This is a genomic window from Kaistella soli (assembly GCF_019038595.1).
In the GTDB taxonomy this organism is placed as follows: Bacteria; Bacteroidota; Bacteroidia; order Flavobacteriales; family Weeksellaceae; genus Kaistella; species Kaistella soli.
Genome location: NZ_JAHOPF010000004.1, coordinates 354866 through 470208 on the forward strand (window position 1 = coordinate 354866; position 115343 = coordinate 470208).

General features: G+C 38.9%; 114 protein-coding genes and 1 tRNA gene (2 of these 115 running past the window's edge). 68 read left to right on the forward strand and 47 right to left on the reverse strand.

Annotated elements, in window-relative coordinates:
• From KSK37_RS09740 to KSK37_RS09760, 5 genes are all read right to left on the reverse strand, one after another.
• On the reverse strand, window positions 1-99 hold the 5' portion of the coding sequence (locus KSK37_RS09740; RefSeq protein WP_217201132.1) for a YjjG family noncanonical pyrimidine nucleotidase. Its footprint begins 597 nt before the window's first position; only the first 99 of its 696 coding nucleotides appear in the window; the start codon lies at window positions 97-99; its stop codon lies beyond the left edge, outside the window.
• A gap of 209 nt (window positions 100-308) precedes the next feature.
• A complete protein-coding gene (locus KSK37_RS09745; RefSeq protein WP_088358916.1) occupies window positions 309-899 on the reverse strand; it encodes an RNA polymerase sigma factor in 591 nt (196 codons plus the stop codon).
• Between the two features lie 179 nt (window positions 900-1078).
• A complete protein-coding gene (locus KSK37_RS09750; RefSeq protein ID WP_217201134.1) occupies window positions 1079-1570 on the reverse strand; it encodes a hypothetical protein in 492 nt (163 codons plus the stop codon).
• A 76-nt stretch (window positions 1571-1646) separates the two neighbouring features.
• Entirely contained in the window at window positions 1647-2930 is a 1284-nt protein-coding gene (metK, locus tag KSK37_RS09755; RefSeq protein ID WP_217201136.1) for a methionine adenosyltransferase, read from the reverse strand.
• 190 nt (window positions 2931-3120) lie between these two features.
• Window positions 3121-4065, reverse strand: a complete 945-nt coding sequence (locus KSK37_RS09760) for a hydrogen peroxide-inducible genes activator (protein WP_088358919.1) — start codon at window positions 4063-4065, stop codon at window positions 3121-3123.
• Between the two features lie 109 nt (window positions 4066-4174).
• Here KSK37_RS09760 and KSK37_RS09765 point away from each other — a divergent pair, with 109 nt between their 5' ends.
• The 7 genes from KSK37_RS09765 (at window position 4175) to KSK37_RS09795 (ending at window position 9965) form a co-directional block, all read left to right on the forward strand.
• Window positions 4175-5674, forward strand: a complete 1500-nt coding sequence (locus KSK37_RS09765; protein WP_088358920.1) for a catalase — start codon at window positions 4175-4177, stop codon at window positions 5672-5674.
• A gap of 109 nt (window positions 5675-5783) precedes the next feature.
• Window positions 5784-6551 (forward strand): enoyl-CoA hydratase/isomerase family protein, encoded by a 768-nt coding sequence (locus KSK37_RS09770; RefSeq protein WP_088358921.1) that lies wholly within the window; start codon window positions 5784-5786, stop codon window positions 6549-6551.
• 26 nt (window positions 6552-6577) lie between these two features.
• Window positions 6578-7225: a toxin-antitoxin system YwqK family antitoxin gene (locus KSK37_RS09775; protein WP_217201138.1), complete on the forward strand. Its 648-nt coding sequence runs from the start codon at window positions 6578-6580 to the stop codon at window positions 7223-7225.
• Window positions 7226-7315: 90 nt separating this feature from the next.
• Window positions 7316-7741 carry a deoxycytidylate deaminase gene (locus KSK37_RS09780; protein WP_281418166.1) on the forward strand — a complete coding sequence of 142 codons (426 nt, stop codon included), beginning with the start codon at window positions 7316-7318 and terminating at the stop codon, window positions 7739-7741.
• Window positions 7742-7766: 25 nt separating this feature from the next.
• A complete protein-coding gene (xerD, locus tag KSK37_RS09785) occupies window positions 7767-8672 on the forward strand; it encodes a site-specific tyrosine recombinase XerD (RefSeq protein ID WP_217201335.1) in 906 nt (301 codons plus the stop codon).
• The gene (locus tag KSK37_RS09790; protein WP_217201139.1) at window positions 8673-9185 is read left to right on the forward strand and encodes an NUDIX hydrolase; all 513 of its coding nucleotides are present in this window, start codon (window positions 8673-8675) and stop codon (window positions 9183-9185) included.
• 81 nt (window positions 9186-9266) lie between these two features.
• Window positions 9267-9965: an RluA family pseudouridine synthase gene (locus KSK37_RS09795; protein ID WP_217201141.1), complete on the forward strand. Its 699-nt coding sequence runs from the start codon at window positions 9267-9269 to the stop codon at window positions 9963-9965.
• A 341-nt stretch (window positions 9966-10306) separates the two neighbouring features.
• On the opposite strand, the gene KSK37_RS09800 is transcribed toward KSK37_RS09795, so the two are convergent.
• Together KSK37_RS09800 and KSK37_RS09805 are read right to left on the reverse strand one after the other, a co-directional pair.
• The gene (locus tag KSK37_RS09800) at window positions 10307-12469 is read right to left on the reverse strand and encodes a TonB-dependent receptor domain-containing protein (protein ID WP_217201143.1); all 2163 of its coding nucleotides are present in this window, start codon (window positions 12467-12469) and stop codon (window positions 10307-10309) included.
• Between the two features lie 127 nt (window positions 12470-12596).
• Complete coding sequence (locus tag KSK37_RS09805) at window positions 12597-14873, reverse strand: aconitate hydratase (RefSeq protein ID WP_217201145.1); 2277 nt, start codon at window positions 14871-14873, stop codon at window positions 12597-12599.
• Between the two features lie 867 nt (window positions 14874-15740).
• Between KSK37_RS09805 and KSK37_RS09810 the strand changes: the two genes are divergently transcribed.
• The 9 genes from KSK37_RS09810 (at window position 15741) to KSK37_RS09850 (ending at window position 25096) form a co-directional block, all read left to right on the forward strand.
• Window positions 15741-16193: a DUF2752 domain-containing protein gene (locus KSK37_RS09810; protein ID WP_217201147.1), complete on the forward strand. Its 453-nt coding sequence runs from the start codon at window positions 15741-15743 to the stop codon at window positions 16191-16193.
• Window positions 16194-16231: 38 nt separating this feature from the next.
• Complete coding sequence (locus tag KSK37_RS09815) at window positions 16232-16975, forward strand: WG repeat-containing protein (protein WP_217201149.1); 744 nt, start codon at window positions 16232-16234, stop codon at window positions 16973-16975.
• Window positions 16976-17145: 170 nt separating this feature from the next.
• Window positions 17146-19257: a TonB-dependent receptor gene (locus KSK37_RS09820; protein ID WP_217201151.1), complete on the forward strand. Its 2112-nt coding sequence runs from the start codon at window positions 17146-17148 to the stop codon at window positions 19255-19257.
• 105 nt (window positions 19258-19362) lie between these two features.
• The gene (locus KSK37_RS09825) at window positions 19363-20136 is read left to right on the forward strand and encodes an HU domain-containing protein (protein WP_217201153.1); all 774 of its coding nucleotides are present in this window, start codon (window positions 19363-19365) and stop codon (window positions 20134-20136) included.
• Window positions 20103-20618, forward strand: coding sequence for an acyl-CoA thioesterase (locus KSK37_RS09830; protein ID WP_217201155.1), 516 nt, complete (start codon window positions 20103-20105; stop codon window positions 20616-20618). The genes KSK37_RS09825 and KSK37_RS09830 overlap by 34 nt, the downstream gene beginning before the upstream one ends.
• Before the next feature lie 2 nt (window positions 20619-20620).
• The gene (locus tag KSK37_RS09835) at window positions 20621-21550 is read left to right on the forward strand and encodes a 2-hydroxyacid dehydrogenase (RefSeq protein ID WP_217201157.1); all 930 of its coding nucleotides are present in this window, start codon (window positions 20621-20623) and stop codon (window positions 21548-21550) included.
• Between the two features lie 90 nt (window positions 21551-21640).
• A complete protein-coding gene (locus tag KSK37_RS09840) occupies window positions 21641-22921 on the forward strand; it encodes a serine hydrolase domain-containing protein (protein WP_217201159.1) in 1281 nt (426 codons plus the stop codon).
• Between the two features lie 28 nt (window positions 22922-22949).
• Entirely contained in the window at window positions 22950-24638 is a 1689-nt protein-coding gene (locus KSK37_RS09845; protein ID WP_217201161.1) for an Ig-like domain-containing domain, read from the forward strand.
• Complete coding sequence (locus KSK37_RS09850) at window positions 24638-25096, forward strand: heme-binding domain-containing protein (protein ID WP_217201163.1); 459 nt, start codon at window positions 24638-24640, stop codon at window positions 25094-25096. The genes KSK37_RS09845 and KSK37_RS09850 overlap by 1 nt, the downstream gene beginning before the upstream one ends.
• 14 nt (window positions 25097-25110) lie before the next feature.
• Here the strand turns inward: KSK37_RS09850 and KSK37_RS09855 are convergent, their stop codons facing one another.
• The 3 genes from KSK37_RS09855 to KSK37_RS09865 all read right to left on the reverse strand — a co-directional run bounded on the left by KSK37_RS09855 (window position 25111) and on the right by KSK37_RS09865 (window position 27030).
• A complete protein-coding gene (locus KSK37_RS09855; RefSeq protein ID WP_088358939.1) occupies window positions 25111-25440 on the reverse strand; it encodes a hypothetical protein in 330 nt (109 codons plus the stop codon).
• The gene (gene panB / locus KSK37_RS09860) at window positions 25440-26255 is read right to left on the reverse strand and encodes a 3-methyl-2-oxobutanoate hydroxymethyltransferase (protein ID WP_088358940.1); all 816 of its coding nucleotides are present in this window, start codon (window positions 26253-26255) and stop codon (window positions 25440-25442) included. Before panB ends, KSK37_RS09855 begins: the two co-directional genes overlap by 1 nt.
• 61 nt (window positions 26256-26316) lie before the next feature.
• A complete protein-coding gene (locus tag KSK37_RS09865; RefSeq protein WP_088358941.1) occupies window positions 26317-27030 on the reverse strand; it encodes a Crp/Fnr family transcriptional regulator in 714 nt (237 codons plus the stop codon).
• Between the two features lie 91 nt (window positions 27031-27121).
• Here KSK37_RS09865 and KSK37_RS09870 point away from each other — a divergent pair, with 91 nt between their 5' ends.
• The 9 genes from KSK37_RS09870 to KSK37_RS09910 all read left to right on the forward strand — a co-directional run bounded on the left by KSK37_RS09870 (window position 27122) and on the right by KSK37_RS09910 (window position 36839).
• Window positions 27122-29512, forward strand: coding sequence for a heavy metal translocating P-type ATPase (locus KSK37_RS09870; RefSeq protein ID WP_217201165.1), 2391 nt, complete (start codon window positions 27122-27124; stop codon window positions 29510-29512).
• 115 nt (window positions 29513-29627) lie between these two features.
• Window positions 29628-29828, forward strand: a complete 201-nt coding sequence (gene ccoS, locus KSK37_RS09875; RefSeq protein ID WP_088358943.1) for a cbb3-type cytochrome oxidase assembly protein CcoS — start codon at window positions 29628-29630, stop codon at window positions 29826-29828.
• Window positions 29829-29833: 5 nt separating this feature from the next.
• Window positions 29834-32113: a cytochrome-c oxidase, cbb3-type subunit I gene (ccoN, locus tag KSK37_RS09880; protein ID WP_088358944.1), complete on the forward strand. Its 2280-nt coding sequence runs from the start codon at window positions 29834-29836 to the stop codon at window positions 32111-32113.
• A 19-nt stretch (window positions 32114-32132) separates the two neighbouring features.
• Window positions 32133-32327 (forward strand): cbb3-type cytochrome c oxidase subunit 3, encoded by a 195-nt coding sequence (locus KSK37_RS09885; RefSeq protein ID WP_088358945.1) that lies wholly within the window; start codon window positions 32133-32135, stop codon window positions 32325-32327.
• A gap of 18 nt (window positions 32328-32345) precedes the next feature.
• A complete protein-coding gene (locus tag KSK37_RS09890; protein ID WP_088358946.1) occupies window positions 32346-33224 on the forward strand; it encodes a c-type cytochrome in 879 nt (292 codons plus the stop codon).
• Between the two features lie 96 nt (window positions 33225-33320).
• Window positions 33321-34769, forward strand: a complete 1449-nt coding sequence (gene ccoG, locus KSK37_RS09895) for a cytochrome c oxidase accessory protein CcoG (protein ID WP_088358947.1) — start codon at window positions 33321-33323, stop codon at window positions 34767-34769.
• Window positions 34770-34776: 7 nt separating this feature from the next.
• Entirely contained in the window at window positions 34777-35232 is a 456-nt protein-coding gene (locus tag KSK37_RS09900; protein ID WP_088358948.1) for a FixH family protein, read from the forward strand.
• Window positions 35223-35966, forward strand: a complete 744-nt coding sequence (locus tag KSK37_RS09905; protein ID WP_217201167.1) for a sulfite exporter TauE/SafE family protein — start codon at window positions 35223-35225, stop codon at window positions 35964-35966. The genes KSK37_RS09900 and KSK37_RS09905 overlap by 10 nt, the downstream gene beginning before the upstream one ends.
• Before the next feature lie 87 nt (window positions 35967-36053).
• Entirely contained in the window at window positions 36054-36839 is a 786-nt protein-coding gene (locus KSK37_RS09910; RefSeq protein WP_217201169.1) for a hypothetical protein, read from the forward strand.
• A gap of 48 nt (window positions 36840-36887) precedes the next feature.
• Here KSK37_RS09910 and serS read toward each other — a convergent pair whose 3' ends face one another.
• The 10 genes from serS to KSK37_RS09960 all read right to left on the reverse strand — a co-directional run bounded on the left by serS (window position 36888) and on the right by KSK37_RS09960 (window position 48891).
• A complete protein-coding gene (gene serS / locus KSK37_RS09915; RefSeq protein WP_217201170.1) occupies window positions 36888-38156 on the reverse strand; it encodes a serine--tRNA ligase in 1269 nt (422 codons plus the stop codon).
• Between the two features lie 80 nt (window positions 38157-38236).
• The gene (locus KSK37_RS09920; protein ID WP_088358952.1) at window positions 38237-38734 is read right to left on the reverse strand and encodes a hypothetical protein; all 498 of its coding nucleotides are present in this window, start codon (window positions 38732-38734) and stop codon (window positions 38237-38239) included.
• 15 nt (window positions 38735-38749) lie between these two features.
• Complete coding sequence (locus tag KSK37_RS09925; RefSeq protein WP_088358953.1) at window positions 38750-39997, reverse strand: oligosaccharide flippase family protein; 1248 nt, start codon at window positions 39995-39997, stop codon at window positions 38750-38752.
• 2 nt (window positions 39998-39999) lie between these two features.
• Complete coding sequence (locus KSK37_RS09930) at window positions 40000-41646, reverse strand: asparagine synthase-related protein (protein ID WP_217201172.1); 1647 nt, start codon at window positions 41644-41646, stop codon at window positions 40000-40002.
• Window positions 41647-41722: 76 nt separating this feature from the next.
• On the reverse strand, window positions 41723-42844 hold the full coding sequence (locus tag KSK37_RS09935; RefSeq protein ID WP_217201173.1) for a glycosyltransferase: 1122 nt from the start codon (window positions 42842-42844) through the stop codon (window positions 41723-41725).
• A gap of 86 nt (window positions 42845-42930) precedes the next feature.
• Window positions 42931-43422, reverse strand: a complete 492-nt coding sequence (locus tag KSK37_RS09940; RefSeq protein WP_217201175.1) for a hypothetical protein — start codon at window positions 43420-43422, stop codon at window positions 42931-42933.
• Window positions 43423-43480: 58 nt separating this feature from the next.
• Entirely contained in the window at window positions 43481-44266 is a 786-nt protein-coding gene (locus tag KSK37_RS09945; RefSeq protein ID WP_217201177.1) for a (Fe-S)-binding protein, read from the reverse strand.
• Between the two features lie 57 nt (window positions 44267-44323).
• Window positions 44324-45655 carry a 4Fe-4S dicluster domain-containing protein gene (locus tag KSK37_RS09950; protein WP_217201179.1) on the reverse strand — a complete coding sequence of 444 codons (1332 nt, stop codon included), beginning with the start codon at window positions 45653-45655 and terminating at the stop codon, window positions 44324-44326.
• A 12-nt stretch (window positions 45656-45667) separates the two neighbouring features.
• The gene (locus KSK37_RS09955; RefSeq protein WP_088358959.1) at window positions 45668-46618 is read right to left on the reverse strand and encodes an MlaD family protein; all 951 of its coding nucleotides are present in this window, start codon (window positions 46616-46618) and stop codon (window positions 45668-45670) included.
• Window positions 46619-46743: 125 nt separating this feature from the next.
• A complete protein-coding gene (locus tag KSK37_RS09960; RefSeq protein WP_088358960.1) occupies window positions 46744-48891 on the reverse strand; it encodes a peptidylprolyl isomerase in 2148 nt (715 codons plus the stop codon).
• A gap of 237 nt (window positions 48892-49128) precedes the next feature.
• Here KSK37_RS09960 and lon point away from each other — a divergent pair, with 237 nt between their 5' ends.
• The 11 genes from lon to KSK37_RS10015 all read left to right on the forward strand — a co-directional run bounded on the left by lon (window position 49129) and on the right by KSK37_RS10015 (window position 61185).
• A complete protein-coding gene (gene lon / locus KSK37_RS09965; RefSeq protein WP_217201337.1) occupies window positions 49129-51534 on the forward strand; it encodes an endopeptidase La in 2406 nt (801 codons plus the stop codon).
• Window positions 51535-51661: 127 nt separating this feature from the next.
• On the forward strand, window positions 51662-52765 hold the full coding sequence (locus KSK37_RS09970; protein ID WP_217201180.1) for an AI-2E family transporter: 1104 nt from the start codon (window positions 51662-51664) through the stop codon (window positions 52763-52765).
• A gap of 30 nt (window positions 52766-52795) precedes the next feature.
• The gene (locus KSK37_RS09975) at window positions 52796-53176 is read left to right on the forward strand and encodes a MauE/DoxX family redox-associated membrane protein (RefSeq protein WP_217201182.1); all 381 of its coding nucleotides are present in this window, start codon (window positions 52796-52798) and stop codon (window positions 53174-53176) included.
• Window positions 53177-53362: 186 nt separating this feature from the next.
• Window positions 53363-54280 (forward strand): DUF4349 domain-containing protein, encoded by a 918-nt coding sequence (locus KSK37_RS09980; RefSeq protein WP_217201184.1) that lies wholly within the window; start codon window positions 53363-53365, stop codon window positions 54278-54280.
• A 107-nt stretch (window positions 54281-54387) separates the two neighbouring features.
• Complete coding sequence (gene pgi / locus KSK37_RS09985) at window positions 54388-56028, forward strand: glucose-6-phosphate isomerase (protein WP_217201186.1); 1641 nt, start codon at window positions 54388-54390, stop codon at window positions 56026-56028.
• Window positions 56029-56058: 30 nt separating this feature from the next.
• Window positions 56059-56943, forward strand: a complete 885-nt coding sequence (locus KSK37_RS09990; protein WP_217201189.1) for a bifunctional 5,10-methylenetetrahydrofolate dehydrogenase/5,10-methenyltetrahydrofolate cyclohydrolase — start codon at window positions 56059-56061, stop codon at window positions 56941-56943.
• Window positions 56936-57568, forward strand: a complete 633-nt coding sequence (locus KSK37_RS09995; RefSeq protein WP_217201191.1) for a 7-carboxy-7-deazaguanine synthase QueE — start codon at window positions 56936-56938, stop codon at window positions 57566-57568. The genes KSK37_RS09990 and KSK37_RS09995 overlap by 8 nt, the downstream gene beginning before the upstream one ends.
• Before the next feature lie 35 nt (window positions 57569-57603).
• Window positions 57604-58971, forward strand: a complete 1368-nt coding sequence (locus KSK37_RS10000; protein WP_217201193.1) for an exopolysaccharide biosynthesis polyprenyl glycosylphosphotransferase — start codon at window positions 57604-57606, stop codon at window positions 58969-58971.
• Between the two features lie 36 nt (window positions 58972-59007).
• Window positions 59008-59760 (forward strand): MlaE family ABC transporter permease, encoded by a 753-nt coding sequence (locus KSK37_RS10005; protein WP_088358969.1) that lies wholly within the window; start codon window positions 59008-59010, stop codon window positions 59758-59760.
• Complete coding sequence (locus KSK37_RS10010) at window positions 59760-60569, forward strand: ABC transporter ATP-binding protein (RefSeq protein ID WP_088358970.1); 810 nt, start codon at window positions 59760-59762, stop codon at window positions 60567-60569. The genes KSK37_RS10005 and KSK37_RS10010 overlap by 1 nt, the downstream gene beginning before the upstream one ends.
• Entirely contained in the window at window positions 60562-61185 is a 624-nt protein-coding gene (locus tag KSK37_RS10015) for an outer membrane beta-barrel protein (RefSeq protein WP_217201195.1), read from the forward strand. The genes KSK37_RS10010 and KSK37_RS10015 overlap by 8 nt, the downstream gene beginning before the upstream one ends.
• A gap of 32 nt (window positions 61186-61217) precedes the next feature.
• Here the strand turns inward: KSK37_RS10015 and KSK37_RS10020 are convergent, their stop codons facing one another.
• Together KSK37_RS10020 and KSK37_RS10025 are read right to left on the reverse strand one after the other, a co-directional pair.
• Window positions 61218-61535, reverse strand: coding sequence for a hypothetical protein (locus tag KSK37_RS10020; protein ID WP_217201197.1), 318 nt, complete (start codon window positions 61533-61535; stop codon window positions 61218-61220).
• A gap of 73 nt (window positions 61536-61608) precedes the next feature.
• The gene (locus KSK37_RS10025; RefSeq protein WP_088358973.1) at window positions 61609-62415 is read right to left on the reverse strand and encodes a M48 family metallopeptidase; all 807 of its coding nucleotides are present in this window, start codon (window positions 62413-62415) and stop codon (window positions 61609-61611) included.
• Window positions 62416-62515: 100 nt separating this feature from the next.
• On the opposite strand from KSK37_RS10025, the gene KSK37_RS10030 reads away from it, so the two are divergent.
• Window positions 62516-63049 (forward strand): DUF4251 domain-containing protein, encoded by a 534-nt coding sequence (locus tag KSK37_RS10030; RefSeq protein WP_217201200.1) that lies wholly within the window; start codon window positions 62516-62518, stop codon window positions 63047-63049.
• On the opposite strand, the gene meaB is transcribed toward KSK37_RS10030, so the two are convergent.
• Both meaB and KSK37_RS10040 read right to left on the reverse strand, forming a co-directional pair.
• Window positions 63050-64033, reverse strand: a complete 984-nt coding sequence (meaB, locus tag KSK37_RS10035) for a methylmalonyl Co-A mutase-associated GTPase MeaB (protein ID WP_217201202.1) — start codon at window positions 64031-64033, stop codon at window positions 63050-63052.
• 21 nt (window positions 64034-64054) lie between these two features.
• Window positions 64055-65050, reverse strand: a complete 996-nt coding sequence (locus tag KSK37_RS10040) for an enolase C-terminal domain-like protein (RefSeq protein WP_217201204.1) — start codon at window positions 65048-65050, stop codon at window positions 64055-64057.
• An 88-nt stretch (window positions 65051-65138) separates the two neighbouring features.
• Between KSK37_RS10040 and KSK37_RS10045 the strand changes: the two genes are divergently transcribed.
• The 4 genes from KSK37_RS10045 to KSK37_RS10060 are packed head-to-tail and all read left to right on the forward strand — an operon-like array spanning window position 65139 to window position 66927.
• The gene (locus KSK37_RS10045) at window positions 65139-65456 is read left to right on the forward strand and encodes a c-type cytochrome (RefSeq protein ID WP_217201206.1); all 318 of its coding nucleotides are present in this window, start codon (window positions 65139-65141) and stop codon (window positions 65454-65456) included.
• Window positions 65457-65469: 13 nt separating this feature from the next.
• Window positions 65470-65814, forward strand: coding sequence for a tRNA-binding protein (locus KSK37_RS10050; RefSeq protein ID WP_088358978.1), 345 nt, complete (start codon window positions 65470-65472; stop codon window positions 65812-65814).
• A gap of 48 nt (window positions 65815-65862) precedes the next feature.
• On the forward strand, window positions 65863-66561 hold the full coding sequence (locus KSK37_RS10055) for a 3'-5' exonuclease (RefSeq protein WP_217201208.1): 699 nt from the start codon (window positions 65863-65865) through the stop codon (window positions 66559-66561).
• A 39-nt stretch (window positions 66562-66600) separates the two neighbouring features.
• On the forward strand, window positions 66601-66927 hold the full coding sequence (locus KSK37_RS10060; RefSeq protein ID WP_088358980.1) for an SUF system Fe-S cluster assembly protein: 327 nt from the start codon (window positions 66601-66603) through the stop codon (window positions 66925-66927).
• Window positions 66928-66969: 42 nt separating this feature from the next.
• On the opposite strand, the gene KSK37_RS10065 is transcribed toward KSK37_RS10060, so the two are convergent.
• From KSK37_RS10065 to KSK37_RS10075, 3 genes are all read right to left on the reverse strand, one after another.
• Window positions 66970-67374, reverse strand: a complete 405-nt coding sequence (locus tag KSK37_RS10065; protein ID WP_088358981.1) for an OsmC family protein — start codon at window positions 67372-67374, stop codon at window positions 66970-66972.
• A gap of 136 nt (window positions 67375-67510) precedes the next feature.
• A complete protein-coding gene (locus KSK37_RS10070) occupies window positions 67511-67915 on the reverse strand; it encodes an OsmC family protein (protein ID WP_088358982.1) in 405 nt (134 codons plus the stop codon).
• A gap of 11 nt (window positions 67916-67926) precedes the next feature.
• Window positions 67927-68775 carry a hydroxymethylglutaryl-CoA lyase gene (locus KSK37_RS10075; RefSeq protein ID WP_217201210.1) on the reverse strand — a complete coding sequence of 283 codons (849 nt, stop codon included), beginning with the start codon at window positions 68773-68775 and terminating at the stop codon, window positions 67927-67929.
• Between the two features lie 169 nt (window positions 68776-68944).
• Here KSK37_RS10075 and pepT point away from each other — a divergent pair, with 169 nt between their 5' ends.
• Entirely contained in the window at window positions 68945-70204 is a 1260-nt protein-coding gene (gene pepT / locus KSK37_RS10080; RefSeq protein ID WP_088359444.1) for a peptidase T, read from the forward strand.
• A gap of 188 nt (window positions 70205-70392) precedes the next feature.
• Here pepT and KSK37_RS10085 read toward each other — a convergent pair.
• From KSK37_RS10085 to KSK37_RS10095, 3 genes are all read right to left on the reverse strand, one after another.
• Window positions 70393-70466: transfer RNA gene (locus tag KSK37_RS10085), tRNA-Asn, on the reverse strand.
• Window positions 70467-70554: 88 nt separating this feature from the next.
• Window positions 70555-71892, reverse strand: a complete 1338-nt coding sequence (rseP, locus tag KSK37_RS10090; RefSeq protein ID WP_217201212.1) for an RIP metalloprotease RseP — start codon at window positions 71890-71892, stop codon at window positions 70555-70557.
• 111 nt (window positions 71893-72003) lie between these two features.
• Window positions 72004-72402 (reverse strand): DUF6646 family protein, encoded by a 399-nt coding sequence (locus KSK37_RS10095; RefSeq protein WP_246566471.1) that lies wholly within the window; start codon window positions 72400-72402, stop codon window positions 72004-72006.
• 168 nt (window positions 72403-72570) lie between these two features.
• Here KSK37_RS10095 and KSK37_RS10100 point away from each other — a divergent pair, with 168 nt between their 5' ends.
• Window positions 72571-73329 carry an amidohydrolase gene (locus KSK37_RS10100; RefSeq protein WP_217201215.1) on the forward strand — a complete coding sequence of 253 codons (759 nt, stop codon included), beginning with the start codon at window positions 72571-72573 and terminating at the stop codon, window positions 73327-73329.
• 2 nt (window positions 73330-73331) lie between these two features.
• Here KSK37_RS10100 and KSK37_RS10105 read toward each other — a convergent pair whose 3' ends face one another.
• From KSK37_RS10105 to KSK37_RS10140, 8 genes are all read right to left on the reverse strand, one after another.
• Entirely contained in the window at window positions 73332-73637 is a 306-nt protein-coding gene (locus KSK37_RS10105; protein WP_217201217.1) for a thioredoxin family protein, read from the reverse strand.
• A gap of 58 nt (window positions 73638-73695) precedes the next feature.
• Entirely contained in the window at window positions 73696-74007 is a 312-nt protein-coding gene (locus tag KSK37_RS10110; RefSeq protein ID WP_088358988.1) for a rhodanese-like domain-containing protein, read from the reverse strand.
• 66 nt (window positions 74008-74073) lie between these two features.
• Window positions 74074-75480 carry an MBL fold metallo-hydrolase gene (locus KSK37_RS10115; protein WP_217201219.1) on the reverse strand — a complete coding sequence of 469 codons (1407 nt, stop codon included), beginning with the start codon at window positions 75478-75480 and terminating at the stop codon, window positions 74074-74076.
• Window positions 75481-75583: 103 nt separating this feature from the next.
• Entirely contained in the window at window positions 75584-75952 is a 369-nt protein-coding gene (locus KSK37_RS10120) for a hypothetical protein (RefSeq protein WP_217201221.1), read from the reverse strand.
• Window positions 75953-75954: 2 nt separating this feature from the next.
• Window positions 75955-76755 carry a sulfite exporter TauE/SafE family protein gene (locus KSK37_RS10125; RefSeq protein WP_088358991.1) on the reverse strand — a complete coding sequence of 267 codons (801 nt, stop codon included), beginning with the start codon at window positions 76753-76755 and terminating at the stop codon, window positions 75955-75957.
• Between the two features lie 29 nt (window positions 76756-76784).
• Entirely contained in the window at window positions 76785-77228 is a 444-nt protein-coding gene (locus KSK37_RS10130) for a hypothetical protein (protein ID WP_217201223.1), read from the reverse strand.
• Between the two features lie 91 nt (window positions 77229-77319).
• Window positions 77320-79344, reverse strand: a complete 2025-nt coding sequence (locus KSK37_RS10135) for a TonB-dependent receptor domain-containing protein (RefSeq protein ID WP_217201225.1) — start codon at window positions 79342-79344, stop codon at window positions 77320-77322.
• Between the two features lie 81 nt (window positions 79345-79425).
• On the reverse strand, window positions 79426-79788 hold the full coding sequence (locus KSK37_RS10140; protein WP_217201227.1) for a hypothetical protein: 363 nt from the start codon (window positions 79786-79788) through the stop codon (window positions 79426-79428).
• Window positions 79789-79926: 138 nt separating this feature from the next.
• Here KSK37_RS10140 and KSK37_RS10145 point away from each other — a divergent pair, with 138 nt between their 5' ends.
• From KSK37_RS10145 to KSK37_RS10195, 11 genes are all read left to right on the forward strand, one after another.
• Complete coding sequence (locus tag KSK37_RS10145; protein ID WP_217201229.1) at window positions 79927-81453, forward strand: helicase HerA-like domain-containing protein; 1527 nt, start codon at window positions 79927-79929, stop codon at window positions 81451-81453.
• Window positions 81454-81506: 53 nt separating this feature from the next.
• A complete protein-coding gene (locus KSK37_RS10150) occupies window positions 81507-82733 on the forward strand; it encodes a 3'-5' exonuclease (protein ID WP_217201231.1) in 1227 nt (408 codons plus the stop codon).
• 216 nt (window positions 82734-82949) lie between these two features.
• Window positions 82950-84149, forward strand: a complete 1200-nt coding sequence (gene lysA / locus KSK37_RS10155) for a diaminopimelate decarboxylase (RefSeq protein WP_088358997.1) — start codon at window positions 82950-82952, stop codon at window positions 84147-84149.
• 138 nt (window positions 84150-84287) lie between these two features.
• A complete protein-coding gene (locus tag KSK37_RS10160; protein WP_144264857.1) occupies window positions 84288-84770 on the forward strand; it encodes a hypothetical protein in 483 nt (160 codons plus the stop codon).
• 152 nt (window positions 84771-84922) lie between these two features.
• A complete protein-coding gene (locus tag KSK37_RS10165; RefSeq protein WP_217201233.1) occupies window positions 84923-85654 on the forward strand; it encodes an energy transducer TonB in 732 nt (243 codons plus the stop codon).
• A gap of 3 nt (window positions 85655-85657) precedes the next feature.
• Window positions 85658-86377, forward strand: coding sequence for an energy transducer TonB (locus KSK37_RS10170; RefSeq protein WP_088359001.1), 720 nt, complete (start codon window positions 85658-85660; stop codon window positions 86375-86377).
• Window positions 86378-86472: 95 nt separating this feature from the next.
• Window positions 86473-87921, forward strand: a complete 1449-nt coding sequence (gene miaB, locus KSK37_RS10175) for a tRNA (N6-isopentenyl adenosine(37)-C2)-methylthiotransferase MiaB (RefSeq protein WP_217201235.1) — start codon at window positions 86473-86475, stop codon at window positions 87919-87921.
• A 56-nt stretch (window positions 87922-87977) separates the two neighbouring features.
• On the forward strand, window positions 87978-89261 hold the full coding sequence (locus KSK37_RS10180; protein ID WP_217201237.1) for a sigma-54 interaction domain-containing protein: 1284 nt from the start codon (window positions 87978-87980) through the stop codon (window positions 89259-89261).
• Between the two features lie 52 nt (window positions 89262-89313).
• Entirely contained in the window at window positions 89314-89859 is a 546-nt protein-coding gene (lptE, locus tag KSK37_RS10185; protein ID WP_088359004.1) for an LPS assembly lipoprotein LptE, read from the forward strand.
• 1 nt (window position 89860) lies between these two features.
• Window positions 89861-91711, forward strand: a complete 1851-nt coding sequence (locus tag KSK37_RS10190) for a hypothetical protein (RefSeq protein ID WP_088359005.1) — start codon at window positions 89861-89863, stop codon at window positions 91709-91711.
• A 29-nt stretch (window positions 91712-91740) separates the two neighbouring features.
• Entirely contained in the window at window positions 91741-92109 is a 369-nt protein-coding gene (locus KSK37_RS10195) for a sulfite exporter TauE/SafE family protein (RefSeq protein WP_246566472.1), read from the forward strand.
• Between the two features lie 14 nt (window positions 92110-92123).
• Here the strand turns inward: KSK37_RS10195 and KSK37_RS10200 are convergent, their stop codons facing one another.
• From KSK37_RS10200 to KSK37_RS10215, 4 genes are all read right to left on the reverse strand, one after another.
• Complete coding sequence (locus KSK37_RS10200) at window positions 92124-92771, reverse strand: DUF4126 domain-containing protein (RefSeq protein WP_217201239.1); 648 nt, start codon at window positions 92769-92771, stop codon at window positions 92124-92126.
• Window positions 92772-92835: 64 nt separating this feature from the next.
• Window positions 92836-93213 (reverse strand): ribonuclease P protein component, encoded by a 378-nt coding sequence (gene rnpA, locus KSK37_RS10205; protein WP_217201241.1) that lies wholly within the window; start codon window positions 93211-93213, stop codon window positions 92836-92838.
• Between the two features lie 35 nt (window positions 93214-93248).
• A complete protein-coding gene (locus KSK37_RS10210) occupies window positions 93249-93977 on the reverse strand; it encodes a tRNA threonylcarbamoyladenosine dehydratase (RefSeq protein ID WP_217201243.1) in 729 nt (242 codons plus the stop codon).
• Window position 93978: 1 nt separating this feature from the next.
• A complete protein-coding gene (locus tag KSK37_RS10215) occupies window positions 93979-94608 on the reverse strand; it encodes a TatD family hydrolase (RefSeq protein WP_217201245.1) in 630 nt (209 codons plus the stop codon).
• Between the two features lie 90 nt (window positions 94609-94698).
• Here KSK37_RS10215 and KSK37_RS10220 point away from each other — a divergent pair, with 90 nt between their 5' ends.
• The 6 genes from KSK37_RS10220 (at window position 94699) to KSK37_RS10245 (ending at window position 100888) form a co-directional block, all read left to right on the forward strand.
• On the forward strand, window positions 94699-95325 hold the full coding sequence (locus tag KSK37_RS10220) for a TetR/AcrR family transcriptional regulator (protein ID WP_217201247.1): 627 nt from the start codon (window positions 94699-94701) through the stop codon (window positions 95323-95325).
• Window positions 95326-95479: 154 nt separating this feature from the next.
• Entirely contained in the window at window positions 95480-96454 is a 975-nt protein-coding gene (locus KSK37_RS10225) for an outer membrane protein assembly factor BamD (protein WP_217201249.1), read from the forward strand.
• A 41-nt stretch (window positions 96455-96495) separates the two neighbouring features.
• The gene (locus KSK37_RS10230) at window positions 96496-96819 is read left to right on the forward strand and encodes a DNA-directed RNA polymerase subunit omega (protein WP_088359012.1); all 324 of its coding nucleotides are present in this window, start codon (window positions 96496-96498) and stop codon (window positions 96817-96819) included.
• Window positions 96820-96952: 133 nt separating this feature from the next.
• The gene (gene coaBC / locus KSK37_RS10235; RefSeq protein WP_088359013.1) at window positions 96953-98158 is read left to right on the forward strand and encodes a bifunctional phosphopantothenoylcysteine decarboxylase/phosphopantothenate--cysteine ligase CoaBC; all 1206 of its coding nucleotides are present in this window, start codon (window positions 96953-96955) and stop codon (window positions 98156-98158) included.
• A gap of 38 nt (window positions 98159-98196) precedes the next feature.
• Entirely contained in the window at window positions 98197-99102 is a 906-nt protein-coding gene (gene porD, locus KSK37_RS10240; RefSeq protein WP_217201250.1) for a type IX secretion system protein PorD, read from the forward strand.
• Window positions 99103-99238: 136 nt separating this feature from the next.
• Window positions 99239-100888 (forward strand): DNA repair protein RecN, encoded by a 1650-nt coding sequence (locus tag KSK37_RS10245; protein ID WP_217201252.1) that lies wholly within the window; start codon window positions 99239-99241, stop codon window positions 100886-100888.
• 146 nt (window positions 100889-101034) lie between these two features.
• Here KSK37_RS10245 and fumC read toward each other — a convergent pair whose 3' ends face one another.
• Window positions 101035-102417 carry a class II fumarate hydratase gene (gene fumC / locus KSK37_RS10250; protein ID WP_217201254.1) on the reverse strand — a complete coding sequence of 461 codons (1383 nt, stop codon included), beginning with the start codon at window positions 102415-102417 and terminating at the stop codon, window positions 101035-101037.
• Between the two features lie 202 nt (window positions 102418-102619).
• Here fumC and KSK37_RS10255 point away from each other — a divergent pair, with 202 nt between their 5' ends.
• The 8 genes from KSK37_RS10255 (at window position 102620) to KSK37_RS10290 (ending at window position 111673) form a co-directional block, all read left to right on the forward strand.
• Entirely contained in the window at window positions 102620-104227 is a 1608-nt protein-coding gene (locus KSK37_RS10255; RefSeq protein WP_217201256.1) for a fumarate hydratase, read from the forward strand.
• A 93-nt stretch (window positions 104228-104320) separates the two neighbouring features.
• Window positions 104321-104605 (forward strand): hypothetical protein, encoded by a 285-nt coding sequence (locus KSK37_RS10260; RefSeq protein ID WP_088359018.1) that lies wholly within the window; start codon window positions 104321-104323, stop codon window positions 104603-104605.
• A gap of 280 nt (window positions 104606-104885) precedes the next feature.
• On the forward strand, window positions 104886-105971 hold the full coding sequence (gene prfA, locus KSK37_RS10265; protein ID WP_088359019.1) for a peptide chain release factor 1: 1086 nt from the start codon (window positions 104886-104888) through the stop codon (window positions 105969-105971).
• A 50-nt stretch (window positions 105972-106021) separates the two neighbouring features.
• A complete protein-coding gene (locus KSK37_RS10270) occupies window positions 106022-106288 on the forward strand; it encodes a hypothetical protein (protein WP_088359020.1) in 267 nt (88 codons plus the stop codon).
• Window positions 106289-106412: 124 nt separating this feature from the next.
• Entirely contained in the window at window positions 106413-108530 is a 2118-nt protein-coding gene (gene scpA, locus KSK37_RS10275) for a methylmalonyl-CoA mutase (protein ID WP_217201258.1), read from the forward strand.
• 480 nt (window positions 108531-109010) lie between these two features.
• Window positions 109011-110402: an RtcB family protein gene (locus KSK37_RS10280; protein ID WP_217201260.1), complete on the forward strand. Its 1392-nt coding sequence runs from the start codon at window positions 109011-109013 to the stop codon at window positions 110400-110402.
• Between the two features lie 82 nt (window positions 110403-110484).
• Entirely contained in the window at window positions 110485-111180 is a 696-nt protein-coding gene (prfH, locus tag KSK37_RS10285) for a peptide chain release factor H (RefSeq protein ID WP_217201262.1), read from the forward strand.
• Window positions 111167-111673: a tetratricopeptide repeat protein gene (locus KSK37_RS10290; RefSeq protein ID WP_217201264.1), complete on the forward strand. Its 507-nt coding sequence runs from the start codon at window positions 111167-111169 to the stop codon at window positions 111671-111673. The genes prfH and KSK37_RS10290 overlap by 14 nt, the downstream gene beginning before the upstream one ends.
• A 10-nt stretch (window positions 111674-111683) precedes the next feature.
• Here the strand turns inward: KSK37_RS10290 and KSK37_RS10295 are convergent, their stop codons facing one another.
• The 4 genes from KSK37_RS10295 to sufB all read right to left on the reverse strand — a co-directional run.
• Window positions 111684-112196, reverse strand: coding sequence for a hypothetical protein (locus KSK37_RS10295; RefSeq protein WP_217201266.1), 513 nt, complete (start codon window positions 112194-112196; stop codon window positions 111684-111686).
• A 170-nt stretch (window positions 112197-112366) separates the two neighbouring features.
• Window positions 112367-113674 (reverse strand): Fe-S cluster assembly protein SufD, encoded by a 1308-nt coding sequence (gene sufD, locus KSK37_RS10300; protein ID WP_217201268.1) that lies wholly within the window; start codon window positions 113672-113674, stop codon window positions 112367-112369.
• Between the two features lie 86 nt (window positions 113675-113760).
• Window positions 113761-114504 carry a Fe-S cluster assembly ATPase SufC gene (gene sufC / locus KSK37_RS10305; RefSeq protein ID WP_088359027.1) on the reverse strand — a complete coding sequence of 248 codons (744 nt, stop codon included), beginning with the start codon at window positions 114502-114504 and terminating at the stop codon, window positions 113761-113763.
• Between the two features lie 71 nt (window positions 114505-114575).
• Window positions 114576-115343, reverse strand: partial view of a Fe-S cluster assembly protein SufB gene (sufB, locus tag KSK37_RS10310; protein ID WP_088359028.1) — the 3' portion only. The gene runs 681 nt beyond the window's last position; only the last 768 of its 1449 coding nucleotides appear in the window; the start codon falls outside the window, past its right edge; its stop codon occupies window positions 114576-114578.

Genomic DNA, 115343 nt, shown 5'->3' on the forward strand with positions numbered 1-115343 from the left:
GTTTTGTCTCTTAAAAATGTCCTTTAAAGTAAGATAAGCGTTTCTGCGGTGATCCCACAGGGTATTGTCTAGGTCAAAAAAAATGTGCTGAATTTTCATACGGCACAAATTTAAGTAATTTAAGATTAGTTCTTGGAAACAATTTGGTTTTTACTTTTGGTTTTCAAAACTGCTATGCTTTTGGAATAACTTAATAGAAAATCGATTGTTTGTTTTTTTGGCTTCAAAAGTTTTTCGTTTAAAATGTCATTTTTTTTCATAGGCGAAAAAGTTATTTCCCTAAAAACGAAACTTTTTTTAAAATAGTATTAGCGGGTTAAAATAATATTGTGATCTTCCATGATTTTTCTCAGATTGATCAGCGCATACCGCACTCTTCCCAAAGTAGTATTGATACTCGTATCTGTGTGATCTGCAATTTCCTTGAAACTCAGGCCGTCAAAAAAGCGAAGCCTGATCACTTCCTGCTGGTTTTCAGGAAGATAAACCAACATCTTCATCAGATCAGCCTGAATCTGCTGACTGATCAGCCGTTCTTCAATGTTTTCCTCTTTGCCTGCAATCAGATCAAAGATTGAGAATTCATCGTTTTCATAAGAAGTTTCCGAAACTTTAACATGTTTGGACTTCAGACGGAAATGATCGATAATTAAATTGTGTGCTATCCGTTTGGCCCAAAGTATGAATTTTCCCTCTTCATTATAACGTCCTTCTTTAAGGGTTACAATGATCTTCATAAAAGTATCCTGAAAAATATCGTTGGCCAAATCTTCATCCATTAATTTATAAAATATAAAGGAAAAAAGATCTTTTTGGTGTCTCTTGATAAGCACAGCGAGGGTTTTCTCGTTACCTTTGCGGTATTCTGAGATTAACCAGCTATCTGTTTTTGTATTCATAACTCACTTCTGTTTTTAACCCGAATCATTTACCCTGACATTCTAAATCAGGCTTTGGTATGGTTCAGTCTATGGTAAGAAGTATAGTTTTGTCGATAGGATCTGGTTTGTGTTTGAGACTGTAAAAATAGTAAAAAAGTTAATACTCTGTTAAAAATTTTGAAAACTTTAAGAAAAATTTACTTTTTCGTTAAATCATGCAACATTACGAGCGGTAAATTGAGAGTAAAATTAAAATTAAGTCCCTTTAACTCTTTTCCGTTAATTCCGTCCTTATCGATGGGGAAGGCATAACCTCCTGTTACATCGACGATTCCGAATAACGTAGCGCCAATTTTCGGAGCAATATATTTGGTGGTCATTTCGGCACCGGCAAGAAAATAATAGGCGTGATAAAAATCTACATTTCTTTCAAAATTAATCAGAATATCTCCCTGCACTTTCGGCATAACAGCAAATTTACTGTTTGCAACACCCATCAGCGCAGAAGCTCCCAGACGGTAAATTATATCATCATTATTTAAGAAAAGAAGCCGACCGCCTAATTCTCCAAAACTTTGGTTCTGATACACATAACCCGCGTGAATCATCTTATGCACCGTCATCTGCGCTTTCGACAAGCCAGATGAAAACATCATCATTACAATTGAAATAAACAGAATTCTCTTCATAAATAAGATTTATCGCCGGGGTAAAGTTAAAAAAAACTGCCTTATCGTTCTGATAAAGCAGTTTAATTATTTTAAATTATATTCCAAATTCTTTTTTCACTTCTTCAACTTTGTCAAGCTTTTCCCAAGTGAAAAACTCAAGATTTTCGACAGTCAGCTCGTTGCTTTTTCCTTTGTTAAAGGTCTTGTTACCAACATAGTAATCTCTGCCCATATGTCCGTAAGAAGCTGTTTCCTGATAAATCGGATTTCTTAATTTTAAATTCTGTTCGATCGCATACGGTCTGAGATCAAATATTTTCTGAACCTTTTCGGCAATTTCCCCATCATGGAATTTCACTTTTGAAGTTCCGTAAGTATTGATATACAAACCGCAAGGTTCTGCAACACCGATGGCGTAGGAAACCTGTACTAAAACCTCATCTGCAACACCGGCAGCTACAAGGTTTTTAGCGATGTGTCTTACTGCATACGCTGCACTTCTGTCCACTTTCGAAGGATCTTTTCCTGAAAAAGCACCACCACCGTGAGCACCTTTTCCACCGTAAGTATCCACGATAATTTTTCTTCCCGTTAAACCGGTGTCACCATGAGGACCGCCGATTACAAATTTTCCTGTCGGGTTGATATGATATTTGATCTGATCATTGAAAAGCGCCTGAATTTCTAATTTCTGCGCAGCTTTAACTTTCGGTATCAGGATTTCAATGATGTCTTTTTTAATTTTTGCAAGCATCGCTTCTTCGCTTCCGAAATCATCATGCTGAGTCGAAACCACGATCGAATCAATTCTGATCGGTTTGTGATCGTCAGAATATTCAATCGTAACCTGAGATTTTGCATCCGGACGAAGATACTGAATTGCATCATTTTCTCTTCTCAGTACAGAAAGCTCTTTAAGAATCGTGTGTGCAAGATCCAGTGCGAGCGGCATATAATTTTCGGTTTCGTTGGTCGCATAACCGAACATCATTCCCTGGTCACCTGCGCCCTGCATATTTGCTTTTGTTTCGAAATCTGCATCATCTTCCGTAGCTCTGTCAACACCCTGATTAATATCTGAAGACTGCTCATGAATCGCAGAAATAACGCCGCATGAATCTCCGTTGAACATATACTCGCCTTTGGTGTAACCAATTTCGTTGATTACTTTTCTGGCGATGTCCTGTACATCAAGATAAGCTTTAGATTTTACTTCTCCTGCCAAAACAACCTGCCCCGTAGTTACCAGCGTTTCGCATGCAACTTTAGAAGTGGGATCATAAGCCAAAAAATTATCGATAAGCGCATCGGAAATCTGATCGGCAACTTTATCAGGATGCCCCTCTGAAACTGATTCAGACGTGAATAAATATGACATATTTCTTTTGTTTTTTTAATTAAAAAATTAAGAAAAAAGGAATTGATTACAAAAGAAACTAAAATAGAAATTCTGTTTTAGCATTTTTTATGGAGGTTGCAATCAGTTCAAATTTTTCCTCATGAAATTATTTCGTCTGCAAATTTAAAGAGTATTTGTTGAACCACAAAATTTATTTAGGTAATAAAAATCACTGCGGTTTTACGCTCACAAATTCTTCAGGATTCTTATTATAACTGAGTTTTGTGTGCAGGGAATTCTGAATTGAAAGCGCCATTTCGTCTAAAATTTTCTGTTTGTAAGTCGGTTTGTAATAAATAAGACTTATTTCTCTGGTAGGAAACGGCTTTCTGAATCTTGAAATTTTATTTTTCTGGATATCAGACAATTGGGGAATTGCAAGTTCAGGAAGAATCGTGATTCCACCCACTTTGTCCACCATCTGTATCAAAGTATTGATATTGGAAGCCAGGAAATCGAGATTTTTCGGTTTCAGTGAATTCTCCTTTAAAGCACAGATATTTTCGAACTGGGTTCTGAGACAGTTGCCCTCTTCCAAAAGCCACACTTTATTGCTGTCAATCTCTTCAGGAACTACGAAGGAATCTTTCTTGATATCTTCTGAGGAATAAATCATCAGTTCTTCATTGAAAAGAAACTGCTGATAAAATTCGTTGGCCGCATCATAAGGAGTCGCAATAATTCCTGCATCCAGCTCGCCGGATTTCAGCGATTTGATAATGCTGTCCGTGGTCATTTCTTTCACATTAAGTTCAATTTTCGGATTTTCCTGTAAAAAATCAAAAATTTCTGAAGGCAAAATAAAACTTGAGACTGTAGGAATGATTCCAAGATTGAGTTTTCCGGCCAGCACATTATTCAGGAGGCTTGCTTTGTTTTTCAGCTCATTTACCGCATCAATCACCCGCTTGGCTTCTTCGATGATCTGAATTCCGACATCGGTAGTACGGATAGGGTGAGTCGTCCTGTCAAAAACTTTCACATCCAGTTCTTCTTCAAACTTCTGTATCATCGCGCTTAATGTAGGCTGGGTTATAAAACACGCCTGAGCGGCTTTTCCGAAATGCTTGTATTTATCTACGGCGATAAGATATTCTAATTGCTGAATGTTCATCTGATTACTTTTATCTATTACAAAGATACTATGTTTTCTTGATTTTAATCAAATTTAGGGGGATATTCAACCCTGAAATTCTTAAATTTGTTTCCATAAAAATATATCAATGGATTCTAAGAAACTTACTTCCGGTTCCGGTGCACCTTACTTCGAACATGAAGATTCACAAACAGTTGGTGCAAGAGGTCCGGTTCTAATGCAGGATTTTATTTTACAGGAAAATTTAGCCCATTTTGTACGGGAAAGAATCCCCGAAAGAATTGTACACGCCAAAGGAAGCGGTGCTTACGGCAAGTTTACCGTCACTCACGATATCTCAAAATACACGAAAGCCAAACTTTTTTCCAAGGTTGGCAATGAATGTAAAATGTTTGCCCGTTTCTCCACCGTAGGCGGTGAAAAAGGAAGCGCAGATACAGAAAGAGACCCAAGAGGTTTTGCACTGAAATTTTATACCGAAGACGGAAACTGGGATTTGGTCGGAAACAATACGCCGGTTTTTTTCATTAAAGACGCGAAAAAGTTCCCGGATTTTATTCACACGCAAAAAAGAGTTCCGAAAACCAATCTGAAAAGCGCCACGATGATGTGGGATTTCTGGAGCTTAAATCCTGAATCGCTTCATCAGGTTTTAATTTTAATGTCGGATCGCGGAACGCCTTACGGTTACAGACATATGCACGGTTTCGGATCACACACTTTTTCAATGATTAATGCAGATCACGAAAGAGTTTGGGTGAAATTCCATTTCAAAACCCAACAGGAAATAAAAAACTTCACAAATGACGCTGCCGTAAAAATGAAAGGTGAAAACCCGGATTTTGCCCAGGAAGACTTGGTGACTGCCATTGAAAACGGCGATTTCCCGAAATGGAAAATGTATATTCAGGTGATGACCGAAGAGCAGGCCAACGAATTCCGCTGGAATCCGTTTGATGTAACGAAAGTGTGGTTTCAGAACGAGTTTCCGCTGATTGAAGTTGGAGAAATGGAACTCAACAAAATTCCGGATAACTTCTTCGCCCACGTGGAACAGTCGACTTTTTCACCGAGCAATCTGATTAACGGCATCAGTTTTTCTCCCGATAAAATGCTGCAGGGAAGATTATTTTCCTATCCCGATGCGCACCGTTACAGAGTTGGCGTCAATGCAAACCAACTGGAAGTGAACCGCTGCCCTTTTTCGGTGAACAATTACCAGAGAGACGGTTTTATGGCAGATTCAAGCAACTATAAAGATTCACCAAATTATTTCCCGAACAGTTTTGATGACATAAAACCAGATGCTGCTTACAGAAATCATGAGTACGATCTGGACAGTACAAGAGTCGCGCATTTCAAACGCAACGAAAATGACGATGATCATTATACCCAGCCCGGACTTCTCTATACAAAAGCAATGGATCAGGAAGCCCGCGAAAATCTTATATCCAATATTATCGGCTCCATGAACGGAATTTCGGGACCGAAAAGAGAGGAGATTATCAACCGCCAACTCTGTCATTTTTTCAGAGCCAACATCGAGCTCGGAATGAAAATAGCGATGGGACTGCAGGTAAACATCGATATGAATATGATGAACCATACAAAAACCAGTGAACCCTGAATTTAATTCAACTTTATTTTATTGAAAACCCTCAGAATTTCACCTATTTCTTACTTCAAGAAAAAAATGCTAATTTGCACTTGCAGAAAAAATCTTTTTTATTAACAATATGATTTACAATAATATCATCCTGGAAACCGACGGAAAAATTGCAACCGTTACGATCAACCGGCCGGAAAGCCTTAATGCACTGAATTCGCAAACAATTCAGGAGTTAAGTGATGCCTTCGGAAATTTAAATTCGGATAAGAATATCAGGGTGATTATTTTAACCGGAAGCGGAGAGAAATCTTTCGTCGCAGGAGCCGATATCAAAGAGTTTTCGGATTTTGGCACTTCCGCTGCAGAAGAATTATCGAGAAACGGCCAGCATATTCTGTTCAATAAAATCGAAAACCTTTCCAAACCTGTCATTGCTGCTGTAAACGGTTTTGCTCTTGGCGGAGGTTTAGAACTTGCGATGGCGTGTCATATCCGATATGCATCAGAAAATGCAAAACTCGGCTTGCCGGAAGTTACATTAGGATTGATTCCGGGGTATGGAGGGACCCAAAGACTGCCAAAACTGGTAGGAAAAGGCCTGGCCAACGAACTTATTTTTTCAGCAAAAATGATTAATGCACAAAGAGCAAAAGAAATCGGGTTGGTGAACGAGGTTTTTAGTTTAGAAGAGCTTTTACCTAAAACGAATGAACTTGCAGCTTTGATCTCTAAAAATTCTCCACTCGGAATTTCTAAAGCGATTGCTTCCGTTAATCAGTCAGATACTGAAAACGGTTTCGAAACCGAAATAAAATCTTTCGGTGAATTATTTGAAATGGAAGACAAAAAAGAAGGTGTTGCCGCGTTTCTGGAAAAAAGAAAACCTTTATTCTAGACTTTAGAAACTTAATACTTCATTTCATGAAAATAATCCTCACCCTTTGTCTGCTGCAGTTTACCTTTTCTTTTGCCCAGAATAAAGAATATAAAGAATACTACGATAGCGGAAAATTAAAAATATCCACTTACACTGACAAGGACGGAAAATTTGACGGTGAAGCAAAGTCGTATTATGAAAGCGGCAAGCTCATGGAAGAAGGCAAGTTCTCTCATGATCTTGAGGACGGAGATTTTAAAACCTACTATGAGAACGGTAAGGTCGACACACAGGGGAAATGGAAAAACGGGTTGAAAACCGGCGTATGGAAACTGTACAAGGACGATGGCACCTTAGAAATCCTTCAGGATTGGCAGTCGGAAACCCAGTACACTGAAACTCAGTTTTACCCGAATGGAAAAAAACGTTCAATAGGTACAATCTACGTTCCCGACAATATTGTTTCGCAAGCCGTCAGCGGAAAAGAGGTAGAGAGAGGTGAATGGCAATTCTTTCATGAAAACGGAAATCTGAAAGCCTCCGGAAATTACGAAAACGGCAAGAGGAACGGCGAGTGGAAATCTTATGATGAAAAAGGAACATTAAGGAGTATAACTCAGTATCTTAATGATGTCCCTTTTAAACTTATTAAAAAATTTGACGAGAAAGGAAAAGCCCTGCCTGTCGATTAAAAATAAAGCCGTCCGTAAAATATTTTTAATTAAACACTGAAAATAATTTACTTCGCTGCACAAAAAAAACAATTAGAAAATTAAATATTTTTGGAACCAACTAAATTCGATAAGGCATACTTGAAAATGGCAATGGAATGGGCAAAACTGTCTTATTGTGAGAGAAAAAAAGTAGGTGCGCTGATTGTAAAAGACCGGATGATCATTTCCGACGGTTACAACGGAACGCCTTCAGGATTTGAAAACTGCTGCGAAGACGGCGCCGGACAAACCCACTGGTTTGTTTTGCATGCTGAAGCCAACGCGATTTTAAAACTGGCCGGTTCCACACAGTCTGCCAAAGACGCGACGCTTTATTTAACGCTGTCCCCGTGCAGAGAATGCAGCAAACTCGTTTTACAGTCCGGAATAAAAAAAGTCATTTTTATGGACGATTATTCTGATAATTCCGGGATTGAATTTTTAAAAAATCATGGCATTGAAGTTTTAAAAATTTCTAAAGAGAGTTTGGATTAAAAAAAATTAAACACAATAACAGATGATGACCTGGGATGAAAAATTAAAAGACTTTGAAAACTTCCTGAAATTTGAAAGAAATTTTTCCGACAATACGCTTGATGCTTATTTAAGAGACATTAGAAAACTCCGCGATTACTGCGAATTTGAACTTGATAATACCGGGCCTTTCGAAATTACGTATGAAAATATACAGGAATACCTGTTCCAGCTTTCCAAGAAAAAATTCAGTGAACGTTCACAGGCAAGATGGATTTCGTCCATCAAAGCTTTTTTTAAATATATGCTGGATGACGAAGCCCGTGCTGATAATCCCGCAACCCTTCTGGAAGGACCTAAATTAGGGCTTTATCTTCCCGACACCTTAAGTTTTGAAGACGTTAACCGGATTATAAAAGCGATTAATCTTTCTACCGATTTGGGAAGGAGAAACCAATGCATGATTGAAGTTCTTTACGGCTGCGGCCTGCGTGTTTCGGAATTAATTGATCTGAAAATATCCAACATCAATTTCAAAGAATCTTATCTGAAGGTAGAAGGAAAAGGCGACAAATCCCGTTTTGTTCCGTTGGCAACCTACACGGCAAAACTGATCAAAGACTATATTCACGAAATCAGATCCAAATATAAGGTCAATAAAAAGTGTGAAGACATCCTGTTTCTCAACAGCCGCGGGTCTGCGATGTCTCGCGTCATTGTTTTCATCATCATCAAAGAACTCACCGAGAAAGCCGGAATCAATAAAAAGATTTCACCTCATACTTTCCGCCACTCTTTTGCGACTCATTTGCTGCAGAACGGTGCAGATCTCCGTTATATTCAGGAAATGCTGGGACATTCCAGCATCACCACGACTGAAATTTACACCCATTTAAAAAATGAAGAACTCCGCGAGGTGATCCTCAATTATCATCCGAGAAATAAAGTCTAGATGAACGACCTTAAATTCTGCCCAAAATGCGGTAAACAGACGCTGCAGTGGGACGGCGAAAAGAAATGGAACTGTTCGGAATGTGATTACGTCCTTTACCATAATGTTGCAGGAGCGGTTGCCGTTTTGGTAAAATGCGGTGACGAAATTCTGCTGACCCGAAGAAACCAGGAACCTAAAAAAGGAAAGCTCGATTTAGCCGGCGGATTTGTAGATCCAAAAGAAAGCGCGGAAGAAACCTGCGTACGTGAACTTTTCGAAGAGATGAAAATTAAGGTTGATATTTCTAAGCTGAAATACCTCGCCAGTCTTCCGAACACGTACCAGTATAAAAATATCAGTTACAATACTTTAGACCTTTTCTACGAGTACGAAGTGGCGGAAAAATTTGATATCAGTCTCGAAATATCTGAAATTTCCGAAACAGTTTGGCTCAGAAAAGAAGATATCAGACTTGAGGATATCGCTTTTGATTCCCAAAGAATATTTTTCGAAAAATATCAGAAGCAGTAAGATCCGAATTACCTGTCAGTAAAAACCTCCTGAAATATCTTTCTCTTTTTTATCGTAATTTTGTGTTTCGAAAACCCACTCATGCACGAATCTCAAAACAATCTCGGTCAGCAAATCGTTTTTGAAGACAACCATCTTCTCATCATCAATAAAAAAGCCGGACAGCTCGTTCAGGGCGACAAAACCGGTGATGCTTCCCTCCTTGATCTGATTAAAGATTTCATCAAAAAAAGAGACAACAAACCTGGAAATGTTTTCCTTGGTCTGGTTCACAGAATCGACAGACCTACTTCGGGATTGGTGATTTACGCAAAAACTTCCAAAGCTTTAAGCAGACTGACTCAAATGGTTAAAAACCGGGAAATCAAAAAGACTTACTGGGCAGTGGTGGCAAAAGAAATGATTCCGCAAAGCCAAAGGCTCGTTCATTATCTTCAGAAAAACGAAAAAACCAACAAGGCTACCGTTTTTATAAAACCTACGGAAAACGCCAAGGAATCGATTCTTAATTATCAGATCATTAAAACTCTGGATAATTTTCAGCTTTTGGAAATCGATCTGGAAACCGGCCGTCATCACCAGATCCGTGCGCAGCTTTCTAAAATCGGTGTTCCGATAAAAGGCGATTTAAAATACGGCGCAGCACGTTCCAATCCAGACGGCGGCATTCATCTTCACGCCAGAAAATTAGCATTTATTCATCCGGTGACAAAGGAAAACTTAGAGGTTGTCGCACCGGTTCCGCAGAACGACCCGGTTTGGAAGGCCTGTGAACAGTAGTGCCAATTTTCAGACTGTTTTTTTTAGATAATTCATTTTTACCCTTAATACATTGTTAATAAACCAGGTAATCAGCAAAATAAATGAATTATCAATAGCGGAAATGAATTAACAATATTGTTTTATCATATCTGCATTTTGTATTCCCATTTCCGCATGTTGTGGAGCTATTTCTGCATCTTGTTTTACCAATTCTCCACGTTGTTCTACGATTTGTGAAGTTCGTTTTACGGTTTCTGCAGGTTGTAGAATGATTTCGCCTCCCAGTTTCCTTAAAAAACAAATAAAAAAAACCGCTCAGTTTCCTGAACGGTTTTTTATCTTATTTAATAAAGGATTTTTTACTGTCCCTGATTCAGAATTCCTCCATCCTCTTTTTTCTCCTGATTCAGCATATTTGGTGCTTCTTTCGCCAGTTTATTTCTGGTCGGAATTTTATAATTAACGGAGAAACCGAAATTCCTGCTGTCGAATTTATTCATCAGAATCACATTAGGCTGCGCCGCAATGGAACGGAAAGACATCTGCTGCCCGTTCAGAATATCATTGGCAAACACCGAAACACTCAGTCTGTCTTTCATGAATTTCTTTGAAAGCGTAACATCCACATTGTTTCCGATAGGTTTTACCGCTTCAAAATAATAATAATTTCCTCTCGGCGGAATCACAAAATAATTCACTGCCAGTTTTATGTCTTTCGGCAGCAGAAACTGTGAGTTGATATTCAGCATCAGAAACCCTTTCGTATCGATATTGGGCAAAATATGCTTCTGGTATGCGGCATAAACGTAAATGAAATTGATTTTATCAGGATTGAAATTGAAACTCATGATTTCCTTTAAAGGTTTTGTAAAGATCACGAGTGGAATCGGCAATCCAATATTAAAATTCTGGATGGTGATTTCCTGGATGTTTTCCTGGCGGTTTCTGATGAAATCATTTTCCAGACCGCTTACCGGATCTGTGACTTTTTCGCGTGTAACGATCTGCATCACCTGATTTTTCGCATTGCTCACACTGTATCCTACAAACGCATAATCGAACATGGAAACCTTCACTTCGTAATTATCGAAAATGGTCGGCTGCAGATTTGGATTACCCGTGGTCACGGTATTTCCGTTCTGGTAAATATTGTTGTTAGGATTCAGCGCCGAAATACTTGGCAGCGTGATTTTTCTGTTATAATTAAGTGCGAGATACACTTTCGGCATAAAGTTGTACTGCATGCTCGCGTTCGGGAAGAATTTAAATTTATTGAAAGGAATCAAATCTTTCTCTACCAGATTTCCGTTGTCATCAGTAAATCTTGCAATTCCTGAAATATCATAATTCTCCGCTCTTGTTCCCAAAGTGAAATCAAACTTTTTAAGTTTTGCCTGAAGTTCAAGATAAGTCGCTGCATTCTGACGCTGATAATCAAGATTGGTCACGCCCCGGCTTTCTGTATTGAAGTTCTGCAAATCGAACAATCCGCCGAAACTGATTTTACCTTCATCCAGAATCTTCATCGGCTGTGAATAATCCACTTTAAAAGTTGAAACATTCATTTCGGAATTATTCTGCAGAACGGCGGCATTCTGAATACGGTTGATCTGTTCGAAATCAGAAGTCGAATTGCTTAAGCTGTATTTGAAATCGAGTTTTTTATTTTTATCCGAAAACCGTTTCTGGTATGTTGCAACCGCTTCTTGGCGGATGTTAAAAGTATTTGCATCATCTTCGGTCTGGAAAGGTGTTCCGTAATATTTTCCTGTACTGAAAGTGTAATTATCGTTATTATTATGGAAAATATCATAGTTCAGCAATAAACGGTCGGTACCGAGATCAAAATTCATTGCGGCTTTGGCAAAATACCCTCGGCGCTGACCGTCTGTCAGTGTGGTGGTAAGATCATCAATGGCAGCAGACATCAGGTTTTCGCGGTAATTCTGTCCGACATTCAGCTGCCAGCCGAAATATTTGTTCTTAGAATTTAAACTCAGTGAATTATTGGTGCGGCTTCTCCATTTGTCATAATCGGTAAAGCTGTAATTCCCGGAATAGGTTGCAGTAAGATAATTCTTTGCGGTTTTGGAAGTGATGATGTTTAAAATGGCTCCGCCGGATGTTGCAGGAAACTCGGCGCCCGGCTGGGTGATAATTTCAATTCTGTCCACTGAATTTGCAGGCATCCCTTCCAGAAAGCCGTTCAGGTCTGCAGAAGTGATGTTCATTGGTCTTCCGTCCATGAAAACAGCAAGAGGTTTTCCCTGATACATCATCCCTGCGATATCTGTAACCACTAAGCCCGGAAGTTTTTTAACGCCTTCCATCAGCGTGCCTGTATTAAGCTGAGGCTGTTCGGAAAAGTCGAAAATGGTACGGTCGGCCTTTTGTTCAACAGCTTTTTTAGCTTTCAGAACGGTAACACCTTCGATATTGGTTTCTCTTTCATTTTTTGGTTTTTCCTGTGCGTAGGAATTTAGAAAGATGACAGTGGAAAGCACTGTAATTGTTTTTTTCATAATTTAAATTTCAGCGGGCAAAAATAGTTTAATTAATTAATTAGACCGCCAAATACAGTATTTGTTACAGCTACCCACAAAAAAACCGTTCAGTTTCCTGAACGGTTCATTTATAATTCAAAAAGAATTATGCATTCTTTCTCGCTTCTTCTGCGATAAGATTCAAAGCAGAACCTGCTTTAAACCAACCGATCTGCTGTTCGTTATACGTATGATTTACTAGGATTAAATCTTTAGTTCCATCGGAATGCACAAACTCCAACTGTAAAGGATGAGCTGGTGCGAACTGATCTAAATCTAAGAAGTTTACGGTATCATCCTCACGGATTTTATCGTATTCTTCAGGGTTTACGAAGGTTAAACCAAGCATTCCCTGTTTTTTAAGATTCGTTTCGTGGATTCTTGCGAAAGATTTTACCAAAACCGCTCTTACGCCAAGATGTCTCGGCTCCATTGCAGCATGTTCTCTGGAAGAACCTTCACCGTAATTCTGGTCACCCACAACGATGGTAGGAACGCCTGCAGCTTTGTAAGCTCTTGCCACAGCAGGAACTTCACCGTATTCTCCGGTTAATTCGTTCTTCACTTTGTTGGTTTCCATGTTGTAAGCGTTTACCGCGCCGATCAACATATTGTTTGAAATGTTATCCAAATGACCTCTGTATTTCAACCAAGGTCCTGCCATAGAAATATGGTCAGTGGTACATTTTCCGAATGCTTTGATCAAAACTTTCGCACCGGTAATATTTTGTCCGTCCCAAGGCTGAAAAGGCTCCAATAACTGAAGTCTGTCCGACGTAGGGCTCACATTTACCTGAACAGAAGAACCGTCTTCTGAAGGCGCCTGATAACCGTTGTCATCAACGGCAAAACCTTTTTCAGGAAGTTCAAGACCTTTTGGTTCGTCCAGCTTAATCTGCTCGCCGTTTTGGTTGGTTAAAGTATCAGTGATTGGGTTAAAATCAAGTCTGCCAGAAATTGCCACAGCAGCTACCATTTCAGGAGAAGCTACGAAAGCGTGGGTATTTGGGTTTCCGTCGGCTCTTTTCGCAAAGTTTCTGTTGAATGAGTGAATGATTGAGTTTTTCTCCCCTTTTTCAGAACCTTCTCTGTCCCACTGTCCGATACAAGGGCCGCAGGCATTTGTAAATATTCTTGCTGACTCAAATTTTCTGAAAGAATCAAGGAAACCGTCTCTTTCAGCAGTAAATTTAACCTGCTCAGATCCCGGGTTGATTCCTAAAATTGCTTTTGGCTTCACCCCTTTTGCAACCGCATCTTCAACGATAGAAGCTGCTCTTGATAAATCTTCGTAAGATGAATTTGTACATGAACCGATCAAAGCCCATTCTACATCCAGCGGCCAGCCGTTTGCTTCTGCTTTCGCTCTGAATTCAGAAACCGGTGTTGCCAAATCCGGAGTGAAAGGACCGTTTAAGTGCGGTGCCAATTCATCCAAATTAATTTCAATAACCTGATCGAAATACAATTCAGGATTTGCATATACTTCTGCATCACCTGTTAAATGATCTGCAATTTTATCTGCTGCATCTACAACATCCTGTCTTCCGGTTGCAGCAAGATATCTTCTCATTGAGTCATCGTATCCGAAAGTTGAAGTTGTAGCTCCAATCTCAGCACCCATGTTACAGATGGTTCCTTTTCCTGTAGCAGAAAGATTTTTTGCTCCTTCGCCGAAATATTCAACGATGCATCCTGTTCCTCCTTTTACGGTTAGGATTCCAGCAACTTTTAAGATCACATCTTTTGCAGAGGTCCATCCGTTCAGTTTACCGGTTAATTTTACACCGATTAATTTTGGCATTTTAAGTTCCCATGCCATTCCTGCCATTACATCTACTGCGTCAGCACCACCAACACCAATCGCAACCATTCCTAAACCACCTGCGTTAACGGTGTGAGAATCGGTTCCGATCATCATTCCTCCCGGAAAAGCGTAATTTTCCAAAACCACCTGGTGAATAATACCTGCACCCGGCTTCCAGAAACCAATTCCGTACTTATCACAAACTGAACTTAAGAAATTGAAAACTTCTGAGTTTTTATTGATACCTTCCTGCAAATCTGGCTCCGCGCCTACTCTTGCCTGAATAAGGTGATCGGCGTGAGCGGTGGAAGGAACAGCAACTTTGGCCTTACCGGCCTGCATGAACTGCAAAAGCGCCATCTGTGCCGTTGCATCCTGCATTGCTACCCTGTCCGGAGCGAAATCTACATAAGAGTTTCCGCGCTCGTAACTTTGGGTTGCGTTGCCTTCCCAAAGGTGAGTATAAAGGATTTTCTCTGATAATGTAAGAGGTTTACCTACCACTTCACGTGCTTTCGCAACTCTTTCAGGGTAACGCTCATACACTTTTCTGATCATATCAATGTCAAATGTCATATCTGTATATTTTTATTGAAATTTTAAGGAGCTCAAAATTACAAAATTTTACGCGTATTAATGATTAAATTCATTTAGATTTAATATAAATATTATGCTGACTGTCTATTTTTCACTATTTTTAAAAAATGATGTGAAAGCTTTAAATTAAACTTTGGAAACCGATCGCTATTAAAAACGTCGCTTTCTTTAATTCTGCAAAAAAACCACATTTCTAACAGAAAAAAGAAAATCTCCATTTTCTGCTGCTGATACAGGTTCAGCTTTATTTGCAAATCATAAATATTGTCTTAAGCATCGAACCACCACCCTTTTTCATTAAAATTTGGTATAACGGTTTGCGTAGATATTGGTTACTATACCTCCAAACGCAGAAGATTTTTTTACTGAATAATATCAATACCGTAGCAGGCTCGCCTGATCTCCAATTTAAAAACATTATAAAAGCATTATTACTCCAATAGTTTATTGGACTTTTATTGGACCTATATTGGAGGTATATTGGGTCTGAGACGAAGGAAACTCGTATATGTCTACGAGGAGCGTGGCAGCATCGCGCAGGTTATCCGCGTTCGAATTTTACTGTAGCTTCATTTTTTTGTGGAAAAATTAGGGAGTTTAAGCAAATCCCACTCTCATATCCTTAAAACAGGAGCGAAATTAATATTTTACAATCATGCGCAAGGATTTTTATTTTTAGGAATTTCCTTAGTTTTGTTTGCAACCGTATTTTATATTTGGTATTTATTGGCTTAAAATTGATGAAAACCAAGATTTCCTTGAGTAATTTATTTTAGGTGAAAGATATGAAAGCAAGTTGACGGAATCTCCAGAAGCTTCTCTGCAGGATGCCGATGACTAATGCAGTTGCCTTTTTTTAAATTCGACATCCAAAGCAGTTTTCTAAAAGAATATACCTTTGTAATATTCAATATAAATTCAATCACCATCAAAAAAGAATTCATTTTACTGATCGCTGTTGCATTGACACTTATTTTGGGGGGCATTTATTTCAGCTACAGCCCGGCGAACAATGCATTTTTCCCAAAATGTCCCGTGAAATTCCTGACCGGATTCAGCTGTCCCGGATGTGGTTCACAGCGGGCGGTTCACGAGCTTCTGCATCTTAATTTTAAAAAAGCATTTGAGTACAATGCGCTTCTTATGGTTTCCATTCCCTATCTGTTGACAGGAATTGCTTTCCGTTCTGATAAAGTAAAAACAAGATATCCTAAAACGGAAAATTTCCTCTTCGGTCACAAAGCACTCCTTATCATCTTAGGTGTTCTGGTCATATTCACCGTTTTCAGAAATATTTAAAAACCTATTTTTGGCAATACGTTTGCAAAAATAAAATCATGACGAAAGTTTTAAGTTTGTTTCTCCTCAGCTTTGCTCTTATTTCAGCTGCCCAAAAACAGAATGCTGCCAAAAAATTACCGGTAAAAAAAACGGTTGCCGCAAAGCCAAACGCGGACCTCATCAAAATTAATGACTCTATTCCTGCTTTGATTCCACAAAAGACTGAGGGCAAATTTGGCTTTATCAGCCAAAAAGGGAAAGTGATCATTCCTCATCTGTACAGCAACGCCGGATTTTTTACGGAAGACTGCAACCTTCTGAACTCGCCTAATGAAATAGCAAGGAAATACGGCTCAGACCAATATGCATCGGTGCGGATTGATGGTGAAGATTTCAGGATTGATATGAAGGGAAAACGGGTGTACCGGTTCAGAACCAGTGATTTGGGAAAATGTGCTAGTGCATTTAAATCCCAGCTTTTTCACGCGTATGTAATGAATCATGCCTACGGAATTATTGAAGATTCGAAATTCGAAAACCCCGGCGATTACCGACAGTTCACGATTTACCCGCAATACGATTATCTTCATATCATGGAAGGTGATGATCTGAAAAACCCGATGATCATTGCGGCTCAGCATAACAGATTCGGGGTGATTGACGTCAACAACAGGGTCATCATCCCCTTTGAATACAGCGACATCAAAAGAAATTTCAGCTGGAAACTCGCCAGGCTTTTCGAAGTGACGAAAGACGGAAAAAATTATTATTACATCGATATCAACAATAAAGCATATTAAGTAAATATTTTGTACTTTCGTGCTGAAATTAAAGGGGTGCTGTGAAAAGCTGAGATTATACCCAATGAACCTGGAACAGGTAATGCTGTTTAGGGAGAAGTCTCCGGACTTGTTTATTGTATAATTTTTTTTCGTCCCCTTTTATTCAATTAATCTTAAAAATTAAAAGAATGAAAGGATTTGTTATTTTAGGGCTGTTCGCAGGCCCGTTCTATCTTGCACAAACTTCGCAGGACAGTTTAAAAATTCACAACATTGAAAGTGTGAATTTCACAAAAAGATTACCGGTTTCCAAAGAAATCATCAGCGTTGAAAGAGATCTGGGAAACAAAAACCTTGGTCAGGATCTGCCGATTTTATTAAAGAATCAGACTTCCGTCATTTCCACTTCAGATGCCGGAAATGGCGTCGGTTATACAGGTTTCAGAATCCGCGGCGTGGGGGGAAACGGAATCAACGTGATGATGAACGGCGTTCCTTATAATGATTCTGAATCTCAGGGAACGTTTTTCGTAGATGTTCCCGATCTTGCAAGTTCAGCTTCGCAGATTATTATTCAGCGCGGCGTAGGAACTTCCTCAAATGGCGTTTCTGCTTTCGGCGCAAGCGTGAATGTGATTTCCAAAAACCCTGAAGAAAAGTTTTATCTAAAATCTGATAATACCTACGGTTCATTCAACACCTATAAATATTCGGCAGAGACGGGATCAGGAAAATTCTGGGATAACAGGCTTTCCGTGATGGGACGCTACACCAAAATTCACTCAGACGGATATATTGACCGGGCTTTTTCGGATCTGGACTCCTACAATCTCACCGCACTTTTTGAAGAAAACAAAACCAAAATCCGGCTGATGGCTTTCGGCGGAAAAGAAAAAACCTATCAGGCGTGGAACGGAATTGATAAAGCAACCTGGGAAAGCAATCCAAAGTTTAATTATTCCGGCGCGATTTACGATGAAAACTGGGAAAACATTGTTGGTTTTTATGACAACGAAACCGACAATTACAGACAGAATCATTACCAGCTTTTGTGGGAACAGAACCTGAATGATTACTGGAATTTAGAAACCACTTTTCATTACACCAAAGGAAAAGGTTATTACGAAAATTACAAACAGGACGCGAAATTTTCAAAATATAATCTTCCCAATCTGTCTGCAAACGGAAACGAGATCAAAAAGACCGATTTTATCCGAAAAAAATGGCTCGATAACGATTTCTACGGAGCAGTTTCCACGCTGTACGGAAAGTTTGAAAACCTTGACCTCAATTTCGGAATTGTGGGAAATCAATATGACGGGAAACATTTCGGAAACGTAACCGGGGTTTATTTTCCTCAGATCAGTGAGCACGAATATTACCGAAACCATTCTCTGAAAAGTGAAATCGCTGGTTTTGCAAAAGCTATCTTTACTTTAAACCGGTTTGAATTTTTCGGGGATCTTCAGCTCAGAAAAATCAATTATGACACCGAGATTCTGCAGCAAGGTGATGACGAAGGCGCCAATCTTAATAAAAAATGGACATTTTTCAATCCGAAAGCCGGAATCAATTATAAAATCCCGTCAGGAAAAGTCTTCCTCTCGGCAGCCGTTGCGCACCGGGAACCCAACCGTGACGATCTTTTTGCCAATCCGGAAACCGAAGCTGAAAAGCTATATGATTTCGAGGCCGGAATTGAAAAAACATTCGGAAACATTGTTTTTACCGGAAACCTTTATTATATGAACTACGTGAATCAGCTGGTTCTGAACGGGCAGATCAATAATATCGGCGAGTTTATCCGCGTGAATTCAGGGGAAAGTTACAGAATGGGGATTGAACTCGGCGCAGCAGCAAAAATTTCCGATCAATGGAACGCATCAGGAAATTTAACGCTCAGCAAAAACGAAAACCGCGATTTCAAAAACGAAAGCTCTGCCGGAATCGAGATGCTCGGAAATACCCCAATTTCTTTTTCACCGGATGTGATTGCAAACGTTTTACTTAGTTTCAATCCGTCAAAGAAATTCAGTTTAGGGATTCAAAATCAATATGTTGGAAGCCAGTTTTTAGACAATACGAACAATGAAAGCCTGAAACTTGCCGATTATTTCCTTACCGATTTCAATGCAAAATATACTTTAAATCTCAAAAGAACCGAGGTTGATTTTAAACTTTTGCTCAATAACATTTTCGATAAAAAATACGTGAACAACGGCTATGTCTATGACGGACCGGTTTATTTTTCTCAGGCCGGCATTAATTTTATGTTTGGGATGAGTTTAAAATTCCAATAAGCTCACCTGTGACTTATCAAATTAATTCCCTTTCAAAGACTGCTCTTTTCGCAGTCTTTTTTTATTTTTTGATTAAACCGCACAAAAAACATAAATTTGCGCCATATGAATTTCTCCTCACTCCTTCTTGAATTTCTGAATAAACACGGCAGTGTCAGCATTGCGGGTTTCGGAACTTTTACCCTGAAAAACATCAATGCAGCGATGGATAAGGAGAGCGGAAGTATTTTGCCTCCCGGAAAAGAAGTCGCTTTCAGGACTGATTTTGAAGGAAATGAAAACAACAATTTCGCAGAATTTATCGCAGGGCAAAGAAATGTTCCGCTCATAGACGCGGAAATCGAAATAAAAAAACAGGTTAATTTCTGGAATTCCACTCTTGAAAAAGAAGAAAAAGTTTCAGTAGAAAATATCGGGGATTTTTATCTCGACGACAGCAAAATTCATTTTACAGGAAACAGGACCGAAAACCTTTCACCTGATTTTTACGGACTTGAAGAAATTAACCTTTCAGAAATCAAGCATTCCAAAATTTCAGGAGATTCCGAAAAGGCATACCGATTCAGCAAAACCGCATACTGGATTATTCCTTTATTAGCAGGAATTGCCGCCATTACCTATTTTGGAATTACCCAGCCCGAGACCATTTTCGGCAAAAAATCTTTCGCGAACGGTTTTGAAAAAAAACAGGTTCAGAAAATTAAAAAGGATTCAGTAAAAACTGATTCAGCCGCAGCTGTACATCCGATCCTGGATTCAGTAAAAGCAGATTCTATAAAGGCTGCTGCAACGGCACTAACAACTCCGGTAAAAAAATGGAGTTCTAAAAATCATTCAAATTCTCAATGGAAAAAAGCAAAAAAGCGTCAGAATCATTAACAATCATGACGAATATCGTTTTACCGAACGAAACCAATTCTTTAAGAAATCTTTTCGGCGGAGAACTGCTCGCCAAAATGGACCGTTGTGCTTCCATATCAGCAGCAAGACATTGCGAAAGACGCGTAGTAACCGCTTCGGTAAACCACGTTTCTTTCAACCATCCCATTCCGGAAGGCGGAATTGTGGTTTTGGAATCCAAGGTTTCCAGAGCATTTTCAACATCGATGGAAATTTATGTTGATGTTTGGCTGGATGATCCTATTAATCAGAAGAAAATTCACACGAATGAAGGAATCTACACTTTTGTAGCAGTAGACGAATTCAACCGTCCTATCCCCATCCCCAAAATGGAGCCTGAAACAGAAGAGGAAAAACTGAGATTTGATGCCGCTTTGAGACGAAAAGAACTTTCATTAATCCTTTCAGGAAGAATGAAAGCCGCAGATTCTATAGAACTGAAAAAACTGTTTTCCGTTTAAAAATGAAGATTCTTCAGCTCGATAAAAACCATCCTTTAATTACAGAACAGCTTTCTGCAAAGGGTTTTTTATTTGAGGAAGATTATACTTCCACTTATACGGAAGTTCTGGAAAAAATAGATCAGTACGACGGCATTATCATCCGGAGCAGAATCCCGATTGATGAGAATTTCATCCGACATGGTAAAAACCTGAAATTCATCGCCAGAGTAGGTGCCGGAATGGAAAATATCAATGTTGAATTTGCTGCAAAATCCGGAATTAAATTAATCAGTTCACCGGAAGGAAACCGCGATTCAGTAGCAGAACACGTTTTAGGGATGCTTTTAATTCTGATGAATAGGCTTTTCATCGCGTCGGATGAAGTGAAAAACGGCATCTGGAAACGCGAAGAAAACCGCGGTGACGAACTGCTGGGAAAAACTTTCGGAATTATCGGTTACGGAAATATGGGGAAGGCAGTGGCTAAAAGGCTTTCCGGTTTCGGTGTAAAAGTGATTTTTCATGATATTCTTCCCAACCTATCTGATGATTTTGCAACGCAGGTTTCTCTGGAAACTTTACAGAACGAAGCAGATATCCTGAGTTTACACATTCCGATCACTGCGGAAACGCAGTATCTGATTGATTCAGAGTTTATCTCCGAGATGAAGAAAAACTTTTATTTCATCAACACGGCAAGAGGTGAAAATGTGAAAACGAAAGATTTAGTTGAAGCATTGAAATCCGGTAAAATTAAAGGCGCCTGTCTCGATGTTCTCGAATTTGAAAAACCTTCTTTCGAAAATCTGGACATCAAAAATGAAGATTTAGAATATCTTCTGCAGTCGGAAAAAGCAATCGTAACGCCTCATATCGCAGGATGGACTGTCCAAAGCAAAGAAAAACTGGCGCAAGTGATTGTAGATAAGATTCTTGCCTCTTTCTCTTAAATCTTAACAAATCTTTATGACTGGAGCCATAAAAGGTTATCCTTAAATTCCCTTATCTTGCGGAGATTTTTTTAGCATAAAAACTTTTAAATGAAATTATTCCGCCACCTTTTTTTCCTCCTTCTTTTTGGCCTTGCTTTTACTTCCTGCAAAAAAGATAACAAGACTGACGACCATCCAGAAACTTCACTGCCCAATTACGGAAACATTAAACTTGACGATGTTTTCAAAGGAAAAGACAATACCCTCAAAAATAAAGATTCCATCGTTTCCGTCATCGACAGCTACTATAAAAAAGTATGGGAAAAAGGTGATCTGTGGGGAGGTTTTCTGGTGGCAAAAGGTGACCAGATCCTCTACGAAAGCTACCGAGGTTATGCTCAGGACAACAAGCAGGTTCCGATCAGTGACACGGTTGCTCTTCATGTTGCCTCCATTTCCAAATCCGTTACTGCAATGGCAGCGATGAAATTAATTGAAGCCGGAAAACTGAAAATGGAAGATCCGCTAACTAAGTTCTTTCCCGATTTCCCGTATCCGAAAGTGACGGTTTTCACCCTTTTGTCCCAAAGGAGCGGTCTTCCGAAATATGAACATTTCGTTGATAAAATTCAGCCGCAGCCTGCAGAACTTTCAAAAAAATATCTCACCAATCAGGATGTTCTGAATCTTCTGGTCCGCTACAAACCAGAACTTGCCAGAGCGACCGATACCGGATTCATGTACTGCAACACGAATTATGCACTGATGGCTTTAATCATCGAAAAAGTAACGAAAACCCCTTTTCCCGAAGCGATGCAGCAAATTGTTTTCCGGCCGCTGCACATGAAACATACGTATATTCTTCAGGAAAAAGACATGGAAAAAGCATCGAAATCTTTTTATCAGCGCGGCCCAAAGGTTTATCCTTACGACCGGCTAGATCTGATTTACGGCGACAAAAACGTCTTTACCACACCGAAAGATCTGCTTAATTTCTCTAAAGCGATATTCGCGGAAAACTTCCTTCATGAAGATCTGAAAAAACAGATTTTCGAACCTTACAGCAACGAAAGACCGGGCATCAATAATTACGGAATAGGTTTTCGGATGAAGGTTTTCGATAACGGTGAAAAACTCACTTATCATAACGGATGGTGGCACGGCACCAATTCGGTTTTTGCGCATTTGCTGAAATCCAACGTTACCATTATCGCGATCGGAAACAAATATTCGAACCGGGTTTATACCGCTTTGGCGCTTTCGGGTCTTTTTGAAAACTTCCCTTTCGAGAAGGATAAAATTCAGAAAGTAATCCATGATACTGAAACTGCGAAAAATCCGAACAGAACAGATTCTCTAAATGGCAGCAATGAGTCATACAGTGAATAATTTTCTTAATTTTGTTCAAAATATTTCAATGAAGAAATTGATTTTTCTGTTCATCTTCAGTTTAATTCTGCTTTCCTGCGCAAGAGTTGGTTCGCCTGTGGGAGGTTCTAAAGATACCATTCCTCCAAAAGTAATCAGCTCCAATATTGATACATCACGGGTGAATGTGCCGAGAGATATCAAGGAGCTGCGGATTGATTTTGATGAATATATCACGCTGAAAGAAATCAATAAAAATTTAATTATTTCGCCGCCGCTGAAAAAAATGACCAAGGTTCTTCCTTCCGGAATGGCCAATAAATATCTGCTGATCAAATGGGACGATACCCTGCAGGCAAATACCACTTACAACTTCAATTTCGGGAACTCAATAGTTGACAATAATGAAGGAAATGCGCTCCGTTACTATAATTTTGCATTTTCTACCGGCGATAAAATCGACGACCTTTACATCAGCGGAGATCTGAAAAGCCTTATCGGCGATCAGGATAAAAACACTGAAGAATCCAATCTGGTGGTAGGTCTTTATCAGGATAAAGATTCCATGGATTACCGCCAGAAACCGTATTATATCACTAAAGCCGATCCCGACGGTTATTTTGAACTTAATTATTTATCACCGGGAAATTACAGAATTGTTGCTTTTGAAGACACCAATTCGAATTCGGTTTATGATGCAGGAAAGGAAAAAATCGGTTTTCTTAAAGATAAAGTTGTTCTCGACAAAAGTATTTCGGATTTAAAGATCAATCTCTATCCTTCCAGAAAAGCCAGGAAATATGTCGAAATGAAAGAAAATCCCGGAGGAATTTTAATGACTTTCGAAGGCAATCCGGAAAAGGTGAAAGTGCTTTCCCTTAATGAGAAACTTCAGGATTATAAAGTGACGCAGCTGCCCAAATCAGATTCCATCAATATCTGGTTTGATGCGAAAAAACAAAATGTAGGAATTGCCAACAGCGAAAACCTGAAGTTCAGTTACGATGACGGCGTAAAACAGGATACCGTTTCGGTTTTTTACCGCTACAACGCGAAAAACGAAATGACGGTTTCTAATGCAAAAGGAAACCTATTGGCCCCAAACCAGGATTTCGTCATTACTTCCAATTATTTTATCGATAAAATTCAGCCGGAAAAATGGTCTTTGGTTTCTGACAGTATCAAACAGGAATTCACAGCGTCAGTTTCCGAAAAAAATCCTTTTGAGATCCATATTAAATCCAACTTTAAAGAAGGTAAAAAATATTCATTAACCGTTCCTAAAGAAACTGTTTCTTCATTTTACGACACCCTTATCAAATCATACCGTTTTGATTTTGAAGCCGATAAAACCGAAAACTACGGAACGCTTGTATTAACCATTCAGAATGCGCCAGCAGAAAAATTCTGGCTTCAGTTGCTCGCAGAAAACGGTTCGGTTTCTTACTCCAGATACGGAAAGGAAAGCCAGCAGACTTTCAGTTCGCTGAAACCCGGAAAATACAAACTCAGAATTCTTGTGGATAATAACGAGAACGGAATTTGGGATTCTGCCGATTTCGCCACTTTAGAATTTGCTGAGGATGTTTTTGTTCTGGACAAAACGGTTGAAATACGTCCGCTTTGGGAAATCCGTGAAACGTGGAATCTTAAGACTGCTGATGCAACTGTTCCGGCGGCGGAACCTTCAACACCAGCAACTGTTCCCTCAACTCTAAATCCGCCTAAAAAACCTTAATGAAAACCTTTAAAAAAATTATTTACTGGTCTTTAATTGTTATCGCTTTAATTCAGTTTATTCCCGTAGATAGAACGAATAAGCCGGTGGATCAGAAGGTGAATTTTGTTACGGTTTTCAATACGCCGAATAACGTTCAGCAAGTCCTGAAAAAAGCCTGCTACGACTGTCACAGCAACGAAACTGTTTATCCTGATTATGCTTATATAGCACCAATTTCCTGGTCAATTAAACATCACATCAACGAAGGACGCGAACATCTTAATTTCTCGGAATGGGGAAAATTCAATAAAGATCTGAAGAAGAATATGGTTAAAAATGCCGGCCAGTCCGTGAAAGATTATTCCATGCCTTTTCCCGGATATGTTGCACAACATCCTGAAGCGAACCTCACCAAAGCGGAAAGGGTTTTACTCGTTAATTATTTTGAAAGTCTTCTGAAATCAGAGAATTACTGATTTTTTAATTCCGATTATTTACGCACCTGTCTCGGTCTGCTGAAAATAGAAAGAATGACGCCGGCAAAAAGACCGATGGTCTTCAGCCCTGAAAATTTGGAATCGTGCGGTAAAAATGCACCGATTACACAAATCGCAGCCGCCGCGTACATTGGATACAGAAAGTTTTTGTTCGTCAAAGTGGGTGCCTGGAAAAAGAAACTTGCTCCTATCAGAACATAAAACAGCTTGTTATAAAGCAAATCATTGATTTCGGGAGAAAAGAGATTGAAAAATCCTATTAGCAGGCAGATCAGTGCTGCGATGGACAAAATCCCCTGTATGGTCTGTGTATTGGTATTCATTAATAGCTTTCTGTTTGGTTAGGAAAATCAGCGGTTTTTACGTCTTTCACATATTGCGAAACAGCACCGGTAATTTCGGTATATAGATCAAGGTATCTTCTTAAAAATTTCGGTGAAAAGCCCTGGTTCATTCCCACCATGTCGTGATAAACCAGAACCTGGCCGTCACAATCAGCTCCGGCGCCAATTCCGATGGTCGGGATAGAAATGCTTTCAGAAACTTTCTTTGCCAGTTCGGCAGGAATTTTTTCAAGCACTAATGCAAAACATCCCAGTTCTTCCAGAAGCTTCGCATCAGAAAGAAGTTTTTCCGCTTCAGCATCTTCTTTGGCTCTTACTTTATAGGTTCCGAATTTATAAATGGATTGCGGAGTTAAACCCAAATGTCCCATTACCGGAATTCCCGCATTTACAATTTTTCTGATGGAATCCTCAATTTCAACACCGCCTTCAATTTTAACGGCATGCGCGCCGCCTTCTTTCATCATTCTTACTGCAGATTCCAGGGCTTTTTCAGAATTGCTCTGATAAGTTCCGAAGGGTAAATCTGCAACAATCAATGCTCTTTCTACGCCGCGTACCACACATTGGGTATGATAAATCATCTGATCCAAAGTGATGGGAAGCGTTGTTTCGAAACCGGCCATTACATTTGCGGCAGAATCGCCGATAAGTATTGAATCTACACCACCTGCGTCCACCATTTTGGCGGTAGTATAATCATATGCGGTAAGCATCGTGATTTTCTCTTTGTCGAATTTCATTTTCCGCAAAGTCTCGGTAGTGATCTTTTTTATTTCTGAATGTACAGACATAAGCTAGGATTGAGGCTGACGACCGGTGATCAAGGATAATCATCAGCTGTCAATTATTAATTTAGAGCGAAACGTGACCCAGTTTAATGAGTTTTTCGTGATTTAATATTTTAAGGTTTCTTCCTTCCACTTCGATGAGGCCATCCTGTTTGAATTCAGAAATCAGACGGATTGCACTTTCTGTTGCAGTTCCGATGATGTTGGCGATCTCCTCTCTGGTTAATGAAATTTTAATAAATCCTTCAGGATCTGTACCCAATTTCTGCTCGAGCAACAATAAAATTTCGGCCAGTCTTTCACGAACCGTTTTCTGAGCAAGGAAAGTTACGGTGTTTGAAGATTCACCCAATTCGAAAGCTATTTTCTGCAGCATGACGAAAGATAGTTTTGGTGCCACTTCCAGAAGATGAAGAAAAATGCCGGAGGGTAAAAACTGAGCTTCCACATCGGTCATCGCTTCCGCTTTTGCCTGAAAATCTTCACCACAAAGCAAAGAACGGTAACCTATTAAATCTCCTTCTTTGATAAAACGCAGAATCTGCTCCTTTCCGTAAACACCTTGTTTTGAGAGTTTTGCTGTTCCTTTGCTTAAAAAGTAAACACCGTTTGGTGTACCACCATCATCGAAGATGGTTTCTCCTTTATGAAATTTAAGAACCTGTTTTGCAGATAAATATTCTGCATAATCTGCGGGGGACAGCATTTCTCTGAAAGAATCATCACTAAATACTTTTTGCAGACTCTCTTCAATTAGCGTTTGTTTTTCTAACGACATGTTTTTATGACATTTATCAGCAAAAATAGGACTTTTAAACCCTAGGCACAAATTTATTTGTCATAATTTTGCACGTTAAATTTATAAAAAAGTGTCAGAAAACTGTTTCCATTGCGGCCAAAATATTGAAAAAGAGCGAATCCCGTTTGACGATAAGATCTTTTGCTGCAACGGCTGCAAATCCGTATACGAAATCCTGAGCATGAATGACTTGGGCAATTTCTATGAGCTCAACAAACGCTCCGGAATCCGTCCGAGTGATGACAATACCTCACAGTTTGACTATCTTGATACCCCGGAAATTTTCAGCACCGTAACCGATTTTTCTGAGGGAAATACAAGTCTTGTTACTTTTAAAATTCCTGTTATTCACTGTTCGTCATGCATCTGGTTACTGGAGAGTCTGCATACTTTAAACAAAAACATCAATTATTCACAGGTCAATTTCACGAGGAAGAATGTACAGATTTCATTTAATCATACCGAGCTTAAATTAAGCGAGCTTGCGAAATTCTTAACCAATCTAGGCTACAAACCAGTTGTCACTCTCGAAACCGCGGACAAAAAAGAGGAGTTTCTGGATAAAACCCTGCTGATCAAACTTGCGATTGCAGGTTTTGCGTTCGGGAACGGAATGTTTTTCAGCTTACCTGAATATACCAGCCAGTGGTCCGGAACTACAGATTTCTGGATGGAAACCTATAAAGATCTTTTCCGCTTTATTATGTTCCTTCTGGCAACGCCGGTTGTTTTTTATTCCGCTTCCGATTATTTCAAATCCGCGTGGTATGGCTTAAAAAACAAAATCGTCAACATCGATGTACCAATTGTTTTGGGGATTATCATGCTGTACGGAAGAAGTATTTACGAAGTTCTTACTGATTACGGCGCTGGTTATTTTGATACCCTGTGCGGACTTCTGTTCTTCATGTTACTCGGAAAAGTATTTCAGAAAAGAACTTACAGCGCGCTTGCCTACGACCGAGATTATAAATCCTTTTATCCGATTGCCGTAACGAAAGTTGATTTCAGCGGCAAACAGGAAAACATCCTTCTTTCGGATTTGAAAGTCGGGGACCGTATCATGGTGAGAAACCAGGAAATTATTCCTGTAGACGGTATTCTGATCAATGGTGAAGGAAATATCGACAACAGTTTTATCACCGGCGAAAGTGCTTCAATCCCGAAAAAAGCGGGCGACAAAATATTTGCAGGAGGAAAACAGCTGGGTTCGGCACTGGAACTGGAAGTAATAAAAACCGTCAACCAAAGTTATCTTACCCAACTTTGGAACAAAGAGGCTTTCAAAAAATACGAAACCGGACTGGACACTTTAACCAATGAAATTTCGAAGTATTTCACCTTTATCATACTGGGAATAACACTGATCGCGGGAATATATTGGGGACAGATTGATTTTGAAAAAATGTTCCAGGTGGTAGCTGCCATTCTGATTATTGCCTGCCCGTGTGCGTTAGCGCTTTCCGCTCCGTTTACTTTCGGACATGTGATGCGGATTTTAGGAAGAAATAAATTCTACGTAAAAGACACGCTGACGATTGAAAAAATATCAAAAATCAACACTTTGGTTTTTGATAAAACGGGAACCATCACCCACCATAAAAAATCGAATATTCATTTTGAAGGATCTGAAATTCAGGAGTTTGATTTAAAGAATATTAAAAGTCTGGTTAAAAATTCCAATCATCCCCTGTCAAAATCGATTTATGAATTTTTAGACATTCAGGATGAATACTTTCCCGTTGAAAACTTCAGAGAAATCCCGGGAAAAGGCTATGAAGCCGAAGTTCGCGGAAATTTATACAAAATCGGCTCTGCCAAGCTGATAGGTCACGAATCCAAAAACCTGGAAACAGCGGTTTACATCAGTAAAAATGAGGTGTTTTTAGGAAAATATATTTTTAAGAATGAGTACCGCGATAATTTAAGCACGCTGTTTACGGATCTTGATCACTATCAGATTCATATTTTAAGCGGTGATAATTCATCAGAAGAAAACCAGTTAAAAAGAATGATTCCGAATGTTTCAGGAATGGCTTTTAATCAAAGTCCTGAGGACAAGCTTAATTATATCAAAACCCTTCAGGATCAGCACCAGAAAGTAGCCATGCTGGGCGACGGATTAAATGACGCAGGCGCACTGAAGCAAAGCAATGTCGGAATTGCGATCGCCGATGACACCAACTCTTTCACGCCTTCTTCCGACGTGATTATGGCAGGTGAAAAACTGATAGATTTCAAAAAATATCTGCTGTTCTGCAAAGAAGCAATGACGATCGTAAAACTGACTTTCGGGATCAGTTTTATGTACAATATTATCGGTTTGGGGTTTGCGGTCACCGGCCATATGTCGCCACTGTTTGCAGCGATATTAATGCCGATCAGTTCTATCAGTGTTGTAGCGTTCACTTCGATCACTACCTGGGCACGCAGCACTAAATATTTCAAAATCAACAGGTAATAAAAAAGGGGCTCTATTTAGAAATATTTTAAATTAACAGGATTTAACATTTAATGATTAATATCATTATTTTTCCTTAAATTTGGGGGCGTTTTATACGCTAATTTTGCGCGAAATGGACATATTATATTTAATGATTCTCTGCAGCGTAACACTTGCTGTTATTTTTTTGGTCATTTTTATAGTGAACGCCAGGAAAGGACAGTTTGAGGATGATGAATCCCCTGCAGTAAGGATTCTTCTGGATTCCGAGATCATTAAAGAGGAGCCGGAAAAGGAAGAGAAAAATAAAAAAACAGAAGATAAAAGTGATTAGTTTATATGGAAACACAAAAATTTAGTTATGACAATAGCATTGTGCGAGCGTTTCTTTATGCAACCGTAGTTTTCGGACTTGTCGGTTTCTTATTGGGGCTTACCGCAGCGTTAATGCTTTTCTATCCCGAACTTCCTGAGTTTTTCTTTGGAACTGATGATGCAACCATCAAAAGTTTACAAAGCGGCAACCTTCAGGGATTGATCAATACGCATGGTGCGTTTGGTTTTGGCCGAATCAGAATGCTTCACACCAGTGCAGTAATTTTCGCATTCGTAGCCAACGGATTTTTTGCAGGAGCATATTACTCACTTCAGAGATTGCTGAAAACCAGAATGTGGAGCGATACCCTTTCATGGATTCATTTCTGGGGATGGCAGCTGATGATCGTTGCTGTAGTAATCACTTTCTTAATGGGAATCAACACTTCTAAAGAGTACGCAGAACACGAGTGGCCGATTGATATTTTAATTACTGTGGTTTGGGTAATTTTTGGTATCAATATGATCGGAACGATCGCCATCAGAAGAGTGCGTCACCTTTATGTAGCCATCTGGTTCTATTTGGGAACGTGGGTAGCTGTAGCGATGCTTCACATCTTCAACAACCTTGAAGTTCCGTTAACTTTCACCGGCTGGAAATCTTATTCTGCTTATGCAGGGGTAAAAGATGCTTTGGTTCAGTGGTGGTACGGTCACAACGCGGTGGCGTTTGTATTGACAACACCTATTCTTGGTCTGATGTATTACTTCTTACCAAAAGCGGCTGACAGACCTGTATTCTCTTATAAATTATCAATTATTCACTTCTGGTCACTGATCTTTGTTTATATCTGGGCAGGTCCTCACCATTTGCAGTATACTGCAGTACCAGGGTGGGCTCAGGCGTTGGCAACAGGTTTCTCTATAATGCTTATTGCACCGTCCTGGGGTGGAATGCTGAACGGGCTTCTTACCTTGAGAGGAGCTTGGGATAAAGTAAGAGAAAACCCAGTACTTAAATTCTTTGTGGTCGCTGTAACCTGTTACGGGATGGCAACCTTTGAAGGACCGCTTTTAGCAACGAAAACATTAAATAAAATCGGGCATTATACCGATTGGGTTATTGGACACGTTCACGTTGGAGCATTAGGATGGAATGGTTTCATGACATTCGGTATGATTTATTATTTGCTTCCAATCTTGTGGAGAACCAAACTCTGGTCTGTAAAATTAGCAAACTGGCATTTCTGGCTGGGAACTTTAGGAATTATTTTCTACGCGGTTCCATTGTACATCGCAGGATTTACTCAGGGATTGATGTGGAAACAGTTCAACCCGGACGGAACTTTAGTTTATAAAAACTGGCTGGATACCGTTACTGCAATTATTCCTTATTATCAAATGAGATTTGTCGGAGGATTGCTTTACATTTCCGGAGCGATTCTGATGGTGGTTAACATTATCGGAACCGTAAGAAGCGGATCTTTCCAGAAAGAAGTACCTGCAGAAGCACCAGCACTTGCAGCAGTAACCAAAAAAAGAAAAGAAGGCGAAGGTTTACACCTTTGGCTGGAGAGAACTCCTCTTCTTTTGACAATCTTGTCTTTTGTTGCAGTGGCTATTGGAGGTTTCATTGAAATTGTACCAACCCTGCTTATTAAAGATAATGTACCTACCATTGCGGCAGTGAAGCCATATTCACCACTGGAGCTGGAAGGTAGAGATTTATACATCAGAGAAGGCTGTAATGCATGTCACAGCCAGATGATCCGTCCGTTCCGTGACGAGGTAGTAAGATTTAACGGTAAAAACGGACAGTATTCCAAAGCCGGAGAATTTGTGTACGACAGACCATTCCTTTGGGGTTCAAAAAGAACCGGTCCGGATTTACACAGAGAGGGTGGTAAAAACCCAAGTTCATGGCACTACAAGCATATGCTGAACCCAAGAGTAACTTCCGCAGGTTCTATTATGCCACGTTACCCATGGTTGATCTCCAATGATTTGGACAGAAGCCAGATGGTGGATAAAATCAAGCTGATGAAGAATACATTTGATGTTCCGTACACGAAAGCACAGATTGATTCAGCTGATCAGTGGGCAGACAATCAGGCAGCATTCATCGTGAAGCAGATTTATTCTGAAGCAGCCGACGTTAAAGAAGCATATGCAGCTAAAAAAGCAGCGGACGGCGCTAACTTTACACCGCTTGAGAAAAAAGAAATCATCGCTTTGATCGCTTACCTGCAAAGACTGGGGACTGATATCAAAACAACTGAAATAAAAACAGCAAGCACCAATTAATCATTAAAAAAGGCATTAAATGATACCTCAAAATGTAAAAGACATACTGGGAAACAGCGAAAATGTGGGTTTATTACAGACATTGGCAATGTTCTTCTTTCTATTCTTCTTTTTGGGGATTGTATATTATGTTTTTACAAGGCCGAAAAAACATTATGATGAAGAAGCCAATGCCCCTTTAGAAGATGATCATACTGAAGACAAGAATATTTAATTTTTAAATTAAACTAAAATGAAACAAAGAACACCGGTATACATTACCATCCTCATCATACTTTGTATTTTATATATTGTATCATACATGTTTGTTCAGGATACTTCGTTCCTTACTTCTCCTTATTTTTGGGGAACTGCATTAATTGCTGCAATTATCGCGCTCATCCATCATTCAATCGGAGATTTAATTGAAAACACCAAGTTCAAAACTCTTTCTGATGAGGAAAAGAAGGCTTATCTGGAAGCTAAAAAAGTTCCTTATTTTAAAGGTCTTTACGAAAGTGCCTTTAAGAAACAGTCGGCAAGTGAAGAAAAAGATATCCTTATTGACCATGGTTTCGACGGCATCATGGAGCTTGACAATCAGTTACCGAAATGGTGGCTGGGTCTTTTCTGGTTCGGCGTTTCCTACTGTCTTGTTTATATGCTTTCGTATGCTTTTACAGATTTTGCACATCAGACTCCAGAGTATGACGCAGAATACAAAGCACAGACTGCAAGTATTGCAGAGTATGTGAAAAATACCCCTCCACCAACCATTGATAATGCAGCGTATTCACCTGATAATATTGAAGCGGGTGCAGAAGTTTTCAAAACCAACTGTGTTTCCTGTCACGGTGACGGAGGAAAAGGCGGAATCGGGCCAAACCTTACTGACAATACGTGGATCAACCAACCTGAAAAAACATTGTTTAAAAATGTTTTCCATATGGTAGAAAACGGAAGTCCGAACAATCCAACCATGCAGGCTTGGGGTAAAAACGGAGTACTTACAGGATTTGATATCCAGAATGTGGCAGCATATGTATATCATATCAATCAGGAACAAAAACCTATTACACCTGCAGAAGGCGGTGCAGCCCCACAGGGAACACCTGCAAACTGGGAAAAATAAGCACTTAACTTAAAACTATAGCTTTTGAAAACATAATTCGTTATTTTTGTAAAATCAAATAACGGATTATGTTTTTTTTATTAAATAGATCATAAAATGTCGGAAGATCAAAATTACAGAGGCGGACAGGGACAGGTCGTAGATGCAGAAACTTTCAGAGATTCTGTGGGAACGATGGATCAGTCCGGAAAAAGAAGATGGGTATTCCCAAGAAAACCCAGCGGAAGATATACCAACTACAGAACACTTGTAGCCTGGTTTCTTCTAGCATTGTTTTTCGCTCTGCCATTCATCAAAATCCACGGAAACCCTGTTTTGCTCATCAATGTAGTCGACAGACAGTTCTTTATTGCAGGACAGCCGTTCTATCCGCAGGATTTCTTTATCCTTGCTCTGGGAGCAATAACATCAATTATATTCATCATTCTTTTCACTGTTGTTTTTGGCCGGATTTTCTGTGGCTGGATCTGCCCGCAGACTATTTTCCTTGAAATGATATTCCGGAAAATCGACTACTTAATCGAAGGCGACCGTAACAAACAGATGAAACTTGACCGTCAGGAATGGAATTCAGAGAAAATCTGGAAACGTTCACTGAAATGGTCAATCTTTATTATCATTTCATTAATTATTACGCACTGGATGTTCATGTATATCGTAGGATATCAGGAAGTGTTTGATATGATAAAAGAAGGCCCGTTCAATAATTTCACCAGCTTTTTGGTGATGATTATCTTTACGGCGGCATTTTATTTCACCTTTGCCTGGTTCAGGGAACAGGTCTGTACGCTAGTTTGTCCCTACGGAAGATTGCAGGGAGTGTTAATTGATAAACAGACCATCAACGTTTATTACGATTTCAAAAGAGGTGAAAACCGCTCTAAATGGAGAAAAGGAGAAGACAGACGCGCTGAAGGAAAAGGCGACTGTATCGACTGTAACCAATGTGTGGTAGTGTGTCCAACCGGAATCGACATCAGAGACGGACAACAGCTGGAATGCGTAAACTGTACCGCCTGTATAGACGCCTGCGACGAAGTAATGGTGAAAGTAGGATTACCGAAAGGACTGATCCGTTATGCAACAGAAGACGAAATAGAAAAAGAAGTTCCGTTTAAGTTTACCGGCAGGATGAAAGCATATTCTGCGGTGCTTCTGCTGATGATCGGGTTTTTAGGTTTTCTGCTGAGCAACCGGGGAACAATGGAAGCGAAATTTATTAAACCTGCTGGCTCTTCTTTCTTTGTGAGAGACGGAAAAATTAATAATACTTACAATTACACTTTCCTCAATAAGTCTAACAAAGACCAGCTGGTAACGATCAAAGTTATTGAACCGCAGCATGGTGAAGTTTCTTTAAGCACTACTGATAAAATTCTTCTGAAAAGAGATCAGATGATTAAAGGAACCGTAAATGTGAGTTTCCCTGAAAAGGAAATGAAACTGTCAAAACAGAATGTGAAAATCGGGGTGTATAACCAAAACGGCGAACTGCTCGATTCTTTCGAAACTTATTTTGAAGGACCATTCAAATTACAATTTTAAAAAAGTTATGTTAAAAAAATTCAGTTGGGGACACGGAGTCGTTTTGGCGCTCGGTTCCTTTATCATATTTATTCTGTTTATGATCTTTGTATTTTCAAACGGAATGAAAAATTCAGAACTAATTTCTGATGACTATTATCAGGACGAACTTACTTATCAGGAAGTGATCAATGCAAAAAACAATGCAGATCATCTTACTGAAAAACCGGTTTACAGACAGACCGCAGAAGGTATAAGCATCACGTTTCCCCAAACTCTGGCAATAGACAATTCCAAAGTGAACTTTAATCTGTTCAGGACCGATGACGGTAATCTTGATGTGAAAAAAGAGGTAATTTTAGATCAAAACAAACAGTTTCTTATTCCTTCAAAAGTACTTTCTAAAGGTTCGTATACCTTAAAAATAAATTGGCATCAGGATAAAAAACCATATCAGCTCGATTACGACGTTCAATGGAAATAGCACTCATCATTTCGGCCCTGGGTTTAGGTTTCGCATCCGGTTTCCACTGTATCGGGATGTGCGGACCGATCGCGCTTTCGATGGGATTAACCAAGAAACAGGCAACCAATTATTATCTTCAAAACCTTACCTATCAGTTTGGCAGAATCTTCACCTACTCTATTCTCGGAGCTGTTTTGGGAATTGTAGGACAGGGTTTCCAATTGGCGGGTTTCCAGCAGTATTTAACCGTTGCTGTAGGAGTTGTACTGATTTTAATGGCCTTGTTTTCTTTCGGCGGAAAAGATTTCGCTTCTAAAATTCCTTTTCTGTCTAAATTCCTGTTCAAAGTAAAAATGAATCTGGGTAAACTTCTTCAGAAAGCTGATTACAGATCACGCTTCACTACGGGAATTCTGAACGGATTATTACCATGCGGAATGGTTTATATGGCATTAACAGCAAGTTTGGCGTCAGGCGGAATCTTGCAAAGTGCTGCATTCATGGCACTTTTCGGTTTCGGTACACTGCCTTTTATGTTTTTCGTTGTATTGCTGGGTAACCTGATGACGACCGCTTTCAGAATAAAAATCCTGAAATTCGTTCCGGTAATGATGATCGTTTTAGGCGGTCTTTTCATCCTTCGCGGCCTGGAAGTCGGCATTCCATATATTTCGCCTAAAAAGGAAGCTTTACAGGTGATTCACAATGATTCTAAAGAACACCAGAACGGAAACCACGCAACCTGTCATTAGCATTTTTCCAGCCAAAAAAGTATCATTCATTGCCAAACTTTAACTTTGGTCTCCAATTTGAATCCAATCTAAGAATTCAAATTAAATATGATGAAATATTTTCTCGTAATTGTTTTGGCCGTATTCGGATTACAGTCCTGTTCAGTAAATACAGAAACCACTTATTATAAAGATTCCGCTACCAGCATGGAATCTCATATTTTAATGGATCAAAGTATGCTGGGAATGATGAAAACGATGGGCAGCAAAGCTGAAGTTCTTCAGAATTCAAAAGAATTAAGCAACCTTACTACAGACTGGAAGAGCCTTTACGACATCCAGAAAACCGGAAAAATTACCGTCAACGAAGATTCAGCGAAAGTGCTGAAAAAACTTTTCATGAAAGTGAATAAGCAAAAAGGTGAGGTATACGGACTCTCCCTAAAATATGACAAATTATTACCCGGTGAAATAGCAGCCCTTCTCTCGCAAAGCAAACAGCTGAAAAATCTTCCGCTTCAGAATGCCGCAAGCTGGGACGGAAAAGTGTTGACAATTGACACCGATAAACTGAATGCCACTGAGTTTCTGAACGAAATCGGAAAGAACTCTCCTTCCCCAGAAACTGCAAAACCTCAGACCAAAAGTGATTCCATAGAAGTTTACGGCAGGCAAATGGCGCAGGGAATGATTGGAATGATGAAGATGTTCAATATGAATTTCACCAGTACCATGAAATTTCAGAAACCTATCAAATCGATTAACGGCAAACATGATTTTGTGAAGCAGATCGACAATAAAACAATACAGATCAATGTCCGGAGCAATGATTTACTTGACAAAGGGAAGTCGCTCACCAACAAAGACAAGAAAATAATTATCACTACAGAATAAAAAAAAGCCATCGGAATTCGATGGATTTTTTTATTTTGATTTGAGCTATTAGTCAATACTGTCAAATCTTGTATACGCTGCAATTTTAGCAGGAATTCGGATGCCGTTTTCAGTCTGGTTGTTCTCCAGAAGTGCTGCCATAATTCTTGGCAACGCCATCGCGGAACCGTTCAGCGTATGAACCAACTGGGTTTTTCCGTCGCCTTTAAATCTGCATTTTAAACGGTTTGCCTGGAAGGTTTCGAAATTCGAAACTGAAGAAACTTCCAGCCATTTTTCCTGTGCCGCACTCCAAACTTCAAAATCGTAAGTCATCGCCGATGTAAAGCCCATATCGCCTCCACAAAGTCTTAAAATCCTGAAAGGAAGTTCCAAATCAACTAAGATTGATTTTACATGCTCCACCATTTCTTCCAGTGCAGCGTAAGAATTTTCTGGTTTTTCAAGACGTACGATTTCTACTTTTTCAAACTGATGCAGCCTGTTCAAACCACGTACATGTGCTCCGTAACTTCCCGCTTCTCTTCTGTAACACTGAGAAAATGCTGTGTTTTTTATCGGCAGATCCTTTTCATCCAATAAAACATCACGGTACAGATTTGTTACCGGTACTTCTGCTGTGGGAATTAGGTATAAATTATCTTCATTCACATAATACATCTGCCCTTCTTTATCGGGAAGCTGCCCTGTTCCGTAGCCAGAAGCTTCGTTCACCACATGCGGCGGATTCACTTCCAGATAGCCAGCATCAGTGTTTTTATCAAGGAAATACTGAACCAAAGACCTTTGCAGCCTTGCTCCTTTTCCGAAATAAACCGGAAAACCAGCTCCTGCGATTTTTACACCGAGTTCAAAATCAATTAAATTGTATTTTTTAGCGAGCTCCCAATGAGGAACAGCGCCTTCACCCAAACCTTCCACGTCATGCGACTGGTAAATAATTTCATTGTCTTCTGCAGAAGTTCCAGCCAGCACTTTTTCGTAAGGAATATTTGGAATCAGGTAAAGAATATCAAGAAGTTTTGCTTCGGAATCCTTTAATTTTTGCTGCAGAGTTTGAGAATTTTCTTTGAATTCCGCGGTTTTAGATTTTGCCGCTTCGGCTTCCTCCTTTTTTCCCTCTTTCATTAGAATCCCAATTTCTTTCGAAATACGGTTCATTTCCGCGAGGTTCTGATCAAGCTCGAACTGGTATTTTTTTCTTTCGTCATCATTGGAAATGGCTTCTTCCACCAATTCTAACTGTTTGAAATTTCTTTTCTTTAAACCTTCTAAAACGCGTTCCTTGTTTTCGCGCAAAAAATTAACCTGTAGCATATATGGTTGAAAATTGATAATTAGTGATAGCTTTTGATAATCGCATTAATTATCAAAAAAGTAAGACACAAATTTAATGATTATTTTGAGACTTTAACGATATTGAGTTCGTCTCCAACTTTGGTGAATTTCAGCTGATTATTATACCAGATTCTAGAAACCTGAAACAGATCCGGCGTCCAGTGATACTGAATTCTCATGGTATCGCTGATAATTACACTCTTTGTACTGCTTACCTTCTTAGTCATCAGCAGTGCAATTCTCGATTCATAGGTTTTGGAATTTGCCGAAGAATCAATTCTTATCCGTCTTGCTCCTGCCACATACTCAATATAGCTCACGGTGTCCGCATTTTTTTTTGAACCGAAAGTTACGGGGGCAGTGTCGGTAAGTCCGTTCACATCATTCATCCGGATGTTGGTATATCCCCCTTTTATATTGTTATTCAGCATATCCTGTCCCGCAGAATCAATGTAAAGCTGAATAATCTGATCGATTTTCTGCAAACCCAGTTCATCATTTCTGCACGACAGAAACGCAAAAAAAGCAACAGCTGATAAGAATAACAGGTTTTTCATTAAGGCAAAGATAATTTATTTTAATTTTTTAAGGTAGATACGGAAAAAAAACATGAGCATTAATCCGTTTATAAGCATGCTTAAACTTAAACTCAGCGCCATTCCTTCAACGCCGAAACGTTTTACAAAAAAAACAGAGAATATAGGCAACAGAACCAAAGTCACCAAAGAAACAATCGTATTGGTTTTCATTTTCCCTACTGCCGACAGCAAGTTTCCGTAAAGGTTACGCAACAGCATATTAATACAAAAACCTGCTAAGAGAATCGCAAATACTTTAGAATTATCTGCATATTTACTGCTGAAAAATAAATGGAGAATATCTGTTTTCGTGAAATACCCAGTTAAAAAAATAAAAATGGTAACCGGGATAAATATTTTATAATAATTAAAAATATAATGGAGCAAAAACTTTCTGTTCAAATGGTTTTTAGCCAAAACCGGAAAATCACTCTGCATAAAAGTTAAAGCCAGAAAAGTAATGTTTGCAGGAATTAATATTGCGACTTTATAATTGGCCACTGCATTTTCATTCATTAAAAAGCTGAGCAGTAAAACGTCTGCCGAAAAAAGCGTATCTGACAGCAAAGCTGTTCCCGAAGCATGAAGTCCATAAGTCCAGATTTCTTTTTTACTGAAATTAAAGTCCTGCGAGACAAAACTGTAAGTTTCTTTTTTAAACCAAAAAAGAGATAAAAACGGTGTAAATGCCAGCGCAAAAAGATACCCAGTCAAACCGAAAAAATATGACAGAACGAGCAGCAAAATAACTCCGCAAATATTGACCACATTATTTACAGTTGCAAACTGCCGGTTGTCTCCAAAGATTCGAAGCTCGGACTGAATATGATTGAAAAAATAAAATCCAATCAACCTGACAGCAAAAAAAAGAAAAATATAAAATATTTCTTCATATCTGTCGACATAAAAAAAGCTTACCAATAAAAAGATGACACTCAGTAACACCTGAAATCCCAAACCTTTAAAAAGAAGATATTTAGACAAAGCCTTTTTCTCAGTAATATCATCATCCAAAGAACCAAAGCGCAACAAACTCTGCTGGCTTCCAAATCCGCTAAAAGGAGCAAAAACGGCAAAAACCGATGCCACAATACTCATCGTGCCGAATTCATTTTCGGGTAAAATTCTGATGATAAAAAGCGCGCCAAGAAATGCGCAGATTTTTGCAGTCAAAAGCGAAATAAAAACGTGTTGACCTTTGTTTTTAAAAAAATTCTGTAAAAATTCCTGCAGACTTTTCACTGTTAAAAATAAAGTTTAAATATCGCTAATATATTTACAGCCTGAGATTTTGAATAAAAATCAGCAGCATTAAATAGATCTCTAACGTCTTTTGAAAGCTCTTTGTAATGTTCAACCCTGAAGATATTGTCTTCAAAATATTTCTGATAATAATTTTGAATTTCCTCATTGTTGTCAAAATAAAACTGATAAGGATACATGCTGGAATGTTGCGGAGTTTTTAAAATCTTTTCATTAAGGATTTTAAAACCGCGCTTTACAACCTTATCTCCAAAACCGGTTTTCCATTGGGCATCAGGCTTCATCAATGTTCTTTCCCAAAGGTATTTGGTCGCGTCTTTACAATGTTTATTAATCCACTCGATATAAAACCTGTGATTGAATTTCCATTCTTCCGGAAGCGAAGCTGCCAGTTTCAGAAAATCCCGGCTCATGAACGGTGAAGTTTGATACCTCTTTTCCTGAAAAACATGCGCCCCCAAAACTGTTCGGTTATAAGCTACATTTCTAAGCAGGAAAAGCTCTTCGGTTTCGTATTTTTTAAGAATTTCATCCAAAGAATTCTGAACTTTCGGAAGGAATTTCGGATTGACAACAATTTTAAAACTTGTAGGCTTTTTTCGGCGTGGTTCGGTATTGAACCCTCCCAAAACGCCATCACCTATCTGTCCGCTGTGAAACAAACCAAAATTTTCATACTGCATATGATCTACTGCATGTTTGGCGTGAATTCCGCCGGTGTAGAAGACCATTCCTTCGGAAATCTCTGTGAGTTCGTCAATTTCAGTCAGGAATTTTCCGCCGTCAAGAGGTATGAATTCATAATGAATTCCGAAATCTTCCGCAATTTTTTCAGAAATCGTATGATCGAAATATCCGGATTGTGAAAAACACAGCGCATTCTCCGGCTTTTCATTATTCTGAATCGCATACATCATCGCCACACGGCTGTCCAAACCGCCACTCAGCAGTGAGAGATGATTTTTGCCCCACTCATTATCTTTGTGATATTCCATTAAAACAGAATCAGTAAAGACTTCGTGAATTTTATCAATCGCGGCATCTTTGTTTCGCTGAAACATCGGGGTTTGCGACAGGTCGAAATATTGTTTTTCGGCAGTAATAAAATTTTTACAATCGATTTCGAGGTAATGTGAATCGAGAACTTTTGAAATACCTGCAACAGGTGTTTTATTTTCCGGTAAATTACTGAAACATAGAAACTGATAGATAGATTCCAGATCAGGCTCCGTCTTAATTCCCGAATCTTTCAAGGTTTTATTGAACCGTATCAAGCTGGTATCAACAAAAATCTGGTTTTTAAACCTGCCATAAAAAACTCTTTGTGTGGAAGTTATATTTGTAAAAACAAAAAGTTTATTTTCCGTTTTATCGAAAATAAATCCGCGCATCTCACCTTCAAGTTCTCTGATAAGACCAGCTTTTTTCTGAGCAAAAAGCTCCAAAATTAGGGTTTCAAAATCTTTTAAAGCATAATCATGAAGCAGTTTTTTTTTATTGAGAAGAACTCCTTCCAACAAAAAATGAAATCGCTCATTCTGAAGGATAAAATTATCGTAATCTTCTGAAATAAAAGATCTTATATCAACATTTTGCTCCGAAACCCTAATAGAAAACCCTTTTTTCATTTTTGAATATGCTGAAGAAATATTTGGAAAGGTTAATTTACGGAAAATTAAGCTCCCTACTGAATTTTTTAAAAATTTAATTCAGAACCTGCCGGTAAATTTTATCGAATTTTTGGGCAATTTTAATCATGGAAAAACGGCCTTCGACATATGCGTGAAGTTTCTCAGGATCATCAAAATTCGTTCTCCGTTCTACCACTTTCTTCATCGCTGAATAAAGTTCCTGTTCAGAATTTGATATTAAAATTCCGTTTTTATCATTAATGATTTCAGGAATTCCTCCAACTTTTGTTGCAATTGCAGGCGTTCCGGACGAGAGAGACTCTAATAAAACACAGGGGAAATTTTCGTAATCGCTGAAAAGGATAAAACAGTCGCTGCGCCTCATTTCCCTAGAAACTTCAGGCAAAGTGAGCATTGAAAAAGTCGTGATAAAGTTTTCTGCCCGGTTATTTTTAATCAGCTCATTTAAAGTTTCAACGTCGCCATCTCCTCCTATTTTCAATTCGAAGTTGGAATATTCTGCTGAAAGCCGGATTGCAGCATTTATAATTTTCTGCGGATTTTTAAGCTTAATTAAATTTGAAACATGAAGAAAAACCAGTTTTTCATTGATTTGATTCTTAACATGAAACAAATTTGTATCAACAACATTTTCAACAACTTCCATTTCGTTTTTGAAACCAATTTCTTTTAAATCATTTAAAAGATAATGGCTGACAGGCAAAATAAAAGATGCTTTTTCAGCAATTTTTCTTGCCACAAACATATGGGCTTTTGAAAGCTTATGGCGGTTAATTTTTAGAAATCCTGACCAATGTTCTGTCAACACAAAAGGAATTTTAAACTTTTTCCTCAGGTAAACCGCAAAAAGCATGGACTTATGAAGAACATTTGCGTGCAACAAATCTGGATGTTTCATTCTCACAAAGCCCTTTTGATAAGCCTTCATTCTTCGCATAAAATTCAGAACAGGATTTCCTGTTTGTCGGTAATACACGATCAAAGTCCGTACGCTATTAATTATTTGCTCATCAAAGAGAAAGTTCTCCTTTTGCGAGGCATCACCGATCGCATGCAGAATCTCAACATCATGGAGAAGTGAAACGGCTTCCGCATGACGCTGCACAAAATTTCCGTTTGTCGGTTCAATTTTGTTGGGAAACCATGAGGAAATAAATAGAATTTTATAACGCATCTTGTAGTATCAAACAAAAATAAGGAAATATTTCACCAAAAAAAAGTCCGAAAAGATCCAGACTTTTAATAATATTCTTGTGCAGCTTAATCAACGTAAATTCCGGCCCAGCTTCTTTTTAAAGGTAGAAGAAAATCACTTAAAAAAGCAACATAGGAATTTTTAGAAAAATCGAAGACCTCAATTTCACCAGAAATACTTCCTTCTTTTAAACCTTTTCTGAAATCCTGCAGCTTCATGGTTTTAATTTCGCCGTTTTCCACGAAACTTGCCTTCATACGGTCGAATAAACCAAGCTGAAACTCCTGATCAATTTCTTTCATTATCCCTCCAAGAGAATCAATCGAACAGCCTGAAGCGGCCTCTTTCTCTTCATCCACACATACTACAATGAACTGATTTTTTTCAATTTTAAAAGACGAAGAAAGCGGTTTTCCGTGTGCTGCCCAGCTCGAAAGAAAATCATATAATTTTTCAGTAATTACTTTGCTTTCTTTCGGGGTAAGAGGCCGGGAAGCAGGATAAATAATTACTCTGTAATCATTGGTTTCTACAATATTAGATTCTTCTATTTTCATTTTTCTTTTATTAAATGTTGGATGTGATGTGAAAATTCCTACATTCACCATCCAGAAATTACAAATCCTCAGCCTCCGCCAACAGTTCTACAATATCTTTAACGGCAACTTCGTCATTTTTATTGAAATGTTTTACTCCGTCCGTCATCATGGTATTACAGAAAGGACATCCGGTAGCGATAATCTGCGGAGCTTCAGAAAGAGCTTCTTCGGTTCTCTCCACATTGATGTCTTTGTCGCCTTTTTCGGGCTCTTTGAACATTTGTGCACCACCAGCTCCACAACAAAGTCCGTTGGATTTGCAGCGTCTCATTTCTACCAGCTCAGCATCCAGTTTTTCAAGAAGCATTCTTGGTGCTTCATATTCGCCATTTCCTCGTCCGAGATAGCACGGATCGTGAAACGTGATTTTTTTTCCTTTGAAACTACCGCCTTCTATTTTCAGTCTGCCTTCTTCCATGAGTTTTCTCAGGAACTGCGTATGGTGAAGTACTTCGTAATTGCCGCCTAAACCTGGATATTCATTTTTAATAATATTGAAACAGTGTGGACAGGATGTTACGATTTTTTTTACTTCGTAGGCATTCATGATTTCAATGTTAGTCAACGCCATCATCTGGAAAATAAACTCATTCCCGGCACGTTTTGCAGGATCTCCGTTACAGCTTTCTTCCTGACCAAGAACAGCAAATTCAACGCCTACTTTATGCAAAATTTTACAGAAAGCTTTAGTTATTTTTTTTGCTCTGTCGTCGAAACTACCTGCGCAGCCAACGAAAAATAAAACTTCAGGTGCTTTTCCTTCGGCAGCATATTCTGCCATTGTTTTTATTGTGAAATCCATATTATATGAGTAATGAGTAATCGGCAATGAGCAATATTCATTTCCGGGGTATTCAATTTAGTTTTCAGTTGCCCATTTCAGACGGTCGGCCTGATTATAAGCCCATGGAGCTGCGTTATTTTCGACATTTGTCATCATGACGTTCAATTCACTTGGAGCGGAAGACTGTTCCATCACCAGAAATCTTCTCATCTCAAAAATGATTGATAACGGATCGATCAATACCGGACAGGCTTCTACACAAGCATTACATGTAGTACATGCCCAAAGTTCCTCTCTCTGAATATGATCGTCAAGCAACTTTTTGCCGTCGTCTACAAATTTTCCGTTTTTGTTGATATTTTTGGCGACTTCTTCAATTCGGTCGCGGGTGTCCATCATGATTTTCCGTGGTGACAGTTTTTTACCGGTAATGTTGGCCGGACAAACTGAGGTACACCTTCCACATTCAGTACAGGAATATGCATTGAGTAACTGCACCTGATTGAGATCAAAAATATCGTTTGCTCCGAATTTATCGGGAACAGCGTTCGGATCTCTTTCAGTAGGGGCCGCATAAGGATCTGCGTTCGGATCCATCATCAGCTTAATTTCTTTCGTAACCGATTCTAAATTATTAAATTTCCCTTTCGGCTGTAAATTAGCAAACCAAGTATTCGGAAACGCCAGAATAATGTGAAGATGCTTCGAGTAATAAAGGTAATTCATGAAGAACAGAATCCCAATAAAGTGAAACCACCACGCTCCTCTTTCGGTAAAAAGCAGGAAATTATCGCTGAAATTCTGAAAAATCGGAGCTAATAGATTTGAAGAAACCGGGAAACTTCCATGCTCAGCGAATACACCTCTCTGCTGAAGTACCCAATCTGCTGCATTCATTTTAAAGAAGGCAATCATCAGGGCAAATTCAATAATTAAAATCCAGTTGGCATCGTGTTTTGGCCAGCCAAAAAGCTCTTTCATATTGAGTCTTTTCACGCCGTAAAAATTTCTTCTGATAAAGAAGATCACCACTGCGAGAACGACTAAAAGTGCCAAGATTTCCAGAGTTGCTGTGAAAGCTGCGTATAAAGAATGACCTAAAATTCCGGAAAGAAAACGGTGGGTTCCGAAAATTCCATCCACAATAATTTCTAAAAGTTCAATATTTATGATCACAAAACCTACATAAACAAAAATATGCAATATCCCTGCAATCGGGCGTTTGGTCATTTTACTCTGTCCGAGGGCTACTTTTCCCATCGTTTTCCAACGTTCCGAAGGATTGTCGGTTCTGTCGATTTTTTTTCCGAGTCTGATGTTGCGGTAGATCTCCTTTAAGCTTCTAAAAAAAAGTCCGAAGCCGGCAATGAGTGCAATGAGAAAAATAATATTGTCAATATATTGCATATTGATAGGTTTTTAGTCTTTATTGTTTTTACCGAACACCGAGAAGTTAATGTATCTTTTCGGGTTGGCTTTCATGTCTTCCAATAATTTATTGAGATTGTCTGAGGCTGTATTCAGATTGTTGTAAAGTTGCTCATCTTTGGCGAGTTTACCAAGTGATCCTTCACCATTCTGTATGCCTGAAATAACACCGTTTAATTTATCTGCTGTTACGCTCAGTTTATCGATGGTATTATTCAGTTTCTGAACATCTACGGCATCTGCCACTTTTCCGTATTTATCGATTGCGGATCTTGCACTTATGGTAGCAAGATTGGCATTGTCAAGCATTTTCTGAATTCGAGGGTCGTTATTTGCCAAAAGCGCATTTGTTTGTCTGGAGGTTCCTTCAAACGATGCTACCGTTCTGTTTAAATTAATTAACAGAGCACGAATTTCAGCCCTGTTCTGCTCATTTAAAATCTGGTTTGCGTTATTGGTCAGTGAATCCACTCTTTTCAGCACAATCTGCAGCTGATCTTTAACCGGTCCCACCTGTGATGAAATATTATTCATCATAGAAAGTTTGAAAGCGCCATCCAAAGTATCGCCATCTTTAGCCATCGGACTTCCGTAAGCGAGATTTACTCTCATCTCTTTACCCGACATCAATCCCGGCTCAAAAATTTCTAAGGTGGATTTCTTTGAAAATTCAAAGTTATCATCAACTGTTACTTTCACAACAAAGTGAATTTTCCCGTCTTTTTCGGTAATTGGGATGATCTTGTCAACCTGTCCTACTTTTAAACCATTGATCGATACAGGGTTGGAAGCAGCAAGGCCTTCAACATTATCAAATTTTGCGTAAAAAATATTATCGGTAGTAAAAAGGCTTTTACCTTTCATGAACTGGAAGAGGATTACAAATCCTACGATCGCTAAAAGTGCGATTAACCCTGCTTTTATTTCCTTTGAGAACTTCACTCTTCTTTAATTTTTAATGAACAAATATAATACATTTTAATGAAACACAATTTTCATGCCCGCGTTTAAAGACACCAAAAGCGACCTTGAAGAGTCGCTTTGGAATGTATCTTTAAATATTTTTTTTATTGTTGGGATGCTTTATTATAAACTTCGATTCTGAAGTCTTTAATTTTAGCATTGTCCTGAAGGCTTTTCAGTAATGCCTGTCCGAATTGCTGAGAATTCTGTCCTGCGATTGACTGGGTAACCTGTTTGATGTCTCCCGGCTGTTTGTTGATGGTTTCAGATTTCTTTACCAAAACGTAAACTCCGGTCATTCCTTCTACAGGATTGGAAAGCTTTCCTTTTGCAACACCAAATGCTGCTCCAGCAACTTTCGGCTCCATTGCGCCTCCAACTTGCGGGCTCAACATATTTACCTGTCCTGATTGTTTCGGTGAACCGAACAGTTTGGAAATCTGATCAAGACCTGTTGCTTTTGCAGCTGTAATTTTATCAGAGATCTGTTTTGCAATCAGTTTATTTTTCACGATCGGCTCGATCTGATCTCTTACTGCTTCTGGATCTGCAGATCCGGCGTCCTGTACTCCGTTCAGATATACAATAACTCTGTCACCTGTTCCGTCAACGGTAAAAATATCAGTATCTCCTTTTTTACGTTTTTTGTTAAACGCCCATGCAATAATTTCTTCGTCTTTATCCGTTCCTAAACCAGGAAGCTGTCCCTGAAAACGGCCAATTTCTTTTGGATTGAAGAACTGATAATTATTTTTCTTAGCAACATTGGCAAAATCATTGAAAGATTTCCCCTGAACCTGCTGAATAAATTTGGTTGCCTTAGTGTATACTTCGTTTTCTGTTTTGTCAGAAGCTTTGATCGCTTTTACCAGGTTAGCGATTTTATAAGTCATCGCGCCTGATTTTTTATCCTCAACGTTGATGATATGGTAACCGAATGGTGTCTCTGCAATTCCGGTAGTTCCTTTTGGATTAGTAGCCAGGAATTTTAAGTATCCAGGCGCAAAAGGTGTTTCAGGAGTCGTCCAGCCTACGCTTCCGTTTCTTTCCACTGCATTAGGCTCATCAGAAAGTTTCAGACCCTCGCTGAATTTTGCTGGGTTTGCTTTAATTTCGGCCAACAGATCTTCGGCGATTTTTTTAGCTTCAGCCTGAGTTCTTGTAGCCGTAGAACGTTCAGCACCTTTATAAGCAATCAAAATGTGTTTGGAAAGCGTAGAATCTGATGTTTTCTTATCCAATAATTTAGAAACAACATAGAAGTTCTGCTCTTTATAAGGACCGAAAGTAGTACCTGGACTTGCAGCCGCTACTTTGTCTTTAATTCCTAGAGGAAGTTGGTTTGCTGAAAAATACTGAGAAGAGAAAGGCATATCAGAATTCAAAGCCACAAACATCGAGTCATTTGTCGTGTTTTGGAAATTTTCTTTTCCGCCGCTCATATCACTTCCCTGTGAAAACAACTTATTGATTTCTGCCTGAGTAGCAGCTTCATCAGAAGCACTTGCCGCCGCAGGAAAATATACTACTCCGATGTTTCTGCTCGCATCTCTTTTGAACATAATCGGGTGAGCTTTGATATAATTTGCCAAATCCTGAGTGCTAACTTTTACAGGATTTTTCTGAGCGTAAGCACTGTAATCTACTTTTACAAAATCGATATCCGCAACCTGGTCTCTCTGCTTCATCATTTCCTCAGCTTCTTTTTTACTTACGGTAATCCCGGTAGTAACATTAGCAAAAAGCTGTCTTGCCATCATTCTGTATTCAATCGTTTTTTTGGTTTTTAACCAATTATTATACATTTCAACGTTGCCGCTGTTTTTAAGCTCTTCGATCTGTTTTTTAATTTCCTGACCTTTGAAATTACCTTTCGCGTCAAAATTTTCCGGGTTTTTTGCAAACATCGGATCAAACTGCAGCTGATTCCAGAACATCTCATCAGTTAAAGTAAGTCCCATTTTCTCAAACTGCTGCTTGATTAATTTGGACTGAACTAACAATTGCCAAGCCTGCTCTTCCAACCCTTTTGTAGGTTGACCTTGCTGCTCTGCCTGCTGCTGAAGCATGAAAAGTTGATTGTCGTAATCTTCTTTTGAAATTTCTTCCCCATTTACTTTTCCGAAAACACCAGGGTTTGCGCCGAATAATTTTTCCAAACTATCAGGATTTACCACGAAAGCCAACATCGCGATCGCGATTATTCCCATCAAAAGCCAAGGTCTGTTTCTAATCTGTCCTAAAACTGCCATTTTTTTTGTATAATTTTTATCAGTTTGCGAAAATACACATTTTTAACAGATTAAGAAAAAATTTACGCCCTTTAAAGCTATTTTTTATTGAAAATGGAAATTTTGTCTAAATTTTACCTTGGCACAGTGCTTGTGAAATTAAACCGACCTTTTTATTTAAGGCAGTATTAAAGCAAAACTTTCACTTTGCTTATTAATTAATTCAATTAAAATGACAATTTGTCATTACCGAATATTATGACAGAATTTGATGACCTCAATTTTGATGAAATTATGGATGATGGTTTCAGTATTGTAGCAGAAGAAATTAATATTTCTGATATTATGGATATTCCCCAAGACATCGAACAGAAAATCTTCCCGATTTTACCGGTGAGAAATATGGTGATGTTCCCGAAAGTGGTGATTCCAATTACTGCTGGCCGGGAAATGTCGATTAAACTTTTGGAGGAAGCCCAGAAAAATAATGAGTTTATAGGAATCTTAAGCCAAAACAATTCAAGCATCGAAAACCCTACGGAAAACGACCTTTATAAAACAGGAACTTTAGCGAAAATCATTAAAATCATTAAACTTCCTGAGGGCAATGTTACCGCGATCACACGAGGTTTCCAGAGATTTACCGTTAAGAAATTCACCGAAACCAAACCTTATTTCAGAGCTGAAGTAACGAAGCTGAAAGAGGTTGCATCAAAAAAAACAGAAGAATACAGCGCGCTTTTGGAAAACATTAAGGATTTAGCTTTAAAAATAGTTGATTTAGATCCTAACATTCCCTCTGCTGCCAATTTCGCCATCAAAAACATGAGCGATAATGAAGATTTGCTGAATTTCATCTGCTCCAACGCGAACTTTTCTCTTTCCCATAAACAGAAACTTCTGGAAGAAAAAAGCCTGATGAACCGTGCTCAGAAGTGCTACGAACTCATGCATGATGATTTCCGCAAACTAGAGTTACGCAACCAGATTCATCAGAAAACCAACCGGGAACTGGATAAGAGCCAAAGAGAATATTTCCTGAATCAGCAGATCAGAGCCATTCAGGAGGAACTTGGCGGAGGACCGGAGTCTGATGTGGAAGAACTTTTGCTGAAAGCAAAAAATGTAAAATGGAATGAAGAGGTTGAAAATCATTTCCAAAAAGAAATCAATCGGCTTCAGCGCCAAAACCCAAATTCGCCTGATTATAATGTGCAGCGGAATTATCTCGACTTCTTTACTGAATTGCCTTGGGAAACCTATTCCAAAGATATTTTTGACATTAACAAAGCCCAAAAAGTTCTGGACAAAGCGCATTTTGGTTTAGAAGATATCAAAAAAAGAATTCTGGAACATATGGCTGTTCTGAAACTCAAGAACAATATGAAATCTCCGATTTTATGTTTGGTAGGTCCTCCGGGAGTCGGAAAAACATCGCTCGGAAAATCGGTAGCAGACGCACTCGGAAGAAAATATGTGAGAGTTTCTTTAGGCGGACTTCACGACGAATCTGAAATCCGCGGACACCGAAAAACTTATATCGGTGCGATGGCTGGAAGAATTCTGCAATCTATAAAGAAAGCCGGAACTTCTAATCCTGTCATTGTGCTGGATGAAATCGATAAAATCGGACAGGGAATTCACGGCGATCCAAGCTCTGCATTGCTGGAAGTTCTCGATCCGGAACAGAACAGTTCGTTCTATGACAATTTCCTTGAAATGGGTTACGATCTGTCCAAAGTAATGTTTATTGCAACAGCAAACTCTCTCTCCACCGTTCAGCGCCCATTGCTCGACAGGATGGAAATCATAGAAATCGCAGGTTACACTTTAGAAGAAAAAGTGGAGATTGCAAAACGTCATTTAATTAAAAAACAGCAGGAAGAAAACGGCTTGGATTCCAAATCTTTCAAACTTGGAAATGCTGAACTCAAACATATTATTGATGCTCATACCTCTGAAAGCGGGGTTCGCGGTCTTGAAAAGCAGATAGCTTCCGTGGCAAGATGGGCTGCGCTGCAGACCGCAATGGAAAAAGAATATGACCCGAAAATTACCATCGACAGAATTGATGAAATTCTCGGCGTACCAAGACCTAAAAGTTTATCGGAAATAACAGGCGTTCCCGGCGTTGTCACCGGCTTAGCGTGGACTCAGGTCGGTGGTGATATTCTTTTCATCGAAAGTATTTTGAGCGAAGGAAAAGGAAACCTTACCATGACCGGAAATCTGGGAACAGTAATGAAAGAATCCGCAACCATCGCACTGGAATATATTAAAGCCAAACATGATGAACTCGGAATTTCTTCCGAAGATATCCAGAAAAAAAATATCCACGTTCACGTTCCTGAAGGTGCAACGCCGAAAGACGGTCCTTCTGCAGGAATTGCAATGTTGACTTCTATTGTTTCAAGTTTTAAAAATAAGAAAGTAAAATCGCATTTAGCAATGACAGGCGAAATTACGCTTCGCGGAAAAGTACTTCCGGTAGGCGGAATTAAGGAGAAACTTCTTGCCGCAACCAGAGCGGGAATTACCCAAATCATCCTTTGCGACGCTAACAGAAAAGATGTAGAGGAGATTAAAAAAGATTATCTTAAAAACTTAAAAGTGCATTACGTGAGCCGGATGAGCGAAGTGATCGAACTGGCAATCGAAAAATAGTTTTTCTCTCAAATATAATAATGGCAGAGACGTGAGTGAATCACGTCTCTGCTTTTTTTAACGGCCAGCTCACAAATTTTCTGAGTCAAAGTAATTATCAAAAAGCATTTTTTTGTTACTTTGTTTAATGATGGAAATAAAACTGCCTTTCGTGGCAAAACTGGCTCTGATCCTTATCAGTATTCTAGCTTTAGGATATCTTGCGGCAATCGGAAAGACGATACTTTCTCCGCTGGTTTTCGCTTTTTTGATCGCACTGCTCTTTCTGCCATTAGCCAATTTTTTAGAAAAAAAACTTAAATTTTCCCGGACGCTCTCCACCTTTTCTTCGGTATTGATTATGTTGGTTGGGTTACTGTCAATTCTTTATTTTTTCGCCGTACAACTGAGCGATTTCACCAATGATTTTCCGGAGATCCAAAAGCAGGTGAGCAAATCACTTCTTACGCTGCAGGTTTGGGTTTCGAAAACATTCCATCTCAATATCATCAACCAATACAAATACATCAATCAGGGACTTGAAAAACTGCTTTCTTCCACAGGAGTTATTTTAGGATTCACGGTTTCGATGTTTTCCTCTTCGCTGGCATTTATTTCTTTCAGCGTGTTATTTTTTATTTTTATCCTGAATTACCGCCGGGTTCTTTACCAGTTCATTATTTCAGTGTTCAGCGAGAAACATTTTGCCAAAGTTCATGAGATTCTTGCGGAAGTGCAGCGGATCATTAAACAGTATATTTTCGGCTTATTTATTCAAATTATCATCGTAAGTACTTTAACCAGCATTTTACTTTCGGTAATCGGCGTCAAATATGCTGTTCTGCTGGGCGTTCTGACAGGTCTGATGAATATTATTCCGTATATCGGGATTTTCATTTCCGTTCTTATTGCATGCCTGCTCTCCTTTGCTACAGGAGGTTCTCCGCTTTTCGTTCTGTTGGGGTATTTGGGAATCCATTTAATAGATGCCAATATTACCCTTCCTCTTGTCGTCGGTTCAAAAGTAAAAATCAATGCGCTGTTTACTTTTATCGGACTGCTTGTCGGTGAAGCGATGTGGGGGATTTCCGGAATGTTTTTAAGTATTCCTTTGTTGGCCATTATGAAAATTATTTTCGAGAGAGTTGAAGGACTTGAAGCCTGGGGAAAAGTGCTGGGCGAGGAAAGCAAGACTAAAATCCGCAGGAAATATAAGATTACTAAGAAAATTACTTTAGAAGAAAAGGAATAATAATTTTAAATTCTTAAAAAACCTTAACCAATGAAAATCGTTAAACTTATCTTATTCACACTTTTTGCCCTGATGTTTATTAACGCCGGGTTAGACAAATTTTTGCATTATATGCCAATCCCTCAAGATCTCCCCGAAGAACTGCAGAAAGTTGGCGTCGCATTCATGCAGATTCCGTGGCTGATGCCGCTGGTTGGCGCTGCTGAACTAACCGGCGGATTACTCGTCCTTTATCCGAAAACACGAACATTGGGAGCCATCGTGCTTTTACCGGTTCTGGCTGGGATTCTACTGCAAAACTTTGTGGTAGTACCATCAGTAACTGGAATTGGAATAGCCGCAGTTATGTTTCTGATCGATCTCTGGATTTTGTTTGACAATAAACATAAACTGAAACCTATTTTCAGTTAAACTGAACTTTTTAGAATCTACCGATTAAATATTCCTGCAGTCTGCGGGAATGTTTTTTTTACAAACACTTCATTACCAACGGATTGAAACCGAAAAATAACTTTACAAGAAACAAAAAACCTATTTACAAACTTTACACGCAAATCTTACGGAAATTCGAATTAATAAAATCAAAAAATTTCCGCTATGAAAACTATTTATTCAAAAACAATCATCAGCTCACTCATTCTCTTCGCCTTCAGCTCGTGTAAAAAAGGTGAGCATGTTGGAAGCAGTTCCATGAACATCGCTTCTGAAACAGCCGACAGTGCCGCAATTGTTTCTGACAGCATTTCTTCTGTCGCAACTTTACAAATGGAGGACAAAAAATTCATTAAAACTGCGGATGTGCATATGGAAGTGGAAGATGTTTATGACGCAACCATTTCCATTGAAAAAACGTTGAAAGATATTGGGGGATTTGTTACGTCAAGCCGTCTGAATACACAGGTTGTAAATGAAGAAACCTACAATACTTCTGACGAAAACGCAATACTGGTAAGGAAATTTCAGACGGAAAACACGATGCAGGTCCGCGTTCCTTCCGATCAACTGGGGGATTTTCTACAAATAATTAATGATAAAAAATTATTTCTGAATTCAAGAACAATACAGGCAGAAGATGTAACCTCAAATATTAAACTTGCAGAGCTCGAAGCTAAAAGGAATGCTAAAACTGCAGAAAATATTACGAAAATAAAAACGGATAAATCCAAAGTAAAATTGAGCGACGATAATATGAGCGAAAGTAATTATCAAAAAATAGCAACCCTGAATATTACGGATCAGCTAAAATACAGCACCGTTAATATTTTACTTAAAGAACCTAAACTTCGGATCGCCGAAATTGCTGTAACCAATACCAGAAACATTGATAACAAATACAAATCCAGTTTTCAATACGATGTGAAAAATGCTTTTATAGAAGGATTTTATCTCGTGCTGAAGATCATAATCGGGTTAGTTACACTTTGGCCGGTACTTCTGATAGCAGGTTTCATTTTTTACTTCTTAAAAAAGAAAAAAAGCATTCGCCGATTACAAAAACAGGAAACTCCTGAATAAATAGAGAAGCATATAGCTTTTCAGATTTTAACCTCCGCAATTTTTCCGGAGGTTTTATTTTTTCCGTAAATTTGCACCGTTCTATATTCTTTATCAAATAACAATCTATGTTACCAAAAATAAATCCTACTCAAACCAATTCCTGGAAAGCTTTAAATGAACATTTCGCACAGAGTGATTTCGATCTTCGCACGCTTTTCCAAGATGATTCCGAAAGATTCAACAGGTTTTCAATTAAAAGACCGGATTATCTCTTCGATTTTTCTAAAAATTTGATTGACGACAGAACTTTCGAATTACTGCTGAGTTTAGCTGAGGAATGCGGATTGAAACCTTCCATCGAAAAAATGTTTTCTGGCGATAAGATCAATGAAACAGAAGGAAGAGCTGTCCTGCACACGGCTTTAAGAGATTTTTCTGACAAAGAAATTTTGGTGGATGGCGAAAATATAAAACCCGGAATTAAAAAAGTTCTGGATCAGATGAAAACCTTTTCCGGAAAAGTGATCTCCGGGGAACACAAAGGGTTTTCAGGCAAGGAAATTACCGACGTGGTAAATATCGGAATCGGCGGCTCAGATTTGGGACCGGTTATGGTGTGTTCGGCGCTGAAACATTTTAAAACCAGACTCAACGTACATTTTGTATCCAATGTAGACGGAAACCATATTGCTGAAGTGGTGAAAAACTTAGATCCGGAGACAACACTTTTTATCATTGCATCTAAAACATTTACGACTCAGGAAACGATGACCAACGCAGAATCTGCTAAATCATGGTTTTTAAACAAAGGAAAGCAAGAAGATGTGGCGAAACATTTCGTGGCACTTTCAACCAATATCAGTTCCGTTAAAGCTTTCGGAATTGCGGAAGAGAACATTTTCGAGTTCTGGGACTGGGTTGGCGGAAGATATTCGCTTTGGAGCGCGATCGGTTTAAGCATTTCTCTCGCCGTTGGTTACGAAAACTTCGAACAGTTATTAAAAGGCGCTAATGAAACCGATGTACATTTTCAAACTGCCGATTTTAAAGAAAACATCCCTGTTTTAATGGCACTTCTGGGAATTTGGTACCGCAATTTCTTTGATGCAGGAACGTATGCAATTTTACCTTATTCGCAGTATTTAGACCGGTTTGCAGCCTATCTTCAGCAAGGTGATATGGAAAGTAACGGAAAATGTGTGGACAGAAACGGAGAATTTGTAGATTATGAAACCGGTCCGATTATTTGGGGAGAACCCGGAACAAACGGTCAGCATGCGTTTTATCAGTTGATTCATCAGGGAACAGAACTTATTCCTGCAGATTTTATCGCTTATGTAAAATCGTGTAATCAGGTTTCTGATCATCAGGAAAAATTATTAGCCAACTTTTTTGCACAGACTGAAGCGCTGGCATTCGGGAAAACTGAAGAAGAAGTGAGAACTGAGTTTTTAGCTCAGGGCAAAAAAGAGGAAGAATTTGGACAGTTAATCAATTACAAGGTTTTCCACGGAAACACTCCAACAAACTCTCTGTTAATTAATGAATTAACTCCGTTTTCATTAGGCCAGCTGATCGCTTTGTATGAGCATAAAATTTTTGTTCAGGGCGTTATCTGGAATGTCTTCAGTTTCGACCAGTTTGGTGTTGAATTAGGAAAAGTTTTGGCAGGAAAAGTACTTTCAGAACTTGAAAATGAAGATAAAGTTTCTTCTCACGATTCTTCTACCAACGGTTTGATGAATTATTTCAAAGAGAAAAAGTAGATCCGAAATCAATCTAAAGTAAAAATAAAAATGGCACAAATTCTCGACGGACTTAAAATTTCGAAAGAAATAAAGCAGGAAATCCGCTCAGACGTAGAAAAAATTGTTGAGGGTAAAAGACGACCGCCGCATCTGGTAGCGATTTTGGTAGGCAGCAACGGCGCAAGTATCGCGTATGTAAACAACAAAATCAAAGACTGCAAGGAAGTGGGTTTCAAATCTTCATTAGTGAAATTCCCGAGCACGGTTTCAGAATCTGAACTGTTGGAAAAAATTGATGAACTCAACAAATCCAAAGAGGTAGACGGGTTTATCGTGCAGTTGCCTTTACCGAAACAGATCGATCAGGAAAAAATAATTATGGCGATAGATCCGAGAAAGGATGTTGACGGTTTTCACCCGGAAAACTTCGGAAAAATGGCTTTGGAAATGGACACCTTTTTACCTGCAACACCATACGGAATTCTTACGCTTTTAGAACGTTACGGAATTGAAACCAAAGGAAAACACTGTGTAATTATCGGAAGAAGCCGCATTGTGGGAAAACCGATGAGTATTCTTATGGGAAGAAAAGATTTCCCGGGGAATTCTACTGTTACTTTAACCCATTCTTACACACCGCATATTGAAAAATTCACAAAAAATGCTGATATTGTAATCACTGCTTTAGGAGATCCAAATTTTTTAAAAGCGGAAATGATCAAAGAAGGAACTGTAATTGTGGATGTTGGAATTACAAGATTAGAAGACGACTCAGAAAAAGGATATAAATTAGTAGGTGACGTAGATTTCGAAAGCTGCAAAACAAAGGCAGCGTGGATCACTCCTGTTCCCGGCGGCGTTGGCCCGATGACCAGGGCAATGCTGATGAAAAATACAATTTTAGCTTACAAAACTTCAGTATATAATGACTAAAGAAGAAGAAAATATTTTATTAAATGAAGGAAAAATGCTCCCGGTAATGGAGCATTTTTATACTTTACAGGGAGAAGGTTCCCATTCAGGAAAAGCAGCATATTTCATCCGGCTTGGCGGCTGTGATGTGGGCTGTCACTGGTGCGACGTGAAGGAAAGCTGGGACCCGAATCTTCACCCGCTGATGAATACGGAAGAAATTGCGCAGACCGCAGCAAAATACTGCAAAACCATCGTATTAACCGGAGGCGAGCCATTGATGTGGAATCTGGAACCGTTAACCACCCGTTTGAAAGAACTGGGCTGCGACATTCATATTGAAACTTCCGGAGCTTACGAAATGAGCGGAATCCTTGACTGGATCACGCTTTCTCCAAAAAAAACAGGCTTACCTAAGGAGAGTATTTACGAAAAAGCCAGCGAATTAAAGGTGATTGTTTTCAATAACAACGATTTCAAATTTGCCGAGGAGCAGGCTGCAAAAGTATCGGAAAACTGCAAACTTTACCTCCAGAGCGAATGGAGTAAAAGAAACGAAATGTATCCGAAAATCACAGATTTTATCCTTGCCAATCCAAAATGGCAGGTTTCAGTTCAAACCCATAAATATTTGAATATTCCGTAAATTATGTTAAATTTACTTTTTATTTAGTTAAGTTTATGCAAAAAATTCGGTATTCTCGGTATTTTAAGACTGTTTTCATTTTGCTTGACGTGTTGGTTATCGCGGGAGTATTTATGTTCTTTTTTCTTAAAAACAATGATTACCACTCCGGGCAGGACATCTGGGAACAGAATATTCTCTCCATCATTCTGCTCACTCTTTTCTGGATTTTACTCAGCGGAAGAACCAAACTGTATTCTGTGGCGAGGAATTTAACATACACCATTTATCTGGAAAGACTTGTAACTCACATCTTTATATTTATTTTTGGGGTGATATTGCTCGCAAAAGTGAGCAACAACGATTTCTTAAAAATGGACCGTTTTTATATTTCGTTAAATCTGTTTTTTCTTCTTTTCATTATTAAATCAATTGTATTTTTCACTTTAAAATATTTGAGGATTTTAGGAATAAATTATAGAAATATCATGTTCCTGAACGATGATTCTTCAACCGAAATCCTCAGAAACATCTTAAATGAAAGAAAAGATTACGGCTTTAAAATTTTCGAATATCCCAAAGAAGAACGCTTTAATTTTGAAAAATTAATTGATTTCTGGAAAGAAAAAGGAATCCACACGCTGTACCTTTCATCTACAGGCTTTGAGCAAAATGAGGAACAGGAAATTTTCCGCCTTGCGGAACGCCACAAAGTTCGGGTGTCGCTTATTCCAAGCATTGTGAAGAATAATTTTTTCCAGTATGATTTGGGATACATCGAGATGCAGCCCATTTTAGTACGATCTAAATTCCCACTAGATTATCTTACCAATATCATTCTGAAAAGGACTTTCGACATCCTTTTTTCGGCATGTGTTTTGGTTCTCGTCTGCACGTGGCTTTTCCCTATGATCGCGATTTTAATTAAGCTCGACAGTAAAGGATCTGTTTTGTTCCTGCAGAAAAGATATGGTTTTCATGACGAAGTTTTTCACTGCATTAAGTTCCGGACAATGCATGTCAATGACGATTCTTCAAAGGCAACCACAAAAGAAAACGACAAAAGGATTACCCGGATTGGGCGGTTTTTAAGAAAAACCAGTCTGGATGAAATGCCTCAGTTTATTAATGTTCTGAAAGGCGAAATGTCGGTCGTTGGTCCAAGGCCTCACATGCTTTTGGTCGACGATTTTTATAAATTAAAGATCGGAAGATATTCAGTAAGAAGTTTGGTAAAACCAGGGGTAACAGGACTGGCACAGGTAAACGGACTTCGCGGTGACACCGGAAACATGGAAATTAAAATGAAAAAGAGAATTCTTGCGGATGCTTTCTATGTTAAAAACTGGAGTCTGAGCCTTGATTTTGTCATTATTCTCAAAACGGTTTTTTTAGTGATTGGCGGTGATAAAAATGCCAATTAAAAAACTCAGAAAAAAATAAAACACTAATTTAGCGGAATGTTAAAAAAACTTTTGAGCCAGATCGGAGCTTATTTTCTCCTGCTGTCAAAAACGATTAAAAGACCACAGAAATCTTCGGTTTTCTGGAAGCTTTTCATGCGTGAAATTCATGATTTGGGAGTCAATTCGTTTGGATTGGTGCTTTTTACCTCCATATTTGTAGGAGCGGTTGTTGCAATACAAATGTTCAATAACTTTAAAGCATCTACTTTTCCTATTCCAAACTCGTTTATCGGATACGCAACCAAAGTTGTTTTAATTCTGGAATTTGCGCCTACTATTATTTCCGTTATTCTTGCCGGAAAAGTAGGATCTTATATCGCTTCGAGTATTGGAACAATGAGGGTTACCGAGCAAATTGACGCGTTAGACATTATGGGAGTTAATTCACCTAACTTTTTGATATTACCTAAAATTTTAGCCAGCGTGATTTTTAATCCTCTGCTTATCTGTATTAGTATTGTTTTTGGTATTTGGGGCGGATATCTTGCGGGGCTGGCAACCGGGAGCTGGAGCAGGGCAGACTATATCACTGGTATTCAGATGTATATGCCACAACATTTTATTTGGTATGCCCTATTTAAAACGGCAGTTTTCGCATTTTTAATTGCGACCATTCCTGCATATTTCGGATATAATGTAAAAGGGGGATCCCTTGAAGTAGGACGTGCAAGTACACAGGCAGTGGTTTGGACCATCGTTTCCGTCATTATCACGAATTTAATATTAACTCAAATGTTCCTCAGCTGATGATTGAAGTAAAAGATTTAAAGAAAAAGTTTGAGGAAGTGGAAGTTTTGAAAGGCATTACGACCACCTTTGATACCGGCAAAGTAAACCTCATCATCGGCCAGAGCGGCTCTGGTAAAACAGTATTCCTGAAAAGTCTGCTGAATGTTTATCAGCCCACTTCGGGAGAAATTCTTTTTGACGGAAGGGACATCAATAAAATGTCCAGAGATGAGAAACAGGTTCTCCGTTCTGAAATTGGGACTGTATTTCAGGGAAGCGCGCTGTTCGATTCTATGACTGTGGAAGAAAACATTACTTTTCCACTGGATATGTTTACGAATCTGTCTTTCCGGGAAAAGAAAAGAAGGGTTTTTGATGTCATCGGAAGGGTTCATCTTGAAAAAGCTAACCGTAAATATCCTTCAGAAATTTCCGGAGGAATGCAGAAACGGGTTGCGATCGCAAGAGCCATTGTAAACAATCCCAAATATCTTTTCTGTGATGAGCCCAATTCTGGTCTTGATCCTTATACCTCGAATATTATTGATGATCTGCTTTTGGAAATCACCAAAGAGTATAACACCACAACCATTATCAATTCCCATGATATGAATTCGGTAATGACGATTGGCGAGAAAATTGTATATCTACGGCTAGGAATTAAAGAATGGGAAGGAAATAAGGACATCCTGATCAATGCAGGCAATAAAAACCTTATCGACTTCGTTTATTCTTCTGAACTGTTCAAGGAATTACGCGAATACTTCCTGGAAACCAATAAAACTTCAATCGATAATATTATTACAAAATCTCAAGACAATGAATAAAATTCTTAGTATAGCCTTAATCAGTACAAGTATTTTTGCTTCTGCACAGGTTACCTTAGCGGGAAAGGCAAACTTACTTTTCAAAACAGATAAACCTACCTGGGAAAATATCAAGGGAACAGCAGTGACTGCGTATAACAATTCCGGAAAAAACAATGTAGGTTTCAATGTGGGTCTTTCTGCCAAAATAAATCTACCGGTTTCATTATTTTTAATGCCGGAAATTTATTACACCACTTTTAAATCTGAATTTGAAGTTCCTAATTCTAACACGACAATTGATGTAAAAAGCAACCGTGTAGATGTTCCTGTGCTGTTAGGTTACCGTCTTTTGGGTGATAATTTGGGGGTTTTCTTAGGTCCTGTTGCTTCTTATAATCTTTCAACAGATAATCAGTACAACGATTTCAAGGAGAACGCACTCAATAACTTCACGGTAGGTTACCAGTTTGGAGCGCAGGCCCAGATACAGAAATTAATTTTCAATGCCAGATACGAAGGTGCCTTCACAAAAGACCAGCGTGATTTCATTAACAACAACGCCGGTACTAATGAAACTATTCGTTATGACAGCCGCCCAAGCTTATTTATGGTAGGTTTAGGATATCAGTTTTAAATAAAAACTTAACAATAAAAAAATCCTCAGAATTAAAAGTTCTGAGGATTTTCGTTTGATGTATTTTGTATGGTCTGCTGTCTTGCAAGTTCGGCAGCCTGTCTTTCCAAATCTTCTTTTTCTTTTCTGAGCTGTATCAGTTCTTTTCTTTTCTGTTCTTCCCTTAAAGCTGTGCCTTTGCTTACATAACCCACGATTCCGCCGATTATTAATCCGATTCCGATTCCTGCAAGAATTCCCATCAAATTAATAGGTTCAAACAGTTTAACAAAAGAAAACTGTGGCAACATGTAATAAAGCAAAAATGCCAACGCCAACAGCAGAACACCAATAAAAGTTAAATTTTTCATAGTTACAGAATTAAAAAAACCTTTCCAAATTTAAGAATAATTCGGAAAGGTCGGTTATAAATTATTTTTTGTATTAAATTTTTCCGCCTGCAGCCTTGTAATATTGAAGGGCTTTAGCCATATGTTTATCTAAATCTGCTCTTCGGTTCTCAGGACTCGGGTGGGTGGAAAGAAATTCCGGTGGTCTGTTACCGCTTGATGTGCTTTCCATTCTTTCCCAGAAAGGCTGCGCCTGTCTCGGATCATATCCTGCCATTGACATCAGATAAAGTCCCATTTCATCAGCTTCAAGTTCCTGGCTTCTGCCGTATTTTAATAAAGCCACCTGAGCACCAATCGGATAAACCTGCTGGAAAATTGATGCCATCTGGCCACTGGTCGTGCTGCCGATAATGGCTCCACCATATTCTGCAATCATTGCCTGCGAAATTCTTTCGTTACCATGGCCTGCTAGCGCGTGGGAAATCTCGTGTCCCAAAACAACAGCTAAACCGGTATCGTTTTTAGTTATAGGTAAAATCCCGGTATAAACAGCAACTTTTCCACCAGGCATACACCATGCGTTGACCTGCTTATCGTCAATTAGGTTAAATTCCCACTGGTAATTTGCAATATCTGCATCTCTTCCGATGCCACGGTAATAATTATTTGCCGCGTTTTTAATCCTCGCGCCAACATTCTGAACACTTTTTGCCGCTGTGGTACCGGTGATTACTTTCGATTTAGATAATGTCTCTCTGTACTGCTGTAATGCCATTGCAGAAATTTCCTGATCATTGGCCAGCTGAAGTGTTTTCCTTCCGGTAATCGGATTGGTTGTACACGCAATCATCATTACTGATATTGCGCCAAGTCCTAATAATTTATTTACATTTTTCATAGTATAATATTTCTATTTTTTACTGAATAAACAATTTTTATTCCATTTAATTTTTTTCTTTAAATCTTGCACTATTTTTGTATTGAATAAAGAAAATGATATGAAAAATTTAATTCAGATAATCAGCGCAGCATTAATATTGATTTTCATGAATGCCTGCACCTCAGCAAGTAATATACCTTCACAGAAAGTTGCGGACTTATTACTGTCAGACGAATTTACTTTCATGGCAGAACGCGCCAACCCAACAGGAGGAGATGTAATTAATGTCCTTAATTCTTTGCCGAACTCCAGTTCTTCCAGAATGTTAAATCTCGATTATGGGTATACCTTACAGATTAAGAAAAATGAATTAAAGGCTGAACTTCCCTATTTCGGAAGAATGTTTAATCCCAGTTATGATACCTCAAAAAATTCATACCGCTTTACCTCGAAAGATTTCAGTGTCTTGAAAACTGAAGGTAAGAAAGGAAGTGCAGTTTACAGCTGGGCTCCCAAAGATCTGCAGAACGTCCGCAAAATTAATCTGGAGGTCTTCAAAAACGGAAAAGCTTATTTATCGATTGATTCCAATGACAGACAGCCTATCTCTTACGACGGATATATTATGGAAAACCTTCCACCAAAAAAATAATTATTTCCCTAATAGCTTCTCAACAAAAATTTTCGCTTCCGAACTGGGATTAGCTTTCAGGTCGGAAGCATTTTTTTTATGCATATTATAAAAATTTTCTGAAGAATTCTCTTCTTTCGTTTTCTGAAGAATGTATTCCTGAACCCAATAATCAAACCGTTTCTCCGCCTGATTTTTTCTTACTTTGTCAAAACTTCCATTGTTTATTTTCAAGTTGATAAACTCATCAATCTTAACATAAACCTCTTCCAGCCCTTTGTTTTGCAAAGCTGAGCCAAGCAGTACCGGCACTTTCCAGTTTTTTTCCTTTGGATGTAAAAAATGAAGTGCTCTCATGAGTTCCGTTTTAGTGTTTTTCGCTTTCCGAAGGTTTTCGTCTTCCACTTTATTAATGAAGATTAAATCTACCATTTCCATTATTCCACGCTTGATGCCCTGCAGCTCATCTCCGCCTCCGATAATTTTCAGGAAAAGAAAAACATCAGTGATATCTGCGACCAACACTTCGCTTTGCCCTACTCCAACAGTTTCAATCAAAATATAATCATAACCTGCAGCTTCACAAATCAGCATCGTTTCAAAAGTCGTATTGGCAACTCCGCCTAAAAACCCCGAACTTGGCGAAGGACGGATAAAAGCATTGGGTTCTTTTGCCAAGTCTTCCATGCGTGTTTTGTCACCTAAAATAGAACCTTTATTCAGTGAAGAGCTCGGGTCAATAGCTAAAACAGCGACCTTTTTTTCTTTCTGAATAGCGGTTTTACCAAAATTTTCGATGAATGTAGATTTCCCTGCGCCTGGAACTCCGGTAATTCCGATTCTTACGGATTTTCCTGTAAAAGGTAAAATCTCTTTCAGCAGTTCTTCGGCCTGATTTCGGTGCTCAGGTTTTTTGCTTTCCACCAGAGTGATGGCTTTCCCGAGGATGCGTTTGTCACCGGATCTGATTCCTTTTATGAGTTCTTCTGTGGAGAGGTTTTTCATGTACTCAAAAATACAATTCTTTTATGAAATCATTTCAATGCCCAGGCCCGGATCATCAGATAAAATAAGTTTTCCTGTTTCAACAGAACTCCCTTTTGCAAAATCATTTGAAATTAAATTTCCCCCGTCCAAATCGGCATAATCACATATCGGCGCAAGAGCAATGCCTGCAGAAATACCGACCGTAGATTCCGTCATGCAGCCAATCATTATTTTATAACCCAATTTTCTGGCTTCAGTAATCAGTTCTAAAGCAGGCGTGATGCCTCCGCATTTCATCAGCTTTATATTAACGGCTGAATAATGCGGCTGAAGCTTTTCAAGATAAGAAATATCCTGACAGTCTTCATCAGCCATCCAGTTGGCGTGCAGATTTTTGCTCAGAACTTGAAACTTCCCGACAGGCCGCGGCTGTTCTATATATGAAAAGTTAGTGGTCAGTTCATTATTTTGCAGAAAATTACAGTCCTCATCAGAAAAACTCGTGTTTGAATCCAGGGCAATTTTTTTCCCCGTATTCAGTAAATCAAAAATATTCTCACGGTCCAAACCGTTGCATTTCACTTTAAATTTGTGCCAGTCCGATTCTTTTATTTTCCTGATCTGTTCTTCAACAGGAGCGATACTTATCGTGTAGGAAGACTCTGGTAAAGAATTTATAATAATTTCATTCAGCTGGTGAAAACTTTGGCTTTCCAGCTTTCCGAATAAATCCCAAAAAGCACAGTCTAAAGCCGAACGTAAGAAAGAATGAAGATCGAGGGTGAGAAGAAAACGGTAAAATTCTTTTGGATGTACAATCTTGTGCTGCTCAATCTGTGTCTGAATCTGTTTAAGTGTGGCAATAAATTCCTCAAGATGAATTCCGTAATAATTAATGGCAACGCATTCTCCGTAACCCTTCTTACTTTGGCAGGAAAGTACCAGCAACAGCGAATCCCGGAAATCGTAATTCCCATAAGAAATCGAAAAAGTTTCCTTTAAACTGAGCTTTTTTGTCTGCCAGGAAAGATTCATTGGAGTGTATTTTTTACGAAATTACCAGCTTCAGAAACAAATGTATGAGAAATTTGTTTATTTTTGATCAAACCAATTACGAAAAACCATGAAAACTCAACACCAAATCACAAAGAGAACAAACACAGTAAAAATCGTATTACTGGCAATAGCCGGAACCGGATTGCTTGCTTCGTGTACACCAAAACCTGCAGTGGTAGAAGGAACGAAAACAAATACAGCAGAAAGGCTGGCTATGGGAAAAACAGTTTTCGGAAATTCCTGTGGCAGATGTCATGACTTACCAAATCCTACTTCCCATTCTGCTCAGGACTGGGTGGGAATTATGAACAGAATGGCTCCAAAAGCCAAACTTAATGATGAGCAGCACGCCATGGTTTACGACTATATCGTCTCTGTAAAATAATCTTCACATCGTTATGCCGATAAAACCGGAAATCTCCTGGAACGATTTTGAAAAACTGGATATCAGAAGCGGAACAATTGTTTCCGTTTCAGATTTTCCGCAGGCCAGAAATCCTTCTTATAAACTGGAAATTGATTTCGGGGAACTGGGAATCAGAAATACCTCAGCTCAGATTACCGATTTGTATCAAAAAGAAGAATTAATGGGAAAACAGATTCTTGCAGTTGTCAATTTTCCGAAAAAACAGATTGCTAATTTCTTCAGTGAATGTTTGGTTTTAGGAATTTATGGTGAAAATAAAGAAGTGACACTTCTTACCACTTCGCTTCCCGTCAAAAACGGTTTGCAGGTTGGGTAATTTCTGTTCTTAGAATTTTCAGTAAATTCACTTTCTAAAATACCAGCCATGATTCATCATATCCCTTTAGAAAAAGTTCTGTTCCTCGATATTGAAACCGTTCCCCAATACGGGAATTGGGAAGATCTGGAAGAATCCGGACAGAAACTTTGGGAAAAGAAAACCAAAATGCAGCGGAAAGACGATTTTACTGCTGAAGAATTCTATACCGAAAGAGGCGGAATTATGGCGGAATTTGGGAAGATAATCTGTATTTCCGTCGGGATCCTGGAAAAAAACGAAAAACTGATGGTTAAAAGTTTTTTCGGAGATGACGAAAAGAAACTGCTGGAAGAATTCGGGCAGATTTTTAACAGACCAAAACTTCACGATGTAATCTTATGTGCGCACAACGGTAAAGAATTCGACTTTCCGTGGATTGCAAGGCGTTTTCTGATCAACGGGATGCAGCCACCGAGACCTTTTCAGATGTTCGGAAAAAAGCCGTGGGAAATTCCGCATGTCGACACGATGGAATTATGGAAATTCGGTGATTATAAATCTTTTGTTTCCCTCGAGCTGCTCGCTCATGTATTCGGAATTCCAACACCGAAGGACGATATCGACGGTTCAATGGTAGCATCAATTTATCATATAGAAAAAGACTTATTTAGAATTGTTCAATATTGTGAAAAAGATGTCTTAACTTTGGCAAATGTTTTCCGGCGTATGCGTCAGGAAAATTTACTGGAAAAATTAGAAAATTAATTAGCTGAAAAGCCCCAAAAGCTTACAGCCGCAAGCCAAATGAAATATACCGACGACCAGATTGCCGAAATCGGCGAAAATATCATTACCAACTTAAAGACTGTTTACGATCCTGAAATCCCTGTTGACATCTACGAACTCGGACTTATCTATGATGTGCAGATTTCTGATGAAGGGGAAGTAAAAGTAATTATGACTTTAACCACCCCAAACTGTCCTGTAGCAGAAAGTTTGCCTGCAGAAGTGCGCGAGAAAGTTTCGGAAGTTGAAGGAGTTAAAAATGTCGATTTGGAACTTACTTTCGAACCCTCATGGAACAAGGACATGATGAGCGAAGAAGCACGCTTTGAATTGGGAATGTTTTAAAATAAAATGCCGGAAGTTCCCGGCATTCATTATTATTTTAGGTTAGTGTCCGTACTCGAAAAGTACCGTTCTCTGCACATTTGGATGAATGGATAGGGAAACCGGACAGTTCAGTGCAGTATCCTCAATAAATCTCTTCTGATCGTTCGTAAATTCCCCAGGAATTCTCACGATACAAAATATAGTTCCAATTCTCTTCGGCTCCGGATGGGTTGATTTTTTCAGTTCACAGGTCGCACCGGTAATATCGATCCCTTTTTCCCTTCCCAGAACCGCTACCGTCATTAACATGGACTGCCCGTAGGAAATTCCAAAAATATCTGATGGGGAAAAATACTCCGAAGTTCCTCCGTCCCGCAAAGGTGCACATGTAGTAATTTCTGCGCCGGATTTTTCGTGTTGTGAAATAATTTTAAAATCTCCTGAATAAGTAATTGTTGAAGTCATAATTTGTGGTTTTTATTCTTATAAAGATACACAAAGTATTTTAGTATTTACCTCAACACTGACATAAATCATTGAAAACTAAAACAATGCGCCGAAAGAACTATGATATCAACGCTGAAAATTTCAGAAAAGAAATTTAATTATCGTAATTGAAAGTGACTGTTTTTTTTACCTCAGAACTCAGCGTTAGTGCAACCGGACAGTTGAGAGCAGTTTCTTTGATAAACTCTTTGTCTGCATCTGAAAAGTTTCCTTTAAAATATAAATTACACACAATCTCTGCAATTTTCCTTGGTTTCGGATTCATTATTTTCTGAAGGTCACAATAGGAATCATCGATATTGATCCCTCTGTCTTTTCCTAAAATTGCGATGGTGGTCAGCATACATTGTGCTAAAGAAGTTGCGCACAGATCGGTAGGGGAAAATACTTCACCCTTTCCGTGATTGTCGGTAGGTGCATCGGTGTAAACAAGGGTTCCGGACTGCAGATGTTCAGATTCGCAGCGGAGATCGCCGAGGTATTTTATTTTTGAAGTCATGATGAATAGATTTAAAAATGAAAAATGTCTTTTGCGCGGTTGTACGCACTTTCGAAATTAAGCAAATTAAGGGAATGTTCAATTTTCTCCAGCGCCATAAAATTTATAACCTGTTCTGTCGGCATATTGCCCACCAAATCATCTTTTGCCATCGGGCAGCCGCCAATTCCTTTAATCGCAGAATCAAATCTCCTGCAGCCTTTGTCATAAGCTGCTTTAAGTTTTTTGTAAGAATCTTCGTAACGGTTATGAAAATGTGCCCCGAAATCTATATCAGGATATTTGGACGGAATTTTTTCAAAGAGAAGTTCGATCTGCTCTAAATTTCCAGTTCCGGTGGTGTCGGAAAGCAACACATTCTTGATGCCGATTTCATTAAAACGGTTTGCCCAGAAATCCACATCTTCCCATTTCCACATTTCACCGTAAGGATTTCCGAAAGCCATTGAAAAATAGACATTCAGGGTTCTTCCGTCCGTCTTTAAAAGCTCATGGATTTTCAGAATATCATTAAATGCTTCTTCTTGGTTTTTATTGGTATTCCGGTACTGAAAAGTTTCAGAAATTGAAAAAGGAAAACCCAGGATATCTACCTGCTGATGTTCCAAAGCCTTTTCTGCGCCGCGGTAATTTGCAACAATAACAGAAAGTTTGGTATTGGATATTGATTTGTCGATTTCATCCAGAACCGTCCCCGAATCTGCCATTTGAGGAATGGATTTCGGAGAAACGAAACTTCCGCAATCCAACACATCAAAACCTACGTCCATCAACGCATTGATGTAATCAATTTTCTTTGCTGTAGGGATAAATTCACCCCAACCCTGCATTGCATCGCGCGGACATTCGGTTAAAAACATTGTTTCTTTTAGGTTTTTTCAAAGATAATAATTTTTTCGATTGCTGAATCTGCGCGATAAAATAAAGAATCAGGGAATTCCGGATATCCAAAATTTTAAAAAACACCTTTCCGTCAACATTCTGCCTGCGACAAAATCATTATCTTTGTTTAAATCAAATTCATCAGAAATGACTACCATAGAATTCAACCTGGAGTGGAAACTGAAACTTCAGAACCGCTTTATCAATTACGCAAAAATCTATTCAACCAGCGACCCTGAAAGCGAAACTACGCCTTCTACAGAAAGGCAGTGGGATATCGCAAAATATATCTTCGAAGAACTTAAAACACTTGGACTAAGTGATGTTTCACTGGACGAGAACGGGTATATCTATGCGTACGTTCCATCCAATCTTGAAAATGATGATGAGCCTGTAATTGGATTTATCTCGCATTACGATACTTCTCCAGATTTTAACGGAGAAAATGTGAAACCTCAGATCTGGGACGATTATGACGGGAAAGATTTGCTTCTGAATAAAGAAACAGGTTTTATTCTTTCTCCTTCCAAATTCGAAAGCCTGAATGACTATGTAGGAAAAACATTAATTACAACTGACGGAACAACGCTGCTTGGCGCAGACGACAAAGCCGGACTTGCGGAAATAGTGACTGCTGCCGAATATCTGCTGGCACACCCGGAAATAAAACATGGTAAAATCGCGATCGGATTTACTCCGGACGAAGAGATCGGAAGAGGCGCGCATAAATTTGATGTGCAAAAATTCGGGGCGGAATGGGCTTACACAATGGACGGCGGCGAAGTAGGCGAACTGGAATACGAAAATTTCAACGCAGCAGGTGCAGTGGTTAAAATTCACGGCTTAAGTGTTCACCCCGGTTATGCTTTCGGCAAGATGATTAATGCCTCGCTTTTGGCGACAGAATTCATCAAAATGCTTCCGGAAAACGAAACTCCTTCCACAACAAAAGGATTTGACGGCTTCTATCATTTAACGGATCTGAAATCTGATGTATCAGAAGCAAAAATTCAATATATCATTCGCGATCATGATGATACGAAATTCGAAGAGAGAAAAAAATTAATTACCGGTAAAGTGGAAGAATTCAATCAAATATTTGGTGAAGGAACTGCAGAAATTGAAATTAAAGAGCAGTACCGCAACATGAAGCAGCAATTTGAAGGAAAAATGCATATTATAGACATTGCAGAACAGGCAATGAAAGACGCTAACATTGAGCCTAAAATCAAGGCTATTCGGGGCGGTACAGACGGCGCACAGCTTTCTTATATGGGATTGCCCTGTCCGAACATTTTCGCGGGCGGGATCAACTTCCACGGTCCTTATGAATATGTCGCATTAGAGTCGATGGAAAAAGCAGTAAAAGTAATTATCAACATTGCGAAAGCAGTAAAGAAGAATTAAATAAGCAACACGTTAACAAAACCCCATCAACGAATTGATGGGGTTTTTATATGCAATAAATTCAATTAAAAGATTTAAAAGGAACACTGATGAAGGAATCAGGAAAAAATCTCTTGAAATCCCCGAAAACATCCTCCGCCGGTAGAATATGGAACAAAAAAAAAGACTTACATTTCTGTAAGTCTTTGCTCCTCTTGCTGGGCTCGAACCAGCGACCCTCTGATTAACAGTCAGATGCTCTAACCAACTGAGCTAAAGAGGAGTGTTTCTCTTTGCGTTAAGCGTGTGCAAATATAAAAACTTTTTTAATTCCTCCAAAATATTTTAGCGAAATTTTTCATGATTTTTTCTTAAAATCTGCCCGTAATCCACTTAACTATGTCGTTTCCAAAGATTAACACCATTAATCCAAGTAAGAAAATCACACCAATCATTTGTGCATTTTCTAAAACTTTTTGCGGAACAGGCTTTCCGGTGATCATTTCCCATAATGTAAAGACAACATGACCGCCATCAAGTCCCGGAATTGGGATCAGATTCAGGAAAGCAAGCCATACTGAAAACATCGCAGTAAAGCTCCAGAAAAACTCCCAGTTGATGGTTTCCGGCATTTGCTTAATAATACCGATAGGCCCTGAAACTTTTTTATAACCCTGAGTGGTACTGTTGAAAACAATTTTGAACTGTTTGATCTGCATCGTCAATACATCAACGGTTCTTTCCAGCCCTCGTGGAATTGCTCCTAAGAAAGTGTATTCTTTTGTTACTTTAGATTTATCAAATTCCGTCTGAGCTACTTTTAAATCTGTAGCGAAGCCGAGTTTCCCCTGCGCATCCACTTTTGTGGTGATTTCCTGAGGAGCGTTGTTTCTTTCAACAGCAACCACGACATTCTGATTTTTATATTTAGCAAGTTCTGCTCCCAACTCATCAAAAAAGGCGATCGGCTTGCCGTTGATCCCAACAATTTTATCCCCTTTCAGTAATCCGGCAGTTTTTGCTGTTCCGTTCGCAAAAAGGCTGTCGATCACTACAGGATATCGTGGCGTGAAGTAGGCTTTGGCTTCGTTTTCAGACAAAACAGCTGCAACACCATGTTCGTTGATCGGGAAAGTAACTTCTTTACCGTCTCTTAAAACAGTCGCATTATGCGCAAAAAGCATATTGATGGTGGATGTTTCCATTCTTTCGGCAGGTTTTCCGTCGATTTTCAGAATCTTATCACCGGTTTGTAAACCCATTTTCTTCCCTGCTTCGGAAACGGAGATTCCATTTTCAAATTTGGCATTATCATGAAAAGTTTCGCCTTTGAAATAACTTAGTGATGAATAGATAAACCATGCTAAAAAGAAATTCACGGTAACACCGCCTAACATAATAATTAAACGCTGCCAAGCCGGTTTGCTTCTGAATTCCCAAGGTTCAGCTGGTTTTTTCAGCTGTTCCGTATCCATACTTTCATCTACCATTCCGGCAATTTTTACATAACCTCCGAATGGCAGCCACCCGATTCCGTACTCTGTTCCGCCAATTTTTTTCTTCGCTATAGAAAACCACGGATCGAAGAACAAATAGAATTTTTCAACTTTTGTTTTAAAATATTTTGCCGGGATGAAATGCCCTAATTCATGAAGAATTACCAGAATTGAAATACTGAGTATGAATTGAAATAATTGTATTAGTGTCATTTATATTTATTAAAATTTTAAAGAATTGCGAAGATACGAATTATCAAAAGTATGCCAAATAAAAAAGGTTCTCAAAAACTGAGAACCTCATATCTGTTGAAAATGAATTTTTTAGAAATTGAACGATACCCCTAAGCTACCATTATTACCAAACTCACCGTAGATACCTACATTATTGTTGAAGAAATATCTAACTCCTAAGTGAGCGCCGAAATAAGTACCGCTTTTACCAAGAAGACCTAAATCTACACCTGGATAAATATCCCATTTTTCAGGAAGACTTAACGGCTCCTGTAAATGGAAATTCACACGTCCGAATACACCAAAATCGTCATCAGCATATTTATTATTGTTGTGATCGAAGAAGAAATTAGCTCCTGCTCCTAATGATACAATACTGCCTAAACCATAATCGTAGGTCGCCGTAATACCGGTTCCATAGCCCCATCCGTTAAAACCTATCTGAAGCTTCTGATCTCCTTTCCCGTTCCAAGCCTGTGCAAATGTCATTTGTCCTAAAAACAACGCTGAGCATACTAATAATAACTTTTTCATAATGTTTTAATTTATAGTTTTAATGTATAGGAGGGAGTTATCAAATATAAGACCAAAAAACTCTGATCTTAAATCAGGAGTTGATTTTTTTGTATATTTAGTCACATTTTACAATAATTTATAATGGAGAATTTAAAAATTTCAGGTTTAAATTTTGATATTATCTGGAAAGATAAAGAGCGTAATTTCAATGAGATCAGCGGCTTATTAGCGAAGGTTTCTACTGATTTATTTGTACTTCCGGAAATGTTTTCCACAGGGTTTTACATGAAAGCAGCAGAAGTGGCTGACCGCAATGAGGAAACCCTCCACTGGATGACAAATTTTGCAGCAAAAACAAATACCGCGATCTGCGGAAGCGCTTCTGTGTTTGAAAATGACAGGTTTTACAACAGGTTTTACTTTGTACAGCCAAACGGAAAACATTTTCAGTATGACAAAAGACATTTATTCTCATTTTCGGGCGAGGACAAAACCTATTCGCCAGGAAAGGACAGAGTAATTGTGGAATACAAAGGATGGAGAATTTTACTTCAGGTTTGCTATGATCTTCGGTTTCCGGTATTTGCGAGAAATAACAATGATTATGACGCTATTATATATGTAGCCAACTGGCCGGAAGTGAGAATTGACGCGTGGAAAACGCTACTTACAGCCAGAGCTTTAGAAAATCAGTGTTATGTTTTTGGCTTAAACCGTATCGGAACCGATGGAAACAATCTGCATTATCCGGAAAGCTCGTACTGTTATTTTGCAGACGGAAGTATCGTGTCTACAACCGAAAACAATATCGTTTCGGCCGAATTTAACAGAGAAAAATTAAAAAATTTCAGAGAAAAATTTCAGTTTCTAAACGACAGGGATTCTTTTGAAATTCTTTAGGATTATTTATTTGCAAAATCATTCAGAAGAGAAGTAAGTGTATTCACATCATGAACTCCGCTTTCTTTCCAAAGAAGATTTCCATCTTTGAACACCGCCAACGTGGGAACACCACGAACGCCATATTCTGCTGCGATCGCGGGAAACTGATCGACATCTATTTTTACAATTCTTGCAAGGTCGCCAATATTTTCTTTCACCGTCGTCAAAACTGATGACTGCACTTTGCACGGTCCGCACCACGTTGCAAAGAAATCCACCAACACCGGGCGTTCTGAATTGATAAGCTCCTGAAATTTCTGTGACATATCTTTTTAATATTAATTTAGGGGAAACATATCCCTGAAACTTTAATTAAGAACCGCTTTACTGGTTCAGTTTTTTCTGAAGACTCAGCCAGCCTCCTCCGTTATAAGCTTCGAAACCGTTCTGTTCAAGCAGAACTTTGGCCGAGGAACTTCTCATACCGCTTGCACAACAGGTGATAACCGGTTTTTTCAAATCCATTTTTTTCATTTCTGCAACCAGTTCCTGCAAAGGAATATTTTTAGAATTCCTGATGCTTCCGCTGCTGAATTCTGCAGGTGTTCTTACATCAACAATCTGCGCGCCGTTTTTTACAAGTTCTTTAAAATTAACGGTCTTTCCACTGAACAGTTTTTTAATACGGTCAAACATCAATCTTTTTTTTAAGTTTTGTACAAAATGAACGTCCGCGTTCAAAAACAAACAGACAGTTCTAATTTACAGTGTTTTACTTTGACAGACAAAATTGCTTTTCGGTACTTCAGTCTCTTTAATTTTATTGAAACCTCCTTCAATTTCGGTGAAATTTCTAATCCCGCGGGAATTCAGAATACTTGCAGCAATCATGCTTCGGTAACCTCCGGCACAGTGAATAAAGAAATGTTCTTCGTTATCAAGCGAAACTGCCCATTCATTAATATCTGCGAGCGGTCTGCGGAAAGCATCATTTACATGTTCGGCGTCATATTCAGTTTCCTTTCTGACATCGATAACTTTTGAAGATTCATTAAATTTTTTGGCGAATTCTTCCGCAGAAATCCTGTGAATGACATCAATTTCCTTCGCCGAGTTTTGCCATGAATCAAACCCGCCTTCGAGATAACCCAGAACATTATCAAAACCCACTCTCGAAAGTCTTGTGATCACTTCTTCTTCTGTTCCTAAATCTGAAACCAGTAAAATCGGCTGATGTACGTCTACAATCATTGCGCCTACCCAAGGAGCAAAATCACCTTTTAATCCAATATTTATTGATCTGGGAACAAATCCTTTATGAAAATCTGCTGCATTTCTTGTATCTAAAATCAATGCACCTGTATCTTCAGCGACTTCTTCAAAATCTTCCAGCGCGATGGGCCTTTTCCCTTTTTCAAGCACATTTTCGAACGTTTCGTAACCGCCTTTGTTTAACGCTACATTCATTCCGAAATATTTCGGCGGCGCGGAAAGACCGTCCAAAACCTCTCTCACAAAGGATTCTTTGTCAGGCTGATTGAGCGCATAATTGGTCTTTTTCTGATTTCCTAAAGTGTCCACCGTTTCCTTCTGCATATTTTTTCCACACGCTGAGCCTGCACCGTGAGCAGGATAAACAACAATGTCATCAGCAAGAGGCATTATTTTGTTTTGAAGGCTTTCATAAAGTAATCCTGCAAGTTCTTCCTGAGTCATATGAGCAGATTTCTGTGCCAGATCGGGTCGGCCAACATCTCCTAAAAACAAAGTATCACCCGAAAAAACAGCGGTTTCTTTTCCTGTTTCATCAATCAGCAGAAAAGTTGAACTTTCCATGGTATGACCTGGAGTGTGCAACACTTTAATAGCGATCTTTCCAACTTTGAAAATCTGGTTATCTTCGGCAATAATTGCATCGAATTCAGGTTCTGCCGTCGGTCCGTAGACAATTGGAGCACCTGTTTTTTTCGAAAGATCCAAATGTCCCGAGACAAAATCTGCATGAAAATGCGTTTCAAAAATATACTTGAGTTTGACCTCATCTTTTTCAAGCCTGTCGATGTAAGGTTTTGTTTCCCGCAAAGGATCGATAATTACGGCTTCATTTTCAGAAACAATGTAATAAGCGCCCTGTGCTAAACATCCCGTATATATTTGCTCTATTTTCATTTTTTAATTTTTGAATTTGCTCCTGCAAATTTCGTGATAATTATATCAAAATACGATCAAAAACAAAGTTATTGATTGAATCAATCAATAAACATCGCGCACTTTATTGATACTCTGATGCGTTTCCGTCTTTGTCAGATAGCTTTCCTGCTTTTCCTTCATGCGTCATTTCCCACATATAATTCTCATTGCTGAAAATAGGATTACCGCTTAAATTGGTTGTTTTGGCTGAAAGCTTCTGCTCGCCTTCACCGGTTTTCTGAATTTTCACTCCTACCACATCTCCTTCTGCCAGATAGGTTACGCTTAATTCCTCGCCTTTGCTGTTTTTAAGTTTTAAAGGTTCCTGAACCTGACTGATTTCTGTCGAAGCCGGCTTCGTAATCTCGGCTTGATTCTGCGTATTGATTTCTTCCTTGTTACATGAATTCATGATTAACAAAGCAAAAACTGCTGCATATAAATTTCTCATATTTAAAATTGTTGTTTTAAAAATATTTCTTTGATGATGATGAATATGCCCATTCCGAGAACAATCCATCCGAAAAGAGGTTTCAGTTTTCTGCCGTCCATTTTCTTGGAAATCCCGATTCCGACAAAAATTCCTACCACTGATAAGGCACTGAAACTTAGAAGGAAAAACCAATCATGTTTTACCATGGCCATCGTACTTACAAACCCCAGAATCGAATTCATCGAGATGATAAAAAGCGAAGTTGCTACCGCCTTTTTCATCGGAATACCTAAAAGCATCACCAAGGCCGGAACAATTAAAAATCCACCGCCCGCTCCTATCAGCCCGGTAATGATTCCTACCAGAAGACCTTGCGAAATAAGGATGGTATAATTGGTTTCCTCATATTTACTCAGTCTCGGCCTTTCGATTTTTCTGATCATTTTGAATGAAGCGATGAGCATCAGAATAGCAAAAAGAAGCAGCAAAAACATATCTTTTGTCAGGGTAATTCCCCACTTATGAATGATATAATGCGGCAGATGCGGCAACACTAATCGTCGGGAAAAGAGCACTCCCAAAATTGAGGGAACTCCGAATATAAACGCAGTTTTAAAATCAATCTGCTGATGCCTGATAAATCCTGCAGAGCCTACCAGACTCGTAACACCCACTACGAAAAGCGAAAGCGCCGTTGCGGTAACAGCATCAAAACCAAAAACATACACAAAAATAGGCACGCTTAAAATACTTCCGCCACCACCAATAAGCCCCATCACTAATCCGATGATGATTGCAGAAAGATATCCGATAATTTCCAATGTAGTTGTTGAGTTTTAAATTATTAAAATTAGCTGAATGACTGAATGACAAATGACACATCTCTGATTTTTACCTGCTCTCCTACCTTTTTACCTCTGATATTTTCAAAAACGGGAGCTTCTTCAGAAAAAGAAATGACCTCTTTATCTTCAATTTTAAAAATCGGAACCGAGATTCCCACAAACAAAAAGTTTTTATCAGTTTCGATAAGACAGCCGTTCTCAATCTTCTCATGCGATTTTTCCTTTTCATTTTCCAGAAACCTGAGATTTTGCTCAGCCGTTTTAATGGTCTTTTCGAACCGCAGCTGCATATCTTTGGCTTCCGTCTGGTGAGAAAAATCTTCAGGATCGTGGGTGCTTTCCTCATCCATATCAGATTCATTTCTATATTGATTAACAGATTGTTGCAGGCTTTCTATGACCTTTTTCTGCTCCTCAATAATCTTTAAAAGGATTTCAGCTCTTTTCATCACTTTCAATTTGAGATTTAACAAATTTAATAAAAAAATAGCAGTTTTGATGCTGCTGAAATCACCAAAGAAAGCAGTAGTTTACTCTTTATTAAAAACGGTAGGTAAACGCGCAGTTAAAACTTCTTCCACGCTCTAAAATCCTCTGATGACTCATGCCTGAAAGCGTGCGGCTCAAATGTTCGGCATAAGCTCTGTTAAAAATATTTGACACTTCAAAACTTAAGAAAGCATTATTAAACACATTATACTTCGCATTAAAATCAAGCAGCGAAAAGTCTTTCGTTACAAATTCCCCAAACTCAGGATTGATTCTTTTCTGAGTCGCAGCAAAACGGTACTGAAATCCAAAAACGACCGGAGAAAAATCAGCTTCCATTCTCCACCTGAAATCCAGCGGAGCGATTTCCGGAAGCGGGTTTTTGGTATTCAGATCTTCACCGTAAGTGTAAGCTACGGCCATTTCTGTTCGGTATTTTGGTAAAAATTTCCAGTTAAAATTTGCTTCAACGCCTGCTCTGAAAGCTTTTTCAATATTCTGAAACTGTCTTGTCCCGGGAACCATCATCGAGTTGGGCTTAATATCCGAACGCACAACGCCGGAAATATAATCCTGCATCAGGGAGTAAAACCCATCAATCTGGAAATAAATTTTTTCTTTCTTATGCGTAAAAATAAGGTCAGCCTGATTATTGGTTTCCGGCTTCAATAAAGGATTTCCGACATACTGATAATCATCGGCACCAACGGGAAAACGGTTGATATATCTTTCCGTTAAACTTGCGCTGCGCTGCGCTCTTCCCATCCAGATGGCAAGCTGAGTGTTTTTGGTAATTCCATAACTGTAGCCTAAACTCAAGCTGTGATTGAAATCTTCAGCTTTCATGTTTCCGTAAAGACTGGTAAACAGTTTGGAAGGATCTTCCGCATTGGCTTCGTTATAATCCAGCCTCAGCGAAGCCGTAAGTTTTGAGTTGCTGAAGAAATGCTGATATTCACCGAACCATCCCAACTGATCGATATGTGAATTCTGCCATGAGGTTCCGTCCGTCATCATCGGCATTGCCATCGTCATTTTTGAACTTATGTTAACCGCCTCTTCATGTTTGTAATCGAAACCGGAGTAGAAAACATTTTTATTTTTAGCAAATTTTGCTTCTGCCCTTGAACCGTAAGTTCTGGTCCTGACGTCTGAAACCATCGACTGATCGGCTGTTCCCATTGAATGTTCAACGATCGAAAAATAGGAATTGAAATTAATATTCTTCAAAAGAGAATTCTGAAATTCCGCCAAATGGCCTAATTGAACCATCCACGTTTTATCAAAAAGCAGATCCATTTTCAGGGCAGCAAATTCCACGTCCCGGCCTTGGTTTGAATTGATCTGAACATTCGTGGTGTTATTTTCGTTCCATTTAAAATTAGCTTTTGTCCCCACATTATACCTCAAGAATGCAGAACGCACTTCATTACCGTTTCCGTCTTTGTAGCGGTCGCCTTTCTGATAAGAACCGAAAACATCCCAGACTATTTTTTTCGATGAAAGCTGCGCAAAACCCTCATTTCTCAAAATATTTCCATTGCTTTCGTAACCCAGAGAAATCCTTCCGTTTACATTGGTTTTATCAGAAAAAACAGGAGGAATTGTTATAAAATTAATCGTACCGCCCAAGGCATTGCCGTGACGGAAGTGATAAGGACCTTTGAAAATCTCAACTTCCTTTACCATATTCATATTGACCTGGCTTACTGCAGGATCCATTCTGCTCGGGCAGGCATTTACCGCATTGGAGGCACCATCGATAACGATGTTCAGCTGTTCATATTTAAATCCGCGCAAAACCGGATCTGTTGCATAATTTCCGGCCTTTTTAATCCCTGAAATTTCAGGAACCTGCTGAAGGAATTTCCCCGCATCGTGGCTGAGTAAATCGGAATTCTGAGTTTCAATTTTTTCTTTGTTTTTTGGTAAAAGTTTCGTGATTTTCACCACTTCTATATTCTGATAGAGAGAATCTGTGCTTTCCTGAGAGAAAAGGAGATTTGAAATCAGCAGACAAAGTGCCGCAAAAGCATACTTACCCTGCTGAAAAATAATTGTATTTAAATTTTTCATGCGTTTAAAATTTGATTTTTTGAAAAAGAATTACTGCTGTATCACTAAAAAGGGCACAGTAATTTTGTTGAAAAGGTAAAATCAAATTTGTGGCGGATGAGGATCGATGGTATGGAAACCTAAGCGCACAATTTCTGTAGAATAAATAAAACCGGCTTTCTTAAAATCATCATTTTCGACTCTACTGAGATTAAATTCTGCAGATTTTGAAGGAATGAGATTAAATTCAAATGAATATTTAACCAGATTGACAAAACTTGAAGTTTTATCCGATTCCTTTTTCATCTGACATTTCCCGTGACAGTTCATCTCAGGTTTAGATTTATTAACACAGTGGATTTCGTAAAAATCCCTGTTGATCTGATAATCAATCATCAGCAGGGAGTTCTGAAAACTCGCAGTGAAAATAATGATGGACAATATGTACGTGAAAAAGCGTTTCATTTTACGGGGTTAAAATTAAGACATTTTTATCTGAATTAAAATGACTTTCATCATTTTATGGAATATTTATTTTTTAAATAAAAAAATATATAATTCTCAATATTTTCTATCTTTATAGTTTAAAACACATTAAAACAAATGGCAGATAAAGCGAAATTTATCGAGGAACTTTCCGCAAGATATTCAGCAAAAGGAGATTATATCACTTTAGGAAAAGGAATGCTCGACGGAGAAGTGGTGACCGAAGTAGATGTAAAAATCCCACTGAAAACCATTAACAGACACGGTTTAATTGCCGGCGCGACAGGAACCGGGAAAACCAAAACGCTGCAGGTTTTTGCTGAGCAGCTTTCACATCTCGGAATTCCTTCTTTAGTCTTGGATATCAAAGGGGATTTCTCAGGAATTGCCGAACCGGGTACTGAAAATTCCATCATTTCCGAACGATATGCCAAAACCCAGTTACCTTATCAGCCTCAGGCTTTTCCCGTTGAACTGATGACCATTTCAGGGGAAAAAGGGGTGAAATTAAGAGCAACCGTTACCGAATTCGGGCCAGTTTTACTTTCAAAAATACTGGAACTTAATGATACTCAGCAGAGTATTATTTCAATTGTTTTCAAATATTGCGATGACAAAGGTTTGCCCCTGATCGATTTGGATGATTTGAAAAAAGTACTGCAATATGTTACAGATAACCCTCAGGGAAAAGCTGATTTAGCCAATAATTACGGATCAATCGCGCCCGCATCACTTGGCGCTATCCTCCGTTCCATCGTAGCTTTAGAGCAGCAGGGAGCCGCGCAGTTTTTTGGGGAACCAAGTTTTGATGTGGAAGATTTATTGCAGCAGAGGGACGGAAAAGGAGTGGTAAACATTTTGAGAGTTGGCAATATTCAAAGCCGTCCGCAGCTGTTTTCAACTTTTATGCTTTCGCTGTTTGCAGAGATTTACATGACATTTCCTGAAGAAGGTGATTCCGGGAAACCAAAACTCGTACTGTTTATTGATGAAGCGCATTTAATTTTTAATGAAGCCTCCAAAGCACTGCTGAATCAGCTTGAAACAATGGTAAAACTCATCCGCTCTAAAGGCGTTGGGATTTATTTCATTACCCAAATTCCCGGTGATGTTCCCGAAAACGTTTTATCACAGCTTGGATTGAAAATTCAGCACGCACTGCGCGGATTTACTGCAAAGGACAGAAAAGAAATTTCAAAAGCTGTTGAAAACTATCCTATCACAGAATATTATAAAGCAGACGAACTTATTCAGAATTTAGGGATTGGGGAAGCATTCATCACTGCGCTGGATGAAAAAGGGATTCCGACCCCGCTGGTCCACACCTATCTGATTTCTCCGGAATCAAGAATGGATATCCTGAACGATGCTGAAGTTTCAGATTTAACATCCCGCTCGGCTTTAGTTGCTAAATATGAACAAACTGTGAATAAAGATTCCGCTTACGAAATGCTGACCAGCCGCATGGAACAGGCCGTACAGAATGCAGCTCCAACTCAGCCAACACGGCCCGTAAAAGAAGAACCGGGAGTTTTTGAATCCGTAATGAAATCCAGAGCAGGAAGAACCTTCACCACGACTCTGGCGAGAGAAGGCGCAAAATTTGTATTGGGAATGTTTGGTTTGGGCGGAAGAAGAAGGTAAATTGCGCCGGCTTTCGGCAATGGCCGATGGTAAAAGAAGTAGTATAAAAAACAATGTATTCAGTAATTGATATAGAAAGTAACGGAGCAGGTTTCAGGAAAGAAAGCATCATTGAAATTGCCGTTTATAAATACGATGGTCACGAAATTGTGGACCAATTTATTTCATTGGTAAACCCCGAAAGCGACATCACCCCATTTGTCCAGAAACTGACCAAAATTTCGCCTAAAATGGTGAAAACAGCTCCTAAATTCCATGAAATTGCAAAAAGAGTGGTCGAAATAACCGAAAACACCACTTTAGTCGGTCACAATATCGATTTCGATTACAGAATGCTTAGACAGGAATTCAAACGCCTTGGTTACGAATTCAAAATCAATACTTTAGACACCATTCCACTAGCAAAGAAACTAATTCCTGAGGCCGAAAGTTATTCTTTAGGAAAACTGGTAAAATCGCTGGGGATACCTTTACTCGATCAGCACCGCGCTTCCGGAGATGCACGGGCAACTTTAGACCTTTTTAAACTTTTGATGATTAAGGACAAAGATTCCGAAATCATTCAGCAGCATCATGAAGAATTCAATGCTAAAACCTACCTCAACAAAGTAAGAAACCTCACTCAGGACTTGCCCTTCGAAAGAGGAATTATCTATCTGCAGAACGCTGAAGGAAAAATTATTTTCTGTGATTTCGTGGATGATTTAAGCAAGTTTTCGAAAGTTATTTTCAATTCAAAATCAAAACGCTGGAAACAGATTCAGGAAGATGTTGAACAGATTCATTATGATTTAACAGGAAATGATATTCTTGCTAAACTCATGATGAAAAGCAAAGGTTTGAGAAAACGCGAAACACTTCAGTTCGGGCTTTATCATAAAAACGGGAAATATTTTGTAGAGAAAATTTCCAGTCAGAAAGAAGGTAAACCTCTGTTGAAATTCAAATCATTCACCCAAGGCCTTAAAGCGGTAAGTTTCATCAAAAGCCAAACAAGATTTGTTGACCCGGACGAATTGACAAAAGCAATAAGTCTGAAAAACAGAACGGAAATGTGGCTGTCCGCAGGCCGGACCTTAGGTGAAAAATCTTTTCTCATTTTTGAAAAAGGACATCTGAAAAGTTATGGATTTTACGAACTTCATACCCAAATCAACACTCTGAAAAAAATTACAGCTTTAAGAATCAATATAGAAACATCAGCAGCTGATTTGGAGAACGACCTGAAACTGGCGCTTTTGCGTGGTGATTTTGAAATTTCGGCAATACCATCAAAATAAATAGTGCAGAATTAAATAAAAAAAATTATTTTTGAAAAAAATTTCAGAAATCACATAAATATGAATGCTTTTACATCAATAAAGAAAGTTACTTCTAAGGGGAAAAAGATGTCCTCTAAGGGAAATATGGTGTGTTAAGAGCTGAATATTGATAACCAAATAATCAAGCAGGCTCTTTCGGGGCTTGCTTTTTTTTATTTTAAATTAAATGATAAAATGACCAACAAAGATCTGTTAAAAATTGCTGAACAATATGGCACGCCTACCTACGTGTACGACGCCGAATCCATTAAAATTCAATACGAAAAACTTACTTCGTCTTTTCATAAGAGCACGAGGTTTTTCTATGCCTGCAAAGCGCTCTCAAATATTAATATTCTAAAATACGTTAAAAGTCTGGGTGGTAATCTGGACTGCGTTTCGATAAATGAAGTAAAACTTGGACTGAAAGCCGGTTTCGAACCAGCAAAAATACTCTTCACCCCAAACTGTGTTGATTTGGCTGAAATCGAAGAAGCCATGTCTTGCAAAGTCCATATCAATATTGATAACATGTCGATTTTGGAACAGTTCGGAAACAAATACGGTGATTCCTATCCCATTTTTGTGAGAATTAATCCACACATTTTTGCCGGAGGAAACTATAAAATTTCGACCGGACACATCGATTCAAAATTCGGGATTTCCATTCATCAGCTCCGTCATATTGAGCGCGTGATGAAAACCACCAACATCAATGTAGAAGGACTTCACATGCATACCGGAAGCGAAATCAAGGATCCAAATGTTTTTCTTGAAGGCCTGGAAATCATGTTCAGTCTTGCCGAACATTTTCCTAACCTGAAATATCTGGATATGGGAAGCGGCTTTAAAGTTCCTTATCAGGAAGGTGACATGGAAACGGACGTTAAAGCGCTCGGCAAAAAAGTAGAAAAAGCACTTAGTGATTTTTCGCAGGAATCAGGTAAAAAATTTGAACTTTGGTTCGAACCCGGAAAATATCTGGTAAGCAAAAGCGGTCATCTTATTGTAAAAACAAATGTCATCAAACAGACGACAGCAACGGTTTTTGCAGGAATCAACTCAGGGTTCAACCATCTGATCCGCCCAATGTTTTACGATTCGTATCATATCATCGAAAATCTTTCCAATCCTAAAGGCGCTGAAAGAATTTACACCGTTGTCGGAAACATCTGTGAAACTGACACTTTCGCCTGGGACAGAAAGTTAAACGAAGTTCGCGAGGGCGACATTCTCGTTTTTAGAAACGCCGGGGCTTATGGTTTCGAAATGAGTTCAAACTTTAACTCCCGACTGAAACCTGCGGAGGTACTGTTCCTTGACGGAAAAGCACATTTGATCAGAAAACGCGACGAATTTGAAGACTTGCTGAAAAACCAGATTGAGGTGTTGTAAATTACTTTACCCACTAAAATCCAATTACATCATTAATAGAAGTTTGGAGAACGATTATTTCGGACATAGAAACTAAAAAACACTCGCTAAATTTTAAGTTACCTCAAAAAAACAGTAACTTTAATCAAAATTCACACAATGAAAAAGTTATTGATATTATTAGTATTTTCTTTCACATATGGCCATGCCCAATATCTCGTAGAAGACAATGATATTAGTGAAAATACGAAGGAACTTGGCAAAATATCTGTTTTTTATGAACTCAACAACCCATTGGAATTTTATCGCTTGAAATGCGATAACGCAGTCTATGCACAATTTCCCGGCGGCGAAAACGCCTTTAAGCGCACACTTTACCAGAACATGCAAAGTGTGGTGAATTCCGGGGTTTACTCTGTAAACGGCACTTTTGAACTTCAGATTTCCATTAATAAATCAGGTAAACTGGAAAGTTTCCAACTAAAACCAGAGGTACCGAACAGCAACTTGCTTTACCGTGATCTGGAAATGGCTTTAAAAAAAATAACCACAAAATGGACACCGGGCAGTTGCAGCGGAGTGCCTGTAGATTCAAAACTACGGCTAAAAGTGAATTTCAGAACAGACAGTTTTGATATCTAAAGTAAAAAGCTTTGCGGACAACTGCAAAGTTTTCTTTTAACTTTAAAAAATTTAAACTACATCTCTTTTTTGATCTTTTTACGAGTTTTCATGTTGCACAGCAAAAAAACAGCAAACCGAGGAAAAAGACATTTATTTTTAAATGAAATCACATGATAAAAAATTACTTTCTTTTACTTCTTTTTAGCCCAGTATTGTTCTTTACTCAGATTTTAGGTAGTTTCCCGGAAAACCAGACGCCTTACAGCGGAGGCTATGGCGCATATTACAAAGACTTTCACGATATTATTGTTGAGGAAAACTTGCTGCCCTGCGAGAATAAATCCGAATTTTACCAATTTTCGGTTCTTATAAATACCGATGGTTCCATTAATTTTATCAAAGATCTGCATCAGAATCATCTCGTAGCGAACAGATGCGCATCTGAACTTGCAAGAGAAGTTGCAAAAAAGATGATCAAATGGAATCCGTCAACAGTAGACGGAATAAAACAGCCGGCCATAGCCAACTTTATGATTTTCCCTGATGACCTTTTTAAAAGTGACAAAACAGATTATTCACCTTCAATTACCTATCCACGCTATAACAGCCATGAAGAAAATCATCTTGATTATTTTAAAAAACAACTTCTTGCAAATCTTGACTTGAGAAGATTCGATTGGAATGATCGGTTTACTGTAGAAGCTGAATTTTTAATATCCAAAGAAGGCACAATAAAAGATATTGTGCTGACTAAAAAAACAGGTCTGGAAGAATTTGACCGAATGGTTTTTTACGCATTTAAAGAAATGAAAAAGAAATGGAAGCCCGCAACCATCAACGGCCAACCCGTAGATTTCAGATTCAAATATCAGTTAACCGCCATTACAGATCCAAAAGATTAGTGCATGAAATATCAATTATTTTTACTTTTTACCTTTTTTGCCTTTAACTCATATTTTTCTCAGGACATTTATGCTTACCCGGAAGACCAGACCGACTATACCGGAGGAAACATCCAGTTCTATAAGGATTTCCGAAAGGTAATTGTCGAAAAAAAACTCCAACCTTGCAGCAATAAAAACGAAAGTTTCAATTTCAGAGTTTTGATATATCCTGACAAGACCATCAAGTATGTGAAAAATGAAGATCCTGTAAGTTCAGAACAGAATAAATGCGCTTTGGAGCTTTCCAAAGAAGTTGCAAAATATCTAACCGGCTGGAACCCCGCTGTTGTTGATGGAAAAAAAGTGCCGGCTGTAACAGGTTTCTGGATTATACCTCATGAGCTTTTTCAGGATTTAAAAGAAGGTTACGATCCGGTAAACGATATGATATTGCCGGAGTATGAGGGCGGAATTAATAAATTCCGGCAAAAAGTATTGCAAAGTATTGATTTGACCCGTTTCAAATTTGACGGAAAATTTAAGCTTTTGGTTACTTTTATCATTGAAGCCGACGGAAAGATGAGCAATATAGAGCTTGTAGAAACAACAGGCTTTAAACCATTCGATGATATGGTAATCACCAGCATTTCAAAAATAAAAAATAAATGGACTCCAGGGAGCATCCACGGTATTCCAGTGAGATCACGTTTTAAATTGCCTCTGGCTTTCGCAATGGAATAAAAACTCCTGCCATTCTGTCACAAAATTCCTATCTTTGCATTTTAATACCTCACGGATAGTTTTACACCTATACGGGAGGTCCAAAATCTTACAAAGTGCAGGAAAAATATATAGACGAAACCAAACAGGGTGAAGCTTTCGCCATCGCAGAAAAACCTACTAATTCTAAAAAACTGTTTCTTGAAAGTTACGGTTGCCAGATGAATTTTTCAGATTCTGAAATCGTTGCTTCTATTTTGAACGAACAGGGTTATAACACAACTTTAAAAGCAGAAGAGGCCGATTTAATTTTACTCAATACCTGTTCCATCCGTGAAAAAGCTGAACAGACCGTGAGAATGCGTCTGTCTCAGTTTAAAAACTTAAAAAAAGAGAAACCAAATCTTACCGTAGGCGTGCTTGGTTGTATGGCTGAACGTCTGAAAACCAAATTTCTGGATGAGGAACAGTTGGTTGATCTCGTGGTTGGCCCTGATGCTTACAGGGATTTACCAAATTTATTGAAAGAAACCGACGGTGGTAGAGATGCCATTAATGTAATTCTTTCCAAAGAAGAAACGTACGCAGACATCAATCCTGTCCGTCTCGGCGGAAATGGTGTTACCGCTTTCGTTACCATTACCCGGGGATGTGATAATATGTGTACTTTCTGTGTAGTTCCGTTTACGCGCGGACGCGAAAGAAGCCGTGATCCCCATTCAATTATCGAGGAATGTCAGAATTTATGGAACAGCGGCTACAAAGAAATTACCCTTCTCGGTCAGAATGTTGATTCCTATCTTTGGTACGGCGGCGGACCGAAAAAAGATTTCAAAAATGCTTCCGAAATGCAGAAACTTACTGCAATATCCTTCGCACAACTTCTTGATATGGTTGCTGTTGCAGTTCCGGGAATGCGAATCCGTTTTTCAACCTCCAATCCTCATGAGATGAATGAAGAGGTCTTCCGGATGATTGCAAAACACGACAATATCTGTAATTATGTTCACCTTCCCGTACAAAGCGGAAGCGACAGAATTCTGGAAAAGATGAACCGTCAGCACACGCGTCAGGAATATCTGAATCTTATTAAAAAAGGAAAAGAAATCGTTCCTGATATTTCTTTTTCACAGGATATGATTATTGGATTTTGCGGTGAAACCGAAGAAGATCATCAACTTACGCTTTCTTTAATGAAAGAGGTAGAATATGACTACGGTTACATGTTCGCCTATTCCGAAAGACCCGGAACGCCGGCTCATAAAAAAATGGAAGACGATATTCCCGCTGATGTAAAGCAAAGAAGACTGGCTGAAGTAATCGCTTTACAGGGAGAACTTTCCCGTAAAAGAATGCAGGGCTACGTCGGCAGAACTCATGAAATTCTTATTGAGGGAACTTCAAGAAAGAACGAAAACCAATGGAAAGGCAGAAACTCCCAAAATGCAGTTTGTGTTTTCGATAAACTGGAAGGACAGAAATTAGGCGACATTGTGTCTGTTTTTGTCCACGGCAATACACAGGGAACACTTTTAGGGAAAACGGTAACTGAGGTTTCTGCATAAATTTAATTTTTAGAGAAATCACTGCTTTATTTGCACTAACTCAATTAAAATTAAAAATGACAGATTTACAATCCATAAAAACACGTTTCGGAATCATCGGAAATTATCCGGCGCTCAACCGCGCTCTGGAAAAATCAATCCAGGTTGCTCCTACTGATATTTCTGTATTGGTAATGGGAGAATCCGGGGTTGGAAAGGAGTTTATTCCGAAAATAATTCACGGCGAATCCCGCAGAAAGCATCAGCCTTATATTGTAGTAAACTGCGGAGCAATTCCGGAAGGAACTATTGATTCTGAACTTTTCGGTCATGAAAAAGGAGCTTTTACAGGTGCAACTTCTACCAGAAAAGGATATTTTGAAGTGGCTGATGGCGGAACGATCTTCCTTGATGAAGTAGGCGAATTGCCTTTACAGACTCAGGTGCGCTTGCTCAGGGTTTTGGAAAGCGGCGAATTTATGAAAGTAGGTTCTTCCCAAATTCAGAAAACTGACGTGAGAATTGTTGCTGCAACCAATGTAAATATGCTTGGCGCAATCAATGACGGAAGATTCCGTGAAGATTTGTATTACCGTCTGAACACTGTTCAGATTGATATGCCGCCTTTGAGAGAAAGAAAAGGCGATATCCATTTATTATACCGCAAATTTGCTGTGGATTTTGCCGAAAAATACAGAATGCCTGAACTGGTTTTAACCGATGATGCTGTAAATTATCTAGAAAGTTATCCTTTTCCCGGAAATATCCGGCAGCTAAGAAACCTCGTGGAACAGATGACTGTTGTGGAGCAGAACAGAAGCATTAATTCTGTAAAACTGGCAGAATATATTCCTATGCAGGCAAATCTGCCGGCGGTGGTACAGAAAAAAGGCTTGGGCATTTCTAATTCAGAATTCAATTCGGAAAGAGAAATTATGTACAAGATCCTTTTCGACATGAGAAATGATTTAAATGATTTAAAATCATTAACTTCGGAACTCATTAAAAACAGAGGAAACACTGACTTCAGCAATCAGGAGAAAAATCTCATCAACAGAGTTTTCACGCCTGAAACACAGGTTCAGAATTCCAACTCACTGCTGTATTTTGAAAACAATAATGCCAATCAGTTCCAGAATTCTACAATTATTTCTGAAGGAAATGATGATTACGGTGACGTAGAAGATATTGAAATTGAGGAAACTAAGGCTGATTCGCTTTCCCTTCAAAACAACGAAAGAGAACTGATTGTCAAAGCACTGGAAAAGCACAAAGGCAGACGAAACAAGGCTGCAGACGAGCTTGGCATTTCACAGAGAACCCTGTACCGAAAAATAAAGCAGTACAATCTGGAAGAATAATTGCGAAAAGCAAAACTGTAAAAACTCAAGAATAAAGTTTGACCGTTTAGTTATGAATTTAAGTTTAAAAAACAATATATTTTCCGGCCTTAAAATTGGGCTCACGCTACTTTTGCCGATGTTTTTGCAGAACTGTTACAGTTTTACAGGTTCTTCCCTGAGCCCTGAAACCAAAACAATACTGATCAAAGATTTCCCCAATAATGCAGCGCTGATGAATCCAAGTTTAGCACAGCAGTTTTCTACGGACATTCAAAACAGATTTCTGCAAAGAACAACGCTGAAAGGCGCTGCCGAAAATCCGGATATTTTAATTGAAGGTGAAATCACCGATTATTCCATTACGCCGACTACTATTTCCAGCGCCGTTAATGCGCCCGGAGGCAATATTCAGGCAGCACAGAATAAACTGACCATTGCAGTGAAAGTGCATTACGAAAACAAAATAGAACCGGATAAAAGTTTTGACAGAAGCTATTCAGACGAAGCGGTTTTCAGCAGCGATCTGGATATCAACACCATAGAAGCTTCTCAGGTGAAAGTGGTGAACGAGAGAATCATCAATAAAATTTTTAACGATATTGTAGCCAACTGGTAAGATGAATCCACGAGTTTTAGAATTAATAAAAAATCCCGAATTATTCCAGAATCAAGATTTAGATCTGCTGAATCTGGAAATCAAAAAGCATCCTTATATTCAGAATATCAGGGCGTTATATTTGTTTGGAATTCACAAATACAGTCCTGAAAATTACCAGTCGGTACTTTCAACAACCGCAGCTTATACCACGGATAAAAAAATCCTTTATCAGTTTATCAATAAAAAAGCGACCGCTGAAAATACCGGGCAAACAGTTGTGGAAACAAAGAGAGATGTGATTTACAAGATCCCTAAACAATCATTCCCAATTCTTCCTTCCGAAACTCCAAAAAATGCAACTCATGAAGCTGACGAGACTCCTGAGCATGAATCGAAACCTGTTTATGTAAATGGCGAATTAAACCGGATCTTATTTGAAGGAGAAGAAAATTTCCTGGAGCAGGACAATGATGTCATAGATCTTGAATCCACGCTGGAATCGGGATCAATTGTTACCCAAACCATTGAAAAAGAACCGGTAAAAACCACCGAACCGGAAAATACCGAAGTTATTCCAACCGAATCTGAAACCGAAGACATGGAAGCTTTCACTCCCGAAACCGTCGTTATTGAAACTGAAATTTCACAGGAAGAAGTTACTCTTGACGATGATTCGGAATTAAGTTTCCACGGAATTGAAGAGTTTTTACCCGAAACCAAAATTGAAACTTCTGCAAAATCTGAAGAAAGTATTTTCGAAAAAGAAGAAACCGAGAGTACTGAAGTCATAGTAAATGAAGTTGGAATTAGTGAAGAACAACCGGTTATTACAAATCCGGAAGCATTAAGTTTCCATGGAATGGAAGATTTTCTTCCTGAGATAAAAATATCTCCTAACACCTCTGAATCAGAATCTTACCACGTTCCGAAACCTGTACAAAACAAGCAGGAAGATGAAATGCAGCGCTTAATTGCGGAAGTGGAAGCAAAAATGAAATCCTCTAAAAAAGATAAAGTTCAGGAAGAGGAAATTCCTCAAAATAAAGAGGTGAACTTTTTTGAAACCCAAAGCTTTGAAGTTTCAAAACAGACAGAAGAAATTTCGGATCCTCAGAAAGAAGCTGAGGTTGAAATTGATCAGCAATCGATTTCCAGGAAAAAGACGGACATTCAAAAGCCGACCGAAATTAACTCTATTCCTACTGAAACAATCGTTAAAGCTCCGACTACAGCAAAAAGTGAATGGAAACCAATGTCGTTTTCAGGTAACACGCCGGATTCTCTGATTGACCAGAAGAAAAAGCATTCGGAGGAAAAAGGCACTCCGCTTGAAAGCAGCAGTGATCAGCCAAAAGCTCTTTCAGAAATTGAAGAGAAAATCAAAGAAAAAACTGAGGACAGACCCGTTTTCAATCTTTCGTTTTTCACACAAAAAGTTTCTGTTATTGAATCAGAAAAAACTGAAGAGCCTGCTGATGAAATTTTAAGTATTGAAGAACCGGTTACTGAAAACCCGGACAGCAACATCCCTACTTTCATCAATACCTGGCAAAAATGGTTGAAAATAGAAAGAAAAAGTGATAAAAGTGATGAAAATACGCCAATTTCCAAGGAAAAAGCAATTGAAGACTTTATCGTTAAAGAACCCAAAATCTCTAAACTAAAGGAAGAATCAGATTTTGTTGTGAAAGAGAAGGGCGATAATATTTCGCATTTAATGACGGAAACTTTGGCCAACCTTTACACCGAACAAAAACTCTACTCCAAAGCTATAAAAGCTTATCATATTCTTTCTGAAAAACATCCCTATAAAAAGGAACATTTCGAAAATAAAATAAACCAGATCAGGGAATTAAGGCAGAACAAATAAAACTTCAAGAATAAATTAAAAAAATGAAAATGGAGGTTATAATCATTATCGGACTTATTTTTTTAGGATTATTAGCAGGCTATTTAAGCGGTTTGGTGGGCATCGGAGGCGGTATTGTTATGGTACCGGTTTTGGTTTTTTTGTTTGGATTTACACAGCACAAAGCGCAGGGCACTACTTTGGCACTTCTTATTCTTCCGGTAGGAATTCTGGGTGTAATGAATTATTACAAAACGGGTAATGTTGATATAAAAACCACGCTTCTACTTTGTCTCGGATTTGTTTTGGGAAGTTATCTTGGAAGCAAAACCGCAATCACCATTTCGCAGGAGATGCTGCGCAAAGTATTTGCCATTCTGATGTTCGTCGTTGCCATAAAGATGTTCTTTCAGAAGTAAGCTCCACAAGTACTTTATTCCAGATTTTTAGTTTCCACGGCGTCTACATTGATTATTTTGGAGTTTCTGTCAGAATTAAAATCCCTGAATTTCCTCCATAATTTCCGTCCTAAAACCAACACAACGACAATCAAGATAATTGCGATAATAAAAGCGATCAGCGGTGCTGCAATTGCCAGAAATGACATGATTCCTGCGCCGGCTGTCTCCGTAGTCGCGACGACAGAATTTCCCAAACCTCCAGTTGTAGCCGTTGATGCTGCTCGTGTTCCTGCAAATCCTGAGCTTATCGCAGCTGCGGTTCCTCCGCCGGCAATTAAAGCTAAAGCCCATTGAGGAAAAGTCCCGATATCCGCAAACTGGCTCGCAAACATCACGGAACCTGCAATGGTCGCCAATGGAACTGACATCGTATCTAAAAGGTGATCAACATAAGGAATATAATACGCCAGAATCTCAACCACCGTGGCTATTCCTGTGGTAATCAAAGTCGGAAGCCCGGCCAGCCAATGAAAATTTTCGTTCATCGGAATCCAGCCCATATAGGTCGCCAAACTTACAGCAAACATCGGCAGAAAAACTCTGAAACCCGTTGCAGCAGCAAGTCCGATTCCGATAAAAGCGCTGATTAAATAAGGTAAATAAGGAATATGATCCAGCATTTTTTGTAAAAATTAATTGTTTAATCCAACCAAATTTACAAAAAGTATGCTAACAGGTTGAAAATTATTTTTTTGATTTACAGAGGGTTAGGAAATTTTCTTCCAGTGATTTCAGATCGGCAGGTTTTTCTTTGGAAACCCAGAAAATCATTGATAAAGAATGAGTTCCGAAAGCTTCTGTGAAGACATCTTTATTAAAACGGTACGCTTCACGCAGCAGTCTTTTTATCCGGTTTCTGTCTACTGCTTTTTTAAAATATCTTTTTGAAACCGAAACCCCGACTTTCTGGTTCGGAAGTGAAAAATCTTCCTGAGGTTTTTTGTCCAGATTAATAGAAATGATCCGCAGATCACCGCAGCTCTGCCACTTACCTTTTCCAAAAAGCAAATCGATTTCTCTTTTCTGTTTGAGTTTTTCCCGTGTCGGATATTTTTGATTCAAAATATATTTTGCTTTATTGGTAATGAATTTGACTTCTATTTCGATTCTTTCATCAGATAATTGATCACTTCGGCGGCCGCGTAAAGACCAAAAATTGCCGGAATAAAACTTATCGTTCCGTAAAAAGACCTTTTGTAGTTGCTTCCGTCAGTCATTTTTAGACTTTCTTCGGCCTGTATTTCGTTGGAAAAAACACAACGGATACCTTTATTGATTTTTTCTTTTTTGAGACGTTTTCTTACATTTTTTGCAAGATAGCAATTATAGGTTTTGCTGATGTCGCGAACCATCACTTTTGCCGGATCCACTTTTCCGCCGGCGCCCATGCAGCTCACAATTTTTATTTTTTTCCGTTTTGCAGTTTTGATCAAAGTGATCTTTGGAGCTACACTGTCAATACAATCAAGAATATAATCAAATTTCTGAGAATCAATTACTTCTTCCATACTTTCGGGATTCAGGAAGTCATTGATTTTGGTTAGCTCCAGATCTGGATTAATATCTAAAATACGTTCCGCAACAATTTCCACTTTCGATTTTCCGATGGTGGAGTGAAGAGCGGGCAATTGCCGATTGATATTGGTAATATCTACCACATCACCGTCAACGATCGTCATTTTTCCCACACCGGATCTCGCCAGGAATTCTGCGGCAAAAGAACCGACGCCACCCAAACCGACAATAAGAAGATTGGCATTGCGGAGTTTTTCAATGCCTTTTTCTTTGATAAGAAGTTCGGTACGTTCAAGCCACTTTTTCTGCATTTTATATGGGAATTTGTAAATTTTTGAGGTTTTCTTTGATTTTTAGCGTAAAATCTTCCAAGCCGAGGTTTTTTAATTCCGAAACTTTCTGATATAATTCCTTGATTTCAAAATCAGCAGAATCGGTTTCAATAAAAATTTGATCAAGAGGAAAACCCTTTAAAAAATCCTGCAAATTTACATTATACAACACTGACTTTCCAAAACTTAAGTAAAATTGATTTTTAAACAGTTCATCGCCAATACTTTTTCTTTTATTGAAACCATGAATAATCACCGGCACTTTCGCTTTCTTTCTGAAACGGATTACTTGCGAAAATCTTTTTACACAGTGAATTATTAAAGGTTTATTCAGCTCGTTGGCTAATTCTATCTGCATTTCAAAAACCTCTTCCTGTAATTTTTCGTCCACCTTTATTAATCCATCCAAACCGCATTCGCCAATAGCAACGCAATTTCCAAGCTTTGAAATTTCTTTTATCCAGGCAAAATCCGCTTCAATATTTTCTGAAATTGCTTGCGGATGAATTCCGGCAGAAAAGAAGTTTTCCGGCGGTTCTTCGTTCAGCTTCAAGTTGTAAATACCAAAATTTCTGTCGAAATCGTGATGATGAAAATCGAAAAACTCCATACTCAAAAGTATAAAATTATATGCCTAATTATTAAACAATCGTTTTAAATTCTGTTAAAAATTACTTAACTTTACTCAAAATAAACAAAGATGAAGAAGAAATTCTCCGAAAAACAGATTCATATTTTGGATGTTGCTGAAAAACTGATCGCTAAAAAAGGTTTTGAAGGAACTTCAATCCGTGATATTTCCACGAACGCCAATATCAACGTTGCGATGATATCTTATTACTTCGGATCGAAGGAAAAAATGATGTCCTATCTCTACCGTTACCGGGTACAGAAAACGAGAGAAAGTTTTGCGGAATTTGCGGAAATCATCAAAGACGGAAAACCGGAAATGCAAATGAAAGAACTGATCAAATATGTTGTAAATCAATTATTTAAATTCAATTATTTCCATGGATTTGTAACTCAGGAACTTCGTCACACCGAACATCTTAAAGATGACCTTCTTGAGTTTTACACCACTTTTACCACCAAAATTGACGATGTCATTAAAAAAGGAGTTGCTTCCGGAGTGTTCACCAACGCGCCAAAACCTGAAGATATCCTGACTCTGATCGTAGGATCTTCCCTGTTTGTGATCCGCAATAAAAATTTCTATGAACTCTATGTTTCCGGTAAAGAAGAAAATTATTTACAGGATGCAGAAAAGAAAATCCTCGCTAATCTTTTGGTAACAGTTTTTTCATTGGTTGGATATACAGCGTACTAAATTTGGTGATTTTATTAGATTGAAGATCAAAATAGCTGTTATACCGATAATTTATTAGTTAAATTATCATAAAAAAAAATCTATTGACAAAAAAATTATATTTTTGCAACCTGAACCGCAGAAAAACATTTATTATTTCTGCTATAAAAGATTTATGAAAAAATATTTGATAGTATTACTTGCATTTTTTGCTTTGTCGGCTTGTAACAGACAGCAGGATTTAGCGATGAAAAGTGCAGATAAAGATTATATCCTTAAAGTTGCCAACGAAAAATTCGAAAAGAAAAAGTGGGCAGATGCGCTCGCATTGTACGAAAGATTATCTAACCTTGTTGCCGGGACGGACGATGCACCGAATGTAGTGTACAATTCGGCGTACGCCAATTATTACGATAAAAACTACAAACTGGCAGGTCACCAGTTCAAGAATTTCTCAGTGACATTCCCGCAGGATAAACGTGCGGAAGACGCGGCTTATATGTCAGCATTATGTTTCTATGAAGGTTCTATGGATTATAATCTTGATCAGACAAGTACAGATCTTGCCATCAACGAACTTCAGAATTTTCTTACCAGTTACCCGAATTCAGAAAAATCAAAAAACATCAACGAACTGATTGATGAACTGACTTACAAACTGGAATTCAAAGCGTACGAAAACGCAAAGCAATACTACAAAATGGCTGATTATAAAGCCGCTAACGTTGCTTTCGAAAATGTACTGAATGATTTCCCGAGTACTAAACTGGCGGATAAAATTTATGAGTACATTTTGAAATCGAAATATGAGCTTGCAGTAAATTCCGTTTATGACCTTAAAAAAGACCGTATTGAAAACGCTATTGCTTTTACAAAACAGGTAGAAAGAGAAATGCCAAATTCAGCAAACGCTAAAACGGCGCTCGACTTAAGAAACAAACTTGCAAAAGAAAAAGAGAACTTCCTGGAGCTTGAAAAAAAGGTGGAGGCCAGAAAAAAAGAAATTCAGGATAAGCAGAGAGCAGAAGAAGTAAGACTGAATCAGGAAAAAGATCAGCGTGATGCAGAGAAAAAAGCAGATCAGATCAAACGGGACAGCGCAGCACTTTCTACACCCGCACCGGCTGCGACTTTCAAAATCAAAAAATAAGCTGTATATTTGCAAACTTTAAATATAATAATTCACTGAAAATGAGCGCTAAAGATTCTAAAGCCGAACTAAGTACAATAACTTACGACAAAGATAAAATCGAAGAAAAAGTTGGTTCTATCTATGAAGCCATCGTAATTATGGGCAAAAGAGCAGAACAGATCAACGCAGAAATCCGCTCTGAACTTCATAATAAATTAGACGAATTTGCTGTACACAATTCCACTTTGGAAGAAGTGTTCGAAAACAGAGAGCAAATTGAGATCTCAAAACATTACGAAAAACTTCCGAAACCAACATCCATCGCAATTCAGGAGTGGTTAGACGGGGAAGTTTATTTCAGAAATACCGACGAGAAAAACTAATCAGAAGTTTTTACTTAAAAAATTAAAGTCACAGAAGTTCATACTTTTGTGACTTTTTCTTATTAACACACGGAACTGAAAAGGTAATTCTAAAATTTTAACTAAATTCGTTCCACATAAAACTCAATTTGAAATGGCCATTCAGGGTAAAAAAATTCTCATCTGTGTTTCCGGCGGTATTGCCGCTTACAAAATCAATTACCTGATCAGGGATTTCATTAAGAAAGGTGCCGAAGTACAGGTTCTGATGACGCCTTCTGCTGAAAACTTTGTGTCAAAACTTACCCTTTCGACCCTTTCAAAAAATCCGGTTTTTTCAGATTTCTATTCCGAAAATGGAACCTGGAATAATCACGTGGAATTTGCACTTTGGGCGGATGTCATTTTAATGGCTCCCTGCACCGCAAATACTTTAGGGAAAATGGTTCACGGCATCTGTGATAACCTTATTATCGCAACTTATATGTCCGCGAAATGTCCGGTTTTTATCGCACCAGCAATGGATCTGGATATGTATCAGCATCCTTCAACAAAACAAAATCTTGAACTTGCCGAAGATTTCGGACATTTTATTATTCCTGCAGAAACCGGCGAACTTGCCAGTGGATTGGTTGGGCAGGGAAGAATGGCCGAACCGGAAACCATTTCTCACACTATTCAGGATTTTTTTAGTTCAGGTAAAAATTCAAAAAACTTAGTTGGAAAAACAGTTCTCATTACGGCAGGACCCACATATGAAGCTATTGATCCCGTTCGTTTTATCGGAAATCATTCTTCCGGCAAGATGGGGTTTTCTATCGCAGAAGAAGCTGCAAAACGCGGTGCAAAAGTCATCCTGATTTCCGGACCGAGCACGCTTCAATCCAATCATTCCAATATCGAAATCCACCGGGTTACCTCAGCCAGGGAAATGTTCGATCAGGTTTTTAATTTTTATGGTAATGCAGACATTGCTATTGCAAGTGCCGCAGTGGCGGATTATGCACCGAAAGAAATTGCCAAGGAAAAAATAAAGAAGAAAGAGGACGAATTAACCATCGAACTGATCAAAAACCCGGATATTCTGAAAACAATGGGCGAAAGAAAAACCAAACAGTTTTTGGTTGGCTTTGCTCTGGAAACCCAAAACGAAGAAGAAAATGCAAAAGGGAAACTCAATAAAAAGAATCTGGATATGATTGTTCTGAATTCGCTTCGCGATGAAGGAGCAGGATTTAAAAACGATACGAACAGAATAAAAATTTTCACAAAATCAGAAGAAAAAGAATTTCCTCTGAAACCGAAAAATGAGGTGGCAAAAGATATATTAAATTTTGTGGAAGAACAGATTCTGAAATAATATCCCTAAATTTCCGTTTTCTAATTTTTATACCAAACATGAAGAAACTCTTTACGATATTAGTTATTTTATTTTCATTTAATCTCAGTTTTTCTCAGGAACTTCTGGCAACGGTGCAGGTTAATGCCCAGCAATTAGCCGGAAGCAATACCCAGGTTTTTAAAACTTTAGAAAAGAATCTGCGCGATTTCATCAACAATACAAGCTGGACAGGAAAAAAACTTCAGAATTTTGAAAAAATCAAATGCAATTTTGCAATCGTGATCACTGAAAAATCCGGAAGCAGTAATTTTAAAGCAAACATTGTTGTACAGGCAGTTCGGCCGGTTTTTAACACGACGTATGAAACGCCTTTAATCAATATTAATGATACCAATTTCAGTTTTGATTATACTGAAAATGAAAATCTGGTTTTCAATGACCGGCAGTTTTCAGGTAAAAATTTAATCGATGTGGTAAGTTTTTACGTGTACACCATTTTGGGATACGATGGCGACAGCTTCAAGGTAAGAGGCGGACAGCAGTGGTTTGAGAAAGCTCAGAAAATTTCGAGCAACTCTCAGAATCAGAAATTTGCAGGCTGGTCACTTATCGAAGGCCCGAGAACCAGAGCCGCACTGATCGACAACATCATGAAACCGGAGCAAAATACGCTCAGAAACCTTTACTACACCTATCACCGCGCCGGATTGGACAACCTCGGAAAGCAGGATCAGGCTTCAGGAAAAAAAATTATTGCTGATGCTTTGATGCAGCTGAAAACTTATGAAAGTAATTTCCAGATGAATTATCCTGTGAATATTTTTATAGATACCAAAAAGCAGGAAATCTTCGACCTCTTCAGTAACGGGAACAATGCCAATGTGAATATGGCAGATCTGAAATCGCTTTTCGTTACGCTTTCCCCGAAAGATATCGACAGCAAATGGAATAAGTGGAAATAAGCCGTGTTGGTGACGATTTATTTCATTTATTAAGGTTGAATTTTAATTCAGCATCCGCATTTCAAATTCCCCTTTAAAATCCTTAAATTTACGCTCTCAACTTCGTAAATATAATTGTGTAATCCGTTTTTACAACATGCTTTCAAGAATTTTCATTCAGAATTTTGCATTAATCGACTCGCTCGAAATTACTTTAAACAAAGGTTTACAGGTGATTACCGGCGAAACAGGTGCGGGAAAATCAATTATTCTAGGCGCTTTGCGTTTGATTTTGGGAGAAAGAGCCGACGCAAAGTCCATCCAGAATTTTGAAGTGAAAAGCATTGTCGAGGCTGAGTTTGCCATCAATGACGGTTTTAAAACTTTCTTTGACGAAAACGATCTCGATTTTGATCACCACACTGTTATCCGTCGTGAGTTACTTCCGAACGGCAAATCCCGAGCGTTCATAAATGATGTCCCGGTAACTTTGGAAACGCTGAAAATGCTTTCTACCAAGTTAATCGACATTCATTCGCAGTTCGAAACCTCCAATTTATTTGATGAAGAATATCAGTTCAGAATCATTGACGGACTTTCGAAAAATAAAACACTGATTCTTAAATATCAGAAAGAATTTTCCGAGCATAAAAAACTTCTAAGAGAACTTGAAAATCTCAAGAAACAACTTTCAGAAGGCAATAAAGAGAGCGATTATAAAGCATTTTTATTGAATGAACTGATGGAAGCCAATCTTGATGATTTAGATTTGGAAGAACTTCAGAGCCAGGTCAAACGTCAGGAAAATGCGGAAACAATTACGGAAAACCTTTCGCAGATTTTTATCAAGCTTGATGCAGAAGAGATCGGAATTCTCGATTCCATGAATGATGTGAAAGGAAAACTGTCGAAAGTTGCTGATTTATCTCACGAGTTTACTTTGCTGAACCAAAGATTCCATGAGAATTTTCTGGAATTTAAAGACATCCTTTTTGAACTTCAGGACGAAGCCGAAAAAATGGAAACGAGCCCGGAAATCCTGGCTGATTTAAACCAGAAATTAAATGCGGTTAATACTTTACTTTTAAAACACAGTTCAAATTCTATTGAAGAATTAAAAGCAATCCGCAATCAAATTTCGGGTGAACAGAACACTTTTGCCGAACTGGAAGATCATATTGCAGCAATTGAACAGAAACTTACCGCCTCATCCGTACAACTTGATGAAATGGCAAAAGATCTCTCTGCAAACCGAAAAAAATCTATTCCGAATTTCATTAAAAAAATTGAAGCTTTACTGAAACAGTTAGGCTTGGAAAAGGCAAAGATAGAGGTAGAACTTACGGACAGCGCGAACTTTACCAATTTCGGGAAAGAAAATATTCAGCTTTTATTTCAGGCGAATTCAGGTTTTCCTTTAAAACCGATACAGTCTGCTATTTCCGGTGGTGAGCGTTCCAGAGTGATGCTTTCCATTAAAAAACTGATGGCTGAAAATGATGAGCTTCCGACTTTAATTCTGGATGAAATTGATACCGGAGTTTCCGGGAAAGTAGCTGAAGAAATGGGAAATGTAATGAAAGAAATGGCAGAAGATATGCAGCTCATCGTTATTACCCACCTCGCACAGGTTGCAGCCAAAGGAAATGAAAACTATAAAGTGATCAAAGAAGAAGTTTCGGGTAAAACCAAATCGAATATTATTCCTTTAAATCAGGAAGAAAAACTTCAGGAAATCGCGCAGCTTCTTTCCGGAAGCAAGATTACCGAGGCGGCAATCTCTCAGGCTAAGGAACTGATGAAATAAAAACTTTACAGACAGCATAAAACAATCCCGGCAATTACCGGGATTGTTCCTTTCTAATCATCATCGGAATAAATGTAAGTGTTGTGAGCAGTTTCAGTTTTGAGCATTTCAGAACTTATACTTTATCCCTGAATTTTTTGTTTTATTCAAACCATATTCTCCGGTTTTACCCATTCATCGAACTGTTCTACGGTAAGCAAACCGAGATTGATCGCTTCTTCCTTTAAAGTTGTTCCGTTTTTATGAGCCGTTTTTGCAATTTTTGCGGCGTTTTCATATCCGATATGTGTATTTAATGCAGTAACCAACATTAAGGATTTATCAACCAGCTCTTTAATTCTCGGCAAATTCGGTTCAATCCCAACCGCACAGTGGTCATTGAACGAAAGACACGCGTCTCCTAAAAGCTGCGCAGACTGCAGAAAATTGTAAGCCATCACAGGCTTAAAAACATTCAGCTCATAATTTCCCTGAGTTCCGGCAAATGAAATGGTAGTGTCATTTCCCAAAACCTGGGCGCAAACCATTGTAATTGCTTCGTTTTGTGTCGGATTTACTTTACCCGGCATGATGGAAGAACCCGGTTCGTTTTCAGGAATTAAAATTTCCCCAATTCCGCTTCTCGGCCCTGAAGCAAGCAAACGGATATCCTGAGCGATTTTATAAAGTGATACGGCGAGCTGTTTTAACGCTCCGTGAGTTTCCACGATGGCGTCGTGCGCTGCCAGTGCTTCAAATTTATTGGGAGCAGTCACAAACGGCAGCCCTGTGAATTCAGAGATATATTTCGCAACCAGAACATCGTAGCCTTTTGGGGTGTTCAGACCGGTTCCTACAGCCGTTCCACCCAAAGCCAATTCCTGAAGGTGATCAAAAGTATTGGTGATTGCCTTCACTGCATAATCAAGTTGAGCAACATATCCGGAAAATTCCTGACCTAAAGTCAGAGGTGTGGCATCCATTAAATGCGTCCTGCCGATTTTCACAATATTTTTAAATGCCTCTGATTTTTCGTTTAAAGTATTTCTCAGTTTTTCGACAGCCGGCAAAGTATGTTCCACGACTTTTTTGTACGCGGCAATGTGCATCGCTGTCGGAAAAGTATCATTGGAACTCTGGGATTTATTAACGTCGTCGTTAGGATGTATTTCGGATTTTTCACCTAAAATTCCGCCGTTATTGACGTGAGCTTTATTTGAAATCACCTCATTCACATTCATATTACTCTGCGTTCCCGATCCGGTTTGCCAGATCACAAGCGGAAACTGATCATGTAATTTTCCTTCTAAAATTTCGTCACACACTTTGGCAATCATATCCCGTTTTTCTGCTGAAAACACTCCCAGTTCAGCATTGGTGTACGCTGCAGCCTTTTTCAGATAGGCAAAGGCTTCAATAATTTCCGCCGGCATTGAACCTTCAGGGCCTATTTTAAAATTATTTCTTGAACGTTCAGTTTGTGCTGCCCAGAATTTATCGGCCGGAACCTGCACTTCGCCCATGGTATCGTGTTCTGTTCTGTAATTCATTGTTTTATAATTTTAATCAGGAATAATAATTTTTGAATACTTTTTCGGAAGAAAAACATCACCTGCTTTTATCATATAAAGTTAATCAATTCAGTCAACAAGAACAATTTATAACCAGTTTAAATATCAATCAATACACAATAGATTTTATTAACCCCCCGAAAATCCGTATTTTTACATTCTTAAAAAGTTTAATAAAAAAATGGAATTTCAATACCAGGAACCCTTTCCTATTCTTAAAGACGACACCCAATACAGAAAACTCAGTTCAGACTATTTAAAAATCGAATACCTCGGCGGCAGAGAAATCTTAACCGTCGATCCCAGAGCACTTGAACTGCTTGCAGAACAGGCTTTAGCCGACGTTTCTTTTATGCTGCGTTCTTCCCATCTGCAGAAACTCCGCAATATCATCGACGATCCTGAAGCGACCGATAACGACCGTTTCGTAGCTTACAACCTTTTACAGAATGCTGCTGTTGCAGTTGAAGGCGCGCTCCCTTCCTGTCAGGATACCGGCACCGCGATTTGTGTTGCCAAAAAAGGAGAAAATGTGTACACCGGAGCTGAAGACGCAGAATGGATTTCAAAAGGAATTTTCAATACTTATCAAAACAGAAATTTAAGATATTCTCAGGTAGTTCCTTTGAGCATGTTTGAGGAAAAGAATTCCGGTTCGAATCTTCCTGCTCAAATCGATATTTATGCGACAAAAGGCGAAGAATACAAATTCCTTTTCCTTGCAAAAGGAGGCGGTTCGGCCAACAAAACTTTCCTTTACCAGAAAACAAAATCCCTGCTGAATGACGCATCTCTTGAAGCCTTCGTTCGCGAAAGAATTATGGATCTGGGAACAGCGGCATGCCCGCCTTACCATTTGGCACTTGTGATTGGCGGAACTTCTGCTGAAGCCAATTTAGCAGCCGTGAAAAAAGCCAGCGCAGGATATTATGACCATCTCCCGACCGAAGGAAATATGGGCGGCCAGGCATTCCGTGATTTGGAATGGGAAAAGCGTGTTCAACAAATCTGCCAGGAGTCATCTATCGGCGCACAGTTTGGCGGAAAATACTTAACGCATGATGTGCGGGTAATCCGTTTACCTCGTCACGCAGCTTCCTGTCCGGTAGGAATGGGGGTTTCCTGTTCTGCTGACCGGAACATTAAAGGAAAAATCACCAGAGAAGGAATTTTCCTGGAACAGCTGGAAACCAATCCAAAACAATATTTGCCTGAGACCGCTCCTCATTTGGAAGAAGCTGTTTCCATCGACCTGAATCAGCCGATGGCAGACATTTTAGCAGAATTATCAAAACACCCGATTAAAACCCGACTGAGCCTGAACGGAACTTTAATTGTTGCCAGAGATATCGCTCACGCCAAGATCAAAGAACTGATTGACAGCGGAAAACCGATGCCCGAATATTTCAAAAATCACCCGATATATTACGCTGGTCCTGCAAAAACGCCGGAGGGAATGGCTTCAGGAAGTTTCGGTCCGACAACAGCGGGCAGAATGGATGTGTATGTAGATGAATTCCAAAATCTTGGCGGAAGTATGATTATGCTCGCGAAAGGAAACCGAAGCAAAGAAGTAACCGACGCCTGTGCAAAATACGGAGGTTTCTATCTGGGCTCCATCGGAGGTCCGGCAGCTATTCTAGCAAAAGAGAATATCAGATCAGTTGAAGTGGTTGATTTTGAAGAACTTGGAATGGAAGCTGTAAGAAAAATCGAAATCGAGAATTTCCCGGCATTTATTATTTCCGATGATAAAGGAAATGATTTCTTTGCATCTATCGCCCATTAAAGTTTAAAACCAGTTTAAATAGCAAAAAATCACAGGAAATCTTTTGCCCGAAAACAAAAAATGTCCTACTTTTGCCTAAAATCTATTACAATAATGATGTTATCAGCATTTTTCCCGTTTTACCAATTCCTTTGGACCGCCTATTTCGTAACGATGTTCCTCGTTGGATTCTGGTGTATCTTCATGTTTTTCGGGTATGTAATCCCAATTTGGTTAACCTCCGGATTGATGGAATATTTCGGAAAAACCAAACCTTTCGATCCTGAAGACGTGAGAAGAAAAACAATGACAGAGCAGGAAGGTGTAGAATTGGTCTACAGTAATCCAAAAGGCCGCGGCCCGTTTTTACACAGCCACGACAATCACGGTCATCACTAGTTGATGTCATTGCTTTCCCACCTGAATTCCGGGAAAAGCAATCACAAAGCAAAACAATATATATAAATCAGATTCTGAATTTCAGGATCTGATTTTTTTTAGGAGCAGACAGTATTCGTTTCTTTCAAAACCACACCGGCTTTCCACTCTATCTTTTGCTCCGCTGCGCTGCTCAAAAGGATGCCGTTTCAATCCGGGCTATAAGACCGTTCAGTTGTTCTTCGGTGAGCATTATTCTTTTCCGCTTTTTTCCTATCTTTGCACCCACAAATTTCTACAAATGTCAAAGTCCCTTATACCCAAACTCGAAGCAATAAAACAACGTTACAACGAAGTTGCAGACCTTATTATTCAGCCTGATGTAATTTCCGACCAAAAGAAATATTCGTCCCTGAACAAAGAGTACAGCGACCTCGGAAAAATTGTTGCCGTTTTCGATCAGTACAAACAGGCTTTGAATACCATTGAAGAATCCGACGAAATTATCGCTGACGGTTCTGATAAAGAATTTGTGGAAATGGCAAAAATCGAAAAAAACGAAGCCCTCGAAAAAATTCCCGGACTTGAAGAAGAACTTAAAGTTCTCCTGATTCCTAAAGATCCTGCCGATGACAAAAACGTAATTGTTGAGCTTCGTGCCGGAACAGGAGGTGATGAAGCCGCTATTTTTGTAGAAGATGTGTACCGCGCTTATTCCATGTACTTCAAAACCAAAGGCTGGAAACATGAAATTACTGATTCCAGTGAGGCTTCTAAAGGGTATAAAGAACTCATACTGAAAGTGGAAGGTGAAGGCGTTTACGGGATTATGAAGTTCGAATCCGGAGTGCACCGTGTACAGCGTGTTCCCGAAACCGAATCTCAGGGAAGGGTTCATACTTCCGCTATTACCGTTGCTGTTTTACCGGAAGCGGAAGAAGTGGATTTCGAACTGAATCCTGCCGATATCGAAATGCAGACTTCAAGATCAGGCGGTGCAGGTGGACAGAACGTAAATAAAGTAGAAACAAAAGTACAGCTGACGCACAAACCTTCAGGAATGGTAGTCGTTTGTCAGCAGGCGCGTTCTCAGTTGGCCAACCGTGAACTTGCGATGGAAATGCTCCGAACCAAACTGTACGATATTGAATTGCAGAGAGTTCAGGGAGATATTGCCGCACAAAGAAAAACCATGGTTTCCACAGGTGACCGTTCCGCAAAAATTAAAACTTATAATTATCCTCAGGGAAGAATTACTGATCACCGGGTAAATAAATCTATTTACAATCTGGACGCTTATATGAACGGTGATATCCAGGAGATGATCGACGCAGTAATTATGGCAGAAAATGCCGAGAAAATGAAAGGCGAAGAAGACAATTATTAGGACTTTATTCAGATTTTTCTATATTAGCGGAAATTAAAAAATATTATATTATGAAAAAATCAATTTTTATGGCGGCGGCTTTTGCGGCAGTAACTTTAATTTCCTGTAAAAAAACTGAAACTGCAGCGACAGATGTTCAGACAGATTCTACAGCAACCGCAGTAGTTGTAGACAACGATTCTTTACCAATTATCTCAGATTCTTCAGCAGCTGGCAAAGCTATTGACGCTACAGGCGATGCAATGAAGAAAGGTGCAGCTGAAGTAAAAGATGCAGCTAAAGATGCTACGGACGGTGACGGTAACATCACAAAATAATTTATTTTATTTGATAAAATAAGAAAGTCTTCCTTCTGGGAAGGCTTTTTTTATTCCCATACCAATTCTAAATACGATGCCTTGCCTAAATTTTGTAACTTTACTTTTTTAATTTTTAAGAACAATGCGTAAAAAGATTCTTGCCGAAACTCCGGATTTTTCTCTGGATTATGTACAGCACACTTTGTATAATTTCGAAAAAGACGGTTTGGAATTGAAATCTTCCTACACCGAAAGAGACTCAAAACATTTAACTGAAAAGGAGTACTCTGCAGGAATTGCACCTTATTTACGCGGTCCATATTCCACTATGTATGTTCAGAAACCCTGGACTATAAGACAATATGCCGGATTTTCGACTGCAGAAGAATCCAATGCTTTTTACAGAAGAAATTTAGCTGCCGGACAGAAAGGTTTATCCGTTGCATTCGATTTGGCAACTCACCGCGGTTACGATTCAGATCATCCGCGAGTGGTGGGAGATGTTGGTAAAGCCGGTGTTGCCATTGATTCGGTGGAAGACATGAAGATCTTATTCAATGAAATTCCTTTGGATGAAATTTCGGTTTCCATGACGATGAACGGCGCAGTTTTGCCCGTTTTAGCATTTTATATTGTTGCTGCGGAAGAGCAGGGCGTTTCACAGGAAAAACTTTCGGGAACCATACAAAACGACATTCTTAAAGAATTCATGGTGAGAAACACCTACATTTATCCGCCAACTCCTTCCATGAAAATCATCGCTGATATTTTCGAATATACGGCTAAAAATATTCCCAAGTTCAATTCCATTTCCATTTCAGGATATCACATGCAGGAAGCCGGAGCTACGCCGGTTCTCGAAATGGCTTACACCTTGGCAGACGGACTAGAATACGTAAGAACAGGAATTAAAGCCGGCATGAAGGTGGACGATTTTGCGCCGCGACTTTCCTTTTTCTGGGCAATCGGGATGAATCATTTTATGGAAATTGCAAAGATGAGAGCAGCGCGGGTAATCTGGGCTGATCTTTTAACGCAGTTTAATCCTCAGAATCCGAAATCTTTAGCATTAAGAACCCATTCCCAAACATCAGGCTGGAGTTTAACAGAACAGGAACCATTCAATAACATTACCCGAACCGCCATTGAAGCTTTGTCTTCAGCTTTGGGCGGAACCCAGTCTCTACACACAAATGCTCTGGATGAAGCTATCGCGTTACCAACCGATTATTCCGCAAAAATTGCCAGAAACACCCAAATTATTCTTCAGCAGGAAAGCGGAATCTGCGACATCGTTGATCCAATGGGCGGAAGTCATTTAGTTGAAAGTTTAACCCAACAAATGATTGATGAAGCAATGAAATTCATTGATGAAGTGGAAAAAGAAGGCGGAATGACCAAAGCCATCGAGGCGGGAATTCCGAAAATGAGAATCGAAGAAGCTGCCGCTAAAAAGCAGGCAAAAATAGACAGCGGAGAAGAATTTATCATTGGAGTAAATTCTTTTAAGTCCACCCAGAAACAGATGGATCTGGAAATCCTGGATATTGATAATTCTGAAGTCCGCAGAAAACAGATTGAAAGACTTCACCAAATAAAAACGGAAAGAAACGCTGAAAAAGTAAGTGCAATTCTCGGTCAGCTGAAAGAATCAGCCAAAACCGGAAATGGGAACCTTTTGGAAATCTGCATTGAAGCAGCAAGAAGAAGAGTAACTTTGGGTGAAATGAGCGACGCGATGGAAGAAAGTTTCGGGCGCTACAAAGCCAATATCAGAACAATACAGGGAGTTTACGCCATGAATGCCAGCAAAAACGAATACTTTGATAAAGCCGTTGCTTTAACCCAAAAATTTGAAGACCACGAAGGACGCCGGCCAAGAATTATGGTTGCCAAAATGGGTCAGGACGGCCACGACAGGGGAGCAAAAGTTGTGGCAACTGCTTTTGCTGACATGGGATTTGACGTAGATGTTGCGCCTTTGTTTCAAACGCCGGACGAAGTGGCAAAACAGGCGGTGGAAAACGACATTCACATTTTGGGCGTGTCTTCCTTGGCTGCAGGCCACAAAACTTTGGTACCTCAAGTTATACAGGAATTAAAAAAACTCGGTGCAGACGACATTACGATCGTGGTTGGTGGTGTAATTCCTCAGCAGGATTACGAATTTTTGTATCAAAACGGCGCGGATCATATTTTCGGTCCCGGAACTAATTTACCCAAATCGGCGTGTGAAATTTTAGAGAAAATGTTAAGCTAAAATTTGCCAATTCAAAAAAAATAATATCTTTGCACCTGAAAATCAAGTTTAACCAATTAAAAAACGACGAGGCAATGTTCAAATTTAATCTACATATATCAGTAGGATTGCCTTTTGCAAAGGCGAGGCTTCGTGGTTTGGTACACTCATAGAATAACAGTATATTGAAATATCAAAACCCGAAGTCGCAAGATTTTCGGGTTTTTTATTGCGCAATATTTCAGACTCAAAACAGTTTCCCCAAAATCTTTTTTTAGGAGCTTAATCCGGCTTTCCGCTGTATCTTTTTTCGCCACCGCTTTTTTCAAGCCAAAGCAAAAAAAGGATGCCGCTGCAATCCGGGCTATGACAAACTCTTTTCTAAACCTTCAAGGTTTTGGAAACCTTGAAGGTTTAGAAAAAATCAACTAAATTTTTAGTTGAAAATAATCGATGCGAGACTATCAATCATCTCTCATCATTCATCAATTATATAAAACAATGGGAAATTTAAAACTTAAAGGAAAAGATATATTAAAATTAGGTTATCCAAATAATCAGAGCGTCAACATCGCTTTAGAAGTAATGAAAAGAAACTTCGCAACCAAAAATATTCAGTACGTGAAATCTTTATTAAAAGAAATCCAGCAGAATCCGGAGAACTTCGAGAAAGATTTAACATTCGGACAAATCGCAGAAGCTTTGCTTTCATCAAAGAAAACTGAAAAAAGAATGCTCAACACAAATCGAGCAACTTTCAACATTTTCGGAAACAACATTTCAGATGAAGCAAAAAATCAGCTTTACACCGCTTTGAAACTTCCCATTGCAACGCAAGGCGCTTTGATGCCAGATGCACACAGCGGTTACGGACTTCCAATTGGTGGAGTTCTCGCCGTAGAAAATGCAGTGATTCCTTACGGAGTCGGGATGGATATCGGTTGCAGGATGTCGCTCAGTATTTTGGATACACCAATTTCATATCTCGACGGAGCAAGAGATAAATACGAAAAAGCTCTTGCCGAACATACCAAGTTCGGAATGTATGAAACGCACAAATCTCACATCGATCACGAAATTTTCGACAGAGATACGTTCGATTTAATTCCGATTTTGAGAAGATTAAAAGGAAAAGCCATCAAACAAATGGGAAGTTCCGGCGGCGGAAATCACTTTGTGGAATTCGGAGAAGTGGAAATTACGGAAGAAGACGAACAAATCAATCTTCCAAAAGGAAAATATCTTGGGATTCTTTCACACAGCGGTTCGCGTGGATTGGGAGCGGAAATCGCTCAATATTATTCGAGAGTGGCGACTGAGCAATGTCCGTTACCAAAAGAAGCTCAAAACTTCGCCTGGCTGGATTTGAATACGCATCTCGGAATCGAATACTGGACGGCGATGAATCTCGCAGGAGATTACGCATCGGCTTGTCACGACGATATTCACAGAAGATTGGTAAAAGCAGTCGGTGGAAGAGTGAAAGCCAGAATAGAAAACCATCACAATTTTGCGTGGAAAGAAATCCACAACGGAAAAGAAGTGATTGTACACAGAAAAGGCGCAACTCCAGCCAACGAAAACGAGTTGGGAATGATTCCAGGTTCAATGACTGCAAAAGGTTTTATCGTTCGTGGAAAAGGAAATTCGGATTCACTGAACTCTGCTTCACACGGAGCTGGAAGAGCTTTTTCGAGAGGACAATGTAGAAGTCTTTTCACTCAAAATGACATTAAAAAAGAATTGAAACTCAAAAATGTCACGTTGATGGGCGGAAATGCCGAAGAAGCACCAATGGCGTACAAAGACATCAACGAAGTGATGAACGCCCAAAGTGAACTGGTCGATATTCTCGGAACTTTCCAACCTCGAATTGTGAGGATGGATAAATAATTTGGTTGATAGGTTATAGTTGTTAGTTGATAGAATTTTCATCCAACATCCATCATCCATCACCCAACAATAAAAAAAAACAATGGGCAAAATAATACAAATCACCTCGGGAAGAGGACCTTTGGAATGTCAGTGGGTAGTTGCCAAAGTTCTGAAGGTCTTCCTTGAGGAAGCAAAACAAAATAAAATCGATTACGAAATCATTCATCGCGAAAATGGAGATGAAAATCTGACTTTGAAATCTGTGACTTTACTTTTAAAAGGAAAAGACGTGAATGAATTTCTAAAATCCTGGCTCGGAAGCATTCTTTGGATTGGAAAAAGCACTTTCAGGAAACTTCACAAACGGAGCAATTGGTTTATCGGGATTTTTGAACAGAAAGGTTTGGAGAAAATTGAATTTAATGAAAAAGATATTCAGTTTCAGACCGCGAGGAGTCAGGGAAGTGGCGGACAAAACGTGAATAAAGTGGAAACCGCAGTTCGGGCAACTTATTTGAAAACCAGACAAAGCGTTTTCGTACAGGATTCGCGTTCGCAACTGGAGAATAAGAAACTTTCAGTTATCCGGTTAAAAGAAAAAGTAATGGAATTTCATATTCAGCAATTGGAAAAACAAATGCAGGAAACCTGGAATAATCATTTGAATGTTCAGCGTGGAAATCCGGTCAGAACATTTTCGGGAACCGATTTTAAAAAGAATCATCAGGAAAAATCTTTCAAAGAAAGATATCAACTGAAAAATGAATTAAAAAAATACAGAAATGACCTTAACTAAAAGTAAATATTATTTCGAAGCTTTGGATAACTATCCATACAACTTGCCGGATTGCCTGGAAGCGCTGAATTATGCGCTTTCTTACGACCCGGAAGATGCAGATTCGCTGTGCCTGACGGGAAGAATCTACAGCGAAATGCTCCTAGATTATGAAAAAGCAAAACTCTATTTTGAAGAAGCAATGCAGTACGACGTGACCAATCTTAATACTCCAAAATATTATATTAAATGTCTTTTGGATAACGAAGATTTTCAGGAAGCTGAAAAACTGATCAACTATTCTTTAAAGATAAAAGGAATTGACAAGTACGCCATCATGTATTACAGAGCCTTACTTTCCGAGATGAGGGGAAGTTTCAAGAACGCACTGTACTTTTTGAAAGAAACGGAGAAGTACTGTTTCAATTCCGAAAGTCTTGAATCAGTGAAAGAGCGAAAGAAATTCATAAAATCAAAAATGCCAAAATCTAAAAAAGTGAAGGAGACGAAATAGGTCTCCTTTTTTATGAGGTGACTGAGGAAATTAACGCTTCAATCTCCAATTTTTGTTCTTTATAACTCTCCTGCAATTCGGAGTTCTCGCCCATTCTTCTGTAATATTCCAAAGCTTTTTCGCCGAAGAATTTTTTGTGAAAATCTGAAACTTCGGGAACATTGGGAAAAACTTTATGGAAAAGCATTTCGTAATACGCCTGAAACTCACGCTCGTTTTTGTCTTCGATTAAATTTTCCGGAGCTTTCTGACGCACGTGCAGCATTTCGTGGGCCAGCATATTGACCACTAAATTCAGGTCGAAATCGAAAAGATTTTTTGGAATCATCACCTTCTGCCTTTCTCCTATTTTCCCTTCTGCAGTAAGAAGCAATTTGTTCGGCTCAAGCTCAGGACGGAAACCAAAGCCGGCAAAATTTTCATGCTCCAAACCAAAAGTGCTGATGACGAAGTTAGCAGCATCGATAATTTGTCCGTGCTGTTTGTAAGCTTCAAGATGATCGGTAATATTTTCTAAATTCATTGGATTACTGGTTTTGTTTTGAAAACGGGTCCGCGGCCGTGATCGCAGCGGTTACCCCGCAGGGAGGCGGCGGAACGAAGTGGAGCTGCCGACCGAGGAGTATGAGCGGAGAGCGCGAATTGTCCGCCCTAAAAATAAAAAAAAACGTGTCAGAAACACGTTTTTAATTTTTAAAATTCGATATCTACTTCCAGTTTTTCGGCGAGCAGTTTCGAAATTTTTATTTTAAGCGGCTCAATATCAATGTTCTGCATCGCATCATTTGCGAACGCGTATAACAGCAAAGCCTGTGCTTCATTTTTCGAAATTCCGCGTGCACGGAGGTAGAAAAGTGCATCTTCATTCAGCTGACCAACGGTGCAGCCGTGGGAACATTTTACATCATCAGCAAAAATTTCAAGCTGCGGCTTGGTGTCAATCGTGGCACCTTCATTGAGCAAAATATTGTTGTTCTGCTGATAGGCGTTGGTTTTCTGGGCGATTTTATCCACGAAAACCTTCCCGTTGAAAACTCCGTGAGATTTATCTTTATAAATTCCCTTGTAATTCTGGTAACTTTCGCAATTCGGGGTTTTATGATGAACGGCGGTGTGGTGATCCACAGTCTGTTCGCCGCCGATAATCGTAATTCCGTTCATGAAAGAGTTGATATTCTCTCCGTTATGAATGAAATCGAGGTTGTTTCTTACGAGTTTTCCGCCAAAAGTGAAAGTGTTAACCGTTGTTAAACTGTCGCGCTCCTGTTTTGCAAACGTATGATCGATGAGATACGAGGTATCACTGTCGTTCTGTACTTTATGCCAGTCGGCTTTTGCATTTTGGTAAGTGAAAATTTCGGTAACCGAATTGGTGAGAACAAAAGTGCTGTCGAAATTGTGATGGCTTTCGATAATTTCAATTTTGGAACCTTCTTCCGCGATTAATAAGTTCCGGGTGTTGTAAACCGTATTTTCATCCTGGTTCTGAGAAAGATAGAAAACATGAATCGGTTTTTCAATTACCATATTTTTCGGAACTTTCAGGAAAAATCCCTGCTTGCAGTATGCTAAATTCAGGTTGGTAAAAGCCAGATCCTGCGCAGCGATTGTATTGAAATATTTCTCGAAAACCTCTTTATGTTTTGCATCGTTCAAAGCAAAATTAAAGGAAAGGAATTCTACATTTTCAATGGAGATTTTTGAAAGTTCTTTGTGCAGCTGTCCGTTAATAAAGACAATCCAGTCAAAATTTTCTTCACCTAAATGAAGTGCATCAATCTGTTCTTTGGTAATATTGTGGGATTCATTCGGAAAAAAATTATAGTTTTTCTCTGAAATCTCTTTCAGGTTGGTGTATTTATATTCCTCGTCTTTTTTAGTAGGGATTCCGAGCTGAAAGAATTTATTTAAAGCCGACGCCCTCTGATCATCCAGAAAACGGTGTTTCAGGGTTTCTAAAAAAGCTGCGTGGTTATTCTGTATATTTTCTAAAAGTGCCATATTTATTTGTTTGATGATGTTTGATTTGTGCTTGTTTTGTTAAGGCTCCAAAAATCAGAAACCGAAAATTTTCAAACCATTTCAAACTAATTCAATAGCCAGTCGTAGCCTTTTTCTTCAAGTTCCAGCGCCAGATTTTTATCTCCGGTTTTGATGATTTTCCCGTCAGCTAAAACGTGTACAAAATCCGGCTGAATATAATCTAAAAGTCTTTGGTAGTGAGTAATCAGCAAAACTGCATTTCCTTCGTTTCTGAAAGAATTTACGCCGTCGGCAACAATTCTTAGCGCATCAATATCCAAACCTGAATCGGTCTCATCCAGAATCGCTAATTTCGGATTCAGCATCATCATCTGGAAGATTTCGTTTCTTTTCTTTTCTCCTCCTGAAAAACCTTCATTTAAAGATCTTGAAAGAAAATCTCTTTTGATTCCCAGTTTTTCCGAGTTCTCACGAATCAGCGCCAACATCTCTTTTGCAGGCATATCTTCCAAACCTTTAGCTTTTCTGGTTTCATTAAGAGCAGCCTTAATAAAGTTCGTCACAGAAACTCCCGGAATTTCTACAGGATACTGAAAAGAAAGGAAAATTCCTTTATGTGCTCGGTCTTCCGGCGCATCTTCAATGATATTGTTACCTTCAAAAAGAATTTCACCGTCAGTTACTTCGTAATCTTCTTTTCCTGCAATCACGGATGAAAGTGTGGATTTTCCGGCACCGTTCGGTCCCATAATCGCGTGAACTTCGCCCGGGTTGATCTGTAAATTAATTCCTTTTAAAATTTCTACGCCGTCTTCTATTTTAGCGTGTAAGTTATTGATATTTAGCATAATTTAGTTCTGTTTTTGTTTGTTTAAATTCAATAATTGATTTCTGAATCTTTATCTTATTTAAACTGATATTAACCGACTGATCCTTCAAGGGAAATTTCTAATAATTTCTGAGCTTCGATCGCAAATTCCATTGGAAGTTTGTTTAAAACTTCTTTACCGAAACCGTTCACAATCAGTGCAATCGCTTTCTCTGTATTGATTCCGCGCTGGTTACAGTAGAAAATCTGGTCTTCACCGATTTTTGAAGTCGTAGCTTCATGTTCTAACTGTGCAGTCGGGTCTTTGATTTCGATATATGGGAAAGTGTGTGCGCCACATTCATTGCCCATCAAAAGCGAGTCGCACTGAGAAAAGTTTCTTGCACCTTTTGCTGAAGGCATTACTTTCACCAATCCACGGTAGGAATTATTAGATTTTCCGGCAGATATTCCTTTTGAAATAATAGTAGAACGGGTATTTTTCCCGATGTGAATCATTTTCGTTCCGGTATCGGCATACTGATGATTATTGGTCACGGCAATGGAATAGAATTCACCAATGGAATTATCACCTTTCAAAATACAGCTTGGATATTTCCAGGTTACTGCAGAACCGGTTTCAACCTGAGTCCATGATATTTTTGCATTTTTCTCACAAATTCCGCGTTTTGTTACGAAATTGAAAACTCCGCCTTTTCCTTCAGCGTCTCCCGGGAACCAGTTTTGGACTGTAGAATATTTAATTTCAGCATTATCCATCGCGATAAGTTCCACCACTGCGGCGTGAAGCTGATTTTCGTCTCTTGCCGGTGCGGTGCAGCCTTCAAGATAAGAAACGTAACTTCCTTCATCCGCGAT

What these genes read in the sequence shown, in the direction of transcription:
- KSK37_RS09745 (WP_088358916.1), bottom strand. Translation starts at nt 899, where the DNA reads ATGAATACAAAAACAGATAGCTGGTTAATCTCAGAATACCGCAAAGGT.
- KSK37_RS09750 (WP_217201134.1), bottom strand. Translation starts at nt 1,570, where the DNA reads ATGAAGAGAATTCTGTTTATTTCAATTGTAATGATGATGTTTTCATCT.
- metK (WP_217201136.1), bottom strand. Translation starts at nt 2,930, where the DNA reads ATGTCATATTTATTCACGTCTGAATCAGTTTCAGAGGGGCATCCTGAT.
- KSK37_RS09760 (WP_088358919.1), bottom strand. Translation starts at nt 4,065, where the DNA reads ATGAACATTCAGCAATTAGAATATCTTATCGCCGTAGATAAATACAAG.
- KSK37_RS09765 (WP_088358920.1), top strand. Translation starts at nt 4,175, where the DNA reads ATGGATTCTAAGAAACTTACTTCCGGTTCCGGTGCACCTTACTTCGAA.
- KSK37_RS09770 (WP_088358921.1), top strand. Translation starts at nt 5,784, where the DNA reads ATGATTTACAATAATATCATCCTGGAAACCGACGGAAAAATTGCAACC.
- KSK37_RS09775 (WP_217201138.1), top strand. Translation starts at nt 6,578, where the DNA reads ATGAAAATAATCCTCACCCTTTGTCTGCTGCAGTTTACCTTTTCTTTT.
- xerD (WP_217201335.1), top strand. Translation starts at nt 7,767, where the DNA reads ATGACCTGGGATGAAAAATTAAAAGACTTTGAAAACTTCCTGAAATTT.
- KSK37_RS09790 (WP_217201139.1), top strand. Translation starts at nt 8,673, where the DNA reads ATGAACGACCTTAAATTCTGCCCAAAATGCGGTAAACAGACGCTGCAG.
- KSK37_RS09795 (WP_217201141.1), top strand. Translation starts at nt 9,267, where the DNA reads ATGCACGAATCTCAAAACAATCTCGGTCAGCAAATCGTTTTTGAAGAC.
- KSK37_RS09800 (WP_217201143.1), bottom strand. Translation starts at nt 12,469, where the DNA reads ATGAAAAAAACAATTACAGTGCTTTCCACTGTCATCTTTCTAAATTCC.
- KSK37_RS09805 (WP_217201145.1), bottom strand. Translation starts at nt 14,873, where the DNA reads ATGACATTTGACATTGATATGATCAGAAAAGTGTATGAGCGTTACCCT.
- KSK37_RS09815 (WP_217201149.1), top strand. Translation starts at nt 16,232, where the DNA reads ATGACGAAAGTTTTAAGTTTGTTTCTCCTCAGCTTTGCTCTTATTTCA.
- KSK37_RS09820 (WP_217201151.1), top strand. Translation starts at nt 17,146, where the DNA reads ATGAAAGGATTTGTTATTTTAGGGCTGTTCGCAGGCCCGTTCTATCTT.
- KSK37_RS09825 (WP_217201153.1), top strand. Translation starts at nt 19,363, where the DNA reads ATGAATTTCTCCTCACTCCTTCTTGAATTTCTGAATAAACACGGCAGT.
- KSK37_RS09830 (WP_217201155.1), top strand. Translation starts at nt 20,103, where the DNA reads ATGGAAAAAAGCAAAAAAGCGTCAGAATCATTAACAATCATGACGAAT.
- KSK37_RS09835 (WP_217201157.1), top strand. Translation starts at nt 20,621, where the DNA reads ATGAAGATTCTTCAGCTCGATAAAAACCATCCTTTAATTACAGAACAG.
- KSK37_RS09840 (WP_217201159.1), top strand. Translation starts at nt 21,641, where the DNA reads ATGAAATTATTCCGCCACCTTTTTTTCCTCCTTCTTTTTGGCCTTGCT.
- KSK37_RS09845 (WP_217201161.1), top strand. Translation starts at nt 22,950, where the DNA reads ATGAAGAAATTGATTTTTCTGTTCATCTTCAGTTTAATTCTGCTTTCC.
- KSK37_RS09850 (WP_217201163.1), top strand. Translation starts at nt 24,638, where the DNA reads ATGAAAACCTTTAAAAAAATTATTTACTGGTCTTTAATTGTTATCGCT.
- KSK37_RS09855 (WP_088358939.1), bottom strand. Translation starts at nt 25,440, where the DNA reads ATGAATACCAATACACAGACCATACAGGGGATTTTGTCCATCGCAGCA.
- panB (WP_088358940.1), bottom strand. Translation starts at nt 26,255, where the DNA reads ATGTCTGTACATTCAGAAATAAAAAAGATCACTACCGAGACTTTGCGG.
- KSK37_RS09865 (WP_088358941.1), bottom strand. Translation starts at nt 27,030, where the DNA reads ATGTCGTTAGAAAAACAAACGCTAATTGAAGAGAGTCTGCAAAAAGTA.
- ccoS (WP_088358943.1), top strand. Translation starts at nt 29,628, where the DNA reads ATGGACATATTATATTTAATGATTCTCTGCAGCGTAACACTTGCTGTT.
- ccoN (WP_088358944.1), top strand. Translation starts at nt 29,834, where the DNA reads ATGGAAACACAAAAATTTAGTTATGACAATAGCATTGTGCGAGCGTTT.
- KSK37_RS09885 (WP_088358945.1), top strand. Translation starts at nt 32,133, where the DNA reads ATGATACCTCAAAATGTAAAAGACATACTGGGAAACAGCGAAAATGTG.
- KSK37_RS09890 (WP_088358946.1), top strand. Translation starts at nt 32,346, where the DNA reads ATGAAACAAAGAACACCGGTATACATTACCATCCTCATCATACTTTGT.
- ccoG (WP_088358947.1), top strand. Translation starts at nt 33,321, where the DNA reads ATGTCGGAAGATCAAAATTACAGAGGCGGACAGGGACAGGTCGTAGAT.
- KSK37_RS09900 (WP_088358948.1), top strand. Translation starts at nt 34,777, where the DNA reads ATGTTAAAAAAATTCAGTTGGGGACACGGAGTCGTTTTGGCGCTCGGT.
- KSK37_RS09905 (WP_217201167.1), top strand. Translation starts at nt 35,223, where the DNA reads ATGGAAATAGCACTCATCATTTCGGCCCTGGGTTTAGGTTTCGCATCC.
- KSK37_RS09910 (WP_217201169.1), top strand. Translation starts at nt 36,054, where the DNA reads ATGATGAAATATTTTCTCGTAATTGTTTTGGCCGTATTCGGATTACAG.
- serS (WP_217201170.1), bottom strand. Translation starts at nt 38,156, where the DNA reads ATGCTACAGGTTAATTTTTTGCGCGAAAACAAGGAACGCGTTTTAGAA.
- KSK37_RS09920 (WP_088358952.1), bottom strand. Translation starts at nt 38,734, where the DNA reads ATGAAAAACCTGTTATTCTTATCAGCTGTTGCTTTTTTTGCGTTTCTG.
- KSK37_RS09930 (WP_217201172.1), bottom strand. Translation starts at nt 41,646, where the DNA reads ATGAAAAAAGGGTTTTCTATTAGGGTTTCGGAGCAAAATGTTGATATA.
- KSK37_RS09935 (WP_217201173.1), bottom strand. Translation starts at nt 42,844, where the DNA reads ATGCGTTATAAAATTCTATTTATTTCCTCATGGTTTCCCAACAAAATT.
- KSK37_RS09940 (WP_217201175.1), bottom strand. Translation starts at nt 43,422, where the DNA reads ATGAAAATAGAAGAATCTAATATTGTAGAAACCAATGATTACAGAGTA.
- KSK37_RS09945 (WP_217201177.1), bottom strand. Translation starts at nt 44,266, where the DNA reads ATGGATTTCACAATAAAAACAATGGCAGAATATGCTGCCGAAGGAAAA.
- KSK37_RS09950 (WP_217201179.1), bottom strand. Translation starts at nt 45,655, where the DNA reads ATGCAATATATTGACAATATTATTTTTCTCATTGCACTCATTGCCGGC.
- KSK37_RS09960 (WP_088358960.1), bottom strand. Translation starts at nt 48,891, where the DNA reads ATGGCAGTTTTAGGACAGATTAGAAACAGACCTTGGCTTTTGATGGGA.
- lon (WP_217201337.1), top strand. Translation starts at nt 49,129, where the DNA reads ATGACAGAATTTGATGACCTCAATTTTGATGAAATTATGGATGATGGT.
- KSK37_RS09970 (WP_217201180.1), top strand. Translation starts at nt 51,662, where the DNA reads ATGATGGAAATAAAACTGCCTTTCGTGGCAAAACTGGCTCTGATCCTT.
- KSK37_RS09975 (WP_217201182.1), top strand. Translation starts at nt 52,796, where the DNA reads ATGAAAATCGTTAAACTTATCTTATTCACACTTTTTGCCCTGATGTTT.
- KSK37_RS09980 (WP_217201184.1), top strand. Translation starts at nt 53,363, where the DNA reads ATGAAAACTATTTATTCAAAAACAATCATCAGCTCACTCATTCTCTTC.
- pgi (WP_217201186.1), top strand. Translation starts at nt 54,388, where the DNA reads ATGTTACCAAAAATAAATCCTACTCAAACCAATTCCTGGAAAGCTTTA.
- KSK37_RS09990 (WP_217201189.1), top strand. Translation starts at nt 56,059, where the DNA reads ATGGCACAAATTCTCGACGGACTTAAAATTTCGAAAGAAATAAAGCAG.
- KSK37_RS09995 (WP_217201191.1), top strand. Translation starts at nt 56,936, where the DNA reads ATGACTAAAGAAGAAGAAAATATTTTATTAAATGAAGGAAAAATGCTC.
- KSK37_RS10000 (WP_217201193.1), top strand. Translation starts at nt 57,604, where the DNA reads ATGCAAAAAATTCGGTATTCTCGGTATTTTAAGACTGTTTTCATTTTG.
- KSK37_RS10005 (WP_088358969.1), top strand. Translation starts at nt 59,008, where the DNA reads ATGTTAAAAAAACTTTTGAGCCAGATCGGAGCTTATTTTCTCCTGCTG.
- KSK37_RS10010 (WP_088358970.1), top strand. Translation starts at nt 59,760, where the DNA reads ATGATTGAAGTAAAAGATTTAAAGAAAAAGTTTGAGGAAGTGGAAGTT.
- KSK37_RS10015 (WP_217201195.1), top strand. Translation starts at nt 60,562, where the DNA reads ATGAATAAAATTCTTAGTATAGCCTTAATCAGTACAAGTATTTTTGCT.
- KSK37_RS10020 (WP_217201197.1), bottom strand. Translation starts at nt 61,535, where the DNA reads ATGAAAAATTTAACTTTTATTGGTGTTCTGCTGTTGGCGTTGGCATTT.
- KSK37_RS10025 (WP_088358973.1), bottom strand. Translation starts at nt 62,415, where the DNA reads ATGAAAAATGTAAATAAATTATTAGGACTTGGCGCAATATCAGTAATG.
- KSK37_RS10030 (WP_217201200.1), top strand. Translation starts at nt 62,516, where the DNA reads ATGAAAAATTTAATTCAGATAATCAGCGCAGCATTAATATTGATTTTC.
- meaB (WP_217201202.1), bottom strand. Translation starts at nt 64,033, where the DNA reads ATGAAAAACCTCTCCACAGAAGAACTCATAAAAGGAATCAGATCCGGT.
- KSK37_RS10040 (WP_217201204.1), bottom strand. Translation starts at nt 65,050, where the DNA reads ATGAATCTTTCCTGGCAGACAAAAAAGCTCAGTTTAAAGGAAACTTTT.
- KSK37_RS10045 (WP_217201206.1), top strand. Translation starts at nt 65,139, where the DNA reads ATGAAAACTCAACACCAAATCACAAAGAGAACAAACACAGTAAAAATC.
- KSK37_RS10050 (WP_088358978.1), top strand. Translation starts at nt 65,470, where the DNA reads ATGCCGATAAAACCGGAAATCTCCTGGAACGATTTTGAAAAACTGGAT.
- KSK37_RS10055 (WP_217201208.1), top strand. Translation starts at nt 65,863, where the DNA reads ATGATTCATCATATCCCTTTAGAAAAAGTTCTGTTCCTCGATATTGAA.
- KSK37_RS10060 (WP_088358980.1), top strand. Translation starts at nt 66,601, where the DNA reads ATGAAATATACCGACGACCAGATTGCCGAAATCGGCGAAAATATCATT.
- KSK37_RS10065 (WP_088358981.1), bottom strand. Translation starts at nt 67,374, where the DNA reads ATGACTTCAACAATTACTTATTCAGGAGATTTTAAAATTATTTCACAA.
- KSK37_RS10070 (WP_088358982.1), bottom strand. Translation starts at nt 67,915, where the DNA reads ATGACTTCAAAAATAAAATACCTCGGCGATCTCCGCTGCGAATCTGAA.
- KSK37_RS10075 (WP_217201210.1), bottom strand. Translation starts at nt 68,775, where the DNA reads ATGTTTTTAACCGAATGTCCGCGCGATGCAATGCAGGGTTGGGGTGAA.
- pepT (WP_088359444.1), top strand. Translation starts at nt 68,945, where the DNA reads ATGACTACCATAGAATTCAACCTGGAGTGGAAACTGAAACTTCAGAAC.
- rseP (WP_217201212.1), bottom strand. Translation starts at nt 71,892, where the DNA reads ATGACACTAATACAATTATTTCAATTCATACTCAGTATTTCAATTCTG.
- KSK37_RS10095 (WP_246566471.1), bottom strand. Translation starts at nt 72,402, where the DNA reads ATGACATTTGCACAGGCTTGGAACGGGAAAGGAGATCAGAAGCTTCAG.
- KSK37_RS10100 (WP_217201215.1), top strand. Translation starts at nt 72,571, where the DNA reads ATGGAGAATTTAAAAATTTCAGGTTTAAATTTTGATATTATCTGGAAA.
- KSK37_RS10105 (WP_217201217.1), bottom strand. Translation starts at nt 73,637, where the DNA reads ATGTCACAGAAATTTCAGGAGCTTATCAATTCAGAACGCCCGGTGTTG.
- KSK37_RS10110 (WP_088358988.1), bottom strand. Translation starts at nt 74,007, where the DNA reads ATGTTTGACCGTATTAAAAAACTGTTCAGTGGAAAGACCGTTAATTTT.
- KSK37_RS10115 (WP_217201219.1), bottom strand. Translation starts at nt 75,480, where the DNA reads ATGAAAATAGAGCAAATATATACGGGATGTTTAGCACAGGGCGCTTAT.
- KSK37_RS10120 (WP_217201221.1), bottom strand. Translation starts at nt 75,952, where the DNA reads ATGAGAAATTTATATGCAGCAGTTTTTGCTTTGTTAATCATGAATTCA.
- KSK37_RS10130 (WP_217201223.1), bottom strand. Translation starts at nt 77,228, where the DNA reads ATGAAAAGAGCTGAAATCCTTTTAAAGATTATTGAGGAGCAGAAAAAG.
- KSK37_RS10135 (WP_217201225.1), bottom strand. Translation starts at nt 79,344, where the DNA reads ATGAAAAATTTAAATACAATTATTTTTCAGCAGGGTAAGTATGCTTTT.
- KSK37_RS10140 (WP_217201227.1), bottom strand. Translation starts at nt 79,788, where the DNA reads ATGAAACGCTTTTTCACGTACATATTGTCCATCATTATTTTCACTGCG.
- KSK37_RS10145 (WP_217201229.1), top strand. Translation starts at nt 79,927, where the DNA reads ATGGCAGATAAAGCGAAATTTATCGAGGAACTTTCCGCAAGATATTCA.
- KSK37_RS10150 (WP_217201231.1), top strand. Translation starts at nt 81,507, where the DNA reads ATGTATTCAGTAATTGATATAGAAAGTAACGGAGCAGGTTTCAGGAAA.
- lysA (WP_088358997.1), top strand. Translation starts at nt 82,950, where the DNA reads ATGACCAACAAAGATCTGTTAAAAATTGCTGAACAATATGGCACGCCT.
- KSK37_RS10160 (WP_144264857.1), top strand. Translation starts at nt 84,288, where the DNA reads ATGAAAAAGTTATTGATATTATTAGTATTTTCTTTCACATATGGCCAT.
- KSK37_RS10165 (WP_217201233.1), top strand. Translation starts at nt 84,923, where the DNA reads ATGATAAAAAATTACTTTCTTTTACTTCTTTTTAGCCCAGTATTGTTC.
- KSK37_RS10170 (WP_088359001.1), top strand. Translation starts at nt 85,658, where the DNA reads ATGAAATATCAATTATTTTTACTTTTTACCTTTTTTGCCTTTAACTCA.
- KSK37_RS10180 (WP_217201237.1), top strand. Translation starts at nt 87,978, where the DNA reads ATGACAGATTTACAATCCATAAAAACACGTTTCGGAATCATCGGAAAT.
- lptE (WP_088359004.1), top strand. Translation starts at nt 89,314, where the DNA reads ATGAATTTAAGTTTAAAAAACAATATATTTTCCGGCCTTAAAATTGGG.
- KSK37_RS10190 (WP_088359005.1), top strand. Translation starts at nt 89,861, where the DNA reads ATGAATCCACGAGTTTTAGAATTAATAAAAAATCCCGAATTATTCCAG.
- KSK37_RS10195 (WP_246566472.1), top strand. Translation starts at nt 91,741, where the DNA reads ATGGAGGTTATAATCATTATCGGACTTATTTTTTTAGGATTATTAGCA.
- KSK37_RS10200 (WP_217201239.1), bottom strand. Translation starts at nt 92,771, where the DNA reads ATGCTGGATCATATTCCTTATTTACCTTATTTAATCAGCGCTTTTATC.
- KSK37_RS10210 (WP_217201243.1), bottom strand. Translation starts at nt 93,977, where the DNA reads ATGCAGAAAAAGTGGCTTGAACGTACCGAACTTCTTATCAAAGAAAAA.
- KSK37_RS10215 (WP_217201245.1), bottom strand. Translation starts at nt 94,608, where the DNA reads ATGGAGTTTTTCGATTTTCATCATCACGATTTCGACAGAAATTTTGGT.
- KSK37_RS10220 (WP_217201247.1), top strand. Translation starts at nt 94,699, where the DNA reads ATGAAGAAGAAATTCTCCGAAAAACAGATTCATATTTTGGATGTTGCT.
- KSK37_RS10225 (WP_217201249.1), top strand. Translation starts at nt 95,480, where the DNA reads ATGAAAAAATATTTGATAGTATTACTTGCATTTTTTGCTTTGTCGGCT.
- KSK37_RS10230 (WP_088359012.1), top strand. Translation starts at nt 96,496, where the DNA reads ATGAGCGCTAAAGATTCTAAAGCCGAACTAAGTACAATAACTTACGAC.
- coaBC (WP_088359013.1), top strand. Translation starts at nt 96,953, where the DNA reads ATGGCCATTCAGGGTAAAAAAATTCTCATCTGTGTTTCCGGCGGTATT.
- porD (WP_217201250.1), top strand. Translation starts at nt 98,197, where the DNA reads ATGAAGAAACTCTTTACGATATTAGTTATTTTATTTTCATTTAATCTC.
- KSK37_RS10245 (WP_217201252.1), top strand. Translation starts at nt 99,239, where the DNA reads ATGCTTTCAAGAATTTTCATTCAGAATTTTGCATTAATCGACTCGCTC.
- fumC (WP_217201254.1), bottom strand. Translation starts at nt 102,417, where the DNA reads ATGAATTACAGAACAGAACACGATACCATGGGCGAAGTGCAGGTTCCG.
- KSK37_RS10255 (WP_217201256.1), top strand. Translation starts at nt 102,620, where the DNA reads ATGGAATTTCAATACCAGGAACCCTTTCCTATTCTTAAAGACGACACC.
- KSK37_RS10260 (WP_088359018.1), top strand. Translation starts at nt 104,321, where the DNA reads ATGATGTTATCAGCATTTTTCCCGTTTTACCAATTCCTTTGGACCGCC.
- prfA (WP_088359019.1), top strand. Translation starts at nt 104,886, where the DNA reads ATGTCAAAGTCCCTTATACCCAAACTCGAAGCAATAAAACAACGTTAC.
- KSK37_RS10270 (WP_088359020.1), top strand. Translation starts at nt 106,022, where the DNA reads ATGAAAAAATCAATTTTTATGGCGGCGGCTTTTGCGGCAGTAACTTTA.
- scpA (WP_217201258.1), top strand. Translation starts at nt 106,413, where the DNA reads ATGCGTAAAAAGATTCTTGCCGAAACTCCGGATTTTTCTCTGGATTAT.
- KSK37_RS10280 (WP_217201260.1), top strand. Translation starts at nt 109,011, where the DNA reads ATGGGAAATTTAAAACTTAAAGGAAAAGATATATTAAAATTAGGTTAT.
- prfH (WP_217201262.1), top strand. Translation starts at nt 110,485, where the DNA reads ATGGGCAAAATAATACAAATCACCTCGGGAAGAGGACCTTTGGAATGT.
- KSK37_RS10290 (WP_217201264.1), top strand. Translation starts at nt 111,167, where the DNA reads ATGACCTTAACTAAAAGTAAATATTATTTCGAAGCTTTGGATAACTAT.
- KSK37_RS10295 (WP_217201266.1), bottom strand. Translation starts at nt 112,196, where the DNA reads ATGAATTTAGAAAATATTACCGATCATCTTGAAGCTTACAAACAGCAC.
- sufD (WP_217201268.1), bottom strand. Translation starts at nt 113,674, where the DNA reads ATGGCACTTTTAGAAAATATACAGAATAACCACGCAGCTTTTTTAGAA.
- sufC (WP_088359027.1), bottom strand. Translation starts at nt 114,504, where the DNA reads ATGCTAAATATCAATAACTTACACGCTAAAATAGAAGACGGCGTAGAA.